The following is a 112,928-nucleotide window of genomic DNA, read 5'->3' as shown; positions in this document are numbered from 1 at the left end:
CCCGGTTCACCACCCGGCTGGCCAACGGGTCGGAGAGCGTCCTCTGGGACACCGGGGCGTTGGACAGCATCACCGCGAACACCGAGACGTCCGGGCACGGGCCGACGCTCGACCTCGGGGTCGAGGACGAGTTCTGGGCGGCGGTCGACCATCGGTTGGAGCAGGCGTTCTCGCCGGCGATGTTGACCAGGTGGTCGCCGCAGCACTGGCGGGTGTCGACCGAGGGCACCGAGGCGTCGACGTACATGGCCACGAAGGTGGAGCTCGGCCGCCTGGTCGTCGCCTCCGGCGAGCCGACGCAGATCTGCTACCTGGAGTGGTCCAACCTCGACGGCCCCCGGGACGCGCCGGCGACGTGGCTGACGTGCATGCCGGCGCTGTGCCCGACCCCGGGCGAGTGCGACTGCTCGCCGACCTGGCGGCACACCGTCACCCTGGACACCGTCGCCGGCGAGCTGGAGAAGTTCAAGACCACGCCGGACGAGTTCGACCGGGCGTACCTGAACCGGCGCAAGGGCAGCGTCCTGCCGCCGGATCCGAACGTGCCGCCGGTCGAGCGGTGGAACGACCTGATCGACATCCGGCAGGCACCCGGTGACCTGCTGGCGTTCGGGATCGCCTGTGACTGGCAGGGCACCGAGGCGGCGATCGTCGCGGCCTGGCCCGGCGAGGGCCCGGTGAAGCACCACCTGCGGGTGATCGAGTACAAGCCGGGCGTCGACTGGCTGCCGGACCGCTGCGCCGAGCTGGACGAGCGGTGGACGCCCGTGGCGTGGGGTGTGGACCTCGGTGGAGGTCCGACCAAGCAGCTCAAGCAGCCACTGCTGGACGTGGAGATCGAGCTGCCCAGCGGGGAGCCGAAGCGCGGTGACATCGCCTCGCCGCTGGTCAGTGACAGCGCCGCGTACACCGCGACGCTGCTCGGTGAGGTCCGCGCCGGCACGATGCGCCACGAGGGCCAGGACGCCCTCACCGACGCGTACAAGGTTGCCCGGACGAAGCCGTCCGGCGATGTGTGGCTGCTGGACCGCAAGGCCAGCGGCAACGTGATCTGCCTCCAGGCCGCGATCTCGGCGCTGTTCGCGCTGGAGACCCGCAAGCACCTGGCGGACGACTACGACGTGGCCGATTCGTTCGGGTGAGGGTGAGGAGGAGCTGTGCGTGATGTCGTGACTCTTGCCCTGGATGTGCTCGGTCTGCTGCTGCTCGCGGCCGGCCTGGGCGTCGCCGTCGGGCAGCTGGCCGGCCCCGGCTCCGGGCTGATCGTGGCCGCTGTGGTGGTGCTCGCCGGCCGGTGGTGGGCCGACCGTCGGGGGCAGCCGACGCCGGGGCGGCCGGGTGAGCAGCTGTGAGCCTGTTCGGTCGTGGTGCTGCCCGGGCAGCGAGCATCACCAGCGCGGAGGATCTGCTCGCCGAGCGGCGGGGGCGCCGCAGCGCCGGCGCGGTGGTGACCAACGAGACGGCGCTGCGGCACTCGGCGGTGTGGGCGTGCCTGACGCTGCGGGCCGACCTGGTGTCGACCATGCCGGTGGACCTGTACCGGCGTGTGGCGGGTGTCCAGGCCGAGGTGCCCAAGCCCCCGGTGCTGATCAACCCGGGCGGCGAGAAGGTCGACATGCAGGAGTGGCTGTGGGCCACGCAGTTCGACCTGGACCGGGGCGGCAACACCTTCGGCGTGGTGACCGAACGGAACGCGCTCGGGTTGCCGGCGCGCATCGACCTGGTCGCCCTGTCGGACGTCACCGTCCGGGCCAAGGGCGCGACCATCACCGAGGTCCGCATCGGCACCGACACCTACACCGATGAGCGGCTGGACGACATCTGGCACGAGCGGCAGTACACGGTGGCCGGGATGCCGCTGGGCCTGTCGCCCGTGGCGTACGCGGCCTGGTCGCTCCAGGAGTCATTGTCCGCGCAGCAGTTCGCCCTGGACTGGTTCGGCGGCTCGGCTATCCCCATGGCGGAGTTGAAGAACACCGCGAAGAAGATCAACAAGGTGGAGGCGCAGACCGCGAAGGACTTCTACCGCGCGGCGGTGGCGAACGGTGACCTGTTCGTGCACGGCAACGACTGGGAGTACAAGCCGATCCAGACGGTGGCCGCGTCCAGTGAGTTCCTGCGCACCCGGGAGTTCGGGCTGACGGACATCGCCCGGTTCTTCGGCGCACCGGCGGACCTGATCGACGCGGCGGTGTCCACCGGGTCGATCACCTACGCCAGCATGACCCAACGGAACCTCCAGTTCCTGATCATGAAGTTGGGGCCGGCGGTGAGCCGGCGGGAGTCCGCGCTGTCCCGCCTGACCCCGAAGCCCCGGTTCGTGAAGCTGAACCGCAACGCGCTGCTCGCCATGGACCCCGAGGCCCGGGCGCGCACGATCAAGACCGAGCTGGACTCCAGGCAGCTGACGCCTGACGAGGCGCGCGCCCTGAATGACCGGCCGCCCCTGACCGATGCCGACCTGGCCCAGTTCGACCGGGTGTTCGGCGCTCCCCGCACGCAGCCGACGGAGGCGAAGGCATGAGCATGACCACCCGGGACGTCGCCGCTGCGGCGGCGGAACGCGCCCAGCACGTCCGCCAGCGGGCCGACCGGCCGTCGCAGCGCCGCTCGGCGGAGCCGGCCGGATCCCGTGCCGTCGTGCGGGCGGTGCTCGGCAACCCGCAGCTGCGCGCCGCCGCCGGTGACGCCGGCGTGCTGGAGTTCACCGGGCACGCCTCGGTGACCGAGCGCGGGTACGAGATGTGGGACTGGTACGGCCCGTACACCGAGGTCATCTCCGCCGACGCGTTCACCCAGACGCTGGGCCGGTCGGACCTGGACGTGCCGCTGGTGCTCGGCCACGACCAGCTGCGCCGCATCGCCCGCACCACGAACGGCACCCTGGACCTGTCGGTCGACGACACCGGTCTGCTCGTGGCGGCTCGGCTCGACCCGGCCGACGTCGACGTGGCCTACATCGCGCCGAAGCTGGCCGCGAAGCTGGTCGACGAGATGTCGTTCGCGTTCCGGATCGAGTCGGGCACCTGGTCGCCGGACTGGACGCAGTTCCGCATCGACCAGGTCGACATCCACCGCGGCGACGTCGCGATCGTCGGCTACGGCGCGAACCCGGCCACCGACGCCAGCCTGCGCCAGGCACGCGGGTCCGACCGGCGGGCCCGGGCGCTGCTGGAGCTGGCCATCGCCGGCGGCTGACCGCCGCCCCACCTGACTCCCCGCGCACCCGTGCGCGGGTCATCTGCCCTGCTCTGCCTCGCACGAGTCCACCCGGCGCTACTGCCTCGGGTGGCCGTCTGACCTGGACGGGCGTCCACCGATCACCTCACGAACGGAGTACGAGCATGACGCTCGCCGAGCTGATCGCCCGGGCGCAGGAAACCCTGCGTACCGCGATCGCCGCCCGCCGGACCGCCCAGGACGCACTGACGGCCCTGCGGGCGGACCCCAACCTGACCGAGGACGCGGTCACCGCCCGCCGGGAGGCGCGCGACGCCGCCGACGCGGACGTCACCCGCGCCCAGGAGGCGCTGGACGAGCTGCTGGACGAGCAGCGGCGGGAGGACGAGGTGGCGGCCCTGTCGGCCCGCACCGCGCCGACCGCGAGCCGGGCCCCCGCCTACGACCGGGTGGCCCGGGTCGGTGCCGAGGAACGCACCTACCGCCAGGACCAGGACCCGCGCGGTGCCAGCTTCGAGCGCGACGTCGCCGCGGCGTTCATCGGCGACTACGAGGCCCGCGACCGGCTGACCCGGCACATGCAGGAAGAGCGGACCGTCCGCGGCGACCAGCTGCGCGCGGTCGGCACCGGCGCGTTCACCGGCCTGGTGGTGCCGCAGTACCTGACCGACATGTATGCGCCGGCGGCCGCGGCGGGACGGCCGTTCGCCGACGCGATCCGCCGGCACGACCTGCCCGCGCAGGGCATGACGGTCAACATCAGCCGGATCACCACGCCGTCGTCCGCCGACAACCAGTCGGGGGAGAACAACAACGTCGCCGAGCAGGACATGGACGACACCCTGCTCACGATCCCGGTGCAGACCGCCGCCGGTCAGCAGACCATGTCCCGGGCGTCGATCGAGCGTGGTGCCGGCACCGAACCGATCGTCGTCGACGACCTGTTCCGCCGGTATGCCACCAACCTGGACGGGAAGCTGATCAACCAGGCCACCACCGGCCTGTCGGCGGTGGCCACGGCGGTCACCTACACCGACGCGTCCCCGACGACCGCCGAGCTGTACCCGAAGGCGATCGAGGGCCTGTCGGGGGTGGAGGCGGCGCTGCTGGACCAGGCGTCCGGGGAGAACCTCGCGGTGATGCACTCGCGGCGCTGGTACTGGATGCAGAACGCGATGGGCACCTCCTACCCGCTGATCACCCAGCCGGGGGTGGTGGCGCAGACCCTCGGCGCGAACTACGGCGAGCGGTACGGCCGGGGCGTGCGCGGCATCCTGCCCAACGGCACGCCGGTGATCGTCGACAACAACATCGCGACGAACCTCGGTGCCGGCACCAACGAGGACGAGATCTACCTCGGCGACCGCAACGAGTTCCACCTGTGGGAGGACCCGAACGCGCCGATGTACATCCGCGCGGAGCAGCCCAAGGTGGCCAGCCTCGGCGTGCTGCTCGTGGTCTACGGCTACTACGCCTACACCCACCAGCGGTACGCCCACGCCCGCAAGATCTCCGGCACCGGTCTGGTCACCCCGACCTTCACCGGCGCCTGATCCACCGCCGGCACCCGGCCGCCCACCGGCCGGGTGCCGGCCCCGCTCCGATCCGATCAGTGAAGGGAACCGCCCGCGATGAGCGACGAGCAGAAGATCAACGACCCGAACCCGGCCGGCACCGCCGAGGCCCTGGTGCACGAGCGCGCCGGCCTGGTCCGGGCGGCGGCCGCCGCGACCGACGACGCGAAGAAGAAGCGCTACACCGAGCGCGTCGGCCAGGTCGACGAGCAGCTCAAGCTGCGCGGCTACAACCCCAAGGGCGAGCTGCTGCGCGGCCGGCAGGCCCCGCCGCAGCAGACGACCTGACCTGTGCCGATCGCCGCGTGAGGGGACACCGAGGATGGCGACGTACGTGGACCTGACCACCTTCAAGGAATACCTGGGGGTGACCGACAACTCGCGGGACACGCTGCTGGACCAGGCGCTCCAGACCGCGTCGCGGCACGTCGACAAGATCACCGGCAGATCGTTCACCGCCGCCGACAGCCCCTCGGCGAGGGTCTACCGCACGCATGGCCGGGTGGTGCCCGGTGACGTCGACGGGGATGGGCTGCTGGTCGACGACATCGCCGACGTCACCGGGCTGACCGTCGATACCGGCGCTGGCGGCACCTGGACCGCGTACACCGGGTGGACGGCGGACCCGGCCGGGCCGGGCCTGCCGGTGTCGGTGCTGCGCGGCCGGTGGTGGACCACCGCTGTGCGGGTCACGGCCCTGTGGGGTTGGCCCGTGGTGCCCGACGAGGTGCGGCAGGCGACGTTGCTCCAGGCGGCCCGGCTGCACAAGCGGCGGGGCAGCCCGGAGGGCATCGCCGGGTCGGCCGAGTGGGGCGCGGTCCGGGTGTCACGTACCGACCCGGACGTGGAGGCCCTCGTCAGCCCCTACGTGCTGCCCGCGTTCGCCTGACAGGGGGAGACCTGTGGACATTTCCCGGGTTCGTGCCGGGCTCGGCGCGGCGGCCGGCACGGTGGTGTCCGACCCGCCGCTGACCACGTTCGGGTACGTGCCGGACGCGTTCGAGGCTCCGTGCTTCTTCCCGGCGGAGGTTGATGTCGACTTCACCGGCGCGTTCGGCCGGGGCCTGGACGAGCTGATGGTGACGTGCCGGGTGCTGGTCGGGACCGCCGATGACCGGGCGTCGCAGCAGCTGCTTGACGGCTACCTGTCCGGGGCCGGGCCGGCCAGCCTCAAGCAGGCGCTGGAGGCGGACTCCACGCTCGGTGGGGCGTGCGACGACCTGATGGTGCTGCGGGTCCAGGGGTACCGCTACTACGAGCACACCGGCACGAAGTACGTCGGGGCGGAGCTGGTCGTGAAGGTCATCGGGGACGGGAGCTGAGCCATGGGCAAGTTCGTGCTGAAGGGCGTGCGGCTGTTCGTCGGCGGTGCCGACCTGACGGGCAACACCAACAAGGTGGAGCTGTCCAGCGAGGTCGAGGTCAAGGACGCGACGGCGTTCAACCCGGCGTCCCCGACCGAGGTGTGGCAAGAGGTGCTGGCCGGCCTGGCGTCGACGAAGGCGTCCGGGGCCGGCCAGTGGGAAGCTGCCGACCCGAGCCGGGTCGATGACGCGTCCTGGGCGGGGCTGGGTGGGGTTGGGGCGTGGACGGCCTGCCCGGCCGGCGCGGCCGTCGGCGACGTCGCGTGGCTGACCCGGATGATGCAGGGCAGCTATCAGTTGGGCGGCGCGGTGGGCGAGGTGGCCCCGTGGTCGGCGGACTGGTCCGGATCGTGGCCGCTGTCGCGTGGCCAGGTGCTCCACCCGCCGGGCACCGCCCGTACGGCGACGGGCACCGGCACCGCCCGGCAGCTCGGTGCGCTGCTGGACACCGGCGCGTTGTACGTCACGCTGCACGTGCTGTCGGCGGCCGGCATCACCCCGTCGATCACGGTGGTGGTCGAGTCCGACGACACGGTCGGATTCGGGTCGCCGACGACCAGGGCGACGTTCACCGCCGCCACCGCCCGGGGTGGCCAGGCGGTCAAGGTCGCCGGCCCGGTCACCGACGACTGGTGGCGGGTCCGCTGGACGATCTCCGGCACCACCCCGTCGTTCCTGTTCGTGGCCGCCGCCGGCATCGGCCCGGCCTAACCCCCTGATTCGTCTCCCGGCCCGCTCGGTGCCCGGGCAGTTGTCATGCCCTGAGGAGGGTTCCCCATGCCGAAGATGGTTCTGAAGGCCGCCTATCTGGCGATCAACGGTGTCGACGTGACTGCGTTCACCAGCAAGATCGAGCTGACCGCTGAGGTGGAAGAAAAGGACGTGACCACGTTCGCCTCCGGTGGCTGGACCGAAGTCCTCGGCGGCATCGCGTCCGGCCAGCTCGCGGTGGGCATCAAGCAGGACGTGGCGGCGGCCGCCATCGACTCCATCATGTGGCCGTTGTTCGGCACCGTCGTCAGCTTCGAGACGCGGACGTCCAACTCCGCCGTGGGCACGTCGAACCCCAAGTACACCGGCAACGTGCTGGTGAAGGAGTGGAAGCCGATCGCTGGCGGGGTCGGCGACACCGCCGAGCACGACGTCACCTATCCGACGTCCGGTGCGATCGTCCGGGCCACGGCCTGACCGATGATCGAGCTGTCGACCGACCAGGAGGCGCTCCAGGCCCTGGCCCGGGCACTCGGTGAGCAGGCGGACGGTAAGCGGCTGCGGCGGGAACTGGCCAAGGGGCTGCGTCAGGCCCTGGAGCCGGCGAAGCAGGAGGTCCGGGCCGGCCTGATGGGTATGAGCACCGCCGGGATCCCGGTCGAGGGTCCGCCGCTGCGCACCGTGGTGCTGTCGAAGCTGAAGGCGGAGGCTCGGCTGACGGGCCGGTCGACCGGGGCCCGGCTGCGGATCCGGAAGAAGGGCATGCCGCGCGGCTTCGCGAATGCCCCGAAGCGGCTCAACAGCCGCAAGGGCTGGCGGCACCGGGTCTACGGCCGGGACGTGTGGGTGCAGCAGATCGGCGAGCCGGAGTTCTTCGACCGGCCCACCCGGCAGCACAAGGCGGCGCACCGGGCGGCGGTGCTGAAGGTCATGAACGAACACGCCCGATACATCACCAGGAAGGTTTGACCCTCATGCACGTCACCTACAGCCCCGAGGGCGGCGACGTCCAGCGGTGGAGCTTCGACCCGGACCGGGTCCGCCAGTCCGAGGCCGAGTTGATCGAGAAGCGGTACGGGCAGAACTGGGACAAGTTCCGCGCCGACGTGCAGTCGGGCAGCGCGAAGGCCCGCCGGGTGCTGCTGTGGCACCTGATGCGCCGCGACCACCACACCTTGCGGTTCGAGGACCTGCCGGACTTCTACACCGGCGAGCTGCTGGTGGAGCACTCCGCCGACGAGCTGGCCGCGCTGAAGGACCGGCTGATGAAGGCCAACCTGTCCGACGAGGACCGCGAGCAGATGCTGGTCGCCCTCGACATCGAGATCACCGAGGCGCTGGCCCGGGGTGAGCAGATCGAGGGAAAAGCGACCTCGAACAACGCCGACTGACCCGGCTGGCGTTGTTCGCGCACTACCTGCACATCCGGCCGTGGGAGATCGAGCGGCTGACGGTGGAGGAGTTCCTGGCGCTGTGCGACGCCGTCGATCAACTCAACAAGGCCGAATCCGGGGGGTGATCGTGTGTCCGACACCAGCCTGGTGTTCAACATCCTGGCCAAGGACAAGGCCAGCGGGACCTTCAACAAGCTGAAGGGTGTCGCCGCCACGGCCGGGCTGGCCATCGGGGCGGCGCTGGCCGCCGGTGTCGCGTCGACCCTCGCGCAGTCGAAGACCGACGCGCTGCTGGCGGCGCAGCTGGGCGCCGGCACGCCGGCGGCCGCGAGCGCCGGCCGGGCCGCCGGCGACGTCTACGCCCGCGGTGTGGTCGAGACGATGGAGGAGGCCACCGCGGCGGTGCGGGCCGCGATGCAGAACGCGCTGGTCCCGTCGGGTGCCTCGACGGCGCAGATCGACGCGGTGGCGTCCAAGGTGGCCAACCTGTCGAAGGTGATGGAGGAGGACGCCGGCCGGGTGTCGACGGCGGTGTCGCAGATGATCCGCACCGGGATGGTCAAGTCGGCCAGTGAGGGCTTTGACCTGCTCCAGCGTGGCGTGGAGATGGGCGTCAACAAGAGCCAGGACCTGATCGACACGTTCAACGAGTACGGCACCCAGTTCCGCAAGCTCGGCGTCGACGGGCCGGCCGCGCTGGGTTTGCTGTCGCAGGCCGTCAAGGCCGGTGCCCGCGACTCGGACACCGCCGCCGACGCGCTGAAGGAGTTCGCGATCCGGGCGGTCGACGGGTCGGCCACCACGGCGGCCGGTTTCGCCGCGCTGGGCCTGTCGGGCAAGCAGATGGCCGCCGACATCGCCGCCGGCGGTCCGAAGGCCACCGCCGCCCTGGACCAGACGCTCGACCGGCTGCGCGGGATCAAGGACCCGGTGAAGCAGGGGCAGGTCGCGGTACAGCTGTTCGGGACCAAGGCCGAAGACTTGGGCGCCGCGCTGCTGGCCATGGATCCGTCCAAGGCCACCACCGGGCTGGGACAGCTCGGCGGGGCGGCGGACCGGGCGGGCCGGCAGCTGGAGCAGTCCGCCGGCGCGAAGCTGGAGGCGTTCAAACGCACGGCGCAGCAGGCGCTGGTGGAGAACCTGGCCAAGGCCATCCCCTACATCGAAAAGACGTTCGGGTTCCTGGCCCGCAACTCCAGCTGGGTCACCCCGCTGACCGCCGGCCTGGTCGCGTTCGCCGGGGTGATCTACACCGTGTCGACGGCGATGAAGGTCTGGGCGGTGGTGCAGGCCGTGCTGAACCTGGAGCTGTGGTCCTCGCCGATCACGTGGGTGGTGCTGGCGATCGTCGCCCTGGTCGCGATCATCGTGATCATCGCGGTCAAGACGGACTGGTTTCAACGGCTCTGGGCGTGGGCGTGGGGCGGCATCAAGGCCGGTGCGGCCGCCGTCTGGTCCTGGCTGCAACAACACTGGCCGCTCCTGCTGGCGATCATCACCGGTCCGATCGGCCTGGCCGTGCTGTACGTCGTGCGCAACTGGGACAAGATCAAGGCCGGCGCGACGTCCGCGAAGGACTGGGTGGTCAGCAAGTTCACCGCCCTCGCGCAGTTCGTCTTCGGAATGGGTGCCCGGATCGGGCGTGCCGCCCGGGGCATGTTCGACGGGGTGAAGTCGGCGTTCCGCAACGCCATCAACTGGATCATCGGCAAGTGGAACGGCCTGTCGTTCACCATCGGCGGCGGGTCGTTCATGGGCGTGAGCGTGCCCAGCGCCAGCTTCGGCACACCCAACATCCCGTACCTGGCCAAGGGCGGCACCATCGACCGCTCCGGCCTGGCGGTCGTCGGTGAACGCGGCCCGGAGCTGCTGTCTCTCAACCGGGGCGCGCAGGTCACCCCGCTCACCGGCCGGGGCGGCGGGGTGACGGTGATCGAGCTGCGTTCCGGTGGGACCGCCCTCGACGACCTGTTGGTGGAGATCCTGCGCGGCGCGATCAAGCGGCGCGGTGGCAACGTGCAGGTCGCACTGGGGAGGAGCTGACGTGGCGTTCCCGTCCACCCCGTTGGGTGTCACCGTCGAGCTGTACCTGGGGGCCGTGCTCGGGTGGGTGGACATCACCGCCGATGTGCGGCTCGGTGCGGCCCACTCCGGCGGCGGTATCCAGATCAGCAGGGGCCGCGCCAACGAGGGTGCCGATACCGACCCCGGCCGCTGCTCGATGACCCTGAACAACCGGCACGGCCGGTACAGCCCCCGTAACCCGGCCAGCCCTTACTACGGGCTGATCGGCCGGAACACCCCGGTCCGTGTGCGGGTCGCCGAGGCTGACCCGGGCCGGGCGGTGGCCCTGCCGGGCCGTATCGCCCCCGGCGGCACCGGTGGGTGGCGGGTGACCACCCCGCACCACGCGTCCCTGGCGGTGACCGGGGACCTGGACGTTCGGATCTGGGCGCGGAGCTACAGCCAGTGGCGCGATGAGGGCGGCGTGTCTCTGGCCGGCCGGTACGAGATCAACGTCAACAACCGGTCGTGGGCGTTGCACACCGATGCGCTCGGGCAGATGTGGCTGTTGTGGTCGCCCGACGGGACGCTCGCGTCACGCCGCGAGGCGCGTTCGGTGCCGGTCACGCCGGCCCCGGACGGCACTCTCGCGGTTCGGGCCACCCTCGACGTCGACAACGGGGCCGGCGGGTGCACGGTGACCTTCTACACCGCGTCGAGCCTGGCTGGTCCGTGGACGCAGATCGGCCCGCCCGTCGTCCAGGCGGGCACCACCTCCGTGTTCGGCGGCACCGCCGAGATTGAGCTGGGCTATGAGCGGCAGCTCGGCGTTGAGCCGTTCGCCGGTGAGCTGTTCGGGTTCGAGTTGCGCTCCGGCATCGGCGGCACGGTGGTGGCCAGCCCCAACTTCACCGCCATGACGGTGGGCGCGACCACGCTGACCGACGGGCAGGGCCGGGTGTGGACCCTCGACGGCGGGGCGTTGGTGATCGACCGGGGGTTGAGGTTCTTCGGCGAGGTCAGTTCGTGGCCGGTGCGGTGGGAGCGGTCCGGCCGGGACCGGTGGGTGCCGATCGAAGCCGCCGGTATCTCCCGCCGTCTGGGGCAGGGTGCGAGCGCCGTCCGGTCGCCGCTGCTGCGGACCCTGCTCGCCATTGACCCGGCCGCGTACCTGCCGTTGGAAGACGGCGAGAAGTCGACCCGCCCGTCCAGCTCGGCGGCCGGGGTGCTGGCCGGCGAAAGCCGGCTGGTGACGTTCGGCAGCGACACCTCCCTGCCCGGCGCGGCGAGCACCGCCACCCTGAACGACGCCACCTCGGTCATCATCACCCCGGTCGCCAGCCGACCCACCGCCACCACCTGGTCGGTGATGCTGCTGTTCAAGATGACCGCCATCCCGTCGTCGACCGCCGACAAGACGTACTGCCGGATCCACATGCTCGGCGGCCGGGTCGCCCGCTGGGACCTGCAAGCCTCACAGACCGGCTACCGGTGGGCCGGGTACGACGCCGACGGCAACGAGATCACCAACATGTCCACCCTGCACGGCACCGGCGCGGCACCGAACGGCTGGGTGGCCATGATGCTGCTGCTGACCAAGGGGTCCGGCACCATCGACTACCGGCCCGTGTGGCACGGCGTCGGCTCCGATGTCTTCTACGGCCCGGCCGCGACCACGGTCACCTCCCAGTGGGGGCAGCCGTCCCGGGTGGAGGTGACCGGGGCCGACTACATGACCGGCGCATCAGTGGCGCACCTGGTCGTGGACTCCGAAGAGATCCCGCTCGTCACGGACACGTTCCGGCGCGCGTCGATCGGCTACGCCGGTGAGACGACCACCGCCCGCATGACCCGCCTGTCCGCCGAGGTGGGGGTGCCGGTCACGTTCATGGGCGGCGGGGCGTACACGGAGACGCTGGGCGCGCAGCGCATCGCCCCCTACCTGGAGTTGATGCGCGACGCCGCGCAAGCCGACGGCGGAATCCTCGGCGAACCCCGCTGGCAGTCGGGGCTGGTGTACCGGCCACGCGTGGCCCTGTACAACCAGGCGGCGTTGAGCATCGGGTACAACGCGGGGCACATCGCGGAACCGTTCGAACCGGTCGACGACGACGACCAGGTGGTCAACGACGTCACCGTCTCCCGCGACGGCGGCGGGTCGGCGCGGGCGGTGCAGACCACCGGGCCGCTGTCGGTGGCCGCACCACCGGCCGGGGTGGGCACCTACGACTCGGCGGTGACCGTGCAGATCGCCGACGACGCCCGCCTCACCGACCACGCGGGCTGGCGGCTGCGGCTCGGCACCGTGGATGCCGCCCGCTACCCGAGGGTTCGCGCGAACCTCGCCGGCACCGCCTACACCGCCAACCCGACCCTGCGGCAGCAGGTCGCCCTGGTCGACGTCGGCGACGTCGTCGAGCTGGCCGGGCTGCCGGCCTGGCTGCCGGTCGGGTTCGCCCGGGTGATGGTGCAGGGCTACACCGAAACCCTGGACGCGTACACCTGGGAGATCACCTGGAACGCGTCACCGGCCGACCCGTGGGACGTGGCCACCGCCGACGGGGACGCCCGGGTCGCCGCCGACGGATCGACCCTCGCGGCCGGCATCACGTCCACGGCGACAACGTTGCAGGTCACCTCCACCACCGACAACGGCATCTGGGCAACCGACCCGGACAGCTACCCCCTGGACCTGGCCGTCGGCGTCGAACGGGTCCGCGTCGACGCGGTCGGCCAGGTACTCAACGCCGACCCGTGGTTCGCCTCGGGCATGACGTCGTGGACGGCCAGCAACGCCACCGTGTCGCCGGTGCCGCAGATCGGCCGCGCCAACTACGCGGGGGTCAGCGTCACCGCCGGCGGCGGAACCTCCGGCGGTGTCAACGCCACCAACCGGGTCACCGCCACCGCCGGCACCACCTACATCGCCACGGTCTGGGTGTACTCGACCGTGGCGGTGAAGGCCGGGCCCGCGGTCGACTGGCACACCTCCGGCGGGGCGTACCTGTCGACGGGGATCGTCGGCCCGCCGACGGTCCCGGCCGGCATCTGGACGCCCGTGTCGGGCCGCCTGGTCGCCCCCGCCACCACAGGGCAGGCCGCGATGCGCGCCCGCCACGACAGCACCACCACGGCGGGCACCGTGTGGCTGACCACCGGGGCGACCCTCGTCCCCGCATCCACGGTCGACACGTCGCCGCAGACGTTCACCGTCGCCGCCCGCAGCGTCAACGGCATCATCTCGGCGTGGCCGGCGGGCACCCCCGTCGACGTGTGGCTGCCCGCCATCGCCGCACTCTGAAAGGAACCCCCGTGCCCATCCAGTCCGGTCAACGCGTCGTACCGGGCCGCGTGAACACCCTGCGCGGCTTCGGGCAGCTCAACGCCGCCTACACCGCCACGACCACGGCAACCGATCTGGCGGGGACCACGGTCAACATGTCGACCGCCTACGACGGGGCCACCTACCTGGCGAACTGGTCGGGCGACTTCAACCTCCTGACGGCCGGTTCCCTGACCGGGGTGGTGTCCCTGGTCGTCGACGGCCTGGCGTTGACGTCGCCACAGGCCATCTGGAACCCGGCCAACGTCACCTCGGGTGCCCGCGCGGTGATCAGCCAGACGTACGGCGGTGTCATCGCCGCCGGTGCCCACACCTTCAAGTTGCAGGCCAACGTCGTTGGGGCCAGCGGCTCGATACGCCTCGCCGCGCTTCATACGCAGCTCACCGTTCTGATCTTCCCCTGAGAGGAATCCCCGTGCCGATCAGCGATCCCAACCCAGGCTCGACCAGCATGAGACTGACGATCACTCAGACCGGCACCGGTGCCGGGTTCAACCTGACCGTCGACCAGCCCGTTCCCTCCGGACTGGAGCCGGTGCCGGTGGAGGATGCCCGGCGCGGCTTCCAGGCGATCCTGGACGCGTTGGAGGCCTCGCCAGAGTTCAGCGACGGCTACGGCTGGGTGGCCACGACGGAGCAGGCGAACATCACGCCTAGCGCATCATGACGACGGCTCCGGCTAACCTGCTGGCGGTCCGCCGGCTCCTGCTCGACACCATCTCGTCGTTGGCGTCGGCGGCGGTCGGGATCGTCGGTGATCCGGCCCACCGGGGCGGCTACCACTGTGGCTCCGACCGGGTGGTCACCAACGACTACTCCGTCGTGGAGTCGCCCCGGGACGCAGGTGGCCTCACCCTCTACGCCTCCGGGTTGGACGTGGGCATGTTCAGCGTCCGCTCCGGGGGTGCCACCCACAATCTCCGGACGTTCTCCACCTGGTGCGTCGGCCAGTGCCGGGCGAACGCGCCGGACACCCGGGATATCAGGGAGATCATCTATTCGCCTGACGGCAAGGTCGTCAGGCGGTGGGACCGGCTGGGCAAGCGCAGCTCCGGCGACGACTCGCACCTGTGGCACACCCACTTCAGCTTCTTCCGCGACGCGATCCGCGCCGGGCGGGACCAGACCCCGCTGTTCCGGCGCTACCTGACCACCATCGGCCTACTGGAGGACCGTGACATGACACCCGAAGAGCACGCCTGGCTGGAAACCGTCCACAAGAACCTGACCGTCCTCGACGGCCGCAACCCGGTGGGTCAGATCTACACCCGGATGGCGATGGGGACGGACGACGCGCTGGCCAAGGCGGGCAAGGCGTACGCCTCGGCGCACCCGACGCTGAAGAGCCTCAGCACTCAGCTCGCCACCATGCAGGCGGCGATGCTCGGCGCGGTCCAGGGCCTCGACACCAAGGCGATCCTCGCCCGGATCGACGCTGCGGCGGCCGCCGAGGCGCAACGTGATGCCCAGATGCTGGCCGAGCTGGCCGGCCGGCTGGACGCGGTCGCCGACCTGCTCCGGCGGATGGAGTCCGGAGAGCTGACCGCCGAGCAGGTACTCGCCCAGCTCCGTAACCTGCTGCCCACCGGCACGGCGAACTGATGGATCCGACCGTCCTGACCGCGCTGATCGGCGCCGGCGGCGCGATCGCCGGCGGGGCGGTCGTCGGCCCCGTCGTCGGCCACCTGCTCACCCGACGGATGCGCAGCGCCCAGGCCTCACTGGCTGACGCCCAGTCCAACCAGCTGCGTGCCGATGCGGTCCGGATCGGGCAGGACGTCTACCAGCAGATCACCGCCGACCTCAGAGCCGAGCTGGAGCGGGTCCGTGCCGCGCTCCAGGACGCGCAGGCCTCGCTGGCGAGAACATCAGCCGAGGCGGAGCGGCTCCGTCAGCGGGTCGTGGACCTGGAGTCGCGGACCGCGCAGCTGGAGCGCACCGAGCAGCACCTGTCCGCCGAGCTGCGTGCCGTCCAGGGCGAGCGGGACCAGCTACGCATCCAGCTGGCCGGCCGCGAGGCCACCATCACCGCGCTGACCGCCCAGATCGGCGATCTGAAGATCCAGCTCGCGTCGCTCCAGCCGGCCCCGCACGCGCCGGCCGGCTGACCGCCTGGCCCCGACCGGGGCAGGAAAACGCATTCTCGGCCCGGGCCAGGGTGGTCCGGGCTTCGTCGTACCTGGAGGTGCCCATGCAGCAGCAGCCCATCGACCCCGCGCCCACCCAGACTCGCCACCCCTGGCGGGCCACCGCCCGCACGGTCGTCGCCGGCGCGGTGGGGGCGCTGTCCCTGCTGCCGGTAGTGGCGGTCACCGCCGGCGTCGACGCGGTGCCGGCCGTCGCCCAGGCGGTGGTGGTCGCCGGCGCGATCACCCGCGTGCTGGCGCTCCCGGGTGTGGACGCCTGGCTGCGGACGTACGTGCCGTGGCTGGCGACCGCTCCGTCCTGATCCATCCACGACGCGGCCCCGCTCTCCCTGGTGGAGGGCGGGGCCGCGTCGTCGTGTCAGGCAGGTCAGGGAAAGCGCTTTCCGAACGGTGGGGTCCGGCGTGCCGGCGGGGGCCGGCCGGGGTGGCCGGCCCCCGCCGGGTCACTCCACACAGACCAGGTGCTTGTCCTGGCCGCCGATACGGATCGCCGCGGCCAGCTCCTCGGCGGTGGCGCACCACTGGGCGGACTCGGGGGCGATGACGACCCGGCTGGCGCGTTCGAGCCGGCGGAGCACGTCGTCGAGGCCGGCGCGGGGGACCTGCGGGAGCGCGGTGCGCAGCCGGACCATGTGCACCCAGTCGCCCGCCCCGGCGGCCAGCCGGCCGACGGTCGCGACGACCAGGTCGTCCACGGTGGCCGGCTCGGGCTCGGCATCCCAACCCTGGGCGGCGGCCTCGATCTCGGCGGCGGGGAGGTCACCCTCGTGGGCAACCTCGATCAGGTGGGCGAGGGCCTGGCGGGTGGTGGCGATCCGGATCTCGACCAGCCGGGTGGGGCGGCCGGCCAGCCGGCGGGCGGCGAGGTCGGTCTCCATGTCGGCGATCTGGCGGGCGGTGGTGGCGATGGCGGCGATCATCTTGGTCTCCCTGGCTCGTTCCTGCCTGTACCTAAATTCTACATCACCCTAGAATTCCGCGCAACATAGTGGTGTGGAATTTCTCCACCATGCCCAGCCGACCCCGCCAGGCGGCGGGGCCGGCGCGGTCGGTCAGTAGTAGTCGACCCAGTCGCGGGCGGCGCGGGTCGGCGAGCAGGCCGCGTGGATCACCTCACCGTTCTGGTCGCAGCTCCGGTGAGCGGGGCCGCTGACGTGCTGGCCGCAGTCGGCGCAGGAGCCGAGGTTCTCGCAGGCGGCGCAGGTGGCCTCGGTGCGGTGGACCTCGGCGTCGCAGAACCGCTTGCCGGGAGTCCAGGTGTAGGTGGTGCTGTTCGTCTTCCCGCTCATGCCTAAATTCTACACTGCACTAGAGTTTTCAGCAACATAGTGGTGTAGAATTTTGGGCATGGACCTGACCGACCTCGCCGCCCGCCTCACCGCCACCACCCACCTGCCCCCGCTGGAGCAGTACGCAGCGCTGCGCGATCTCGGCCCGGAGGTCAAGGCCGCCCTGGCGGCAGCCCAGGACGCGGCCATCGCCACGGCCCGCGCCGAACTGCCCGAGGCCGAGGTGGCCGAGCGGGCCGGGGTGAGCGTGTCCGAGGTCCGCCGGCGGATCACAGCCCACGGCAAGCGGGCCGGCACCGGCCGCGGCCCCGGTCGACCCTCGCGGACGGCTGCCGAGCCGGCGAGGAATGCGCTTTCCTGACACCTCAACACGTAGCAGCGCCCCCACCCGACTCCTCGGGTGGGGGCGCTGCTACGTGTTGAGGCAGGTCAGGGGCAGATGTACTCGCGCACGGCGGCGAGGATCTTCGTCGCTTTGGCGGTGCCGAAACCATCCGGGTGTTCAGGGCTGGTGAACCTCTGGTTGGTCAGCTTGATCAAGCGGGCCGTGTCGTCGGGTGCCTCGGCGATAGAGGTGCACTGGTCACGCCCCCGGTTCACCATCGTCCGGTCGTCCTTGTCGCCAACGATGTCGGGGTCGATGCGCTTGAGCGCGGCGATGTACTTCGTAGTGGTGGCATCGTCGGGGACCGGCGGGACGCCGGGTTGGGGAGCAGCCGACGTTGTCGGCGCGGGTGCAACGGGTGCCGTCTCGGTACCGGCCTCGCCGCCGCAGGCAGCCAGTGCCACGAGCAGGGACAAGCCGCTGCACGCCAAGTAGAGCTTCGTACGAAAGGTAGATCTGCGAGAGGTGGCGCGAGTCATGGCGGGCACCGTACTTCCTGTGGCGGGGTGGGTCTGTCAGATCGTTGACGGCCGGGCGGTCCGGGGGCGGGGTCGGCGCGGTGGCGGCTCGGCGGCGGGTCCGGCGGCGCAGCCGGGCCGAGCACAGGCGCACCACCCCCCGGTGACGGACAGCTCCCGCTGGCCGGCGCACTGGTGCGGGAGGTCGAGCACCCCGGGGGCGCAGCCGAGGCAGCGGGTCACCGGTCGGCAGCGTCCCGCAGGGTGTCCGGCGGGACGGCGACACGGATGCACCACGGCTCCGGGCAGGCCACCGACTCCCACCGGCAGTCGAGGCCGTGGGCGTGGATCCACACCAGGCCGAGCGGGTGCGTCTCCGCGACTTCGACCAGGCGCAGGTCCACGTACATCTCGGCGATGACCCCGTCGTGGGTGACCCATTCGCCGGGCCGGAGAGAAATCCGGGTGCCTGGGGCGATGGTCGGCGCGGGCGCGGTCACCAGCTGGCCACCAGCTCGCGGAGCGCGACTCGGTCGGCGCGGTGCCGATCCAGGATGTCGGCGGCCCAGGCGTGCTGGCCGCAGCCGTCGCTGTCGCACTCCAGACACCCGGGCCCGCCGTCGCGGTGCGCGTGGTCGACGCGGGAGGCGACCTGGACGACGTCGTCGACGTGCAGGGGTTCGACGATGCGGCTCACCAGACGTCCCGCCTGTCGGCCGGCTCGATGGCCCAGCTGGTGAGGGTGCCGGGGTACGCCCCGGTCTGGGTGCCGTAGCAGGTCGCCGGCCCGGTCGCGTCCAGCCGTACCGGCGGCCGCCGCCGGACGAGCTGCCGGGCGGCGCGGATGATCTTGCGGAGCATCGGACCTCCAGGGGATGACTGTTGATCACCGTCTGACTGCGCTCCGCAGCAGCCTACCCAACCTACCCACGTAGGTGATCGATTCCATTGCTGCCCGGTTGTTCGCATGCTGCAATTCGGGGCGTTCAGCGCGACGAATTGAGTGACCACTGTGGCCGTCCGCCGGTTGACGTACGAGCAGATCGCGGACGACATTGCCGCTCGAATTGCTGCCGGGGAGTACCCGCCGCACACAGCACTACCGAGCGTTCGCCAACTGGCCGCCCTCTACTCCGTTTCGACGGGCACCATCGACAAAGTACAGATCGTGCTACGCACACGCGGCCTTACCTATGGGGTGCCCGGCCGAGGAGTCTTCGTCGAAGGTCCCGAGGAATAGGCGGATCATCCGCCACCACCACCCCCGTCCGGTCACAGCCTCCCCACCATGTGTGACAACGGACTCGCGGTGGTTGTCCGACCCCCTGTAGTCGGGCGCACACTCTCCCGCCATGAGCGATCATGTGGGGACAGAACCGCCGCGCTCCCAACCCCGGACGCGCACCGAGTACCGCTACCTGGCCCTGGGCACCGTCACCCTGACCGTGTGCTCCGTCCTGTACGTCGTCGACCACACCACGACGATCGACATGCGCCAGGGCACCTACCAGCTGCTGTCCAGCCTGGCCGTGGTCGGGCTGTGCGGGTGGATCGTCCGGTCAAGCGACTTGCAGCGGCAGCGGGTAGTGGAGTCCGGGGCCGTCCAGCTGGTCCGCCAGGTGGCCGACCTGGGCGTGCAGCTGGAGCAGTTGCGCAAGCTGATCCGGCAGCAGTTGCCGGCGTCCCGGGTCGCCGGGTCGTGTCCGGCGGCGGGCCGGACGTACGCGTCGGCGGCGGCGGTGGGCGACACGGTGCCGCTGCTGCCTCGGGTCGACGAGGGGACGCGCGGCCGGGGCGGAGGCCGGCTGGTGACGGACTACTGGACCGTGTACTCGGACGTGATGGAGGACCTCGCGGGGATCGAGCGGGACCCACCGCCGGACCGGTGATACACGGATCGGTACACGGTTGATCTTGACCGGGCACGCGAAAGGCCCTCTGACTCCGGCCGTTCACCGAGGTCAGAGGGCCTTTGCCCTACCGAGCCGCCTGACGGAATCGAACCGTCGACCTACGCATTACGAGTGCGTCGCTCTAGCCGACTGAGCTAAGGCGGCAACGACCGCCAAGTGTACGGCACGACCCCCGGCGGGACCGAGGGGGTTCCCCGCCGGCGGACCGGACATCAAGGGACATCCGTGTCGGGCGGGACGGCTAGGCTGCCCGGGTGAGCGACGACCCCGCCACCCCCGAGCGCCCCGCCACCTCCGGACGTCCCGCCGACCCGATCGGCCCCGTAACGGACCCGGACGCCGAGCACGCCCCCGGTGAGCGGGCCGTCCGCAGGCCACGCGGCACCGATCCGGTGGAGCTGGGTTTCACGCCCCGCAAGCCGGTCCCCTGGCTCGCGCCGTTCCTGCTGATCAGCACCGGCATCCGCACCCTGCTGGCGATGCTGTTCGGGGCGTACCTGGACAAGCGGGAGTTGCAGAACGCACTCGACGCCAGGATCGGCACGCAGGTCGGCCCGGACGGGGGTCTCTGGCTCGACTACGTGGCCGACCTGGGCGACGGCTTCGACGCCACGTACTCGGTGGCGTACCTGCTGGCCCAGCCGGAGCTGACCGTGGACGGGCACCGGCTGCCCCGGGCGCAGACCCTGGTGATGGGCGGCGACCAGGTCTACCCGTCGGCGGCCTACGAGGCGTACGAGGACCGGTGCAAGGGGCCGTACCAGGCGGCGCTGCCGGTGGCCCCGCCGCAGCGGCCGATGCTGTTCGCCGTGCCCGGCAACCATGACTGGTACGACGGGCTGACCGCGTTCCTGCGGCTGTTCGTCCGCTCCCGGGACCGCAACTTCGGCGGCTGGGGCACCGGCCAGTCCCGGTCGTACTTCGCGGTGGAACTGCCGGCCGGGTGGTGGCTGCTCGGCCTGGACGACCAGTCGGGGTCCTACCTGGACGACCCGCAGCTGTCGTACTTCGACGAGGTGGCCCGCCGGCTCGGCCCGGAGTCCCGGGTGATCCTGGCGGTGCCGGCGCCGACCTGGGTGAAGTCCGTCGACCATCCCACCGCGTACGACTCGATCGACTACTTCGTCCGGACGATCATCGCGCCCACCGGGGCGCACGTGCGGCTGCTGGTCTCCGGCGACCTGCACCACTACGCCAGGTACGCCGGCCCGGAACGGCAGTTGATCACCTGTGGCGGGGGCGGGGCGTACCTGTATCCGACGCACACCCTGCCCGAGCGGATCGAGGTGCCGCCGAAGGACACCCTGTCCCGCCGGGCCAGCCGCACCCGCGCGTACGACCTGGTGGCCCGATTCCCGGACGCGGCCCGCTCCCGGCGCTACGGCTGGGGGATCTTCCACCGGCTACCCCGGCGCAACCCGGGCTTCGGCACCCTGCTCGGCACCCTGCACACGTTGCTGATGCTCGCCATGGCCGGGGTCGCGGCCAACCGGACCGGCACCGAGCAGCGGCTGTTCAGCGTCCCGCTGGTGATCATGTTGGGGGTGACGCTGCTCGGCGCGGCCTTCTTCGCCCAGCCGCCCAGCGCCGGCGGGAAACGGCACGTCCGGCACTGGCTGCTCGGCATCGGTCACGGCCTGGCGCACGTGGGGCTCGCGGTCGCCGGCACCTGGGCCTGGCTGCACCTGCCGTTCTACCACTGGCCGTGGCCGCTGCCGGCGGTCGCCGCCGCCGTGGTCTACGGTCCGGTGATCGGGCTGGTCGCCACCCAACTCGTGGCCGGGTACCTGCTGGTCGCGGGGGCATTCGGGGTCAACGTCAACGAACTGTTCGCCGGGCAGGGCATCGAGGACTCGAAGTCGTTCCTGCGGATGCGGATCGACCCGGACGGCACGCTGACCGTCTATCCGATCGCCGTCGACCGGGTCTGCCACGACTGGCAGCTCAACCCCGACCAGTCCCCGACCGCCTCCTGGCTGACCCCCCGCACCCCGCTGACCCCCCGCCTCGCCGAACCCCCGGTAACCCTCACCTGAATTCCCGACCCCACCCGGACCACCCGGACCACCCGCCACCCGCCACCCGCCACCCGCCGCCCGCCGCCCGCCGCCCGCCGCCCGCCGCCCGGCGCCCGGCGAAGTTGACCAAGAAGTTCGCGTCACCCGCCGTGCCCACAATGACGCAAACCTCTTGATCAACCCCGGTCGTCGGCGGGGGGCGGCGGCGCAGGCGGGGAGGTCAGGGAGTGGATCATCGATTTGAGGGCGTGGAACGCGGCTGAGCGCTCGGGGCCGGTCATGCCGGAGAGCATTCTGACCTCGACGGAACGGACCGCCGCGCTCGCCCGCTCCAGGCTGCGTCGACCGCTCGGCGTGAGTCGCGTGGGCAGCGCCTTGCCGACGGGTGCCGCCGCCGGCCTGGTCACGTAGCCCTCCCGTTCCAGATTCTGGAGCAGCACGTTCATCGTCTGCCGGGTCACGAACGCGCCCCGCGCGAGTTCGGAGTTCGACATGCCCGGCCGCTGCGCCAGCAGTTCGAGGCAGGCGTAGTGCGTCACGCCCATCCCGAGTGGTCGCAGCACCTCCTCCATGGCCGCCCGGAGGGCGCTCGACGCCTCCTTCAGCAGGTAGCCCAGGGACGTCTCCAGGTCGATGCCGGCATCAACTTGACTCATGTCAGCATTCTGACATAGCTTGCTGATGTCAGGAACCTGACATGACTGAAGGAGTATCGCATGCCCGTCACCGGCCCCGACTTCATCTCGTTCCAGGCGCGCGACCTCGCCGCCTCCCAGGCGTTCTACGAGCGCTACCTCGGCCTCGTCCGCTCGCCGGCCGGGCCACCGCACGCCGTCGTCTTCGCCACCACACCGATCGCGTTCGCCCTGCGCGACGTCGTCCCCGGCACCGATCTCGCCTCCGCCGCCCGGCCCGGCATCGGTGCCGCGATCTGGCTTCACGCCACGGACGTGCAGGCCATCCACGACGCGCTCGTCACCGACGGGCACACCATCGTCTCCGCGCCGGTCGACGGGCCCTTCGGCCGGACGTTCACCTTCGCCGACCCCGACGGCTACCAGGTCACCCTGCACGACCGCGCCTGACGGGCCGTGCCCGACCGGGAAGCGTCGGTCAGCGCGCGGCCCCTCCGGGGCCAGCCGGGTCTCGGCTCTCGTAGGCGCTGCGGGAGCCACAGACGTCCGCGCGGGAGCACATGGAGCGCGAACCGTCGGCATCCAGGCGGACGGTCACCGCGTCCCTCGGGACGCTGTGGCCGACCACCCGGCCGTCCCCCTCGGGCGTGCTGACGCGGCTGCCGATCGCCGGGGCGGACTCGGTGAACCTGGCGTACAACGGGTGCTCGTACTTGAGGCAGCACATCAGCCGGCCGCAGGCGCCCGAGATCCGCAGCGGATTCAACGGGAGGTCCTGGTCCTTGGCCATCCGGATGGTCACCGGCTCGAAGTCGTTGAGGAAGGTGGCGCAGCACAGGTCCCGGCCGCAGGAACCGATGCCGCCCTGCACCCGGGCCGAATCCCGGGCGGAGAGCTGCCGCAGCTCCACCCGGCAGTGCAAGGTGGCACCCAGGTCCCGCACCAGGGAGCGGAAGTCCACCCGGTGCGGGGCGGTGAAATAGACGGTCGTCCGGTCCCCGGCGCCCTCGGTGGCAGCCAGGACATGATCCACCGCGACCACCTTCATCGGCAGGCCGTGCTCCCGGATCAGCCGCTTCGCCGCCACCTTCGCCTCGGCCTTGCGCCGCCGCAGCACCTCGTCGCGGCGCAGGTCGTCGTCGTCGGCCAGCCCGGCCAGCTTCGGGAAACCATCGGTCTCCTCGGCGACCCACTGCGCCGCCCAGACGCACTCCGCCACCTCGGGACCGTCGTCGGTGGGGACGAGCACCCGGTCACCGACCTTCGGGCTGAACTCCCCCGGGTCGAGGTAGTAGAGCCGCCCGTACCGGTTGAAGCTGACCGCGCAGAGCATGCCCATGCCATCAGCCTACGACGGATCGACGGAACCGGTCCGGGTGCGACGGGCGGGCCCCCCGCCGGGTCGGCTCGTCCATCAGCCGATCCGCACCGGGCCGCCGTGGTACGACGGCCCGCCGCTCGGCCGCCAGGTCGACTCGGCGAGGCTGGGCGACCACTGGCGCAGCAGCGTCTCCGCCCCGTCGTAGGCCACCCCGAGCACCGAGAGCACCCGGGTGGCGATCTCGGCCGCCGCAGCCGCCCCGACGGGCCCGGCACCCGCACCGGCGACCATCCGGACCCGGACCGCCTCGGTGGAGCCGAGCACCTCGGCCAGCACCCGGGCCACCGCCAGCCGGCTGCCCTCCACCCAGTCGGCCAGCGCGTCGGCGTAACCGGCGGTGGATTCCAGCCGGCCCACCAGGCTCTCCGGGCCCTCGTCCAGGTGGCGCAGCAGGGCGGTACGGGCCTCGTCGTAGGACGCCCCGGCCGGGCCCGACCAGATGCCCGGATCGGTGAGGGCGGCGCACGCGTCGTCGTACCCCCGCACGAGCCGGCGCACGGCGTGGCCGGCGGTCGCCAGCGGCGCGGGATGCAGGTCGAGGAAGGCGCGCAGGGCCTCGCCGGGCAGCAGTTGCATCCGGCGCAGCAGCGGCCAGACCGGGTGCCCCTCGGGTGCGCCGGCGGCGAGCAGCGTGTCGACCCGGGTGAGCAGGTCCAGGCCCGGTTCGGCGAGCCGGTCCAGCGGATCCATCACGCCTCCCCGGCCAGCCGGCGGCGGGCGGCCTCGTCGGTGGAGGTGTAGCGGTCGGCGGCGCTGCGGACGGCCGACGCGGCGGCGGCCAGCCGGGCGGCGGCGGCACCCGCCTCGCGGGCCCGCCCGTCGGTGGCGGTCGTCCACTGCCGGTGCAGGGCCCGGCCGACCTCGCCGGGACGGCCGGCGGCGTGCGCGCCGAACGCCGGGTGCGGCGGGTCGGTGGCGGTGACCGTGCGGGACAGCGCGGCGAGGGTGGCGCTGGCCTCGTCGAGGCGGTCGGCGAGGGTACGCAGGGGATCCATCTCACGCCCCCGCGAGCGGACGGTAGGCGGTGAACGTCTCGTTGTGCAGCTTCTCCCGGGCCCACTGGGCGGCGTCGGCGGCGGCCGTGACGGCGGCCTGCACCGAGCCGGCCACGTCCCGCGGGTGGCGGTTGTGCAGCGGCCCGAGGAAGCGCACGTCGGTGATCCGCCCACCGGCGGTCACCACCACCTCGACCAGCCCGTCGGGCGAGCGGACGGTCACCTCGACGGTCTCCACCGCCCGGTCGAACTCGGCCTGGAGGGACTCGATCCGGCGGTACCGCCGCACCGCCTCCTCGATCCACGCCTCGTCGATCTCGCCGCGCGGCATCCGATCTCCCCCCAGGTCGACCTCACCCTGCGTGCCACCACGATCACCGCGGCCCACCGGGACCGTACCGCACCCCGTCAACACGTGTCGATGGGCGGCAACCGGGGGTCAGCCGCGCCAGAGGGAGAGCATCATCGCCTCCACGGCGATGCGGGGTTTGACGTTCGCCTCGATCGCGGCCCGGCACTCCAGGACCGCCTCCAGCCGGCGCAGCGCACCCTCCGGGGCCCACTTCTGCCCGCCCGCCTCGGCCAGCGTGGCGGTGTCGGTGTGTACCGGGGCGACCGGCGCGCGCAGCGCCGAGGTGAGCGCGTCCCGGTAGAAACCGGCCAGGTCCACCAGGGCCCGGTCCAGGGCGTCCCGCTGGGCCCGGGTGGCCCGCGACTTCTGCCGCTTCTCCAGGTCCTTCAGCTGGCCGGCGGAGCCCCGCGTCGCGCCCGCCGCGCCCCGGCCGGTGCCGCCCGCGCCCAGCGCGGTCTGCAACGCGGCCCGCTCGGCCACGTCGGACTCCGCGACCGAGGCCGCCGCCTCCGCCTCGGCCGCCTCGATCAGCGCCGACGCCGCGTCCAGCGCGGTGCCCACCCCGGTCAGCCGGCGCGGCACCGCCAGCACCGCGTCCCGGCGCTGACGCGCCTCAGGATCGCGGGCCAGCCGGCGGGCCCGGCCCACGTGCCCCTGCGCGGCGGCGGCCGCCCACTGCGCCACGTCGGGCGCGATGCCGTCCCGCCGGACCAGCACGTCGGCGACCGCCGCCGCCGAGGGCTGCCGCAGCGGTACGACCCGACACCGCGACCGGATCGTCACCGACACGTCCTCCGGGTGGGTGGACGGGGCGCAGAGCAGGAAGACCGTCCGCGGTGGCGGCTCCTCGACCGCCTTGAGCAGCGCGTTGCCGGCGGCCTCGGTGAGCCGGTCGGCGTCCTCGATGATCACCACCTGCCAGCGCCCGCCGGACGGGGTGCTCGCCGCCCGCAGCACCAGGGCGCGCATCTCGCCGACGCCGATGGAGAGCCCCTCGGGGGCCACCAGCCGGACGTCGGCGTGGGTGCCGGTGAGCGTGGTGTGGCAGCCGGGGCAGGTGCCGCAGCCGGTGCCGTGCACGCACTGGAGCGCGGCGGCGAAGGCGCGGGCGGCCACCGAACGGCCGGAACCGGGCGGACCGGTGAAGATCCAGGCGTGGGTCATCCCGGCCCCCGGGTCGACGGCCGGGGCGGTCGACCCGGCGGCGGCATCCTCGTCGGCCTCGGCCAGGGCGGCCAGGTCGTCGTCCGGATCGTCGACGGTGCCGGCGGGTGCCGGAAGGTGGGCGGCGCGCAGCACGGCGGCGGCCGACGCGGCGGCCCGGCGCAGGGTGCCGACCGCGTCGTCCTGGCCGACCAGTTCGGCGAAGACGTCCGGCATCAGGTCCGGTGCTCCATCCCCACCAGCTCCGTGTCGGATAACTCGGGCTGGACCGAGGTGTCGGGCCCGTGTGCCGGGCGCGGGTGCACGATGCCGGCCGGGTCCACCAGGAACTCCTGCACCCGGCGGCCGACCTGGCCGGCGATCTCGTCGACCGGGCGGGCCGCGTCGAGCACCAGGTAACGCTTGGGGTCGTTGGCCGCGAGGTCGAGGAAGGCGTAGCGGACCCGCTCGTGGAAGGCCACGGACTCGGCCTCCAGCCGGTCGGCCCCCTGGTTGCGGGCGGCGGCCCGGGACAGGCCGGTCCGCGGGTCGACGTCGAGCAGCACCACCAGGTCGGGCTTGAGCCCGCCGGTGGCCCAGGAGGAGAGCCAGGAGACCTCGTCGACCGGCAGCGTACGACCGGCGCCCTGGTAGGCCAGGGACGAGTCGACGTACCTGTCGCTGATCACGACCGCGCCCCGGATCAGCGCCGGGCGGACCACGGTGGCGACGTGGTGGGCCCGGTCGGCGGCGTACAGCAGCGCCTCGGCGCGTGGGGAGGGGGCGTCCGCGCCGGAATCCTCAAGCACCAGGGCCCGGATCCGCTCGCCCACCGCTGTGGCACCCGGTTCCCGGGTCACCACCACGTCCCGGCCCTGCTCGCGCAGGCGGGTGGCGAGCTGCTCCAACTGGGTGGACTTGCCGGCCCCCTCGCCGCCCTCGAAGACCACGAAGAGACCGTTGGAGACGAACGGCTCGGCCGGCATCAGCGGCCGGCCGCGCATCGAGCCCCAGAGGTCGGCCAGGACCGGCACGCCCTTCTTGTCGTCCATCTGCCCGAACGCGCTGATCCCGGCGAAGATGCCGGCCAGGCCGGCGGCGAGCAGCAGCAGCCGGGTGGAGGAGACCGAGATGCCGAGGTCGGCGATGGTGAGCTGGCGTGAACCGCCGACCCCGACCAGCAGACTGCTCAGCGCGATCGCCAGGATCAGCACCAGCCGGGTGCCGATCTGCACGACGGCGAAGACCCGGCCGCGTACCTCGTCGGCGACCTCGCCGCCGAGCAGCGTGGTGCCGGCGAGGAAGGCCATGCCGGCACCCGCGCCGACCATGATCGCGCCGAGGATGGCCATCGACAGGTGGATGGCGAACGCCAGCACCAGCACGGAGGCGCTGGCCAGCACGATGCTCATGCCGAACCAGCGGCGGCGGGACATGTCCCGCACGATCATCGGGCCGAGCCCGATGCCGACCGCCAGCCCGATGAAGATCGCGCCGAACAGCATGTAGAACGCGGCGTCGCCGGCACCGAGCGAGGCGGCGAAGAACTTGGCGGTGCCGATCACGATGCCGCCACCGGCGAACGCGCCGAAGATGCCCAGCACCAGGCCCCGGACCAGCGGGGTCTGGCCGATGAACTTCCAGCCCTCGGTGAACTGGCTGAACATGCCCTGCTCGGCGCGTTCGCCCCGTTCCCGGGCCTGGGCCTGGCTGATCTCCTTGATGCCGAAGGCCACCACCAGCGCGGTGGCCAGCCGGGAGAGGGCGTTGAACCAGAGGGCGAGCTGGGCGGGCTCGGCCCAGCTCGGCATCTCGCCGCCGGTGACCCCGCGCACGCTGCGGTCCAGCACCGCCAGGGCGATCGCGGCGGCGACCGGGGTCAGGCCGTACGTGGTGATCAGGGTGAGCTGGTTGGCCGTCTCCAGCCGGGCGCGCGGGATGAGGTTGGGGACCGCGGCCTCCTTGGCCGGGATCCAGAGCAGGGTGATCGACTCGATCAGGAAGGTGGCGACCGCAGCCCAGGTGACCACCACGCCGCCCCGGACGCCCAGCAGCGCGACCAGCGGGATCGAGGCGAACAGCAGGAACCGCAGCAGGTCGCAGATGACCATCGTCCAGCGCCTGTCGAACCGGTCGGCGAGCACGCCGGCCACCGGCCCGAGCACCAGCGCCGGGAGCAGCCGGATCGCGATCACGCCACCGAACACCGCCCCCTGGGCGGTGCTGCCGGAGACCTGCGCGGCGGCGAAGACGGAGGTGGCGAGCAGGCCGAGCCAGTCACCGAAGGAGGCTGCGCCGAGCACGATCCAGAGCCGCCGGAACGGCCGGATGCGTAGTACCGACCGGATCGCCGCAGCTCCGGACCGGTCTGTCTGGGCGGCGGCTCCGGCGGGCCCGGGCGACGACGCGCCGGACGACTCGCCGTTCTGCTGGCTTTCGATGGCCGTACCTCCACGCGCCGGCCCAACACTGGGCAGTCCCGGTGCAACACTCTAGACCCGGTGGGAGCCTCCCCACCGGCGACATTCTCCTGCTCGCCGAGCCTAGGCCGCGGATGCCACCGACCGCAGCCCGGCAGGACGTGAGGGTATTTCGCATTGCCGTCCGGACAGTTAGCGTGCATTCGTGGCCATCGACAGCGACACCCTGCGCGAACGCCTCGACAAGGCGACCGCCCACCTCGACCCGCCCTACGCCGTGGTGGACCTCACCGCCTTCGACGCCAACGCCACCGCGCTGGCCGCCCGCAGCAGCGGCAAGCCGGTCCGCGCCGCCAGCAAGTCGATCCGGTCCCGCGACCTGCTCGACCGGGCGCTCGGGCAGGCCGGCTGGGCCGGCGTGATGGCGTTCACCCTGGCCGAGGCGAACTGGCTGGTCCGCTCCGGCGCGACCGACGACGCGCTGGTGGCGTACCCCACCGCCGACCGGGGCGCGCTCGCCGCCCTGGCCGGTGATCCGCAGCTCGCCGCAGCGGTCACCCTCATGATCGACAGCACCGAGCAGCTCGACCTGATCGACTCGGTGTGCGCCCCGGGTCGCCGGCCCGAGATCCGGGTCTGCCTCGACCTCGACGCCTCCTGGCGACCCCTGCGCGGGCGGGTGCACGTCGGGGTCCGCCGCTCGCCGGTGCACAGCGCCCGGGCGGCCGGCGCGCTCGCCGCCGCCGTCGCCCGCCGGGCCGGCTTCCGGCTGGTCGGCCTGATGTCGTACGAGGCACAGATCGCCGGGCTCGGGGACGCTCCACCCGGACAGGCCGCGCTCAGCGCCGCGATCCGGATCGCCCAGCGCGGGTCGTACCGGGAACTGCTGGCCCGCCGGGGTGCGGCGGTCGCCGCCGTCCGCGAACACGCCGACCTGGAGTTCGTCAACGGCGGCGGCACCGGCAGCGTGGCCGCCACCAGCGCCGACCCCTCGGTCACCGAGGTCACCGCCGGCTCGGGGCTGTACGGCCCGACGCTGTTCGACGCCTACCGCGCCTGGCGGCCGACCCCGGCGGCGTTCTTCGCCTGCTCGGTGGTCCGCCGACCGACACCGGAGATCGCCACCGTGCTCGGCGGCGGTTGGATCGCCTCCGGACCGGCGGCGACGAGCCGGCTGCCGCGGCCGTGGCTGCCGGCCGGGCTGGAACTCGTCGGCACCGAGGGCGCGGGCGAGGTGCAGACCCCGCTCACCGGTGCCGCCGCAGCCGCCCTGCGGATCGGCGACCGGGTGTGGTTCCGGCACGCCAAGGCCGGCGAACTCTGCGAGCGGGTCAACGACCTGCACCTGGTCGACGGGGACAGCGTGGTCGCCACGGTGCCCACCTACCGGGGCGAGGGCCACGCGTTCCTCTGATTCACCCGGCGACAGGCGCGGGCGCTCCGGGGCGGGCCTGCCGGCCGGCTCCGGGGCGGGCCGGCCGGGTCAGGGTTGGGCGGCGGGTTCGGTCGGGGCCTCGACGTGGCGGTGCAGGTACTCCCTGATCAGCGCCTTGGCCTCGGCGAGGACCCGTTCGTCGCCCTCCTGCTTGCGGCGGAACGCCAGCTTGATCAGGGCGTCGGCGGCCTCGACGGCGATCTCCAGGCAGAACCGCAGGCGCGGCTCGTCGGCCATGCCGAACCGCTCGGTGAGCACCCGGGCCAACTGGTCGGCGATCACCCCGTTGTTGTCCCGCTGCTCGTCGAGCAGGTGCAGGTCGACGACGTCGCCGAAGTGCAGGGTCCGGAAGCCCGGGACCGTCCGGTGCATCGAGATGTACTCGTCGATGCCCGCGTCGACGCCGTCCCACCAGTGGCTCAGGTCGTCGGAGGCGAAGCGTTCGTCGAGCCGCTGGAGGTAGGACTCCATCGTGCGCAGCGTCAGCGCCTGCACTATCGCCCGCTTGTCCGGGAAGAACTGGTAGACCGACCCGATCGCCACCTCGGCCCGCTCGGCGAGCAACGTGGTGGTCAACCCCTCGTACCCCACCTCGTCGACGAGCTCGGCACAGGCGTCCAACATCCGTTGGACGCGCGCGACACTTCGACCCTGCACCGGAACGCGGCGCAGCGGCCCGGTCGTGGCGGCTGGTGTGGACACTCGACGCCACCCCCCTTCGACGGAAGAACATATCCACATGTCACGAGGCCGTGACTACCGGTACAACGAGCGGACCTCGATTGCGGTATTTACCAGGCACAACGTTCCTGATATGAAGTCAGTTCACGTTCATGTCGAGGAGCGCCGATGGCCGGTACCACCACCGCTTGGTCCAACTGGGCGGGCAACCAACGCAGCGTCGCCACCGCCATCCTGCGCCCTACCACCGTCGAGGACACAGCCGAGGCGGTCCTGGACGCGGCAGGCGCGGGTCAGCGGATCAGGGTGGTCGGCAGCGGCCACTCGTTCACCCCGATCGCCCTGGCGGACGGCCGGCGGATGGAATTGTCAGCCCTCGACACCGGTGTCCGGGTCGACCGGGACGCCCGGCTGGTCACCGTGCCCGCCGGGACGACCCTACGGGCGCTCAACGCGCTGCTCGCCGGGCACGGCCTGGCCATGCCCAACCTGGGCGACATCGACGCGCAGACCATCGCCGGAGCGATCTCCACCGGCACCCACGGCACCGGTGCCGCCTACGGCTGCCTGTCCACCTTCGTCGAGGCGCTCACCCTGGTAACCGGCACCGGCGAGGTGCTGCACTGCTCAGCCGAGGAACACCCGGACATCTTCGCCGCCGCCCGGGTCGGCCTGGGGGCGCTCGGCGTGCTCGTCGAGGTCACCCTGCGCTGCGTCGACGCGTTCACGCTGCGCGCACACGAACGCCCCGCCCCGCTCGACGAGGTGCTGGGCGACCTGTCCGGCCTCATCGGCCGGCACGACCACGTCGAGTTCTACTGGTTCCCGTACACCGACCGGGTGCAGCTCAAGACCAACGACCGGGTGCCCGCCGACGACCGGCCGCTGCCCCGCTGGCGCGGCTGGCTGGACGACGAACTCCTCGCCAACACCGTCTTCGCCGGGGCCTGCCGGCTGGGTCGGGCCGTACCGACGCTGGTGCCCACGATCAGCGCGGTCTCCGCCCGCGCGCTCACCGAACGCACCTACACCGGCCGCTCCGACACCGTCTTCTGCACCCCGCGCCGGGTCCGCTTCGTGGAGATGGAGTACGGCATCCCACGCGCCGCCCTCCCGCAGGCGCTGGCGGAACTGCGCCGCCTCGTCGACCGGCTGCCGTTCAAGGTGCTCTTCCCGGTCGAGGTGCGGTTCACCGCCGCCGACGACATCTGGCTGTCCCACGGCTACGGGCGCGACTCCGCCTACCTCGCCGTCCACCAGTACGTCGGCATGCCCTACGAGCCGTACTTCCGGGCCTTCGAGGAGGTGGCTGCCGGGCTGGGCGGCCGACCCCACTGGGGCAAGCTGCACTACCGGGACGCGGCCTCGCTGGCGACCGCGTACCCGAAGTTCGCCGACTTCCAGGACCTGCGGGCCCGCCTCGACCCCGGCCGGGTCCTCACCAACCCCCACCTCGACCACATCCTCGGCCCCTGACCCACCCGCCGCCGGGGTGACGACGACGGTGGGAACGGCGCGGTAGCCTGCCTGCGATGGCCCGAACCTCCACCCACCGCAACGGTCTCCTGGCGTGCTGTGCGGCCCTGTCGCTGTGGCTCGTCGCGTGCGGCGAGCCACCCGACGGGCCCACCGCCGCCCCGCCCGCCCCGGTGACCCCGGACACGGTGCTGACCGACTTCGTCAGCCGACTCAAGCCGACCGATCCCTACCGCGACCCGGATCCGACGGAACGGCAGACGGCCCGTCGGGCGGTCACCCTGTTGGTGACCGGGGACCACTCGGGGCTGCCGGAGGCGAGCGGGCTGCTGGCCGGGTTGGGCTTCGCCGCGAGCAGGGGCCGGGACCCGCAGACCGGGCGCGACTACGCGCTGTTCGTCACCGAGGCCGGCGCGGAACGGCCCTGGGGCCTGATCCTGGTGGACCTCTCCCAGCCGGTACGACTCGCCGTCGAGGTGCCCCACCCCAACTCGGACCTGCACACGGAGGACATCGGGCTACGGCTGTTCCGGGCGACGCCGGGCAGCATCATGCTGGTCGCCGGCGCACACCGCCGGGCCGGCGACGGGCGGGCGGACGCGGCGCACAACTCCCAGGGCCTGTTCCAGCTGGCCAGCGACCGGTTCGCCCGCAACCGGATCAACCAGATCCAACTGCACGGTTTCGCCGAGCAGAGCCTCCCCGGCGCGGAGATGGTGGTCTCCGACGGGCAGAAGCGCTCCACCCCCGCCCTGCGCCGCACGGCCGACGCGCTGGACGCCGCCGGCTTCGTCGCCTGCCGGGCCTGGACCAGCAGGTGCGGTGAGCTGGAGGGCACCACCAACACCCAGGCCGAGGCGGCCCGCAGGCAGGACGCGGTCTTCGTCCATCTGGAGGTCACCTGGACGGTGCGCCGGGTCGAGGACCGCCGGGCGGAACTGGTGGCGGCACTGGTGGCCGCCGACCTTCCCGGTCGCTGACACCGGCCGGCAAGCGGTCCCGACGTCCGACCACGCACCCGCGCGTCGCCGCCCCGGCCGGTGTCAGACCCGGCGCGCGGACAGGAACCGGCCCGACCAGTAGCCCGGCCCGTCCAGCAGCGACTCGCCGCCGAAGTCACCGAACGTCGGACCGTTCGCCTTGACCCGGCTGGAGAAGAACCGGTGGTGGCCGGCATCGTCGACGCCGAGATAGATGCCGGAGTGTTCGATGCTCGGGCCGGCGTTCGCACCGTGGTTGAAGAAGACCAGGTCGCCCTCCTGGAGCACGCCGTAGTCCCGGGCCGCCCGGCCGGTGTTCGGGATCAGCAACGCGCCCGGGCCGAAGCCGGCCATCGCGTACGCCCGGCGGGGCAGTCCGGCGCCCTTGGTGTTGGTGCCCCGCAACGGGTACTTCATCCGGTAGCCGTAGACCATCCGGATGAAACCCGAGCAGTCCAGGCTGCGGAAGTGGTCCTTGGCCGGCCGCTCGTGCTTGCCGTCCGGGAAGTCCCACTCCACGCCGAGGTAGTCGTAGAAGTCGGAGTTCTCGGCGCGACCGTCCGGGTCGGCTGCCGAGAGCGGGCCGAAGGAGGCGTCGCCGGCGAACTGGCGGCCCTCGGCATCCTTGCGGGCGGGCGCGTCGTCCAGGTAGTCCATCGCGATGGCGAGGGCGTCCGGGCTGTCGTCCCCGACCGCCTTGTCCAGCCAGGGCCGGAACCAGGCCGCCTTCTCCTCACCGGCCTTCCACGGGGTCGGGGCGAGCCGGATCCAGGCGTCGGTGGTCACCGACGACGTGGTGAAGCGGGGCTCGGTGAAGGTCCGTTCCGGGCCGGAGACGCGTACCGTGCGGGCCTTGTCGGTGAACACCGCCAGCACCCGCCCGGCCGCGTCGCGGACCTGGGTCCGTGACGGTTTGCCCAGCCGGGCGAAGGTCAGCTCGGCGGACCCGACCGACGCCGCGCCCGGGGCGGCCACGCCGCCCGGCGGGGCGGTCGACGCGGACCGGTCGGGGCGGAGCGCCACGACGACGATCACACCCGCGGCGATCAGGACGACGGCCAGCGTCGCCCAGATCCCGTTCCTGCTCTGTGACACGGGGGATGCCTGCTTCCGTAGTCTCGGCTCAACTCACCGGCACCAGGCCGGCCAGGATGCCACTGAAGATGATCAGGTACGAACCCACGGAGACCGCCCCGGTGGCCAGGATCGTCGCCAGCGGTGGTTGACGGACCAACTGGTAGGCGATCAGGCCGGGCGCCACGAAGCCGAGGGTCTGGTGCGAGAACAGCAGTGGGAAGTCCTGCTGGATGATCAGGAAGAGGGTGGTCTGGAGCAGCACGCTGAGCAGCACGATCGCCGCGAACAGCCGCTTGCCGTAGAGGATGACCACCCGCTGCATGAGCCGGGTGAGCCCCCAGGTCACCCCGGTCATCGCGACGATCACCAACACCTGGCGGTACTCCTCGACCAGGGCCAGTGCCAACCAACCCGGCGTGATCATGCCGCCGGGGGAGAGATTGGTGGTGAGGTAGCAGGCCAGCGCGAGCACCAGCCCGACGCCCAGGCAGAGCGTGGACAGCTCGGGCGTCAGCTCTCCGTTGATCATGAGGAACTCCGGTAGACGGACGGCCGCCGATGCGACGACTGCGGATCGGGATCGGGGTGCGTCGGCGCGGTGCCGTCGGCCGGCGACCGGCGGATCCGGCCCCGGTGCGGATCGGGCTCCACCGGGGCCCGCTCCGGGGGCCCGCCCACCGGCCGGCCGCGCCGGGTCGGCGGCTCCTGCTCCGCCGGGCCGAACAGGTCCGGCTGGCCCGGGGACCCGGCGTGGTACCGGTCCAACTGCTCGGGAGCGAGGGCGGCGTACCGGTCCAGCTGCTCGGGGGCGAGCGCGGCGTACCGGTCCGGACGCCCGGGGGCGGGCACGCCGGGGCGCTCCGGCCCGTCGTACGGCCGGGGTCGGGGTGTCGGGGTGCCGGGCCACGCCGCCGGGGGCGCGGCGGGCACGGGCGGGTCGCCGTACGTCGTGGCCTGCCGCCGGGAGCCGCCGGAGGCCGGCCCCGGCCCTGCCGGTACGCCGTTCCGACCGACAGTTGCCCCGCCGACAGGCCGGGCAGGCGGACCAGCCGGCACAGAACGGGCAGGCGGACCCGGCGGCACGGCACGAACAGGCGGACCAGCCGGCACGGCATGAGCAGGCGGAGCCGGCGGCACGGCACGAGCAGGCGGGTCCTGGGATACCGAGCGGTCCAGACGGCCCAGCTGCGCGAGCAGGATCTCGCCCTGACCGTGGATGTTGCCGATCGCCAGCACCGAGGCGAACCCGTCGATGCTGCCGAGCACCCCGTCGAGCAGTTCCCCGGCCCCGATCCGGCCGCCCAGGTCGACCACCCGGTCCTGCCACTTCTCCTCGATCTTGACGCGGGCACTCCGGGTCGGCTCACCGATCAGGATGACCCTGTCCGGGTCGATCCGGGAGACCAGCGCACCCATCTGGCCGTTCCGCTCCACCCGGTCCGGCCGGCAGTTGATCAGCACGTGCAGCGGTCGGGGGATCGACCCCTGTTCCTGCAACTGCTTGATGTTCATGAACGTCGACTCGGGGTCGTTGGCGGCGAAGATGTTCGCGAACCGCAGCGACGTGTCGCCCCGGCGGTACTCCTCGACGCTGAGCACCCCCGGATCGGGGGGCGCCGTCCACATTCCGGTCAGGGCGGCCTGCCGGGACACCCCGAGCAGTTCGGCCACCTTGAGGGCGATGGCCACGTTCTCCTTGAACGTGGTCCAGGTGAAGCCCGCCATCTCGTCGTCGGTGACCGACTCCGGGTCGACCGGGATCAGCTTGCAGGACCGCTTGTCCGCCTCCGCCTGCAGGATGTGCAGCCGGTCGGACTCGGCGGTGACGCAGATCCCGCCCACCGGCATGGACCGGCTCAGCGAACGGGCCACGTCGTCCAGGGTCGGCCCCATCTCGGCGAGATGGTCCTCCCGGACGTTGCAGAGGATGCCGATGGTCGACTGGATCAGCTTGGTCTGGTTCAGCTCCTGTAGCGGTGGCATGACCGCCATGCACTCGATCACCAGCGCGTCCGGGTAGTAGGCGGCGGCCCGGCGGACGATGCCGATCTGCTCCACCACGTTGGCGATACCGAACTTGCGGTAGACCGGTTCCTCGCTGGCGTCCGGGAAGATGAACCGGGCCGCCGTGCCGGTCGTCTTGGCCACCACGACCAACCGGCCACCGCGCAGCGCACCGGCGGTGAGCCGGGTGATCGAACTCTTGCCCCGGATGCCGTTGACGAGCACCCGCTGCGGGATGCGGTGCAGGCTGCGGTGATGGTTGCGCTGCTCGATGATGCCGCCGGCCAGCAGCCCGAGGCACGCGAGGAGGAACACCAGATAGAGGAAGAGCATCTCAGTCACCCCTGCGGGACGACCGGACACCACGGCTACCCGCCTTCCGCCGTGGCGGGATCTTCGTCATGATCGCCGTGGGCATGCCCTCGGTGCCACGTAGTCGCGCCGCACCGCCGAGCCGCTGCTCGCCGTGGACCGCCGCCTGACGACACACCTCCAGGCAGACCGCCACCGCGCCGATGTCGTCGTGCCAGCGCGGTGAGATCACCCGGCTGCTGTCCCCGCCGGCGAGGGTCGCCGCCTCCCGGGACAGGTTGCGCAACGGCCGGAGTTGGAAGAAGTAGTACCAGCTGAACAGCAGCAGACCGATGCCCGCCGCGACGACCGCCACCAGGAGCGCACCCTGACGCATCTCGTTGCCGGGCAGCGCGTAGTCGGTGACCGGGCGCTCGGCCACCACCGTCCACTCCAGGTGCGCCGCCGAACCCTCCAGCGCGACCGGCGCGGCGATCAACAACTCACGGTCACCGTCGACCTCCGCCACCCGGGCGTACGGCCTGCCGCTGAGCGCCTCCGCCGCCGCGGTCCGCACCTGCCCGCTGGAAACCTGCTCGAAGGCGAGGTAGCCGGCCGAATCCAGGATGTCCCGCTGGTCCACGTCGACCACCCGCAGTCGCCCGTCGACCCGTTCCAACAGCCGGGTCAGGTAGCGCACGTCGAACTCGGCGACCAGCGACCGCCCGTCCGCCAACTGCGTGTACGCGTAGACGATCGGCAGTCGGCCCTGCACGTCGTGCAGCACCACACCGCCCTCGCCCGGCAACGGACCACCGGGCCGCAGTGGGGCCCGGCCCACGCTGGTGATCACACTGCCGTTCGCCGACGCGAGGTAGCCGCTGCGGAACCTGCGGTTGTCGTCGAGCAGGCGGTCGAGCACCCGGCGCAGCTGGGCGGTACCGGCGGTACGGTTGTCCGCGCCGATCAGGGCGAGCTTGGTGTAGCCACCGTCCAGGGTGTCGTCGACCGCGCCGGCCACGGCCGCGACCTGGTTCTCCGAGTCCCGCACCACCTGGGCCGGGAGGTCGTCCTCGTGGGGGGCGAGGGTGGCCAGGATCCCGCCTGCGGCCAACAGCACCGCGACGACCGCCGTGACGACGACCAGACCTGCCGGGACACCGCCTGCCGGATCGTCCGGGCCGCGCTGCGCCGGGGTTGTCCGCTGCTGGGCGGCGAGCCTGCCGAACGCCGAGGCGATCCGGTTGACCTGGGCGTTCGCCGTCCTCGGCCACCCCTGCACGGGGTTGCCCGAGGCCACCGCCTTGGCGTGGACGAGGAGCAGCCGCATCGGCCGGACCAGTCCGAACTGGAGGGTGAGCAGCACCGCACCCGCCCCCACCAGCAGGGCGAGCGCGGCCAGCAGGGGCTCCCGGGTGACCGCAGCGGCGGTGACCGGGACGTACACCAGGGAGACCACCACGACACCGACCTTGCCGACGGCGTCGGCGGTGGCCACCGGGGCGACCGGCACGGTCGGGTCCCGGTCGGCCGGGCCGGCGGCCGGTACGCCGGTGCGGGTGGCGGTGGGTACGCCTGACGTCGCACCCACCGCCCCGGCGATCAGCGCGTCCAGCGCGGGATCCGCCGGCACGGGCGCCCCCTGGACGAGGGACCGTCCCCCTCCGGGGACGGCGATCAGCACGGCCTGCCTCGCCTTCGGGTCCAGCCGCAGGGTGCGGATGTGCAGGTTCAGCTCGGCGACGAGCAGCCGGCCATCGGACAGCGGCTCGACCAGGAGCAGCCGGGGGTCGTTGCCCTCGACCACCGGCACGGCGATCCGGCCGGTGGCAGCGCCGGGGGGCGGCGTCACCGGTCGACCGACTGCGGCCACAGTGGACTTTCCGCCCGCGTCGAGGATGCCGACGCCCCGCCACTTCGGCTGGTCCGTGGTGAGCGCGGCGAGTTGGGTGGCCGCCCCGGCCGGCCGCGCGTCGTAGGCGGCGGCCGTACGGGTCAACTCCTCCCGGCTACGGGCGACCGAGCTGTCGAGGCCACGGGCGACCGCACCGACGAAGTCCCGCTGCGAATCGGTCACGGCCCGGGGCACGCCGGTCTCGTTGTCGCGGCCCAGGTAGCCGAAGGCGAAGACGGCGAGCAGGGTGAGCAGCAGGGCGGCCACCAGTGCCGGCGTACCGACCCCGGTCAGCAGACGGGGCTGCGGAAGCTGCTTCTCCAGGCTGATCAGACGCCAACGGGCCAGCTCTCCCGGCCCGTCCTCGGGGTGGTGGAGTCCCGCCCGCCCCGGCGGCGGCGGTGGCGGATGGTTCATCCACGCACCCGCAGCAGACAGTCCTCACCCATGAAACCGTTCCTCCCCGTGGACCAGCCGGCGTGCGAGGCTAACAGCGCTCACCGCCCGCCGGATGGCGCGATTCGCCAACTATCGAGCGAATCGGATATTCAACCGTGTGATTTACCCGTTCGGCGTGGCCGAACTACCGGGCGGGCCAAGAACCTCAAGACCATCCGCTGCTCCGCCACGGGCCAACAGGTAGCCCCGGATGCGGGCGGCAGCAGCCCGGTAGACCTCCCGGCGGTGCGCCGGGGTCGTCGGATCCGCCAGCGCGGTGGACAGGTCCACCAACCGGATGTCCGGATTCAGATTGATCCAGGTGGGAATGGCCTCGGCCCGGGTCACCCGCCACTTCCCCTTGGCCGTCTCGGTGAAGGTGAACCGCCCCATCACCCCCTCCCGGTTGGCGGGGATCGGCTCGGCGTGCCGGGCGACCTGGTTGCCCATCCCGTAGACGACCCACTTCTGGCCGATCTTCTCCATCGGCTGCACCACGTGCGCATGGTGACCCAGGATCAGATCGATGTCCGGGGACGCGATCAACACCTTCGACCACTCCTCCTGCCTGGCGTCCGGCAGGTTCTCGTACTCGGTGCCCCAGTGCAGGCTCAGCACCACGATCTCCGCGCCCGCCGTACGCAGCTTGCGTGCCGCCGCGAGGATCCTGGGTGGCTCGATGAGGTTGGCGATCCAGTCCTTGCCCGCCGGCCGTCGCAGCCCGTTGAAGTGCAGGCTGTAGGCCAGGTGCCCGACCCGCACCCCGTTCTTGGTGTAGATCCGTGGGGTGAGCGATTCCTTCTTGGTCCGCGCGCTGCCGGTGTGTCCGATCTTCGCGGCGTCCAACGCGTCCAGGGTGCGGACGACCCCCGCCTCGCCCTGGTCGATGGTGTGGTTGGACGCCGTCGAGCAGGCATCGAAGCCGGTGCCCCGGATCGCGTCCACCACCTGCGGGGGGACGCTGAACTTCGGGAAGCCGACGAACGGCCCGTCCGGCTTGGCCAGCGGGGTCTCCAGGTGGCAGATCGCCAGGTCCGCACCCTCGACCGCCGGGCGGGCGTGCCGGAACAACGGGTTGAAGTCGAGCGCACCGGGACGCCCTGCGCGCTTGGCGTCCCGACCTGCCTGATGGGTCAGCTCGGGGTGCACCAGCACGTCGCCGGCACCCAGGATGGTGAACAGCCGGCGGCCGGAGGAGTCCTGGCGTACGGCCGGGTCGGGCGGGGTGGTCACCGGCCCGACCTCGGCGACCGGCGCACCGACGCCGACGCCCGGCGGGTCAGCCGGCGAATCGCCACGCGTCCCGCTGGTACGCCAGACGATCAGCCCCGCTCCGGCCAGCACCGTGCCGACGAGGGCGACGATGCCCGCCACCTTCAGCGGCCGGCCGCCACCCGCACTCTCCGATTTGGACACCGCGACAGAGTAGGCCATCGCGCACCGAACGTGAGGCCCATTTCAGCGGCTCACTCGCCGTCGGCAGCCACCGTGGCCTTGCGGGGAGCAGCCTTGCGGGCCGGCGTCTTCGTGGCCGCCGTGGCCTTCTTGGTCGCGGTGGCCTTCTTGGTCGCGGTGGCCTTCGCCGTGGTGGCCTTGGTCGCGGTGGCCTTGGTCGCGGTGGCCTTGGTCGCGGTGGCCTTCGCCGTGGTGGCCTTGGCCGCCGCCGTCGTCTTCCTGGCCGCCGCCGTCTTCTTGGCGGGCGCCTTCTTGGCCGGGGCCTTCTTCGCCGCCGCCTTCTTCGGGGCCGGGCCCTTCGCCCGCTTCTCGGCCAGCATCTCCGACGCCTGCTCGATGGTCAGTTCCTCCGGGGTCTGCCCGCGCCGCAGCGACGCGTTGAACTCCCCGTCGGTGACGTACGGCCCGAACCGGCCGTCTTTGATCACCAGTGGCTTCTCGGTCAGCGGGTCGACACCCATCTCGCGCAGCGGGGGCGCGGCGGCCCGACGCTGACGGGTCTTCGGGGCGGCCAGCAGCGCCAGCGCCTCGTCGAGGGTGACGGTGAACATCTTGTCTTCCGAGTCCAGCGAGCGGAACTCGTCACCACGCTTGACGTACGGGCCGTAGCGGCCGTTGTTGGCGACGACCTCCGCGCCATCCGGGGCGACCCCGATCACCCGGGGCAGGCTGAGCAGCTTCAACGCCTCGTCGAGGGTGAGCGAGTCGGGCGTCTGCGTGCGCAGCAGCGACGACTTGCGCTCGCCGCTGGCGACGTACGGGCCGAACCGGCCGGACTTGAGCAGGATCGGTTCCCCGGTGGCCGGGTCGTCGCCGAGCTTGCGTTCGCCGCCCCCGCCGAGGAACAGCTCGTGCACCTTCTCCGGGGTCAGCTCGTCGGGGGCCAGCCCCTCCGGGATCGGCGCCCGGTCGCCCTGGCCGCCGCCCTCCTCACCGTCGGCCTTCGGTGCCGGCTGCTCGCCGGGCAGGGCCCGTTGCAGGTACGGCCCGAAGCGGCCGACCCGGACGACGACCTCGCGCCCCTCGTCGTCGGTGTGCAACGGGATCGAGTTGACGCTGCGCGCGTCGATCTCGCTGAGGTTCTCGGTGACCAGCTTCTTCAACCCGCCCGCGTGGGCGATGGCCTGGTCACCGGTGCCGTTGCTGCTGCCGAAGTAGAACGCGGTGAGGAAGTCGACGGCGGCGTGGTCGCCCCCGGCGATCTCGTCCAGCTCGTTCTCCATGCTGGCGGTGAAGTCGTAGTCGATCAGGCGCGGGTAGTGCCGTTCCATCAGCCCGATCACCGCGAACGCCAGGAAGGTCGGGATCATCGCCTGGCCGCGCTTGGTGACGTAGCCCCGGTCCTGGATCGTCTGCATGATCGACGCGTATGTCGAGGGACGCCCGATGCCCAGCTCCTCCAGCGCCTTCACCAGCGACGCCTCGGTGTAGCGCGACGGCGGCTGGGTGTGGTGGCCCTGCGCGGCCAACTCGTCGGCGGTCAACGGCTGGTCCTTGACCAGGGTGGGCAGCCGGCGCTCGGCGTCCTCGGCCTCGGCGTTCTCGTCGTCGCTGGACTCGACATACGCGCGCAGGAAGCCCGGGTCGGTGATGGTCTTGCCGGTGGCGCCGAAGTCGGCCTCCTCCTGGGCGACGGAGACCGCCCGGATACGCACCGAGACACTGGAGCCGACCGCGTCGGTCATCTGCGAGGCGATGGTACGCCGCCAGATCAGCTCGTAGAGCTTGAACTCCTCGCCGGACAGCTCCTTGGCCACGTCGCCCGGGGTGCGGAAGTTGTCCCCCGCCGGGCGGATCGCCTCGTGCGCCTCCTGGGCGTTCTTGACCTTGCCGGTGTAGCGGCGCGGCTCCGGTGGCACGCTGCGCTCGCCGTACAGCTCGACGATCTGCCGGCGGGCCGCCGTGATGGCCGTCTCGGAGAGGTTCACCGAGTCGGTACGCATGTAGGTGATGTAGCCGTTCTCGTAGAGCCGCTGCGCGGTGCGCATCGTCTGCTGCGACGAGAACCGCAGCTTGCGGGCCGCCTCCTGCTGGAGGGTGGAGGTGATGAACGGCGCGTAGGGGCGACGACGGTAGGGCTTCTCCTCGACCCGGGTGACGGTGAACGGCCGCCCGTCGAGCCGGGCCGCCAGCCCACGGGCACCGCTCTCGTCGAGGTGCACCACGCCCGCGCCGGGCCGCACCCGGCCGGTGGTCGGCTCGAAGTCCTTGCCGGTGGCGGCCCGGTCGCCGTTGAGCGCGACCAGGGTGGCGTTGAAGGTGCGCGGGCCCTCGCCCGGCTTCGCCACCGCGAGGGTGGCGAGGATGTCCCAGTACTCCGCGGTGCGGAAGGCCATCCGCTGGCGTTCCCGCTCGACCACGATCCGGGTCGCCACGGACTGCACCCGGCCCGCCGAGAGCCTCGGCATGACCTTCTTCCACAGCACCGGGGATACCTCGTAGCCGTAGAGCCGGTCGAGGATGCGGCGGGCCTCCTGGGCGTCGACCAGGTCCCGGTCGATCTCCCGGGGGTTGGCCACCGCGGCCTGGATGGCCGGCTTGGTGATCTCGTGGAAGACCATCCGCTTGACCGGCACCTTGGGCTTGAGGGTCTCCACCAGGTGCCAGGCGATGGCCTCGCCCTCGCGGTCCTCGTCCGTGGCCAGGAAGATCTCGTCGACCTCCTTGGCCAGCTTCACCAGCTTGCTGATCTGCTGTTTACGGTCGGCCGAGACCACGTAGAGGGCGTGGAAGCCGTTGTCGACGTCCACCCCGAGGCGGGCCCACGGCTCGCCCTTGTACTTGGCCGGCACGTCGGCGGCGTTGCGGGGCAGGTCCCGGACGTGGCCGAAGCTGGCCTCCACGACGTACCCCGGGCCGAGGTAGCCCGAGATCGTCTTGGCCTTCGCCGGTGACTCGACGATGACCAGACGGGTGGTTCCAGCTCTGCTCGGCACGTCTCTCCCCGACCTCGCTCCTGCTCCAGGCCCGTTTCGGGCCGTGTTGCGCCCGCCGGACCACGGTTGGTCCGGATGTCCAACGTAACGCGCCGCCCAGGTTCCGGGTCCCGGGGGCGGCAAACAGCGTCCGCGCGGCGGCACCGCCGACGCCGCACGGCCTCAGTGACCGGACGGCGCCACCGTACACCGTGGGTAGGCCCCGAAGTGGGCCACGGTGACGACGTCGGCCCTCCGACCTGGGCGAATCCCGGTGTTCACGGAGTGAGACGACCAGCATACTGTCCGCGATCCCGTCCATGATCGGACACCCCGCCCCGTCCCGACTGATCGACTCCGCATCCGGTCGCTCCGATACCGCAATGCGGCCCCCGTCGAGTCGATCACCACCCGGCCCACGGGTCGCGGCGGGCAGCGGCGGGCCCGGGCGGGACGGTCACGGCCAGAGGCCCGGGCAGGGGGGTCACGGCCAGAGGTCGGCGGGGGCGGCCGGCGGGCGGTCACCGACCAGCTCGGCCAGCCGGGCCAGCCGTCGCCCACCGATCCGGTACGCCGGACCACCCGCCTCCACCTCCACCAGCGCCGCCGGCAGACCCACCACCGCGAGCGCCGCCCGCACCACCGGCCACCACGGCTCGTCCCGCCGGTCAAGGCGCAGCAGCAGCCCGGCGTCGTCGGCCGCCCCGGCGGCGGCCAGCCACAGCCGCAGCCGCCGCCCGTGCAGGTGGAACCGGGGCGGTGGTCGCTTGACCCCACCGGGCAGCCAGGCCGTCGCCAACGGCGCCAACGTGGTCAGGTACGGGGTGCGCACGACATAACGCTGCTCCCCGGTCGACTCCCAGCCCGCCGCGAGCCCCCGCCGGGCCAACTCGTCGACGAGCACGTGCACCCGCCAGGCCGCGTCCACCCCGACGGACAACCGGGCGGTACGACCCATCCGGTGCACCTCCCCCGGGCCGGCGAGCAGCCCGGCCAGGTCGGCGACGGACGGATCGGCCGCCTCGGTGCCGAACAGCGAGAGCTGACGCCCCGGTTCCCCGGGCGGGTCGGCACGCCTCAGCGACACTCCGGAACCTCGTCGAAGGCCTGTTTGAGCTCTGTCGAGTTGAGTCGCCCGGTGTCCAGCGCGCTCGCGTCGTACTCCTGGTTGAGCGTGTCGACCGCGGCCTGGACGCCGTCGTAGAAGGCGGCGGCCCGGGTGGTGTCCAGGGCGTCGATGGTGTCCCCGGCGCGGCCGTAGGCGTCCCTGATCTTCGCCAGGGAGGTGCGGAACCCCTTCGACACCTCGTCGCCGTGGTCGGTCTCCGGGATGCCGGCGTCGGCGATCCGGCGGCGGGCCGTCTCGCTCGCCTGCTCGGCGCCGCCGAAGAGCCGCACCAGGTTCTCCTTCGCCTGCGCCGGGGTGGTCTGCGCGGTCATCTGCTGGTGGGTGCTGCTGGTGAGCTTGCTGATCTCGGCCCGCCAGGGGGTGAGCGCCTCGCAGACCGACGCCGCCCAGGCCCGGGGGCTGGGCCCGCCACCACACCCGGCCACGACGAGTACGACCGCGACGAGGACCACCGTGAGCTTCCCGGCGTCACCCGCCCGACACGTACGCATGCGTTGCAGCGTACGGCCTCCGGGCGATTGCGCCAGCGGTCAGGTTTCACGGCGCAGCGGGCCCCCGCAGGACCGGGGACCCGCCGCGTCGTGACTCAGGCGTTGGCGGCTTCGACCCGCTTCGGGTCGTTGCCCGTGCCGGTGCCGCCACCGTCCGGGGTGGAGTCCATGGCGACGCCCTTGCGCTTGCTGAACACCACCGCCGCGACCACGATCAGGGTGGCGACCACCGCGACCGTCAGGCGCAGCGGGGTGTTCCGGTCGTCGCCGACGCTCCAGGCCACCACGGCCGGCGCGATCAGCAGCGAGACCAGGTTCATCACCTTGATCAGCGGGTTGATCGCCGGGCCGGCGGTGTCCTTGAACGGGTCGCCGACGGTGTCGCCGATGACCGTCGCCGAGTGCGACTCGGAACCCTTGCCGCCGTAGGAGCCGTCCTCGACGAGCTTCTTGGCGTTGTCCCACGCGCCACCGGAGTTGGACAGGAAGACCGCCATCAGGGTGCCCGCCCCGATCGCCCCGGCCAGGTAGGAGGCCAGCGCGCCGGGGCCGAGGCCGAAGCCGACCGCGATCGGGGCGAGGATGGCCAGCAGGCCGGGGGTCATCAGCTCGCGCTGCGCGTCCCGGGTGCAGATGTCGACGACCTTGCCGTACTCGGGGCGCTGGGTGCGGTCCATGATGCCGGGCAGCTCACGGAACTGCCGGCGGACCTCCATCACCACCGCGCCGGCCGAGCGGGACACCGCGTTGATGGCCAGCCCGGAGAAGAGGAAGACCACCGCCGCACCGATGATCAGACCGACCAGGTTGCGCGGGTTGGCGACGTTGAGCGCGTTGAGGATCTCGCTGGCGACGTCCCCGACGCCCGCGTCGGAGTACGCGGTGCTCAGCGTGTCGGTGTACGAGCCGAACAGCGCGGTGGCCGCGAGCACGGCGGTGGCGATCGCGATGCCCTTGGTGATCGCCTTGGTGGTGTTGCCGACCGCGTCGAGTTCGGTGAGGATCCGCGCGCCGTTCTCGTCGATGTCGCCGGACATCTCGGCCACGCCCTGCGCGTTGTCGGAGATCGGGCCGAAGGTGTCCATCGCGACGATCACGCCGACCGTGGTGAGCAGGCCGGTGCCGGCCAGCGCGACCGCGAACAGCGACAGGGTGATGGAGCTGCCGCCGAGCAGGAACGCGCCGAAGACCCCGGCACCGATCAGCAGGGCCGAGTAGACCGCCGACTCCAGGCCGACGCTGATGCCGGCGAGGATGACGGTGGCCGGGCCGGTCTGCGAACTCTTGCCGATGTCCTGCACCGGACGCCTGTTGGTCTCGGTGAAGTAGCCGGTCAGCGCCTGGATGGCGGCGGCCAGCACGATGCCGATGACGACCGCGCCGATGGCGACCACGCGGGGGTTCTGGTCGACGTCGGTGAGCCCGCCCTCCAGCTCGCCGAAGCTGGCCGGCAGGTAGAGGAAGGCGGCGACCGCGACCAGCACCGCGGAGATGACGGCGGAGAGGTAGAAGGCCCGGTTGATGGCGGTCAGGCCGTTGCGGTCGGAGGGGCGCAGCCGGGTGATGAAGACGCCGACGATGGCGATCAGCACCCCGATGGTGGAGATGATCAGCGGGAAGACCAGCCCGTCCTCGCCGAACGCGGCGCGGCCGAGGATCAGCGCGGCGACCAGCGTCACCGCGTACGACTCGAAGAGGTCGGCGGCCATGCCGGCGCAGTCGCCGACGTTGTCGCCCACGTTGTCGGCGATGGTGGCGGCGTTGCGCGGGTCGTCCTCGGGGATACCCTGCTCGACCTTGCCGACGAGGTCGGCCCCGACGTCGGCGGCCTTGGTGAAGATGCCGCCGCCGACCCGCATGAACATGGCGAGCAGGGCGGCACCGAAGCCGAAGCCCTCCAGCACGGTCGGCGCGTCGCCCTTGAACAGCATGACCACGAGCGCCGCGCCGAACAGGCCGAGGCCGACGGTGAGGAAGCCGACCACGCCGCCGGTACGGAAGGCGATCTTCATGGCGGCTTCCCGGCCACCGGCCGCCTCCCGGGCGGCGGCGGCGACCCGCAGGTTGGCCCGGGTGGCCAGCCACATCCCGGCCCCGCCGATGAACGCGCTGAACAGGGCGCCGACCACGAAGAACGCGGACCGGCCGATCTTGACCGCCAGTTCGCTGCCGTCGGTGTCGTGCACCGGTAGCAGGAAGAGCAGTACGACGGCGACGACCACGAAGATCGCCAACGTCCTGAACTGCCGGAGCAGATAGGCGGAGGCGCCCTCCTGCACCGCGCCGGAGATCTCCTGCATGTTGGTGGTGCCCTTACCGGCTGCCAGCACGGCCTTGGTCAAGGCGGCGGCGAAGACGAGTGCCACCAGCGCGATGACCGCGGCGATGACGACGTACGTCACGTTCTCTCCGGTGAGGGACAGCGCGCCGCCTTCGGCGGCCAAGGTCCCGGACATCTATGTCCTCCTGTACCGAACACTGTCGCGCCGGCCAGTGGACGTATGACCGACGCCTGGATGCGGTGGCGCACGTGCTCCGACCCGCCGCCACGGAAGATGATCAACATCCATATCCGCTGGCTGCGGGAACGATCACGTACTGACAACCCACAGACTGTAGCCCCGGCCAGTGTTGGAGGTCACACCTGGGGGACGCCGTGTCCGGATGATCTCTGTAACTGTGTTATGAGGAAAAATCTGATATAGGAGGCCATCGACGCCGCGAGGCCGCGACCCACCAAGGGTCACGGCCTCACATACGTACAGTGACGATCAGCGACCGACCGGCCACACCATCCGGACCTCGGTCCCGATCCCCTCGGCCACCGGCCGCACCTGGAGGTCCTCCACGAAACCGGCGAGCAGCGCGAAGCCCACGCCCGTGGTCAGCGCCTCGTCGGTCAACGCCTCGTTGGCCAACTCGTCGGCGTTCAACGCGGCCAGGCCCAACCCCGCCTCGATCGGCGCCCGGTCCACCACCCGCACCGAATACGCTCCGGAGTCGGACATCTCCACCAGCACCGGGTCGGCCAGCCCGTACTGGTGGTGCAGGGCGACCGCCCGGGTGCACGCCTCACCGATGGCCAGCCGTACCTCGTCGAGCAGATCCTCCCGGACCCCGGCCCGACGGGCCACCGCCACACCGACCAGGCGGGCGGTACGCACGTGCACCGGCGCCGGCGAGAAGGAGAGCCGGACCGTCGCCATCACGCGCCGGAGCCGGTGGGGTCGGCGGCGATCGCCGCGTCCACCGTCGGGTGCAGGGGGAAGACCTGGTCCAGGGCGGTGATCCGGAAGATCTTCAGCAGCGGCTCCTTGTCACAGACCAGGGCGAACGAACCCCCGGCCGACCGCAGCCGCTTCAGGGCGCCGACCAGCACCCCCAGGCCGGTGGAGTCGAGGAAGTCCACCCGCCCCAGGTCGACGACCACCCGCCGGGCCCCGCCGTCGATCAACTCCAGGAGCCGTTCGCGCAGTCGGGGTGCGGTGTAGACGTCCACCTCACCGCCGACCTCGAGCACCGTGTGCTCCCCCACGGTGCGGGTCGCCAGCGACAGCTCCATCAGTCCTCCTCCGAGAGCCGTAAACTCTCCTGGGCATCTAACCATCCCCGCCGGACGGCCCGGCGGGGTCACCGGCGGCGGCTCCTCCATACCCACCGGCCCGGTTGTTCAGCACCGAACACCAGTGCGAGAGTGCAGGACGTGAACCCCGCAGCCACCGCGACCGCAGGCCCCGGCACCGGGCGGGGCCCGGCCGAGCTGCTGCACCGGCTACGGACCCGCCATCCGCTCGACCCGGTCACCCACGTCGAGCGGGTACCGGCCCGCGCCGGGCAGCAGGCCCCCTGGCCGCAGTGGGCCCCCGAGGAGCTCCGGGCGGCGTTCGCCCGACGCGGCGTCACCGCCCCCTGGCGGCACCAGGCCCAGGCCGCCGAGCTGGCGTACGCCGGGCAGCACGTCGTCGTGGCCACCGGCACCGCGTCCGGCAAGTCCCTGGCGTACCAGCTCCCGACGCTGGCCACGCTGCTGGCCGACCCCCGGGCCACGGTGCTCTACCTGGCCCCCACCAAGGCCCTCGCCGCCGACCAGCTGCGCGCCGTCGCCGGCCTCGACCTCGACGGGGTACGCCCCGCCACCTACGACGGGGACACCCCGCGCACCGAACGGGAGTGGATCCGCCGGCACTCCCGGTTCGTGCTGACCAACCCGGACATGCTGCACCACGGCCTGCTGCCCGGCCACACCCACTGGTCGGGGTTCCTGCGCCGGCTGACGTACGTGGTCGTCGACGAGTGCCACACCTACCGGGGCGTGTTCGGCTCGCACGTGGCGCACGTACTGCGCCGGCTGCGCCGCCGGTGCGCGCAGTTCGGCCGTACCCCCGTGTTCCTGCTCGCGTCGGCGACGTCGGGTGACCCGGCGGCGACCGCCGGGCGGCTCACCGGCCTGCCCGTCACCGCCGTCACCGAGGACACCTCGCCGCGCGGCGGGGTCACCTTCGCGCTCTGGGAACCGCCGCTGCTGCCGCCGCCCGCCGACGTCGGGGCCGTCGCCGACGACCTGATCCAGGTCCGCCGGTCGGCGCTGCGGGAGACCGCCGACCTGCTCGCCGACACCGTCGCCGAGGGGGTACGCACGCTCGCCTTCGTCCGGTCCCGGCGCGGCGCGGAGGTGGTCGCCGCGAACGCCCGCCGGGCGCTGGACGAGGCGGTGCCCGGCCTCGGCGAACGGGTGGCCGCCTACCGGGCCGGTTACCTGAAGGAGGAACGCCGGAAACTGGAACGGGCCCTGCTCCACGGCGACCTGCTCGGGCTGGCCTCGACCAACGCGCTGGAACTCGGCGTCGACCTGGTCGGGCTGGACGCGGTGCTGATCTGCGGCTGGCCGGGCACCCGGGCGTCGCTGTGGCAGCAGGCCGGCCGGGCCGGGCGCTCCGGCGACGAGGCGCTCGCCGTGCTGGTGGCCCGGGACGACCCGCTCGACACCTACCTGGTGCACCATCCGGAGGCGCTGTTCGGCCGCCCGGTCGAGGCGACGGTGCTCGACCCGGCCAACCCGTACGTGCTCACCCCGCAGCTCGCCTGCGCCGCCGCCGAGTCCCCGCTCACCCCGGCCGACCTGGAGCTGTTCGGTGACGGGGCGAAGGAGGCCGTCGACGAGCTGGTGCAGGCCGGTGACCTGCGGCAGCGGCCCACCGGGTGGTACTGGCGGCACCGGGAACGCCCCGAGATCGACCTGCGTGGCGAGGGCGGGGCGCCGGTCTGCGTGGTGGAGGAGTCCACCGGACGCCTGCTCGGCACCGTCGACGGCGGCTCGGCGCACTTCCTCGTCCACCCGGGGGCGGTCTACCTGCACCAGGGCGTCTCGTACGTGGTCGACGCGCTGGACCTCGACGACGGGTGCGCGCTGGTGCACGCCGAGGAGCCGGACTGGTCCACCCACGCCCGGGACGTCACCTCGCTCTCCGTGGTGTCGGTCCGCTCGTACCGGGACGCCGGCCCGGTCGGGCTCTTCCTCGGCGAGGTGGACGTCACCAGCCAGGTGGTCTCCTACCAGCGTCGCCGGATCGCCTCCGGCGAGGTGATCGACACCCGCCCGCTGGACCTGCCGGCCCGGGAACTGCGCACCGTCGCGGTCTGGTTCACGCTCTCCCCGCAGTCGCTGGCGGCGGCCGGGGTCGAGCCGGCGGACGTGCCGGGGGCGCTGCACGCCGCCGAGCACGCCGCGATCGGGTTGCTGCCGCTGATGGCCACCTGCGACAGGTGGGACATCGGCGGGCTCTCCACCGCCCTGCACCCGGACACCGAGGCACCCACCGTGTTCGTCTACGACGGCCACCCCGGCGGGGCCGGCTTCGCCGAGCGGGCCTACCGGACGGCGGCGGCCTGGCTGGGTGCCACCCGCGACGCCGTCGTCGAGTGCGGCTGCGAGTCGGGCTGCCCGTCCTGCGTCCAGTCCCCGAAGTGCGGCAACGGCAACAACCCGCTGTCCAAGTCGGGCGCGGTCCGGGTCCTCGACGTGGTCCTGGCCAACCTGTCCGCCATCGCCACCGCGCCCGCCCAGCCGGGCCCGGCCGACCGGTGACGGGGACCCGGCCGGCGGTCGTGTCGTGGGTGGCCGCCATTGACTCCCGGGATCGCGCTTGAGCGCAACGACATCTGGGCATTGATGCATGGGAGCGCTTCCATCGATAATCGGAAGTGCCCTCCCAGCGCCGACCCCGCCGTTCATGCCGACCCGGAGGAGAAGCCGTGGCCGACACCATCGCCGAGACCGTCGACCTGCTCTACACGATCGACCAGGACAATCTCACCCCCGACCAGCTGATCGCGCTGGGTGCCGCCCTGGCCAGCCTGGCCCAGGCGGAACGTCTGGACCAGATCAACGAGCGGCTGCGGGGCATCCACCAGGTGCTCAACACCTGGGCGCTCAAGGCGACCGCCGACGGACGCTGACGGCGGCGACCGACCGGCGACGGCGGGCGTCGACGGGGGTCGGCCGCCGGCCGACGGCGGGCGCTGACCGAGTTGGCCGCCGGCCGGCGGCGGGCATCGACAGGGGTGGCCGCCGGGCGCTGACGGGCGCTGGTCGGAGGGTTGTGCGAGACTCCGGCGCACCCTTCGGAGGAGTTCTCATGCAGTTGGACAGTTTGCAGGCACAGCACCAGTTCCACGTCCGGCAGCGGATCCGGATGATGGTCAACCAGTACGAGGTCCGGGCCGTGGCGGCGGACGGCACCGAGGGCGAGTTGCTGGCGTTCGCGCAGCAGAAGCGACTCGCCTTCAAGGAGCAGGTCACCATCTACACCGACGACTCCAAGCAGCACCCGCTGCTCGGGTTCAAGGCCCGGCAGCGGCTCGACCTCGGTGCCACATACGACGTGACCGACCACGCCGGCACACCGATCGGGCTGTTCCGCAAGGACTTCGCCCAGTCGCTGCTCCGCTCGACCTGGCACGTCGAGCAGGCCGGCCTGCCGGCGGTCACCGGCCAGGAGCGCAGCATGCCGGTGGCACTGCTGCGCCGGTTCGTCGACTCGTTGTCCTGGCTGCCGTACCACTTCGACTTCACCGCCGGTGGTCAGCCGGTGTTCTCGGTGATCAAGAAGTGGGGCCTGCGGGACCGCTACGTCGTCGAGGTGCCGCATCCGCAGATCGACAGGCGACTGGTGATCGCCATGGCCATCGGCCTGGACGCGCTCCAGGGCCGCTGAGCCACCCGGTTCGGGGTCGGGCCGGCCCGCCCTGTTCCGGGATGGGCCGGCCTTGATCCAGGGCGGGCCTGCCTGTTCCAGGCGGTCCCGTCCGGGGCCGGCGCTCCGGCGGGTCGACCCCGGACCGGTCACCGCCGGACCGGCCATCCCCGAACCGGTCGGCCCCGAACCGGTCGGCCCCGAACCGGTCGGCCCCGAACCGGTCGGCCCCGAACCGGTCGGCCCCGGATCGGTCAGCCTCGGACCGGGCCGGCGCGGGCGGTGGCGGTGGCGTGCCGCCGCAGCCCCGGCAGCGGAGTGACCGCCACCTCGACCGTCACCACCACGTCGAGCCCGTCAGCGCGGCAGGTGACCAGCCGGGCGGCATTGGCACGGACGAACCCGTCGGCGGTCGCACAGGCCACGCCGGCACCCTGCCGCGCCGCACCGGCCCCCGCCAGGGCACCGAAGTCGGCAGCGACCCGGGCCTGGTGTCGCGCCAGCCGGGCCGCGCCGATCGCCGCCCCGAACAGCCCGACCAGCACGAAGACCAGACCGACGGCGAGCAACAGCACGGTGGCCCCACCCCGCTCGGCGACGTCACCGCGCCCCTTCCTCCCGGGGCCCGTCACCCCGGCGCGGCGAGTGGCACGCTCGGGCCGGCATCCGCAGCTCACGAGTGTCCTTCCGGCGTGTCCGCCCCGGGTCCACGCGCAGCGGACGCCTCCGGCATTGGTGCGTCCACGGTTGGTGCGTCCGGTTCCGGTACGCCAGGTTGCCGCATGTCTGGCTGTGGTGCCTCCGGTTGCGGTGTGGCCAGTTCCGGTGCGCCTGGCTGCGGTGCGGGTTGCGGCGTGCCCGGCTGTGGTGCGCCCGGTTCGACGGCGGCGACCGTGCCGGCCTCGACGGTGAGTCGGGGCAGCCGGGCACCGAGCGCTCGGACGGGCGCGCGGACCGTCGCGATGACCCGGCCCTCGTCCACCACGATCGACACGACCGCCGCCTCCGGTGCGATCCGGGTGCCCGCACTGGTCCCGTCCTCGCCCCGGGAGGCAGCGAGCGCCGCCTCCCGGGCCGCGTCCAGGCAGGCCGCCTTCGTGGTGACCGCGTCGACGGCGGTGATTCCGGCGAACAGGAGCAGGAGCAGCGCCGGCAGGCCGGTCGCCAGTTCGGCGGTGAACGAGCCCCGATCCCGACCGGCCGGCCGGCGCGGTCTCACTTCAACGCCCGATCGATGACGGCCGTCAGCGCGGACTGCACGTTGCCCGAGGTGAGCACCTTGAGCAGGATGCCGGCGAAGGCGACTGCGGCGAGGGTGCCCACGGCGTACTCGGCGGTGTTCATCCCCGCGTCCCCGCGCAGCCGGGTGAGGAGTTTGCGCATCGCTCGTTCCCTTTCTCGATGTTGGGTCACAGCACGTCGCCGAGGACGGCGACGATCACCGGCACCAGGCCGGCGAGAATGAAGGCCGGTAGGAAACACAGGCCCAGCGGCAACACGATCAGTACGCCGGCCCGCCGGGCGGACGCCTCCGCAGCCGTGGAGCGGTCGGCCCGCAGGTCGTCGGCGACACGGCCGAGGGCACCGGCCAACGCCGCCCCGCTGCGCGACGAACGCAGTGCCGCGGCTACCACCCGGTCCGCCCCGGGCACCGGTGCCAGGTGGGCCCACGCCTCCGACGGCTCGCCGCCGAGCAGCAGCGTCCGCCCGATCCGGGCGAGTCGGGCGGCCAGTGGGCCGTCCACCGCGTCGGCCACCGCGAGCACCGACCGGTCCACCGGTGCGCCGGCCCGCATCGCCGCCGCCAGCAGGTCAGCGGCGAGCGGCAGGTCGGCGGCCTCCCGCAACCGGCGTTCCCGTACCGCAGGCGGGGTGATCCGTCGCAGCAACCGGTCCGCCACCGGGGCGGTCAACGCCCCGCCCAGCGCCCCGGGCCAACCGCCCACCAGCAGCAGGACCGCCACACCCGCCAGGACGGCCCCGAGTCGTGTCCGGTCCGGCCACCAGTCCGGTCGGCTCCGGCCCGCGCGCCGGCCGGTCAGAACGTTCCACCGCCGGCCGGCCCGGTTGCCGCGCACCGCGACCAGCAGCGCGGCCAGGACCAGGCAGCCGGCCGACAACTGCGCCGGGGACATCACCCACCCCCGCCAGGCACGACGCCCAGCCGCTCGGCCCAGAGCAACCCGCCGGCCTGAAGGCCCATCGCGGCGAGGGCACACCCGGCACCGATCGGGGTGTGCAGCAGCACCGCCAGCGGATCGACGCCGATGCCGTAGCCGAGGGCGATGCCGCCGAGCGGGAGCGCGGCAAGCAGCAGCGCGGTGGCATTGGCCCCGGCCGCCTGGGCGGCGGCACCGGCCAGTCCCCGGTCGAACGCCCGCGCGTCGGCCTCGACGCGTTCCAGGAGTTCGGCCAGGGGCGCTCCGGTCCGGTCGGCGAGCCGGACCGCCGACCGGGTCAGCCGGGCGAGCCGGTCCACTCCGGCCGGGTCGTCGCCCGGTCGCGCTGCGCCGGGTTCCTGGTTCGGCGCGGCGTCAGCGGGGACGGGCAGGCCGGCCCGCAGGTCGGCGGCGAGCGCCCCGAGCCGGTCCAGGTGGCGACGACGTTCCCGGCCGACCTGCCCGGCGAGCCGCCGCCGGTGCACGGCACGCGCCCCGAGCATCCCGTAGCCGGCCAGGAGGAGTGCGGCAACCGGTCCGGCGGCGAGGCCACCCGTACCGGCACCGACGAGACCGGCCAACAGCAGGACCCGCCTCGGCGGGCCGGACACCAGCCGACGCGCCAGCCGGCGACCGGGCGTCGACCGGTGGGGGTCGCCGGGTTCCGGTCCGGGACGTGGCGGTGCGGGGAGCACGCTGCGGCGTCGGCGTCGACTGCTGCGTACCGGCCAGGCGACCGCCAGGGCCGCGCCGGTCAGCAGGACCGCGACCAGCCACAACGGCGACGTCATGCCCGCCCCGTCGCGCCGGGTCGGGGTGCCCGCAACAGAGGCGGCACCGGCACTCCCCGGTCGCGGAGCAGGATCGCGAGACCGGGCCCGGCCGGTCCGACGCCCTGCCCACGTACCCAGGCGGGCACCACCGTCACCAGCCGGTCGGGGCCGTCGGCCAGCAGCAGGCAGATCGACTCCACCAGTCGGCCGTCGGGGCTCCGACGTACCTGGACCAACACCTGGAGCGCGGCGGTGACCTGCGCGTGCAGCGCCGCCCGGGGCAGGCCGCCGAGCAGCCCGAGCGCCTCCAGCCGAGCCGGCACGTCGGCCGGGGTGTTGGCGTGCAGGGTTCCCGCCCCTCCGTCGTGGCCGGTGTTGAGCGCGGCCAGCAGATCGACCACCTCGGCGCCCCGGCACTCGCCGACGACCAGCCGGTCGGGACGCATCCGCAGCGCCTGCCGGACCAGTTCGCTCAGCCCGATCACGCCCGCGCCCTCCACGTTGGCCGTCCGGGCCTGGAGACCGACCACGTGCGGGTGCACCGGGTGCAGTTCGGCGGCGTCCTCGACCAGCACGATGCGTTCCGTCGTCGGCACCAGGCCGAGCATCGTGTTGAGCAGGGTCGTCTTGCCCGAGCCGGTGCCGCCGGTGACCAGGTAGGCCAGACGGGCGGCCACCACCGCGGCGAGCACCGGGGCGACCGACTGCGGCACGGTGCCCTGCTGGACCAGCTCGTCGAGGGTGAACGGCCGGTGCCGGAAGGTGCGCAGCGACAGGTAGGGCCCGTCGGTCGCCACCGGAGGCAGCACGGCGTGCAACCGGGTGCCGTCGGGCAGTCGGGCATCCGCGCAGGGTGAGCCGTCGTCGAGCCGACGACCGGCGGCGGCGGTGAGCCGTTGGGCGAGCCGGCGTACGTCGTCGACCGTGCCGAGCGGCACCGCCACCTGGTGCAGCCCGGCGCCCCGGTCGACCCAGACCCGCAGCCCGTTCACGAGCACGTCGGTCACCTCGGGATCAGCGAGCAGCGGGGCGAGCGGCCCGGCACCCACCAGGTCGTCGTGCACCCGGTCGGCGATCCGCAGCACGGCGGTGTCACCGAGGACGGCGGCGGACGGTTCGGCGCGTACGGCGGAGACGATCGCCGCCGGGGTGACCGGCGTGGTGGTGTCGGCCATCCGCTGCCGGACCCGGGCAGCGAACTCCTCGGGTCGCCCGGTCACGCCGCACCCGGCACGGGCAGCCCGGTCAGGTCGGTGACCAGTTGCCGGCAGAGCGCGGCGAGCGGTCCCCGGCCGGCGGCGGCCGGTGCCTCACCGCGTTCCAGCCCCCGGCTCAGGGCAGGTTCGGGGCGTAGCGTGCCGGCGAGCGGCAGTCCGAGGGCACGGGCCACCTCGGCCGCGCGCAGCCGGCCCGGGGCGGGCCCCCGGACGATCACCCCCAGTGCGGCGCAGTGCGGAGCCGTCGCCGCGACCACCCGGGCCGCCGCAGCGGTCGCCCGCAGTTCGGCGGGCACCACCACGTACACCTGGTCGGCGGCCTGGAGGGCGAGTACGGCCGCGTCGTCGAGCTGGCGCGGCAGGTCGACGACGACGAAGTCCCGGCCCCGGCGGGCGGCGTCGAGGGTGGCGGCCATCGCCGGGGCGGGCAGGGCCAGCGGCTCGCCCCGGTCCCAGGAGAGGACGACCAGGTCGCCCCGGTGCGGCAGGGCGCGGACCAGGGCGGGCGCGTCGACCCGGCCGTCGGCGTCGGTGAGCGACGGCCAGCGCAGCCCGTCCAGGTCCTCCCAGCCGAGCACCAGGTCGAGCCCGCCGCCGAGCGGGTCCGCGTCGACCAGGAGGGTGCGCAGGTGGGCGCGGGCGGCGGTGACGGCCAGGCCACCCGCGAGGACGCTCGCCCCGGCCCCTCCCCGACCGCCGAGCACGGCGACCGTCCGGGCCGGTGCCGCCGGTTCGCCGCCGGGCGCGCACGCGGCGAACCGGTCGACCAGCCATGGTTCGGCAGCGGGCAGGGTGGCGACGTGCTCGGCCCCGATCAACTCGGCGATCTCCCAGCTCGGGTCGAGTTCCCCCGACCGTCCGACCAGCACCGTCCGGGGCCGCCTGGGCAACCGGGCCCGCAGGCAGGCTTGGGCCTGGTCACTGCCGACGAGGACCAGGGGCGCGGGAAGCCAGCGGGACCGGGCGGCGGCCGGATCGGCGGCCACCTCCACCTCGGTGCCGCCCGCTGCGGCGAGCCGCAGCAACTCGTCGAGGAGGTCGCCGTCGGAGGTGACCAGCAGCGGCAGTCGTCGGTACGGCGGAAGGGAGGTACGGGGTGGCATCACGGCCTCCAGCGCTCGGGGTTGCTGGGACAGACCCTGCGCCGTCGTCTCCGGTCCGTGCCGTCCGCGCCGCCGCCCCTGTGGACAACGGGACGACCTGTGGACAACCCCCGCCACGGCCGGTGATCTGTTATGCCGCTTCGGTGGTGGGATCACGACCGGGCTGGCCGTCAAGGTCTTCCCGGTCGGCCCTTCGACGCCTCCGTCGACCCGGTAGGAGGCACTGACCAGCAGCGGGGCATCTTCGGCACACCGCACGGAGGGCCGGGACGACCGAACGACGCCGGCCGCAGCGGTGCCGTCCCGATGAAGAACGCGAAAAAACGTCCTGTTCACCCCGCCCGAGTGATTGACGGCATACCGCCTCGTACGCAGATAATCGTGACCGCCACCGCGAAGGTGGCATCCGCCGCTCTCGGAAACGGGGCCATGGCCGACTCACCCGACGACACACCCCCCACCCTGCGCATCGGTGGCTGGCTTCCGGCACCCCGGTACCGCCAGACGCTGCCGCCGTACCTCGTCCCCCCGACCGGCCGGCACCTGATCGACATCCCGGCGTCCGGGTCACCGAGCGACCCGCTGCCGTCCCCCGTGCACGCCGTCGAACCCGCCGGCATCGGACGGACGCTGCTGTTGGCCACCGTGGCGTTCGGCCTGGTGACCAGCCTCGTCCTGGCCCTGTCACCGTTGTGGTCCGGACCCAAACGCGACGGTGCCGCCCTCCCGGCGACACCCTCCTGGATCGCCGATCGCCCGGATCTCGCGGCCGTGGAGAGCCCCACGCCGGTCGCCGACTACTCGCCCGCCCCGGCTTCGATGGCCACCCGCGCCGCGACCCCGGTCGCGCCACCCCCGGCACCGCCCCGCCAGCCCCACCGACCCGCTACGGGTACGACGTCCCGCCCCACCCCGACCACCACGCCGCCCCGGCCGGCGCCGACGACCACCGCGCCCCGCCCCACGCCGAAGCCGCCGACGAACCCGCCCGGACCGGCCGAGTTGACCGCGCTGCCGGGCTGGCAGGAACACTCGCTGCGGTCCAGTTCGAACGGCCCCTCGACGTACGTCGAGTTCGTCAACGCCCGCAGTTCACGGGTCGTCGTCTACTGGCTCGACTACCAGGGGCAGCGCCGGCAGTACAAGGTGCTCGACGCCGGCCGGTCCTACCGCCAGCAGACGTACGTGGGGCACCCGTGGGTGGTCACCGACCGGCACGGCCGGGCCCTGGCCTGCTTCCTACCCGCCCGTACGACGATGCGGGCGGTCGTGCGGTAGTCCGGTCATCCGCTTCCGCGTCTTCTACGGACGGCCGTTGAGCAGGGCACTCTTAGTGGACTATCTGTCAGCGACCCGACGGACAAATCGCGGGCCAGTGCTATGACGCCACACGCGGGATGCTTGACGGTCGATCGGCGCAGCGCCGCCACAGCACAGCGGCACCCGGCTGCAACCGGACGCCGCATTCGACTCGACCGTGTGCAACGGGAGCGCTTCCATGGGAAAGGGACGACCCCCGTCGGGGGGATGCGGTCTCAACCTGTCGGCTGCTGCCAGATAGTGCTGACCCACGGCAACGAGCAGGTGCCGAACGTCGGCGGCTGACGTTCTGGTCCGACCCTTGCCAATGCTCCCGCTGCCTTCTCGCTGCCTTAGACGTCTCACTTCCACGGCATCGAGGGGTGGCGGACCGCACGGCTAGTACGGCCCGCCACCTGCTACCTCTCCTAGCGCTGCCTTCCGGCCAACCACATCCGCACCACGAACACGGTCAAGGCGAGAACGAAGGCGGCACTTGACCCCCACACCTTGATCAACGCTGGCGCATCTACCAGCAGCAGGAGGAGAGCCACGCCCACCGGCCAGATCATGACCGTGAACGCGTCCACGAGGTGGGAGAAGCTCACCGAGGTTCGCCCGGCCCCGTCCCGGAGGCGCACTTTCCCCTGGAAGAACCCGACCTTGATCTCGGCCTCAGCCTCGATGTCTTCGCTCTGCCCCCTCGCGGTCGGCTCGTTCTCCGGATATCCCTGCCGCGTCAGGTCGTCTTCGACCTGACGCCCAGGCTGGGTGGGACTCGTCATGCCCCTTTTCACCCTTTCGCCCGTTGGTAGGGCTACTCCCCCGCCACAGCCCTTTCCAGCTACTTTGCGCAGACCCAGCGGGGCTACGGTCAGTCACCATAGCACCCACGATCACACGTCATACGGCAGCAGGACCCGCTTTTTACCGTACGTGTGTACTGGTCTTCGCTGGATGGTCACGAAGTTACCGGATGTCGCAAAACCGACAAAGTCTGGGATGTAGCCGCGACGCCACGGAGGGTAATCTCTGCCCATTGCCTGATAGATGCTGAATCGTTAGGCGGAGTGATAAGAGCAACACCCAAGTGATCCCTAGCAGCCAGAGGCAGCCTCAGCGGGGCCTGGTCCCAGCCTGCACGAGCATCAAACCTGCATCTAGTGTGCTCAAGAGATGCCTGGTACTGTGCCGCCGACTAGCACCCCTAGTCGAGACTGTAACAGTGTGAGACATTGGAACAGTCGCAGGTGATACATGCGTTGTATGGCTCTAGCTATGGCGAGCGGGTACGTCCTGAGTCAGGACATGCCTCCAAGCTCGCACTGCTGGAGTGGCGGGCCGAAGCAGTCGTTTGCCGGCGAGAGGCACGGTCCGCGCCTGCGCCCAGAGGAGAAGGAGTACGCCGTGGCCAAGACGGGAAGTGTGCTGGGCCGACCAGGGGCGGGACTGGTACCTCAGCTCACGACCCCTGATTATCCGAGAGGAGTGGACGTGGGCAGCCGATCCTCCGAGGACCGACGCCAGGCCAACACCGAGCAGCCAAGGGATTCCCAGGGCGACCATCCGGCCGGTGGCGGTGGCGGTGGCGGTGGCGGTGGAAGCTCATTGGTACGCGTGACTGTCAATCTAGCGCCTCGTGCGGTCGAAGCCTTGGATCAAGCTTGCGAGAAGACCCGGGACACCAAAACCGACACGATCAATCGAGCCTTGGTTGTCTACAATCTCGTACTTGAACTGCTAGAACGTGGGGGCGGGCGACTCAAGCTCGAAACCCGTGAAGGCCAGACCGAAATCGTCCACATCCTATAACTGCTTTGCACGGAGGGCGCTCCCGCCAACCACCCCTCAAGCGCCCAAGACTGCAAAGAGCGCACGTGAAGCCCGGCTAAGTGCCGGGCTTCACGTGTATCTAGCCAAAAGGGCCAAATCAGAATCACCTGAATGGGGCTCGGGAACCCTACCTGGCGCTTACTCCCTGCTCTCTCCCTTGCAACGCAGTCCCGCGTTTGACAAGCAGCCATCCCGCCTTAGCTTGGGGCACCAGTCGGAAGCGGTTTGCCCATCCCGATGCCCTACAGATATCAAGCCGGCAACCCCTTGCCCCCCAGGCAACGATCAAGCTGGGCCGACCTGCCCCTACCCCCGTCGCACCCTGGACTCTCGGTCCGTCATCGTCCACCGGTGTGCGCGCCGGTCCGCCCCGATCGTCACTCAGTTAGTCACCCATGCGAGGTTGAAATGGCTCGTCGTCCTTTCGGGGTCAAGTCCTTGCCGTCGTGCCTCGGCATCGTGATCCTCCACGAGAACATGTCGACGGAGTGCGGCCGGGCCGACTGCCCCGGAACGGGTTCGATCCACGCGGCAGCCAACGTGCGCGCTTGCGGCATCACCCGCTGCGAGCGGTGCCCGTCGGGTCCGGGGTGGAGCGAGTAGACGCCTTCGGTGTGAAGGAAAGATCAGTCGCCGCTGAGCTGTGTACATACCCGGACTGAGCTGCTGAAACGGTCCGCCATTGTCCGTAGGCGTCCAGCGTTATCGCTCCCTGTCGTCACCCAGGTTGTCACCCGCTCTCCCACTCCTATCGAGAACCTCGTTCGCGAATTCGATTGCCTGGCGGGCTTCCTCGTCGGCGGCGGCAAGATTCAGTGCCGCATCGCGTCCCTGTTCCTCGGCCCGTTGGAGGTTCTCGATAGTTTTGTCCGCCTCAGCCACAAGGTCCATGCGGCCGAGAGACATCGCTTGAGCGCGTAGCTCGTACGCCTGCCGAATGAGCTCGGCACCTTTTGGATCATGGAGTGCCCCATGCAACTCGCGTTGATCCTGCTGAGAGTCCTGCCGTCGTTTCGCGAGCCTCTCGGTGGCTGCCCGAAGATTCTGTTCGTTCATGTCATGGAACATACGCGCCAGGCACGACGCCCTAGCCATCCCGTCTGCCGTCGACCCGCACTCCTGTGGAGCGGGCCGCCGCCCGGCCCGCCACGTCAAGACGGCCTTGACGGCTCGTACGGACGCTGGCGGGTCGGGCGGTGGTCTGCTCGGCTCGCCCGGGTCGACGGCGGGCGGGATGGCTCCCCACCCCAACCACCCACGGACCGCAAGCCGCCGACGGACCCCCGGCATCCCGGAGCCCGAGCGCCCCCGCCGGAGGCGCAGTAACCGCAACCCCGCCACCGGCCCGCCGCCCGCCGACGGACCCGGCGTCCGCTCCCCTACGCCGCGCGGTGCTCGCCGCGCGGCCCGGCCGGCTGCCGGCCCACCCCCACCCCGGAAACGGCCTGTCGTCAGCCGGCGGCCCACCGGGCTACCCGCCCTCCGCGCCAGCCCGCCGGGCGTGTTGCGGGGCCGGAGTCGGAGCGCCAGCGGAGCGACGGACGCGCGCCCAGGCGGCGGCGCGTGCGGCCCGATCAGGGCCGCCTTGAAGACGTACAGAAACTATGAACCACATCGCCGGCAGCCGGCCGCCCCCGCCCGTCGGTGAGCGGACATGGGATGGTGCGCGGACCCCGTCGCTCCGTACCCTGGCGGGATGGCCGACCTCGTCGATACCGCTCGGGAAGTTGCGCGGCACCTGTTGGAGACGCCGTTACCTCGTCGGTGGAGTCACGTCCAGGCGGTGGCCGCCAAGGCGGACCGGATCAGCGCGGCGGTCCCGGTCGAAGATCGCGCGGTGCTCGTAGCGTCGGCGTGGCTGCATGACGTGGGCTACAGCCCCGACCTGGTCGACACCGGCTTTCACTCCCTCGACGGTGGCCGCTGGCTACGGCGTGAGCGGTTCAACGAGCGGATTGCCGCCCTGGTGGCTCATCACTCCTGCGCGTGGCTGGAAGCGGAGGAACGTGGGCTCGGTGAGGTCCTGGCTGCCGAGTTCCCTCGGGAGGAAACAGCGGTGACCGATGGGCTCTGCTTCTCGGACATGACCACCGGGCCCGACGGCCAGGACTTCGAGGTGTTGGAGCGGCTGGCGGAGATCCGGTCGCGGTATGGGCCGGAGCACCTGGTGACCCGGTTCATCGGTCGGGCGGAACCGGAGATGGTCGCCGCCGTGCAACGGACTCAGCGCCGGCTTGCGGGCAGCGTCGCTTAGCCGATGTAGGGCTCGGGGCGGTCCTCATAGCCGTGGGTGATGCGGAGCAGGGTCGACGGGTGGATGTCGAGCGCGGCCAGCTCGTCGCGGGCCACCCACCGGACTTCGTGTGACTCGTCGCTCGGGGTCGGGGTACCGCTGATCGGTACGGCGCGGAAGCAGAGCGAGAACTGTTGCCGTACCTCGCCGTCTGAGTACTCGATGACGTGACCGGGGTCGGAGTAGACGCCGACCATGCCGACCACTTCGACACTGACGCCGGTCTCCTCGCGGGTCTCCCGGACTGCCGTCTCGGCGACCGATTCGCCGATCTCCTGACCACCGCCGGGCAGGGACCATAGGCCGTTGTCGGTGCGCTGAATGAGCAGCACCCGGGCCTGCTCGTCCCGGACGAAGACGGAAACGGCGACGACGATGCTGTTGGCCTTCGGCGCGTTCGGGTCGTGGTAGTGCTCGGTTCTCGCCATGTCTCTAGGCTGCCACCTCGTCGCCGGGTCGGCGCTTCGAGGCCAACACGACTCGATCGAAGCTGTCGGAGTAGGTGCGGAACAGGTCGCCGCCGTTGAGCTTGCGTAGGTGCATGACCGGCGCGTGGGGCGCCGGGAAACCGAGGACGTGCATGTTGACCAACATCTCGTCGTCGAAGCGGTAGATCGAGTTGTACAGGGTCGTGTCGTGGTAGAGCACGTTCACCCCGGGCGCATCGTCAAGCTGCTTGTAGTACCCCTGGACCTGGCGGATCTTCGCGGCCATCACGCCGGGCGCACCCTCCTCTACGCTCCTTCGCTCAATCGCGGCGCTGGTCGGATCACCGAGCAGGATATTCACCGTTACGCCGTCAAGGCCCTTTTGACGCAGGACGTCGACAAGCATCGGGTCCTGCTCCACGAGGAATAGGCCGGCATAGGCCAGTACGTCGATGCGCTGCTCGGCCCGTTCGATCAGTCGTCGCCACAGATCGTTCGGCACCGAGGAACGCCGGGAGTAGAGCTGAACCATTTCGCTCTGCCCGATTTTCGATGCCCGTTCCGGTGTCACTGCCTCCGGCCAGAGATACGGGACGTCTTCGCGCACCATCGCCGCGATGGCGTGTCGATGACGCGGGTACGGCGTCCGATTCTGGGTGATCCAGCGTTCCACGGTCTTCGCGTCGACCCCGATCCTCTCGGCTACGGCGACGGGAGTCAGGCCGTTGCGCAGGATGGCATCGCGTAGCCGGTCGTTCGGCATCGGACACTCCTCAAGGGACGACTTTAGGACGACTACAAGGTAGCCGAGACGTCCCATAGTCGTCCAGCCCATCGGATGGGCTGTCCCCCGCTTTCCGGGAGTCTTGACCGCAGAGGCCAAGAGCAGAAAGTCCACCGGGGACAAGCTCACTACCTGGCCCGAGACACAGGAGGTTTGTTGTGAAGCTGTACGTGGACACCCAGAGCAAGCAGGTTCAGGTGACGAGGGACCCGGAGCCGAAGAACGACCAGAACGGCAACCAGCGGTCGGAGAAGAACACTGGCCGGCTCATGTGGTCCACCCAGGTCTTCGTGCTCGACGAGACCGGTGGCGAGATCATCACCATCACCACGGCGGGAGAGAAGCCGAGCGTGACGGTGGGACAGCTCGTCGCTGTCGAGCAGTTGGAGGCCATCCCGTGGGCGACCAACGGGCGTAACGGCGTCGCGTTCCGTGCCATCTCGCTGAAGCCGAAGGCTGGTGCCTCGGCGGCCAAGTGAGGTTCCTCGCTCACCGTGCTGTGTGAGCCTCTGGTGTCTTCGCACGAAGCGGCCTGACGGTCCGCTGATCTGATCCGCCCAAGGTTCCGGGAGCGTTTCTGGCTCCTACTCTCCCGGCCCTCGGCAACCTGCGGTTGCCTTCTCGATATGGCGCGGGGTCGGTACTGGCTCCTACACCTGCCGACCCCGCCTGCCATCCAACCCGTCTGCCCATTGTCGTTGGGAGTGGTTGTCATGCTCGTTTCCGCCATCGTGTTCGCCGTTGTCGCGGCGACCTTCTACGCCGGTCACCAGGTGGCCGACCACGTCTTCGGTCAGTCCGACAAGCAGGCCGCCCACAAGGCCGCTCCCGGCTGGGACGGCTGGCGTCACCTGCTGGGCCACATCGTGGCCTATCACCTCGTGGTGGTGGTCATGTTGACCATCGCCATCGTCGCGCTCGACCTGCCCGTCACGGGTGTCGGGCTCGCTGCCGGTGTCGGCTTCTCCGCCGTCTCCCACGCCATCCTCGACCGGCGTTGGCCGGTGCGGTGGCTGCTCATCCACACCGGAAGCGCCGACTTCGCCGACCGTCAGGCCCCGATCTGTGGCATGTACCTGGCGGACCAGTCCCTACACGCGGCCTGCCTGTGGGTCTCCGCGCTGCTCATCGCCTGCATCTGAGCCCATCGGCTGCTGCGGCGGCCTGAGTGATTTCGAGCGCGGGGCCGGTACTGGCTCCTACACCTGCCGACCCCGTGCTCTCCAACCCATCCAGCCCAATCGCTTGGGAGGACGTGTCATGTCCAAGTCTAGCCCTCGCCGCTCGTTCGGGCGGAAGTCAACCGGAACCGTGACGGTCATCGAGGCCAAGGTTCACCGGTCGTCGGCCCGAAACGCCCGTATGGCGTTCATCCTCACTGCGGTCATCATCGGCGTACTCGATGCCGTGGTGGCCGCTGCCTACGTACACCCGATCATCGCGCTGTTCATCGGCGCGGCCGTCAGCGTCCCGTGTGGCGCGCTGGCCTGGCTCCTGGTCCGCATCTGGCCGGTACTGCGGCTGCTCTGGTGGTGGACCCCGGAAATCGTCCTGGCCGTGCTACTGCTCACCGGCTGGGTGCAGCTCGCCACCCACACTCCGACCCCGGTCACCCTGGCCGTCGTCGCCGTCGTCCTCGGCGTCCCGGCTGCTGTTCCTGCTCTGCGCCGTCAGGTCGTCGCCTGGGTGTGGTGCCTGATCGTGCGCCACCGGCTGCGGGTGTGCTTCGCGCAGTTCATCATCGCCAACCAGTCGGGTTCCCTCCCGCTGATCCTCTGGGCCACGCCGACCCCGGTCGGTGAGCGGGTCTGGGTCTACCTGCGGCCCGGCCTGTCCCTGGCGGACCTGGAAGGCCGCCTCGACAAGATCGCCGTGACCTGCCACGCCTCATCCGTCCTGGTCGAACGGGCCTCGGATGGCAACGCCGCGTACCTGCGGTTCGACATCAAACGCCGCGAGGTGCTCACCGCGACCGTCACGTCTCCCCTGGCCGACGTCATCGACCCGGACGCCCCGGCCACCGACCGGCCGACGCCGGTCATCCCCACCGCCCTGGACCTGCCCGACGTCCAGGCCCCCACCATCACCCTGCCCGTCCAGCCCAAGAAGCAGGCCGCCACGTCGGCCAACGGCAGCAAGCCGGCCCCCGCGCCGTCGTCGGACGCCGACGACCTCTCCGACTGGCTCTGATCCCACCCCTTCCCGACCCGGACGCGGGGAGCCCTACGGGCTCCTTCGTGTGGCTTCCCGCGCCCACCAACGCCCAAGGAGGGCACCCATGGCTACGGCATCCGCCCCGACCGCCGGCATTCCGGTGGGGCCTGGCCTGTCGATGTTCGACCCGATCTTCATCGGCATCGACGAGTTCGGCCAGCACGTCTACATCACCCTGGCCTACCGAAACCTCCTCGCCGGGGGTGAACCCGGTGGAGGCAAGTCCGGCCTCCTCAACACCATCGCCGCTCACGCCGCGCTCTCCGTCGACTCCCGCCTTGTACTGCTGGACGGCAAGCTCGTCGAGCTGGGTCAGTGGGAGGACTGCGCCGACGCGTTCATCGGCCCCGACATCACCGCCGCCCTCGACGTTCTACGACGCCTGCAAACGGTGATGAACAACCGCTACGCCTGGCTACGCGCCCACGGGCGTCGCAAGGTCACCGCCCTCGACGGACTCTCCGTCATCACGGTGCTGGTCGACGAGATCGCCTTCTACTCCGCCACCATCGGCAGCAAGCAGGAGCAGGAAGAGTTCGTCGCCCTGCTCCGCGACCTGGTCGCCCGGGGACGTGCCGCCGGCATCCCCGTCATCGCCGCGACCCAGCGGCCGTCCTTCGACATCATCCCCACCAGCCTGCGGGACCTGTTCGGCTACCGCGCCGCGTTCCGCTGCACCACCCCCAACAGCTCGAACATCGTCCTCGGTCACGGCTGGGCCGAGCAGGGCTACACCGCCACCGACATCGCCCCCACCAACCAGGGCGCGGCCTACCTCATCGCCGAAGGCGGCACCCCTCGCCGCATCAAGGTGGCCTACCTCGATGACGCCCAGATCGCCGGCATCGCCGACTACGCCACCTGGACCCGTCGCCCCACCCGCTTATCCGCACCCACCGGAGCCCGAGTCGACTGGGAGACCGCCGCATGAGCCTGCTACAGCGCATCCACGCCCGTCGCGCCCCGCGACCGACCACCCGATACGTCAACCGCTTCGTCGTCGGCACGCCCGCCGAACTCGCCACGCTCCTGAAGCTGGCCGCCGATCACGGGATTCTCGCCTTCGCCTCCGCGCCCGTGCCGCTGCCCGACGACCCCACCCGATTCCGCCGCTACCTGCGGCTCCGCACCAACTGAACGGCCGACGGAACCGGCTCAAGCCCTGGAAAGCAGACCGGTTCCGCCGACCTCCCACCAAGCCCTTCTGAAAGGACGTGGCTGCCGTGAAGGCTACCCAGAACCCACCCACCACCGGAACGGTCACCCCTGCTGACCTGCTCCGGATGGCTGCCCTCTACCTGCGCCGGCACGGCTGGCACCAGGGCACCTACTACGCCCCCACCACCGACATCCCCACCCCGCCGGCCTGCGCCGCCGGGGCTATCCGCATCGCCTGCGCCGGTCGCCCGGTCGAGCAGTTCGCCCAGCTCGACGGCGACACCATCGCCGACTACGTGACCGCTCTCGACGTGCTGGTCGACCACCTCGACGCCACCGCGCCCGTGTTCTTCGTCGACGAGGACGGCTACCTCCTCGACGAACACACCTCCCCCTACTCCTGGAACGACGACCCGACCCGCACCGCCGAGCAGGTCGTCACCGCCCTTGAGGCCGCCGCCACCGAGTGGGACCGCCTCCACACCGCCGGAGGTGAGAACCGGTGAGCACCGTCAAGGCGTCCTTGACGCCATCCGTTCCCCGGCAGAAGCGTCGGGAGGTCGTCGAGAACGACCAGTTCGCCGCCTTCACCCGGCGCATCATCCGCGCCCACGGCCGACGCGTCGCCACCGGCGACGTCGAAGCACTCCGTGACCTCGTCGCCCTCTCCGCCGACCTCGACCGGGCCATCGGTGACGCCGTCATCGGCCTGCGGGCCTTCGGCTACTCCTGGGCCGAGATCGGCTCCCGCCTCGGCATCTCCCGCCAGGCCGCCCAACAGCGTTGGGCAGACCGCTCATGACCGTCTTCTACGACCCGACCGGCAGCCGCTACGGCATGCCCACCTATCCGTACCGGATGGCCCCCGACGGCCTTGCTACCCGGCGGCAACTGCGCGCCGCCGGCCTCCGGCCCGCCGGGCAGGAACCCGCCTGCCAGGTCCTCTGGCGTCGCGGTAAGCGCGTCGCCTACCTCTACCGCCTCGACCTCGCCAAGCCGAAGCGGACCGCCTCGCCCGCCCAACGGGAAGCCATCACCAAGGCGCTCCGCGCCCGCCGCACCTGTCAGACGTGCGGCCTGGTGCAGCCCTACTACATCCCACGCCGCTACGGCTGCTGCCTCGACTGCCACGGAGGCCACTAATGGGCGTCCTGATCACTTTCGCCGTCATCCTGCTCATCGGCATCGCCATGGCCTACATGGGCGGTGTCCGATGAACCGTCAACCCGCCGGCCCCCGCATCGAGGGCGTCGTCCTGGTCCTCATCCTCATCACCGTCGCCGGCTTCGCCGGAGCGGCCTCGTTCACCCATGTCAAGGACTGGACCCTTGCCAACTCCCCCACCGGCACCGGCGAATGGTTCGGCTGGGCCAACGCCGTCATCTCCGAACTCGTCCCCATCGCCTGCCTACTGACCATCCGCCGACGCCGCCGGCTCGGCGCTTCCATCGGCTACCCGCTGTTCCTGCTCATCGCCGCCGCTGGCCTTTCCCTCGCCGCACAACTCGCGGTCGCCAAACCCGGCCTGTCCGGGTGGCTCCTGTCCGCCGTACCCGCCCTGGCCTTCATGGCCCTGGTGAAACTCGTCCTCGCCCCCGTCAAGAGCGACAACCCCACCCCGCCGGCCGCCGAGCCTGCCGAACCCATCCACGTCCAAGTGACCGAGCAGGTCACCACCGAACCGGCACCGCCGGCCGCCATCACCACCGACCCGGCACCCATCACGGTCGCCCGGCCCACCGAGCCGGAACCCGTCGCCGCTGCGCCTGTCGCGCCGCAACCCGCCACCATGCTGGCCCCGGAGCCGGTCGACGTCCCGACCCACCTGCTGCCCATGGCCCGCTTCGCCGCCGTTCAGCACGAGCAGAACACCGGAGCACCCATCACCCCGGGCGAGCTGGCCGACCGGCTCGACGTCACTCCGGCCGTCGCCGGGCAGCTCCTCATCACCCTGACCGGTGGTGCCCAATGACCATCGTCATCGTCGACATCGAACACGCCACCCACACCTGCCCCGTCTACCCCGACGGGCACCCGTACGACATCCGGCGCACCGTCGTCGACGTCATCCCCGGCGGACCCTGCCGGGCACCGGTCACCGTCCGCTGCGGCGAACAGACCACCCGCATCCCCTGCCACCGGCACGAACCGACCAAGCGCCAATGCGGCGCCTGCCGGGTCATCGTCACGGAACGCACCATCACCACCCGCACCCCCAACGGGACTGCGGCCTGATGGGCTCGACGCTGGACCTCACCCCCCGCGCTTCGGCCCGGGGGGTGGGCTCGAACGCCGACGTCCCACCCATCTACGACTACACCGCCGCCGGGGCCGCCTTCGAACGCGCCACCCGACCGGACTACTTCGGCTGGATCGAGCACGTCCGCGCCGCCGCCGGCTGCACCCGCCCCATCCGCCTCGCCGGCCAACTCCTCACCGTCGACCCCACCACCGGCCGGGTTCTCGATCAGCGGCACACCGACGCCATGCCCGACGCGGTCATCTACACCGCCTGCGGCAACCGACGCGCCACCGTCTGCCCCTCCTGCGCCCACACCTACCAACGCGACGCCTACCAACTCCTACGCGCCGGCCTCGTCGGCGGCAAGGGCGTACCGGACACCGTCAACCAACACCCGGCGGTGTTCCCCACCTTCACCGCACCGTCGTTCGGACCGGTCCACGTCCGGGCGGTCCGCAAGCACACCTGCCGGAACCGTAAGCGCTGCGACTGCCGTCCCGACCCCTGCCACGCCCGCCGTGCCACCGACCCGGCCGCCGGCCGCTGCCCCCACGGCCGCCCTGCCGTCTGCTGGGCCAGGCACGAACCCGGAGACGCCACACTCGGTCAACCGCTGTGCCTGGACTGCTACGACCACGATCACCAGGTCGTCTGGAACCTCTTCTCGGGCGAGCTGTGGCACCGCACCAAGCAGGCCGCGGAACGACACCTCGCCAAACTCGCCCGCCACCGCGGCATTCCCCGCGTCCAGGTCGTCACCGCCGCCGGCAACACCCGCACCGTCCCACCGGTCCGGCTGTCCCATGGCAAGGCCGCCGAGTTCCAGGCACGCGGCGCGGTCCACTTCCACGCCCTCGTCCGCCTCGACGGCGTCGACCCCGACGACCCGGCCGCCGTCGTCCCACCACCGGCCGCGTTCACCACCGCCGACCTCGTCGACGCGCTCCGCCACGCCGCCGCGCAGGTCGCGTTCGCCACCCCCACCCACCCCGACCGGCCCGACGGCTGGCCGATCGCCTGGGGCGAGCAGCTCGACATCCGACCCATCACGCTGAACGGCCACGGCGAGGTCACCGACAGCATGGTTGCCGGCTACCTTGCCAAGTACGCCACCAAGAGCACCGAGGTAACCGGGCACCGCTCCGTCAGGCTCACCGCCGACACCATCGGCGACCACGCCGACCCCGACGGCGACCACACCGCCCGCCTCGTCGACGCCTGCTGGCGCATCGGCCAACCCACCGGCACCCCCGTGCCCCTCTGGCAACGGCCCCGCGACCACCGGCCCCGGCCTGGCTTCGTCGATCGCTGGGAGTGCCCCGACTGCGGCACCCACACCCGGTACGCCGCCTGCCCCGTCTGCGTCGCCGACCGTCAAGCCGCCCTTGACACCAAACCGGCCAACAGACCGACGACCAACCCCTACGCCCGGCTGCGCCGCTGGGCGCACATGCTCGGCTTCGGCGGCCACTTCCTCACTAAAGCCCGCCGGTACTCCGTCACCTTCCAACTGCTGCGCGACACCCGCCGCCAACACCGGCAGCACGAGGGCCAGGACCACGCGCACCCGACCGGCGGCCAGCTCGTCGACGAGCACGACGACACCACCCTGATCGTCGGCACCCTCACCTTCGCCGGCGTCGGCTGGCACACCACCGGTGACGCCCTCCTCGCCAACACCGCCGCCGCCATGGCTCGCGAGCGACAAGCCACCGGCCGCGAAGAACTCGCCCACGAACTCAGCACCACCCCGGCCGGCATCACGCCGGCTGCCGTCCAATCCGAACAGACCTGGGGAGGTCATCCGTCATGAGCACCACCGCCCGCCCGAGTCCCGTCGTCCGGCTCGTCCCGCGTACCGGGGTCACCGTCGTCGGGCCGGTCACCTACACCGTCCGGGAGGTCGCCAAGCTGCTGGGCATCTCGCTGGGCAGTACGTACGCCCTCGTTCGGGACGGCACGATCCCGGCGACCCGCCTGGGTGGTCGCTGGCTGATTCCCCGCGCCCGCTTCCACACCTGGCTCGACGGCGTCACCGAGGAACCGGCCGCCGCCACCGGCACCGAGCACGGGCGGAGGCGCTGATGGGCTTCGTCCGCAAGACTCCGGCCGGCACCTACCGCGCCTGTTGGCGCGACCCTGCCGGCGGGCAGAAGTCCAAGAGCTTCCGCACCAAGCGGGAGGCCAACGTCTACCTCACCGAGGTCGAGGGAAGCCTCAACCGAGGGACCTACGTCAACCCGCACGCCGGCCGTACCCGCTTCGGTGACTTCGCTCAGCAGTGGCTCGCCACCCGGACCGTCGAGGCGCGCACCACCGAGCGGACCGTGTCCATGCTCCGCACGCACGTCCTGCCAAAGTGGGGTGACTGGCCACTCGGCAAAGTCGACTTCATGTCGGTGCAGGAGTGGGTGAGCGGCCTCGGTCGGGATCTCGCCCCCACCACCGTGGCCAAGTGCTACCAACTCCTCTCGATGATCCTTCGGACGGCGGTTCAGGCACGGCTGATCGCCACCAACCCGGCCGAGGGCGTGAAGCTGCCACGCGACCGGTCCCGCGACGTCAAGCCGGTCACGATCAGCCGGGAAGACTTTCTCGGTCGGCTACTGCCCGCCGTGCCACCCCGCCACCGGGCGATCGTCTCCACCGCCGCCGGGGCCGGGCTGCGCTGGGGTGAGTGCGCCGGGCTGACGTGGTCGTCGGTCGACCTCGACCGGGCATCGCTGCGCGTGGTCCAGGTGGCCGAGGAGACCCACGGCGGGATCGTGCTGCGTCCGTACCCGAAGAGTCGCGCCGGGGTCCGGACCGTACCGCTACCCGGCTTCCTGCTGTCCGCGCTCCGCGAGCTGCGGGCCGCCACCGACGACCCGGACCCGCGCACGTTGGTCTTCCGTGACCGGGTGGGACGGCCACTGCGGCGGTCGAACTTCCGGCGTCGGGTCTGGCTGCCGTCGCTGGTCCGCGCCGGCCTGCTCGGCCAGGTCGTCGCCACGGGCCCGCACCGGTACCGCACGGTCTGGACCGATCAGGAAGGCGTCGAGTGGTCGGCCGAGTTCACCACCGAGCGGGAAGCCGTCGCCTGTGTGGCGGCCAGGTCCGCCGGCGGGATGCGCTTCCACGACCTGCGGCACGCCTACGCCACCTGGCTGGTCACCGACGGTGTCCCGATCAATCTGGTGCAGCGGGTCATGGGGCACGAACAGGCGTCGACGACGCTCAACCGGTACACCCACACCCCGGACGACTATGCAGCGCGCGTCCTGGAGGCGTTCGACGGCTCCGCTGCCTTTTTGCTGCCTCCGGCCGAGGAAACGCCATCGGCACACCGCCTCGACAAGGAAGATGACGACCTGTGAACTGGCCGGGAGCGCTTCCATGGGAAAGGGACGACCCCCGTCGGGGGGAGACGGGGGTCGTCGAATGGTTCGGCTCCGGGGGGGTTGAGCCGAACCGGCCCGGCGGTCACGGGGGGTGCGACCGCCGAGGGTCTCTCAGCTTTCCGGCACATGAATCGTTGTCGTGAGGACAAGTCTGCCCGAGCGGACTGTTCACGTCGAGTGTTGTCGACCCCACTCATTGCGAAATTATGTTCGGAGCGTGTGACTGCGATCACGTTGAGCATTCGTGGCCGGAGTGCTCGCGCAGGTCGAGTGGCGTATGGACCCAGGGTGCCCGCCGACCCCACCGCATCGGACTAGACTTGCGCGCCGTGGGCCGAAGTGCCGCTTTCTTCGATCTGGACAAGACCGTCATCGCCAAGTCGAGCGCCTTGGCATTCGGTCGGCCGTTCTACCGGGACGGGCTGATCACACGACGGGACGTCGTGAAGTCGGCGTACGCGCAGCTGATGTTTCGGCTGGGCGGCACCGACGAGCAGACCATGGCCAGGACCAGGGATTATCTCGCCGCGCTCTGCAAGGGTTGGCGGGTGGAACAGGTCCGTCAGATCGTCGCGGAGACGCTCCACGAGCTGATCAACCCCTACGTGTACGCCGAGGCCGCCGCGCTGATCGAGGAGCACCAGGCGGCCGGCCGGGACGTCGTGCTGGTCTCCGCCTCCGGCGAGGAGATGGTCCGGCCGATAGGCGCGCTGCTCGGGGTGACCGACGTGATCGCCACCCGGATGAGCGTGCAGGACGGCCGCTACAGCGGCGAGGTGGAGTTCTACGCGGCCGGTCCGAGCAAGGTCGAGGCGGTCAACGAGCTGGCCGCCGCCCGGGGCTACGACCTGGCCGACTCGTACGCCTATTCCGACTCGTACAGTGACCGGCCGTTGCTGGAGTGCGTGGGGCATCCCAGCGTGGTCAATCCGGACCGGGCGCTGCGCCGGCTCGCGGTGGAGAACGCCTGGCCGGTGCTGGAGTTCCGGCATCCGATCCCGCTGGGCCGGCGGCTGCGGGAGCGGCCGGCCGTCCCGGTGGCCGCGGCGGCGCTCGGCGTCGGCGTCGGGGTGGCGATCGGTATCGCCTGGTACGGGCGGCACCGCCGTACCCGCGCCGTACAGGCCGCCTGACGAACCCGGCCACCGGACGACCTGACCGGCCCACCTGACCAGCCCCGGCCAACCGGCCGGACAGCCCACCTCACCGTCGAGGCACACCGGCCGGTCCCACCGTCGCCGACCGCACCCGCCGTCGCCGACCGCACCGCCCGCCGGGTCGACCGCCGGAACATCTGCACCGCAGCCGCACCCGAAGTGACGACCGGCACCCACCACGCAGCACTTTCCCTGCCTACCCCCGATTGAGCGATCGCTCAAACACGCCTATGCTCGATTTTGAGCAGATGCTCAAAACTGGGAGGCATGGATGAACGAGCAGGACCGACCGCCCCGACGGACCGCCGCGAACTGGGTGCTCGCCGGCCTGATCTCGGTCTTCGGGCTGCTGGTCTTCATCGCCACCGTGCGCGACGGGCGGGCCGACAGCGCCCTGCTCTTCGTGCTGCTCCCGACGGCCCTCGCCGCCGCGCTCGCCCTGCTGCCCGGCCGTACCGCGCACGGCCGGGTCTTCGTGATCACCACGGTCGCCCTGCTGCTGGCGGCGGTCGCGCTGCACGAGGGAGCGATCTGCGTCATCCTCGCCGCCCCACTTGTCTACGCGGTATCCCACGGAACCACCGCTCTGATCCGCGCGCTGCGCGACGCTTCCCGCCCGTACGCCGTCATCGCGGTGCCGTTGCTGCTCCTGCCGGGACTGGAGGGCAGCGGACCGGCACCTCGGATCGCACCCGACCAGTCCGTCCAGGTGGTCCGGGTGGTGGAACTGCCGGCCGACCAGGTGGCCGCCCGGCTCGCCGCCGGCCCCCGCCCCGTACCGGTGCGCTCGGTGCCGCTGCGGCTGCTCGGCGTGCCCACCCCAGGCCAGGTCAGCGGGGACGGGCTCGACCCGGGCGACAGGTGGATGTTCGGCTACCACGGCAGCGCGCACGGCCCCGGCGGTCACCTGCTCGCCGAGGTGGAGACGGTGGGGGTGCAGCGGGTCGGATTCCGGTTCGTCGAGGACAGCTCGATCACCGCGCGCTGGTTCCGCTGGCGGCACGCCACGCTGAGCTGGCGGGCCGTCGACCAGCGGCACACCGAGGTACGCATCCGGGTGGACTACACCCGGGGGCTCGACCCCTCCTGGTACTTCGGGCCGATCCAGCAGGTCCTGCTCGGGGCGGGAACGGGACACCTGCTGGACATGATGGCGCTGCGATGATCGCCGCCCGTTACCTCAGCCTGGCGGTGCCGCTGCTGGCCGTGCTCGCCGCCGCCCGGGTCGACCGGAGCCGCGCCGGTCGGGCCGCGGCGCTGCTGGCCTTCCTGGCCGCCGGCATCGGCATCGCCGCCCTCGACGAGCTGGCCCGGCGTACCGGTTGGTACACGTTCGCCCCGGTCCGGGGGAGCTACCGGGGGATGCCTGTCGACCTGTGGATCGGCTGGGCCGTGCTCTGGGGTCCGCTGCCCGTGCTGCTGCGCCGGGCCCTCCCGGTGCCGCTGGCGCTGGGCCTGCTGCTCTGGGTCGACGCGGTGGCCATGCCGGCGCTGCACCCACTGGTCCGGCTCGGCCCGCACTGGCTGGTCGGCGAGTTGGTCGGCCTGCTCGTGGTGGCCCTGCCGGCGCAACTGCTCGGTCGCTGGTGTGCCGACCGGCGGCACCTGGCGGCACGCGCGCTGCTCCAGGTCGGGGTCTTCACCGCCCTGCTGCTGTGGCTGGTCCCCGGCCTGGCCTTCGAGGTCGGCGACGGGTCATGGGCGGCGGTCACCGGGCTGCCCCGGCCCGTCCTGCTGCTCCTCGCCCAGGTGGCGCTGGTGCTGGCCGCCCCGGCGCTGGCCGCGGTCCGCGAGTTCGTCACCCACGGCGGGGGCACGCCGTACCCGTGGGACCCGCCCGTGCGGCTGGTCACCACCGGGCCGTACGCCTACCTGGCCAACCCGATGCAGGCCGCCGCCGTGGCCCTGCTGTTGCTCACCGCCGCGCTCACCCGCAGCTCCGCGCTGGTGCTGGCGGCGGTGGTGGCGGTCGCCTTCAGCGTGGCGGTGGCCCGACCGCACGAGGAACACGACCTGGCCGACCGGCACGGCGGGGCGTGGCACGCGTACCGGAGGCAGGTCAGGGACTGGTGGCCGCGTCGGCGGCCCTACCACGCGGGGCCGCCGGCGGTCCTGTTCCTCGACGACGCCTGCGGTCCGTGCGCGGCGACCTGGCGGTTCGTCGCCCGTCGCCGCCCGGTGGGGCTGCTGGTCCGGCCCGCCGCCGACGCCGAGGGGGTGTTGTGGCGGGCGGCGTACGTCGACGGCGACGGCCCGGCGGAACGGGGGGTGGCCGCCGTCGCCCGCGCCCTCGGGCACCTGCACCTCGGCTGGGCGGTGGTCGGCTGGACCCTGCGGCTGCCCGGGGTCGGCTGGCTGGCGCAGCTGGTGACCGATGCGATGATCGCACCACCGCATCCGGCGGGCCCACGAGGAGGACGATGTCCGGCACCAAGCAGCGCCTCCTGGACGGCGCCATCACCGCCATCCGTACGCACGGCATCGCCGGCGTGTCCGCCCGCACCATCGCCGCCGCCGCCGGGGTGAACCAGGCGCTGGTCTTCTACCACTTCGGCACGGTCGACGAGCTGCTGACGGCGGCCTGCCGGGCCAGCACCGCCGACCGGCTCGCACACTGGTCGGCCCGGCTGGCCGGGGTGGGCTCGCTACGGGAACTGCTCGCCGTCGGGCAGGAGCTGCACGAGCAGGAACGCGAGCTGGGCAACGTCTCCTTCCTGGCCCAGATGCTGGCCGGGGCGCAGACCGACGAGCGGCTCGCCGCGCCCACCGCCGCCGCGCTCCAACTCTGGGTGGACGAGATCGAGTCGGTGCTGCGACGGCTGCTCGCCGGTTCCCCGTTCGCCGAGATCGCCGACGTTCCCGGCCTGGCCCGGGCCGTCTGCGCCGCGTTCGTCGGGCTGGAACTCTATGACGGGGTGGACCGGGCGGGCGTGCAGCGGGCGATGGCGGCGCTCGACCAGCTCGCCGTGCTCATCGAGATCGTCGACGACCTCGGACCGGTCGCCCGGCGGGCGCTGCGCTCGCGGGTGAACCGGGCCACCCGCCGGGACTGACCGCGCACCCGGCACCGGTCGGGGTCGGGTACGCGGACGGCACCGGTCAGGCGGCGGCGATGATCTCGTCGCCGACGACGGTGAGCTGGTCCGCGCCCACCTCGACGGCGCTCAGGTAGTGCCGCAGCCAGGAGCGCAGGCCGTCGGGGGTGCCGGTGGCGAAGGCCCCGGCCGCGCCGACGTACTCGGGTTGCCGTTCCCGGTGACCGACGTCGACGGCGACCAGGCCGCGCGGGTCGAACCCCCGGGACATCAGCACCAGCCGGGCGGCGGCGCGGGCCACCACCCCGGACGGGCCGGCGAAGGGCCGCAGGTTGAGCAGCTCGCCGTGCACCACGGCGGCGAGCAGCAGCGGGGAGACCGTCATCCCGCCGGCGACCAGCCCGGCCAGCCCGTCGAGCCGGGCGGCCACCACCGGGTCGGCGACCGGCCGCCCCAGCTCCGCCTCGGCGACGACGTCCCGGGCGGCGAGCACGTGCAACCGGGCCAGCGCCTGCCGGGGGGCCTTCGGCCACAGCTCGGTCAACCCGGGCAGTGCCCCGGCCACCCGTAGCGCCCCCTGGAGCACCGGTTCGGTGACGGTGCCGGCGCGGACGGCCTCGCGCTCGTGGTCGTACCCCTCCAGGGCGGCGCTGGCCACCGCGCTGCGCAGGCCGACCTCGGCCGCGACCTGGCCACCGTGGCGGCGCAGCGCGCGGTGCCGCATCGCCTGGTCGACCCGCTCGCGGGCCCGCTCGACGGCGGGGGCGATGTCGGCGAGCGCGAGCAGCGGGGCGAGCGGATCGGTGGTCACCCCGCCACGCTAGCGACCGGGTGACTCCGGGGCGGATGCCACCCGCCGGGCCGGCCTCGGGTCCGATCCTGATCAGGGTGGGAGGGGCGGGCCGTCGAGCGCGCCGGGACGGCCGCTGAGCGCGCCGGCCGGCATCGGGGGTGTCGCGGTCCCGAGCTGCCCGGACTAACCTCGGCCGGGTAGAGACGCAGGTCACCCGACGAAGGAGTCACCGCATGAGCGAGGCCTTGGCCAACCTGCTGAACGAGACGCGCCAGTTCCCGCCGCCGGCCGCACTCGCCGCCCAGGCCAACGTCACCGCCGACGCGTACGACGAGGCCGGCGCGGACCGGCTCGCCTTCTGGGAGCGGCAGGCCGGCCGGCTGGCCTGGGCCAGGCCGTGGGACGAGGTGCTCGACTGGTCGAACCCGCCGTTCGCGAAGTGGTTCGTCGGCGGCCAGCTCAACGTGGCGTACAACTGCCTGGACCGGCACCTGGAGGCCGGCAACGGCGACCGGGTGGCGATCCACTGGGAGGGCGAGCCGGGTGACACCCGCACCCTCACCTACGCCGACCTGCACCGGCTGACCTGCCAGGCGGCGAACGCGCTGACCGACCTGGGCGTGGTCGCCGGTGACCGGGTGGCGATCTACCTCCCGATGATCCCCGAGGCGGCGGTGGCGATGCTGGCCTGCGCCCGGATCGGCGCGACCCACAGCGTGGTCTTCGGCGGCTTCTCCGCCGACGCGCTGAGCAACCGGATCCAGGACGCGAGCGCCAAGGTGGTGATCACCGCCGACGGCGGCTACCGGCGGGGCAAGCCGTCGGCGCTGAAGCCGACCGTGGACGAGGCGGTGGCGAACTGCCCGTCGATCGAGCACGTGCTGGTGGTCAGGCGCACCGGCGAGGAGGTCGCCTGGTCGGCGAAGGACCACTGGTGGCACGAGACGGTCGAGACGGCGTCGGCGGAACACGTCGCGCAGCCGTTCGACGCCGAGCACCCGCTGTTCATCCTCTACACCAGCGGCACCACGGCCCGTCCGAAGGGCATCCTGCACACCACCGGCGGCTACCTGACCCAGGCCGCGTGGACGGCGCACGCGGTGTTCGACCTGAAGCCTGCGACCGACGTCTACTGGTGCACCGCCGACATCGGCTGGGTCACCGGGCACTCCTACATCGTGTACGGGCCGCTGGCCAACGGCGCGACCCAGGTGATGTACGAGGGCACCCCGGACACCCCGCACAAGGGCCGGTTCTGGGAGATCGTCGACAAGTACAAGGTCAGCATCCTCTACACCGCGCCGACGCTGATCCGCACCATGATGAAGTGGGGCGAGGACATCCCGGCGGGCTTCGACCTGTCGTCGCTGCGCCTGCTGGGCAGCGTCGGCGAGCCGATCAACCCGGAGGCGTGGATGTGGTACCGGCAGCACGTCGGCCGGGACGAACTGCCGATCGTGGACACCTGGTGGCAGACCGAGACCGGCGCGATCATGATCTCCCCGCTGCCCGGGGTGACCGCGGCCAAGCCGGGTTCGGCGATGACCCCGCTGCCCGGCGTCGTCGCCGACGTGGTGGACGACCAGGGCCAGTCGGTGCCCAACGGCGGGGGCGGTTACCTGGTGCTGCGCGAGCCGTGGCCGTCGATGCTGCGCACCATCTGGGGCGACGACAACCGGTTCATCGAGACGTACTGGTCCCGGTTCGAGGGGATGTACTTCGCCGGCGACGGGGCGAAGAAGGACGACGACGGGCACATCTGGTTGCTCGGCCGGGTCGACGACGTGATGCTGGTGTCCGGGCACAACATCTCCACCACCGAGGTGGAGTCGGCGCTGGTGTCGCACCCGGCGGTGGCCGAGGCGGCGGTGGTCGGCGCGACCGACCCGACCACCGGGCAGGCGATCGTCGCGTTCGCCATCCCGCGCGGCACCGCCGACACCTCGGGCGAGGCGGGTGAGCAGCTCATCGCCGAGCTGCGCAACCACGTGGCGAAGACGCTCGGCCCGATCGCCAAGCCCCGGCAGATCATGCTGGTGCCGGAGCTGCCGAAGACCCGCTCCGGCAAGATCATGCGCCGGTTGCTGCGGGACGTGGCGGAGAACCGGTCGCTGGGTGACGTCACCACGCTCCAGGACTCCTCGGTGATGGAGCTGATCTCCTCCGGGCTCAGCGGCGGGAAGTCCGACGAGGACTGACGACAGCCGTACCCGACGGTGGGTGCCGGTCCGCGAGGGCCGGCACCCACCGTCTTTTTAGGGGTGCGAATCGGTCGGTAGGCCGAGCCGACTCGGGCTGAACGGGCAGAGGCACCGTCGCCCCCTTCCGGGTGAGAACCCTTCTCATTTAGGTTCAGCGATATCGACTGGGCTCGACAGAGGTCTCACCGGCGATCCCTTTCCCATGCCCGAGAAACGGAGTGGCATGAACATTCTCCCGTCCACCAGGGCACGTCGACGAATCCTCGTCGCGTTGCCCGCCCTCGCTCTCGTCGCCTCGTCACTGACCGTGACCGGCAGTGCGGCGGCCCAACCTGCCGGGCCGGCCACACCGACCCGGATCGGGGCCGACGAGCACTACCTCAACTACGCCGAGCCGGAGGTGCAGCCGGACACCGCGGGTAAGGAGGTCCGGGGCGCCGACGGGATCCGCACCCCGGCGGCGGACGAGGCCCGCGCGTACGACCGCAAGTTCGCCGGCGGCAACCCGCTGGCCGCCCGGGAACTGGCCCGTAACGAGGCGCGGGCGATCCGGACCGGGCAGAGCCCGCGCGCGTTCAAGAAGGCCAAGAGCACCCAGACGGCCAAGCTGCTCACCCTGCTGGTCGAGTTCAACGACCAGGCCAACGACGACTTCACCGGGGTGATGGTCCCCAAGACGGTGTTCGAGGACCGCACCTGCGTGCCCGGCACCGTCCAGAACGGACCGAAGCACAACAACATCCCCAACCCGGCGACCCTGCCGCACGAGGACAACAACTCGATGTGGGTGCCGGACTTCTCGCCGGCCCACTTCGACAAGATGCTCTACACCAAGCAGGGCATCACCGAGCGGGTCCGTAAGGACCTCAAGGGACCGGACGGCAAGAAGGGCATCGACCTGTCCGGCCGCACCATGCACAACATGTACCTGGAGATGTCCAAGGGCGCGTACACGGTGGACGGGCAGGCCAGCCCGTGGATCACCGTGCCGCACTCGGAGGGCTGGTACGCGGCCTCGCGCTGCTTCCAGGACGAGACCGGCGCCTGGGTCGCCGGCCGGCAGCAGGCGATGAACGGCCACCCGGACAACCCGCAGGGCGCGGGGCGGCTCGCCACCGACGCGATCGACGCGCTGGCCGCGAGCGACCCCGACTTCCCGTGGGCCGACTACGACATCGAGGACCAGGGTGACCGGGACGGCGACGGCAACGTCAACGAGCCGGACGGCGTGATCGACCACCTGGTCCTGGTGCACGCCGGTCAGGGCAAGTCCCGCGGCGGCGGCGACCAGGGTGTGTACGCGGTCTGGGCGCACTCCTCCACGGTCGCCGGCGGCTACACCATCCCCGGCACCAACCTGAAGGTGTCCAACTACATCGTGCAGCCGGAGGACGCCGGGGTCGGGGTCTTCGCCCACGAGTTCGGTCACGACCTGGGCCTGCCGGACCTCTACGACACCTCGGGCAACGCCGACTCGGACGTCGACTTCTGGGACCTGATGGCGTCCGGCTCGCACACCGGTGAGATCTTCCAGGCCCTGCCCACCCACATGGGCATCTGGGACAAGTGGGTGCTGGGCTGGGCCGATCCGCTGACCATCGCCCCTGGCACCCGGAACCGGACGGCGACGCTCGGGCAGACCTCGCGGACCCCGGTGGGCACCCAGGACGGCATCAAGATCGACCTGCCGGACAAGGTGGTCACCCTCGCCCAGCCGCACAGCGGCACCGGGATGTGGTACAGCGGCGCCGACCAGGCCTGGGCCGACGTCAAGCTCAGCCGGCAGGTGGCCGTCCCGGCCGCCGCCGACGCGAAGTTCTGGATGTGGAACAACTACGTCATCGAGGACGACTGGGACTACGGCTTCGTCGAGGTCTCCACCGACGGCGGGGCCACCTGGACCGAGCAGAAGGTCTACGACGAGGCCGGCGCACTGGTCTCCACCAACGACGGTTACGCCGACCCGAACGGCCGCATGGTCGACTTCGGCAACAAGAAGTACGGCCTGACCGGCAGCACCGCCGGTTGGCGGCACGACTGGGTCGACCTGTCGGCGTACGCCGGGACGACCGTGCAGGTGCGGCTGCGGTACGCCACCGACGAGGCGTTCCAGGAGCGGGGCTGGTTCGTCGACGACCTCTCGGTCACCGGCGGCGGGGCCACCACGTTCAGCGACAACGTGGAGAGCGGCACGAACGGCTGGACGCTGACCGGTGGCACCTTCACCGACACCACCGGCGCGGGCTGGCACATCGACCCGGGCACCCAGGTCAAGGCGCAGTACTACCTGGCGGAGTGGCGCAACTTCGACGGCTTCGACATGGGCCTGAAGTACGCCTACGACACCATCTACTCGCACGAGGCGTGGAAGGTCGACCGGATCTCGTACAACGCGCCGGGCATGCTGGTCTGGTACCGGGACACGATGCTGGGCGACGTCAACCACGTCACCGGACAGATGACCGCGCTGCCCAGCTACGGGGCCAAGGGCGGGTTGCTGATTGTGGACTCGCACTACGACCCGCTGCGGCGTACCGGTGAGGCGGCGGCGAAGGACCCGTCGGTGCTGGACAACCTGCCGAGCCGGCCGCAGTCGGCGAACGCGGCGTTCTCGCTGAACCCGACCTACCCGTTCACCGAGTGCCTGGAGGCGGCAGACGAGCCGTACAGCGCGTACTGCACCAAGTTCCCGCGGCAGCACCCGGTGTCGGGCTTCAGTGACGCCAAGGGCTGGTACCCGGGCATCGAGATGCGCGACGGTTCGCCGTACGCCCGGGACAACGACGCCTCGGTGGTCGTCCCGTCGCGGGGCAACAAGCCGTACACCACCCGGGTGGTGAACCCGGACGGCACGCCGGCCACCGAGTTCTACGGCGTGACGCTGGGCGGTGGGGCGATCGTGCTCGGCACCGGCAACCCCTCGGACTCGAAGGTCCGCAACGGGGTCTCCATCAAGATCGAGTCGGCCGCGCCGGACAACTCCTACGCGGTTGTCCGGATCACTCCGGCGAAGTACTGAAGTCACGCGTCGGGTACGCCCGGCGATGCGGTGGTAAGGGTCAGTAACTGACTGATTCGGTGAACGGTGGGCCGTCGGCGGACATGCCGGCGGCCCACCGTTTCCTGCATCTCGGCAACGGAATCGAAATACGTCACTACGATTCTCGACGGGGCCGTCCGCGCTGCTCATGACCGTTGGTGAACATCCGGTGTGTGACGGTGAAAAGCGTTCCCATCAAAATCTTGCAACAAATCGACGCGCACGTCTTCCCACCCGTCCCGGCAGTGTCTATGTTCACCATGGGTCCCACTAGTGGGACGTCCCATGCCGGCCCGTACCCCCGTTGGGCCGGTTCCCTCACACCGGAGGTACCACGTGCGCAAAGTCGCAGTGGGTCTGCTCGGGCTCTCGCTGACGGCGACAGGTCTGGTGACGGGTACGTCCGCCAGCGCTGCGCCGACGCCGAAGCTCCCGACGGCCGCCCCGTCGATCGCTGAGCCCGCCAACGCGGACCACGATCTGCCCAACCCGCTCGAAACCAAGCGGCGGGCACTGCGCCAGGAGGGCCTCAGCGAGGTCCTTTCCGGCAAGGCGAAGGCGCAGAAGATCAACGGCAGCACGGTCGTCAAGGTGGGCAAGACCCAGGCTGCGGGGCGGAGCAACGCCCGGACGACGGCCTCGGGCGTCGCCCAGACGCAGGACCAGTACGTCGAGCTCGGCCGCGAGCAGACCGACAAGATCTTTGTGATCCTCGCGGAGTTCGGCAACGAGCGGCACCCGAGCTACCCGGACCAGGACACGGCCCCGGCCGTCCCCGGCCCGACCCGGTTCGACGGGCCGCTGCACAACGAGATCCCGGCCCCCAACCGGGCGGTGGACAACTCCACCGTCTGGCAGGCCGACTACAACGCCGACTACTACCGGAAGCTGTACTTCGGCACCGGGCAGGGCGACGAGTCGCTGAAGCAGTACTACGAGGCCCAGTCCTCGGGTCGCTACAGCGTCGACGGCGAGGTCACCGACTGGGTCAAGGTGAAGTACAACGAGGCCCGGTACGGCCGCTCCAACGGCTACCCGTGCGCCTCGAACGTCTGCAACAACACCTGGGCCCTGGTCCGGGACGCCGCCAACCAGTGGGTCGCCGACCAGAAGGCGGCCGGCCGCACCGACGCCCAGATCGCCGCCGACGTCAAGTCGATGGACCAGTGGGACCGGTACGACTTCGACGGCGACGGCGACTTCAACGAGCCGGACGGCTACATCGACCACTTCCAGATCGTCCACTCCGGCGGCGACCAGGCCGACGGTGACCCGATCCAGGGTGAGGACGCCATCTGGAGCCACCGGTGGTACGCCTTCGCCAGCGACCAGGGCAACACCGGCCCGGCGAACTTCCCGGCCGGCGGCACCCAGATCGGCAACACCGGCGTCTGGATCGGCGACTACACGATCCAGCCGGAGAACGGTGGCCGGAGCGTCTTCTACCACGAGTACGGTCACGACCTCGGTCTGCCGGACGACTACAACGTCATCAACAGCGGTGACAACAACAACGAGCACTGGACCCTGATGGCCCAGAGCCGGCTCGGTGCCAAGAACGACGGTGGCATCGGCGAGCGCGGCGGCGACCTCGGCGCGTGGAACAAGCTCCAGCTCGGCTGGCTCGACTACGAGGTCGTGGTGGCCGGTCAGCAGAAGACCCTCAACCTGGGCCCGCAGGAGTACAACTCCGACAAGGCGCAGGGTGCCGTGGTCGTGCTGCCGCAGCGGGAGTACAGCTTCCAGAACGGCAAGCCGTTCGAGGGGACGAAGCAGTTCTTCTCCGGCAACGACGACGACCTGAACACCACGATGACGCGGACGATCGACCTCACCGGGAAGACCAGCGCCGCGCTCACCATGAAGGGTCGTTACGCGATCGAGGCGGACTACGACTACCTCTTCTTCGAGGCCAGCACCGACGGCGGCCAGACCTGGTCCACCCTGCCGGGTACCGCCAACGGCAAGGCCCTCAAGGAGATCTCCCCCGGGCGCTTCGCCCTGGACGGCTCCAGCAACGGCCAGTGGGTCGACGTCAACATCCCGATGAACGCCGCGGCCGGCAAGGTGGTGCAGTTCCGGCTGCGCTACCAGACCGACGGTGGTGTCTCTGAGGGCGGCTTCTACGGTGACGCGATCACCATCACCGCCGACGGGCAGACCGTGCTCACCGACGGTGCGGAGGCCGGTGCCGCCGGTTGGACCCTGAACGGGTTCAGCATCGTGGCCGAGACCTACATCCGCAAGTTCGACAACTACTACATCGCCGGCAACCGGTCGTACGTGTCGTACGACCAGTACCTCAAGACCGGCCCGTACTACTTCGGTTACGCGAACAGCCGCCCGGACTACGTGGACCACTACGCGTACCAGGAGGGTCTGCTGATCTCCTACTGGAACCTCCGGTGGGCCGACAACGACACCTTCGACCACCCGGGCGAGGGTCGGAACATGATCATCGACGCGCACCCGGAGCCGCTGTACAACCTGACCGGTGCCCCGTGGCGGGCCCGCGTCCAGGTGTACGACGCGCCGTTCAGCCTGAAGAAGGCGGACTCGTTCACGCTGCACATCAACAGCGTGCCGCAGTACGTCCGCGGCCAGGCCGCGCAGCCGCTGTTCGACGACACCAAGCAGTACTGGTACCCGGAGCTGCCGAACCACGGCGTCAAGCTCCCGGCCACCGGCACCAAGATCAAGGTTGTGGAGCAGAACGGCACCTCGCTGAAGGTCCGCTTCTCCTGATCCGCTGATCAGCGCACCACCTGCTGTACCCGATGCCCGGGCAGGACTCCTGCCCGGGCATCGGCCCGTCCGGGGCCGGCCGGATGCCGCTGCGCCGCCGCCGTGGCAGGCTGGCTCTGCGCGTACCCGTGGCGGGTGCGCCGGGAGCGGAGGCGACCGTGACCGACGACCGGACCCCGACCACCGACCCGCCGGCCGACCACCGGTCCCCGGCCGACCTGCCGGCACCGCCCGCCGACCCCCGACCACCCGCCGGCCGCGCGGCGACGCCCGCCGGCCCCCGACCGCCGGCCGGCCGCGCGGCGACGCCCGCCGAACGCGTGGCGACGCCGGGCCCGCCCGCCGACCGGCCGACGGCACCGCTCTCCGCCGACCCGCCGCCCACCCTGCGCCGGCCCACCGCGCCCCCACGACACCCCACCGACCGACGCCGGCCGGACCGGCTCGCCGGAAGGATCACCCGGGGCGGCGACGGCCCGTGCTACGGCCTGGTCACCGACGACGGCCACGAGTACGCGCTGCACGGCCCCGGCCTCGGCACCGTCGCCGCCGGCAGCACCGTCGTGGTCACCGTCGACCCGGCCGTGCCCCCCGCCGCCTGCGGGCCCGGCACCCCGGTCGGCGTCGTCCGGATCAGCGTCGTCCGCTGAGTCCACTCAGCCCGCCGGGACCGGACCGGGTCGCGGGCCGCAGCCCGGTCCGGGTCGGCTGGGCGATCGACAGGCACCGAGGTCCTAGGCTGTGCCCATGACCGAGCAGCGTGGCGGGCCCACCGACGAGTCCTGCGTCCTCACCGAGGGGCCGTGGACGCACCGGTTCGTCGGCGCGAACGGCAGCCGGTTCCACGTCGTCGAGGCGGGCACCGGGCCGATGGTGCTCTTCCTGCACGGCTTCCCCGAGCACTGGTGGGCCTGGCACACGATGCTCCCCGCCATCGCCGACGCCGGCTTCCGGGCCGTCGCGGTGGACCTGCGCGGCTACGGCGCCAGCGACAAACCACCCCGGGGGTACGACGGCTACACCCTCGCCGCCGACGTCGCCGGCCTGATCCGTGCCCTCGGGGAACGCTCGGCCACCGTGGTCGGTGCCGGCTCCGGCGGGCTGATCGGCTGGACAGCCGCCTCGTTCCACCCCACCCTGGTCCGCCGGCTGGTGGTGCTCGGCGCGCCCCACCCGCTGCGGTTGCGCGCGGCCATCTTCGCCGACCCGCGCGGCCAGTTCGCCGCCTCCACCCCGGCGCTGAAGTTCCAGTTCCCCCGGTACGAGCACGTGCTCACCCGCAACGACGCCGCCGAGGTGCAGCAGATGCTGAGCCGTTGGGGCGGCCCCCGCTGGGTCGCCGGCCCCGACTTCGCCGGGTACGCGCAGCGCTGCCGGGAGGCGATGCTCATCCCGCAGGCCGCCTTCTGCGCGCTGGAGGGCTACCGGTGGGCCTTCCGCTCGGTGCTGCGGCTGCACGGCTACCGGTTCGTCCGGCTGATGCAGAAGCCCCTGGTCACCCCCACCCTCCAGCTGCACGGGGCGGTCGACGTCGCGTCCCTGCCGCGCACCGCGCAGGGCTCCGGCCGGTACGTCAGCGCCCCCTACGAGTGGCGGCTGCTCGACGGGGTGGGCCACTTCCCCCACGTGGAGGCCGGCGACCTGGTGCTCGGCGAGATCCTGCGCTGGACCAAGTCCTGACCGTCCCGTGCCCGCCTCGACGGTCCCCCGTCGGCTGTCCCGTCCGGGCCGTGGCCGGCGGTCAGACCCGCTGTTCGCGCAGGTCGGCGACCTCGGCGGCAGGTGCCCAACCCTGGTAGACGCCGAAGTCGAAGACCTCCAGCCCCATCGCCTGCGCCACCGGCCAGCGACCACCCGTGTACTCGACCCGCAGCCACCCGTCGTGCTCGCCGAGCACGATGAACGGCTGCCCCTGCCAGGTGCAGGTGGTCCGCACGTATGCGAGGTCCTCGACCTCACCGGCCGGCACGACCCGCACGTACCGGCCGGGGCGTACCTCCTCGAAGCCGTCGGCGGGTTCCGGCTGGTAGATGCGTACGTGGTCGCCGTCCGGGCTGACCTGGTACTCGCGCCCCTGCCAGCGGGCCACGTAGCCGTCGCGCATCACTCCTGCCCCACCTGTCGCCAGACCAGCGCGTCGGTGTCCAGGACGGCGATCACCCGTTCGGTGCCCTCCGTGCCGATCCGCCAGAGCTGTGCACCGTGCGGCAACCGGGCGCTGTCCACCTTGAACTCGGCCACCACGTCGCTGCTCTCCCCGGGGGCGAACCCGTTGCCCCGGAACGGCGCTCGTTCGATCACCCAGCCCTCCATGGCCCGCATCGCCGCCTCGTTCTGCCCGCCGTACGGAATGCGGTAGAGACTCGGCCGGTACGCGGGCCAGCGCAGCACGTAGGTGGCCTCGGCGTCGCGGGCGAACGGCGAGTCCGGGTAGCCCAGCCCCAGGGCGTCGTGCAGTTCCGCCGGGGTGGTCAGGTGGGCCAGTTCGCCGGCCCGGTGCACGAAACCGGAGACCCGGTCGTAGCCGCGTTCCAGGTAGTAGGCGAGTTGGCTCGGGGCGACCGCCTTCTGCATCACCACCGGACGGGACGGGTCGGTGACCGGCGGGGCGTACCGGGTGCGTTCGGCAGGTGCCTCGGCGGCGGCCACCGGTTCCACGTCCGCCTCGTCACCGAGCCCGACCTCGGCCGCCCAGCTGGCCAGGGCCACGATCTGCTCACCGGGCAGCTTGGCCCCGACCGGGGTGCCCGGGTTGACGGCGAACGCCCAGCTCGGGTCCGGCCACCGCCGGATCAACTGTACGAAGCGCACCTCGATCGTCTCGACCGGCAGCACGTCGTGCTCGGCCAGCCGCTCCGGTGAGGTGTAGACCACGACGTACGTCTCACCGTCGGTCGTCCCGGTACGCCACTGGAAACCGGGCTCGCCGGGGCGGCTGCCGGCCACCGAGTCGGGGTTGACCGGAAGCAGCACCCGGGCCAGCAGCAGGGTGGACAGGAAACCGTCGGTGCTGCCGACGCCGACCGCGTCCAGCAGGTTCTCCTCGACCTCGTTGGCCGGCAGGAACGCCTCGTCGACCGGCGGCGCGACATCCGCACCGGCGGTCGACGACGGGCTCCCGGGCGGCGCGCTGCCGAACGGAGCCGGATCGCCGGCCGGGCCCGGTGCCGCCGGGGAGGTCGGCACGGCAGAAGCTGTCGGCACGGCGGTGGCGGTAGGCCCGGCAGGGGCGCTCGGCCCCGCGGTGGCGGCCGGCACGGTAGTGGTCGGCAGCTCGGTGACGGGTGCCGCCGGGGAGGTCTGCGCGGCCCGCTCGGCGGCGGGGGTCCACAGGTCGACCGGGGTGGAACGTGGGTCGGCACGGTCCGCGGACGGCGCGGTGGCCGTCGGGGCCGTCCCGGCGGCGGTCCGGACCGGGCCACCGGCCGTGGGGGTAGGGGCAGCATCCCCGGTCGGGGTCGGGGCGGCGGGCGCGCTGTCCGCCGGCACGGCGTCACCCGGCGGAGCGGTCCACGCCTGCGCTCCCCCAGCCGGCCGGGTGACCGGCGCGTCCGCTGCCGGCGCGGGCGGGTGGACGGTCGGCGCGCTGGCCGGCGGGGGTGCCACGTCCGGTGGGGCCGCCGCGACCTCCGGCCGGGCCTTCGAGGCGGCCCGCTCGGCGGCCGGGGTCCACAGGTCATCCGGGGCGGGACGGGGCCGGGCGGCAGGCGACGGGCTGGCGGGCGGCGGGCTGGCAGGCGACGGGCTGGCGGGCGGCGGGCTGGCGGGCGGCGGGTGGACCGGCCCGGATGCGGGCGGGCGGGCGGGAGCGCCGAACGGACCACCGGTCCCGTTCACGTTGACCGTGTCCCCGGCACCCGGCCCCCCGGCCGGCGGCACCGGGGTCGCCGTGGGCACGGTTGCCGGCGGCGGCACCGGCGGTGGCACGGGGGCGGCGGGGGGAACGAACGGCGCGGCGGCCGGCGGCGGGACGACCGGCGGCGCGGACGCCGCCGGGGGGACGAACAGCGAGCCCTGGGCGGCGGACGGGGCGGGCGCGGGGGCGACCGGGAGGTCGCGGGACTCCAGGATCACACCCTCTATCACGATGGGCATGAACCCCCGGCGGGACACCGGCGGCGCGGAGACCGGCTCGGCGACGGAGGGCGGCACCTCCTCCGCCTCGCCCCGGGCGGGGCCGGCCGGAGCGGTCGGCGCGGCAGGTGGGACGGCGAACGGGTCGGCCGGAGCGGCAGGTGGGACGGCGAACGGGTCGGTCGGCGGGCGGGGCTGGCGTGCCCCGGGCGACCCGTCCGGGCTGGGCTGCCGGCGGGGCAACGCCTGGGTGGCCTCCGCCGCCGGTGGTGGCGTACGGAAGGCCCGGGTCGCCTCGTCCGCCACCGGGCCGACGTGGAAGGCCCGGGTCGGCTCCCCACCCGGCGGCTCCACCCGGAAGGCCCGGGTCGGCTCCTCGGCCAGCGGGTCCGGGGAACGGCCTGCCGGTGACGCCCCGTTGCCGGGACCGGACCGGGCCGGCGGATCGGTCATCCGGAACGCGCGGGTGGCCTCGTCCTCGCCCGGCTGGTTGGGTGCCGGGCGGCGGCGGGGGAAGGGCTGACCACCCATCCCGGGTCGGGTCGGTGGGGCCGCCCGCTCACCCGAACGCAGCGGATTGTCCCGGGGCGACCGGGTGGCACCCCGGGCACTGGACGGCTCGAAGAACGAGGTACGCCCGTTGGCCGGGCCGGCGGACTCCTCGCCCAGCAGCCGGCGACGGGGAACCGCCGGCCAGCCGCCATTGGTCGCCGCCGGCACGGTGCCGGGCTCGGGGAAGGCGGGGCGGCCCTGTTCGGGTGGGCCGGCGGTGGTGGTGCGCGGGCCACCACCGGGCGGGACGACCGGACGCCCCCGCTCATCGGTCAGCGATGCGCCCGTCGCCGGGCGGATACCACCCCCGGCGGGTGGAGCGGTGACGGACGACGCCGGCCGGGGCTGGGACCAGCCGGCGGAGAGGTCGGCGGTCGGCTCGACATCGGCCGGTCCGCCGGGCGCGCCACGGACCGGAGGTTGGTCGGACTCCCGCTGGGACCGCACCACCGGGGCGCGGCCGGGCAGCCGGACGTCCCCCCGGGAGAGCTGCGAGACGAACCAGGCGGGCAGGTAACCCTCGACCGGCAGACCGGGGTTCACCGCCAGCCACCACTCATGGTTGGGCCACTCGACGGCCAGGTCGGCGTAGCGGCTGCGCCGGTAGGGGCCGGCGGAGGACCCGAGGCAGGCGTGCATCGCGGCGGCCGAGGTGAAGGCCAGCACGTGGGTGCGGCCACCGGTCGTCCAGGTGCCCCAGCCCATCGGTGTCGCACCGGCGAGGGCCTGGCCGGAGACCGGGAGGAAAAGCTCCGTACCAGCCAGGATGCGGAAGTAGAGCTCCTGGTCACCGGCGTGCAGCGCGTCACGCATCGCCGTCTCGGCCTCGGTAGCCGGCTCCCAGTCGGTCACGGCCACCTCTCCTCCCGGATCAGGCCACAGGCGTCGCGTACAACCTACAAGGTGAAAACAAGATCACGATAAGTCGGTCAGCGGCCGGCCTGGGAGCGGACCGGGCGCTAACATCCCGTTGCGGAGTCGACACGATACGGAGGCGGTCGATGACCCGATCCGGCAGCCGACGAGCGTTCGTCACTCTGGCAGCGGCCCTGCTCGCCGCACCCCCGACGGCCGTCGTGGCGTCGGTCACCCCGGCCAGCGCCGCCCCCTCCTGCGTCACGTCGCCCGCGCCGGCCCGACCGGTCGCCGCCACCCCGTGGCCCCAGCGACGGTACGCCCCGCAGCGGCTCGCCCCGCTGGCCACCGGTGCCGGCGTCGTCGTGGCGGTGGTCGACTCCGGTGTCGACAGGCGGCACCCCCAACTGCGGGGGCGGGTGCTCGACGGGGCGGACTTCCTCGACCCGGGCGGCGACGGCACCCGGGACTGCGCCGGCCACGGCACCGGGGTGGCCAGCATCATCGCCGCCGGGGAGGCCAACGGGGTGGCCTTCCGGGGGCTCGCACCCGGTGCCCGCATCCTGCCGGTACGGGTCAGCGAACAGCAGGTCGTCGAGGGTCGGGAGTCGGGGCGTACGGTCAGCGCCGCCGGTTTCGCCCAGGCCGTCCGGTGGGCGGTGGACCACGACGCCGACGTGCTCAACCTCTCCGTCGTCCTGTACGCCGACAACCCGGCCGTTCGCGACGCGGTCGACTACGCGCTGCGGCGGGACGTGGTCGTGGTGGCCGCTGCCGGCAACCTGCACGACGGCGGGGACCCGCTGCCCTATCCGGCGGCGTACGACGGGGTGCTCGGCGTCGGCGCGGTCACCCCGACCGGCGTGCGCGCCCCGTTCTCCCAGGTCGGCCCGTACGTCGACCTGGTCGCGCCGGGCGGCGAGGTGCTGATGGCCGCGCCGGGGCAGGGTCACCAGCGGGCCGAGGGCACCAGTTACGCCGCCCCGTTCGTGGCGGGCACCGCCGCCCTGCTGCGGCAGTACCGGCCGGGCCTCGACGCCGTCGGGGTGGCCCGCCGGATCGTCGGCACCACCGATCCGGCACCGGGTGGCCGGGAGGGCGGCTACGGTGCCGGCGTGCTCAACCCGTACCGGGCGGTGGTGGAGACCGGTGGTGCTCCCCGGCCGGCCGCCCGCCCGACGACGGTCCTGCCGACGCCGCAGGCGGACCCGGCGCTGCTGGCGCAGACGCACCGGCGGGCGGCGGCCCGGCAGCGGGCGCTGCTGGTCGCCTCGTCCGTCGGCGGGACGGTGGTGGTGACGGTGCTGTTGGCCGTGGTGCTCCCCCGGGGCGTCCGCCGCCGCTGGCACCCGGCCGGCCCGGCCTGACGGCGACGCCCGACCGTCGACCGGCCGGGCGTCGCCGTCGGAGCACCACCGGCCGCGTCACCATCGGGGAGCCCGCCCGGCGGACCGGGCTTCGCGGCCCGCCGCAGAACCGCCGGGCGGCCGGGTCAGTGGAACAGGCCGGTGTTGCGCTTCTCGGTGTCGAGGTAGTCGGCTGCGGAGTCGTCCACGGCGAGTTTGATGTCCCGCAGCATCGCCTGGAGATCCTGCGACGCGGAGCGCCACCGCGACTGCCGCTGCTCGTACGCCCGGCGGGCCTCGCCGTCCCAGCCGGCGACCAGTGGGGCGGCGTCCCGTTCCAGCTGGCCGAGCTGCGCGTCGAGGGTGTTCAGTGCCTTCTGGATGTCCGCGCCGGCCTGGTGCAGCGCGGCGAAGTTGACAACCAGCACGCCATGGTCCATCGGATCGTTCCTCCCCGGGATGTGGATGTGGCTAGAGCGGCAGTTGGATGCCGCGACTGGTGCCGGCGACCCGGCCGGCGGCCTCGGTGTCCGAGACGTCGTACTGGCGGCCGGCGGTACGCAGGGCCGTGGCGGTTTCCCGCAGGGCCCGTTGCAGCGCGGCCTGGTCCCGCCCCCACTGCTGCTTGACCTGCTCGAAGGAACGCCCACCGGCGCCCCGCCAGGCCTGCTGCAACACCTCCAGCTCGGCCATCAGGCCGGTCAGCATGGCCTGCAACGACTGGTCCACCTGCTCGAACCTGGTGGCGGTGTGGTGCATCACCGCCGCTTCTGCCTGGGTCTGGGACACCCGGACGTCACCTCGTCTCCCCGGTCGGGGCCGACCGTTGGCCGTCCTGTGCGGACGGACCGTCCGTCGGCAGGGGACCGGACGGACCTGGTCGGCGAATCAGTCGCTGACGGTAGTCGCACCGTCGCCGATGTGCTACCCCGTCCGTCTCCCCTGTGGACAACGTGCCCCGACGCCGGAACGGCAGGACCCCACCGCACGGACGGGAACACTACGATGGGTCACACTCCCGTCGCGTTCCGGTCCCGGCCGGGCGTTCGCGGCGGGACGCCCGGGGGCAGCCGGGACGACCGACCCGGCGGGCACACGGAGGAGATGTGGTGACGGCGAGCACGACCGACCGCCCGCTCCGGCGGACCGCCGAGGGCCCGCCCCGACCCCGCACCGGCACCGCCGTACACCCCGGTCAGGTCGTCGCCACGCAGGTCGCGCTGGCGCTGCCGGTGGCCGCCTACGGTCGCGGGCCGGTGCCGGCGGTGCTCGCCGCGATCGGTGCGGTGGTGCTGGCCGGTCTCGGCTGGGGGCGCTGGCGCGGGCGGTGGCTGTTCGACTGGTGGGGCACCACCGCCGGGTTCCTCACCCGCCGGCACGGCCTGGCCGCCGACACCGTCCCGGAGGCCCTGCTGGACCTGCTGCTTCCCGATGCCGTACTGGCCGGGGTGGAGTTGACCGACGGGCCGGCGGGGGTGGTCGACGACGCCACCGGGCTGACCGTCCTGCTCGACCTGGGCGATCCGGGCGACCTGCTCGGTGACCGGTCCCACCCGCTGCCGGCACCCGGCACGCTGCTGCCCCCGGCCGGGCCGGAGCAACCACCGGTACGGGTGCAGGTGTTGCTGCACGTCGTGCCGGCCCCGGCGGCGGAGGTCGGCGGCGCGGCCGGCACGTCGTACCGCCAGTTGACCGAGGGACGGCTGCCGGGCCAGGAGCGGGCCCTGCTCGCCGTCCGGGTGATGCGGGCGTCCGGCTGGTCCGACGCGGACCTGCGCCGGGCGCTGGCCGGCACGGTGCGTCGGATCGTCCGCCGGGTGGGGCCGCTGCCGGCCCGTCCGCTGGGCGGGCCGGCAGCGCTGCGGGTGCTTGCCGAACTCGCCCACCACGACCCCGGCCGGCCGGTGCGCGAGAGCTGGTCGACGGTGTGCGCCGGCGACCAGCACCAGGCAACCTTCCGGCTGGTCCGTTGGCCGGACGCCCGGGTCGATCCGGGTCGCCGGTTGGTGTCCCGGCTGTTGGCCCTGCCGGCGACCGCCACCACCGTCTCACTCGGTGCCGGTCCGCAGGCCGGCGACACCGCACCACCGACGTGCCTGACGGTACGGTTGGCCGCCGCCACACCGGCCGCACTGCAACACGCTGCCGAGGGGTTGTGCCGGATCGTCGCCGACGCCGGTGGTGAGCTGCACCGGCTCGACGGCGCGCAGTTGCCCGGCCTGGCCGCCACGTTGCCGTTGGCGGTGCCCGGGGTGGTCACGCCGGCTGTCGAGCCGCCGGAGCTGACCCTCGGCGGGGCGGGGCTGATGGTGGGGGCCAACCGGCACGGCGGTGCGGTGACCGTCCGGCTGTTCCGCGCCGAGGGCACCCGGCTGGTGCTGGTCGGCGGGCTGGCGGCGGCTCAGTTGCTGGTGCTGCGGGCGTTGGCGCTCGGGGCCGGGGTACTGGTGCAGACCGGCCGGCCACGGGCCTGGGAGCCGTTCGTCCGCGGGGTCGGCGGGCAGCAGGGCGGGGTGGTGGTGGTCCCCACCGGGCGGGCGGTCGGCGTCACCGGTTCCCCGCTGCGTCCGCTGCTGGTGGTGGCCGACGCGGGTACGGCGGCCGGCGAACCGCCACCCGGGGCGGGATGGGTCTCCACCCTGGTGGTCCGGGACGGGTTGACCCCGGCGGACGTCGACACCCTCGGCCGGGCCGACCTGGCGGTGCTGCAACCCCTCGACCCGTCGGAGGCCGCCCTGGCCGGCACCGCGCTGGGGTTGGGTGGCGCGGCGGATTGGTTGACCCGCATCCGGGACGACATGGTCGCGGTGGTCAACCGTCGGGCGCTGCGGTGGGCGCTGCTCTCGCCCACCCCGATCGAGTCGCAACTGGTCGGTCGGCCCGGCCGGCGCTGACCGCAGGAGCCACGGTGGTTTCCCTGGCTGGACCGCACGTGACACGATCCCGGCCATGGATTTTCTGAAGGGCCTTCTGATCCGGCTGGGTTCCACGGTGGTCGCCTTCTGGCTGGCGACGCTGCTCATCCCCGGTATCACGCTCGACACCGGCTCGGCCGGCGAGGCGGTCGTCACCCTGGTGCTGGTCTCGGTGATCTTCGGTGTGGTGAACGCGGTGCTCCAGCCGATCATCAAGACCGTCGGCTGCGGCTTCTACCTGCTCACCCTCGGGCTGATCGCCCTGGTCGTCAACGGGCTGCTGTTCCTGCTCACCAGCTGGATCGCCGGCCAGGCGGACCTGCCGTTCCACGTGGACGGGTTCTGGCCCGAGGCGGTGCTGGGCGCGCTCCTGGTCGGCATCGTGACCTGGATCCTCGGGGCGATCCTCGACCGCGACTGACCCGGGGGCCGGCCGCCGCTCCAGCGGGGCGGTGGCCGGCCGACGTCGCCCCGCCAGGTCGGCCACCGGACGGACATTGGCTGGCGACGCGGCCAGCGGACGGGAATTGGCTGGCGGGACAGCCCTCGGGCGGGGTTAGCGTGGCGGGGTGTTCTCGTTGACCCACCCCGACGGCTGGCAGCTCGACACCGACCCGGAGCGCATCGACCGGGCCACCGTCGGCTGGCTCTGCGACCTCTACGTCGACCCGCAGGCGCGGGGGCGCGGCCTGGGCACCTGGCTGGCCGGCTCGATCCGCGACCACCTCGCCGGGTACGGCGTACGCCGGATCGCGTTGTCGACCGCCGACGCCCACGGGGTGTACGCGAAGCTGGGCTTCACGCCCGCGCCCCCGGACGGGTGGATGGAGTGGGTGAACGAGCGGTGACCCCGCTCACCGGAAAGGAGCCTGATCCGGCCGTACCCCTTACGGTGGGGTCGTGACTCCGCTGCGTCTCGGCTACCTCTACGGCTTCGGTGCGTACCTGCTCTGGGGTTTCATCCCGATCTACCTGAAGCTGCTCCGGCCGGCCGGGCCGATGGAGATCCTCGCCCACCGGATCCTCTGGTCGGTGGTGTTCGTCGCGCTGCTGCTCGTCGCCCTGCGCAACGTCGGCTTCCTGCGGTCGCTTGCCCGCCGTCCCCGGACGCTGGCCGGGATCGTCGTCGCGGCGGCGCTGATCGCGGTGAACTGGGGCACCTACATCTACGGGGTGAACTCCGACCGGGTGGTGGAGACCGCCCTCGGCTACTTCATCAACCCGCTGGTGTCGGTGCTGCTCGGGGTGGTGGTGCTGCGGGAGCGGCTGCGCCCGGCCCAGTGGGTGGCGCTCGGGGTGGGCGCGGCGGCGGTCGCGGTGCTCACCGTCGACTACGGCCGGCTGCCCTACCTGGCGTTGATCCTGGCGGCCAGCTTCGCCGGCTACGGGTTGACCAAGAAGCGGCTCGGGCTGCCGGCGGCGGAGGGGCTGTTCGTCGAGTCGGCGGTGCTGGCCCTGCCTGCCCTGGGCTACCTGGGCTGGTTGGCCAGCCGGGGCGGGTCGACGTTCGGCGGGGTCTCGGCCGGACACACCGCGCTGCTGGTGGCGGCCGGGGCGGTGACGGCCGTCCCGCTGCTGATGTTCGCGGGCGCGGCCAACCGGCTGCCACTGACCGCGCTCGGCATGCTCCAGTACGTGGCCCCGGTCCTCCAGCTCGGCTGCGGCGTGCTGATCTTCCACGAGCCGATGCCGCCGGCCCGGCTCGCCGGTTTCACCCTGGTCTGGCTGGCCCTGGTGATCTTCACCCTGGACGCGCTGCGCAACGGCCGACGCACCCGGGCCGCCGCCCGCGCCGCCGATCCGCTGCCCGCCACCGCCCACTGAGCCACCCGACCGCCGCGCGGCCCGCAGGATCAGCGGACGTCGTAGCTGAGCACCAGGGTCCCGTCGGCGCGTAGCAGTTCGAGGCGGACCAGTTCGGCGTCGGTGAACCGGGTCGCCCCGCGCAGGTTCACGTCGTCGCCGGGGGCGGCCAGCCAGGAGGCGATCTGCTCGGTCGCGTCGTCCGGCCCCCGGGCCACCAGCCGGAACGTGTACGCCTTGCCGTAGCCCGCCGTCGCGTCGTACCCGCAGTGCATGGTGACCTCGGTGCCCCACTTGGTGCCGCTCAGCCCGATCTCGGCGTGCACCGCCGGGGTCTTGGCCGCGACCGGCGCCATCGACACCATCCGTACCGCCTGGGTGGTCGGCGCGGGCGTCGGGGCCGGCCGCAGGGCGGACGCCCCGGCGACGCCCAGCACCAGGGCGAACCCGGCGGCGACGAGGGCGGTCACCGCGTACCGGCGGCGGTTGCGGGTCCGCTCGCGGCGGCGGCGGTCCCGGGCGGTGGCGATCAGGTCGGGCACCCGGCTGACCTCGGGCGGTGGCGGGAGGAACTCCTCCAGCGTGGTCGGGTCGAGCCGGCCCAGCAGGCCCGGCAGCACGGCGATCTCGGCCACCGCGTCCCGGCACGCCGCGCACCCGGCCAGGTGCCGCTCGTAGGCGGCCCGGTCGGCGGGGGCGAGCGCACCCAGCACGTACGCGCCGTCGTCGTGTGCGAACTCGCAGCGGGTCATCCGGTCACCCCCATCTCGGCCAGCGCCAACCGTAGTGAACGCAGCGCGTAGTGGGTGCGGGACTTGACCGTTCCCGGTGGCACCCCCAGCCGGGCCGCCGCCTCGGCCACCGAACGGCCCTGGTAGAAGCACTCGACCAGCACCTCCCGGTGGGTGGGGCTGAGCCGGTTCAGCGCCTCGGCGATGGTCCAGGCCTCGACCGCGCGCTCCGCCTCGTCGACCGTCTCGGGTGGCTCGGGCAGGTCGTCGGTGAACACCTCGCCGACCCGGGTCGACCGGCGCCGCCAGGCGTCGATCGCCAGGTTGCGGGCGGTGGTGAAAAGCCACGCGCGGACCGAGCCGCGACGCGGGTCCAGCGCCTCGGGATGCCGCCAGGCCCGCAGCAGGGTCTCCTGCACCAGGTCCTCGGCCCGGGTGCGGTCCCCGTTGACCAGCCGCAGCGCGTGCGCGTAGAGCGCCTCGGCGTGCTCGTCGTGCAGGGCGCGCAGCAGTTGGGCGTCGTGGTCGCTGATGGTGATCCCCTCGCTTCCCGCCCGACAGGTCCGGCGAACGTGTCCGCCGGTTATTACGCGCCGTGACCCCGATCGGTTCAGCGGTGACTGCTGTTCACATCCGGTTCACACCGCGTCCGGTGGCCGCTCACCCCGTCCTGGCAGCGTCCGCCCGGTACGCACGTCGCGCAGGTGAAAACGGCGTGCCACCGACCTGCTTCCAGGAGGCTCCCTTCCATGAGCGACCGTCCCCGGCTGCTCCCGCTGCTCGGCACCACCCGGCACGGCAGCCGCGATGCGATGACCTGCCTGTACCGCTGCGGCAACGCCTGTGACCACCCGGTACCCAACACCTCCGACAACACCTACTTCGGCGACCTGGTCGAGGGGGAGGTGACCCGGCGGGGTGTGGTCCGGGCGGGTGCGGTGGGCGCGCTGGTGCTCGGCTTCGGCGGTGCCGCCGCCGGTGCGCTGGCCGGGGCCGCCCCGGCCGGTGCCGCCCCGGCCACCCCGGTGGTGCCGGAGGTGGCCGATCCGACCGCGCCGCAGCGCGGCGTCGGCAGCGGCGCGCTGACCTTCAAGCCGATCCCGCCGAACCAGCTCGACACCCTGGTCGTCCCCAACGGGTACGACCACCACGTGGTCATCCGCTGGGGCGACCCGGTGCTGCCCGGTGCGCCCCGGTTCGACCTGCACGGGCAGACCGCCGCCGCTCAGGCCAAGCAGTTCGGCTACAACAACGACTTCGTCGGGGTGCTGCCGCTGGACCGGCGGGGCAGGCGGGCGCTGCTCGTGGTCAACCACGAGTACACCAACGAGGACCTGATGTTCCCCGGCTTCACCGGCCTGGACAACCTCACCGTCGAGCAGCTGCGCACCGCGATGGCCGCGCACGGCATGTCGGTGGTGGAGCTGGAGCGGGTGGACGGCACCGGGCAGTGGCGGGCGGTGGGCCAGGGCCGGCGGCCGTACAACCGGCGGGTCACCGCGCTGGCCACGAAGTTCGAGCTGACCGGCCCGGCCGCCGGCTCGGCGTGGCTGCGGACCGCCGCCGACCCGAAGGGGCGCACGGTGGTCGGCACCCTGAACAACTGCGCCGGCGGGGTCACCCCCTGGGGGACGGTGCTCTCCGGCGAGGAGAACTTCAACCAGTACTTCGTCGGGGCCGACGCCGCGCCCGCCGAGCTGAAGCCGAAGTTCGACAGGTACGGCATCACCACCACCGCCCGCTACCCGAGCGGTAGCCGCAAATGGGAGCGGGCCGACGAGCGGTTCGACCTGGCGAAGCACCCCAACGAGGCGCACCGGTTCGGATGGATCGTCGAGATCGACCCGTTCGACCCGGAGAGCCGCCCGCGTAAGCACACCGCGCTGGGCCGGTTCAAGCACGAGGGCGCGAACGTGATCGTGGCCCGCGACAAGCGGGTGGTCGCGTACATGGGCGACGACGAGCGCTTCGACTACCTCTACAAGTTCGTCTCCGACAAGAAGTTCATGCCCGGGGACTCCTGGGTGGCCCGCAAGAACAACCTGACCCTGCTGGAGTCGGGCACCCTGTACGTGGCGCAGTTCAACCAGACCAGCGCCGCCGAGATCGACGGCTCGGGCAAGCTACCCGCCGACGGCGCGTTCAACGGCACCGGCCGGTGGATCAGGCTGGTCAGCGGCAACCGCAGTTTCGTCGACGGGATGACCGCCGCCGACGTGCTCACCTTCACCCGGCTCGCCGGGGACAAGGTCGGCGCGACGAAGATGGACCGGCCGGAGGACGTCGAGCCGAGCCTGCTCACCGGCAAGGTGTACGTGGCGCTGACCAACAACTCCGACCGGGGCAAGGCGGGCAAGCCGGCAGCCGACGAGATCAACCCGCGCAACCTCAACAAGCACGGGCAGATCCTGGAGCTGGTCGAGGACCGGGGCGACAACACGGCGGAGTCCTTCACCTGGTCGCTGCCGATCGTCGCCGGTGACCCGGCCGACCCGTCGACCTACTTCGCCGGGTACGACAAGACGAAGGTCTCGCCGATCTCCTGCCCGGACAACGTCGCCTTCGACGCCACCGGCAACCTCTGGATCTCGACCGACGGCAACGCGTTGGGCAGCAACGACGGCCTGTTCGCCACCGCCGTCGAGGGGCCGGAGCGGGGGCACCTGAAGCAGTTCCTCACCGTGCCGCTGGGTGCGGAGACCTGCGGGCCGTTCATCACCGGCGACAACCGGTCGGTGTTCGTGGCCGTGCAGCACCCCGGTGAGATCACCGGCGCGTCGGTGGAGAAGCCGGCGTCGACCTGGCCGGACGGCGACTACGCCAAGCCGGGCGTGGTGGTCACCTGGCGGCTCGACGGCGGCCCGATCGGCAGCTGACGCGCGTCCAGGGTCGGCCCCGCCGGGCCGGCCGCGAAGGCCCTCTCCCGCTGCGGTCCGGGAGGGGGCCTTCGCCCGTACGCCGGGCCGGGGCCTCCGCCTGCGCGCCGCCGGACGGGGTCAGAGGTCGGCGGCGATGCCGTCGGCGACCGCACGGGCGGCGGTGAGCAGCTTGGCGCGCACCACCCGGGCGGAGGTCATCATCTCGCTGGCCGGCAGGGCGCAGGCCAGCACCACCCGTCGTTCCATGTCCTTGTCCGGGGTGACCAGGACGGCGGCGCACGCCACCCCCTGCCGGAACTGCCCCAACTCCAGTTGCATGCCCCGCCGGTCGCCGGCGGCCAGATCCGCCTCGAACGCCTCGGGACTGGTGAGGGTGGCGGTGGTGAACGGCCGCATGCCGTAGTCGCGCAGGTAGCGCAGGCGCTGCTCGGTGGTGAGGGTGGCCAGCAGCGCCTTGCCCAGGGCGGTGGCGTGCGCACCCTCGTCGAAGCCGGGGACCATGTCCTCCAGGTACGGCGAGCGGGCCCCCTCGGCGACGGCGGTGACCGCCACCTGACCGCCGACGAACCGCCCCAGGTAGTGGCTCCACCCGGTGTCGACGGCGGCCCGCCGCAGCGACTCGCCGACCGCCGCCGGGCCCCGGAACGCGGTGACCAGTTCCCGGTACCGGTCGGCGATCTCCAGGCCGACGATGTAGGTGCCGTCCTCCCGCCGGATCACGTAACCCTCGTAGGCCAGGGTGCGCACCAGGTGGTAGGTGGTGGCGACGGTCAGCTCGCACCGCCGGGCGATCTGCTTGACGGTCAGGCCCTTCGGGGCACGACCGACCGACTCGAGCACGCGTAGCGCGCGGGACACACTTCGGATCAGATCCGAAGGTTCCGCCAGGGGGTCACGCACAACCACCTCCGCAGCCGGGGACTTACACCATATGAAAAACCCGGCCGAGACGGAACGCCCGTTCGGGTGGTGGATGCCAGATCAGGCGGTATACGGCGGGTTCCCAGGCGACACGCCGAGCGTTGTCAGGAACACGACTCGCGTAGGTTGGGCCCACGATGACCCACACCGCCCCCAGCCGTACGCCGGCCGTACGCCCCCTGCGGGCCGGCAGCGGGGCGGTCGCCACCACCATCGCCAGCGTCCTGCCGGTCTTCCTGGTCGGCGGGCTCGCCGTGCAGATGGGCGACGATCTGGGCTTCTCCCCCGCCGGGCTGGGGCTGGCCGTATCGGTCTACTTCGGCGTCAGCGCGCTCGCCGCAGTGCCGTCGGGCCGGCTGGTGGAGTGGGTCGGCCCAGCCGTGGTGGCCCGCGCCGCCGTCGGACTCGCCGCCGGCTGCCTGCTCGCCATCGCCGGGCTGGCCCGCTCGTACCCGGTGCTGCTCGGCCTGCTCGCGCTCAGCGCCGCCGCCAACGCGCTCGGTCAACTCGCCAGCAACGCCGCGCTGGCCCGGCACGTGCCCGCCCGGCGGCAGGGCCTGTCGTTCGGGGTGAAGCAGGCCGCCATCCCCGCCTCCACCCTGCTGGCCGGTGCGGCGGTGCCGGCGATCGCCCTCACCGCCGGCTGGCGCTGGGCGTTCGTGGCCGCCGCCGGGGCCGCGTTGGCCGCGCTGCCGGCCGTACCCCCGCAGCCGGCCGGACCGGTACGGGAACGTGCGGCGGAACGCGGCGGCGGGGCCACCACGGCGCTGGTGGTGGTCGGCGTGGCGGCCACCCTCGCGGCGGGGGCCGCCAACGCGCTGGGCACGTTCGTGGTCGACTCGTCGGTGCACCGGGGCCTCGCCCCCGGCCCGGCCGGACTGGTGCTCACCCTGGGCGGCGCGGTCTGCGTGGCGGCCCGGATCGGCGTCGGCTGGCTGGCCGACCGGCGGGACACCGGTCACGTCGCGCTGATCGCCGCGATGCTGGTGGTCGGGGCCGTCGGGTTGGGGCTGCTGGCGGTGGCCGGGGCGGTGCCGCTGACCGTCGGGGTGGTGCTCGGCTTCGGGTTGGGCTGGGCGTGGCCCGGCCTGCTGAACTTCGCGGTGGTCCGGCTGCACCCGCAGGCCCCGGCCGCCGCCACCTCGATCACCCAGACCGGGGTGTACGCCGGCGGCTGCCTCGGCCCGCTCGGGCTCGGTGCGCTCGCCGGGACCGGCGGCTACCCGGTGATGTGGCTGACCGCCGGGGTCGCCATGCTCCTCGCCGCCGTCCTCATGCTCACCGGCAGCCGGTTGCTGCGCCGCGCCGCGACGCCCTGAGCGGGCCGGAGCCGGGTGGCGCGGGGTTCAGCTGGTGCGGTCGGCGATGTAGTCGCAGAGCGACTCCAGCGCCTGCCGGGCCGGAATCCGGGGCAGCGGCGTCAACTGGGCGCGGGCGTCCTCGGCGTAGCTGCGGACGGTCTCCCGGGCCCGCTTGAGCGCCGGGGACTCCCGGAGCAGGCCGAGCGCCTCGGCGTGCAGCGCGTCGTCGACCAGCGGGCCGGTGGCCAGGATCTCCCGCAGCCGCACCGACGCCGCGTCGGAGTCGTCACCGGCCAGCGCGTAGAGCACCGGCAGGGTCGGCACTCCCTCCCGCAGGTCGGTGCCGGGTGTCTTACCCGACTGCACCGACTCGGAGGCGATGTCGAGCAGGTCGTCGGAGAGCTGGAAGGCGACCCCGATGGTCTCGCCGTAGCCGGCCAGGGCCTCGGTGTGTTCCCCGGTCGCCCCGCCGAACATGCCGCCGAACCGGGCCGAGGTGGCGATCAGCGAACCCGTCTTGTCGGCGATCACCCGCAGGTAGTGGTCGACCGGGTCCTGCGTGCGGGGGCCGACGGTCTCGGCGATCTGCCCGTGCACGAGCCGGGCGAAGGTGCGCGCCTGGAGGCGTACCGCCTCGGGGCCGAGGTCGGCAGCGATGTCGGCGGCCCGCGCGAAGAGGTAGTCGCCGACCAGGATGGCCACCGAGTTGGTCCAGCGGGAGTTCGCGCTGGGCGCGCCCCGCCGCACGGCGGCCTCGTCCATCACGTCGTCGTGGTAGAGGGTGGCCAGGTGGGTGAGCTCCATCACCACGGCCGCCGGCACCACCTGCGGGCCCGCCGGGTCGCCGAACTGCGCGCCCAGTGCCACCAGCAACGGCCGGAACCGCTTGCCGCCCGCCTCGACCAGATGCCGGGCAGCCTCGGTGACGAGCGGGTCGGCGCTGGACACGTTGGCCCGCAACTCCACCTCGACGTCGTCCAGCAGGCCCAGCACGGACGCCTCGACCCGTGGATCGGCCAGGTGCACGCCGAGTGCGCCGACCTGACCCGTGCCCGCCCGGCCCCGACGACCACCGGAGCCGACGGCACCTGAACGCTCCCCCGCCGGATTCACCACGCCATCAACCATGCCACACCCGTTCGACCTGCTCCGGACGGGGGATACGGCCGTGGGGCCGGCACGCCTGCGCGTACCGGCCCCACGGGCGTACCGGACGGATCACCTGACGAATGCCGCCGCGTCCGTCGCCAGATCGAGCAGAGGCGCCGGCAGCACGCCGAGGATCAGGGTGGCGGCCACCCCGATCATCAGCGCGGTGGCGGTCAGGCCGCCCGGCACCGCGACGGTCGGGGTGCTCTCGCCCGGCTCGGAGAGCCACATCATCACCACGACCCGCAGGTACGGGAAGGCCAGCACCATGCTGGTCAGCACACCGGCCACCACCAGCCAGGCGTGCCCGCTCTCCAGAGCCGGGCCGAAGACCGCGAACTTGCTCATGAAGCCGCTGGTCAACGGGATACCGGCGAAGGCCAGCAGGATGAAGGTGAAGACCCCGGCGTAGAACGGCGAGCGACGGCCCAGCCCGGCCCAGCGGGACAGGTGGGTGGCCTCCCCGTCGGCGTCCCGGACCAGGGTCACCACGGCGAACGCGGCGAGCACCGAGAAGCCGTACGCGGCCAGGTAGAACATCGTGCCGGAGACGCCCGCGCCGGTCGGGGCGAGCACCCCGACGAGCAGGTACCCGGCGTTGGCGATCGACGAGTACGCCAGCAGCCGCTTGATGTCGGTCTGGGTGACCGCCAGCACCGCGCCGATCAGCATGGTGAGCACCGCCACCACCCCGAGGACCGGGGTGAAGTCCCAGGCCGCCTGGTCGAACGCCACGTGGAAGACCCGCAGCAGGGCACCGAACGCGGCCACCTTCGTGCAGGCCGCCATGAAGCCGGTGACCGGGGTGGGCGCGCCCTGGTAGACGTCCGGGGTCCAGACGTGGAACGGGGCGGCGGCGGCCTTGAACAGCAGGCCGATGGCGATCAGCGCCATCCCGGCGAACAGCAGCACCTCGCTGGACGGGGACTCCTTCACCGCGGCGTGCACGGTGGCGAAGTCGACGCCTGCGGACCGGCCCGGGATGCCGGCGGTGAAGCCGTACACCAGCGCCACGCCGAACAGGAAGAACGCCGAGGCGTACGCGCCGAGCAGGAAGTACTTCATGGCCGCCTCCTGGCTCAGCAGCCGCCGGCGACGGGCCAACGCGCAGAGCAGGTAGAGCGGCAGGGAGAAGACCTCCAGCGCGATGAACATGGTCAGCAGGTCGTTCGCCGCCACGAAGATCAGCATGCCGCCGATCGCGAAGCTGGTCAGCGGGTAGACCTCGGTCGCCCCGTTGCGTCCCTCGGCCTGCTTCCGGTCGTCGGCCGACTCGGCGGTCACCGCCGCCTGGGCGACGAACGCGCCGCCGCGCTCCACCGACCGCTCGCCGATCAGCAGCAACGCCATCGCGGCGAGCACCAGGATGGTGCCCTGCAGGAACAGGGTGGGGCCGTCCACCGCCAGTGCCCCGCCCGCCGTGACCAGCCGGGCGTCGGCGCTGAGCACCACCATCACCAACGCGGCGAGCACCGCCACCAGGGACAGCGTCAGCTGCACCAGGTGCCGGCGGCGGCGCGGTACGAACGCCTCCACCAGGACACCGAGCAGGGCGACCCCCAGCATGATCAGGATCGGGGCGATCGCCGCGTAGTCGATCGACGGCAACTTGAGTTCGGTCATCGCAGATGCTGCCTTTCGCCCGCGACTGCGGGGCTCACTCGCTGCGCCCGTTCGCTCCTCGCGCTCACTGTGCAGCCTCCTGGACGCTGCCGACCTCGGGGGCGGGATCGGTCTTGCCGACGTCCTGCATGGTCGCCTGGACGGCGGGGTTGATCACATCGGTGACCGGCTTCGGATAGAAGCCGAGCAGCACGATCAGGGCGATCAGCGGAGCGACCACGGCCTTCTCGCGCAGGGTGAGGTCGCGGTGCATCGCCTTGACCTCGGTCAACTCCGGGTTGAGCGTGCCCTGGGTGGTGCGCTGCACCATCCACAGCACGTACGCGGCGGCCAGGATGATGCCCAGCGTGGCGATCACCGCGACCGGCTTGTTGACCGTGAACGTGCCGATCAGCACCAGGAACTCGGAGACGAACGGCGCGGTGCCGGGCAACGCCAGCGAGGCCAGACCGGCGAAGAAGAGCACCCCGGCCAGCAGCGGGACCAGCTTGCCCGCCCCGCCGAAGTCGGAGATCAGCGACGATCCCCGGCGGGCGATGAGCATCCCGACGACCAGGAACAGCAGGCCGGTGGCGAGCCCGTGGTTGAGCATGTAGAGCACCGCGCCGGTGCCCGCCTGGGTGGTGAAGGCGAAGATGCCGACCCCGATGAACCCGAAGTGCGCGATCGAGGTGTACGACACCAGCCGCTTCAGGTCGGACTGGCCGACGGCGAGCAACGCGGCGTAGAGGATGCCGATCAGGCCCAGCGCCAGCGCCCACGGCGCGAACCACTTCGACGCCTCCGGGAACAGCGGCAGGCAGTACCGCAGGATGCCGAACGTGCCGACCTTGTCCAGCACGCCGACCAGCAGCGCGGCGGCACCCGCCGGGGCGGCCCGACCGGCGTCCGGCAGCCAGGTGTGGAACGGGAAGAACGGCGCCTTGATCGCGAAGGCGAGGAAGAAGCCGAGGAACAGCCAGCGCTCGGTGCCGGTGGAGATGTCCACCTGGGTCAGCGCCTGCCAGTCGAAGGTCTTGCCGCCGACCACCCACAGGCCGATCACCGCGGCCAGCATGAACAGCCCGCCGACCAGCGAGTAGAGGAAGAACTTCACCGCCGCGTACTGCCGCTGGTGGCCGCCGTAGCTGCCGATCAGGAAGTACATCGGCACCAGCATGACCTCGAAGAACACATAGAACAGGAAGACGTCGGCGGCGGCGAAGACGCCGATCATCGTGGATTCGAGGACGAGCAGCAGGGCGAAGTAGGCAGGCACCGACCGCTTCGAGGCGTCGGCGTCGTGCCAGGAGGCCAGGATCACCAGCGGCACCAGCACCGCGATCAGCATCAGCATGACCAGCGCGATGCCGTCGACAGCGAAGGTGAATCTGACGTCCCAGGTGGGGATCCACGGGTACGACTCGTGGAACTGGAGCCGGTCACCGTCGGCCTGGAAGGTGACCCACATCACCACCGACAGCGCCAGCACCAGCAGCGACCAGCCGAACGCCACCTGCTTGGCCAGGTCGGGCCGGCGACGCGGCAGGAAGGCCACGACCAGGGCACCGACCAGCGGTGCCACCGTCAGCACCGAGAGGAACGGGAAGTTGGACATTATGCGGCCTTACCTCCGTCGTGGATGCGGGGCCCGCCGGCGGGGGCGGTCGCATTGAGGTCGATCACGCCAGCCACCCCGCCTGCACCGCCAGGAACGCCGCCACCACGAGCAGCGCGCCGGTCAGGATCGAGGTGGCGTACGACCGGACGAAACCGGTCTGCCACCGCCGGAGCCGACCCGAACCGCCCCCGACCCCGGCGGCCAGGCCGTTGACCAGCCCGTCGACGCCCCGGTTGTCGAGGAAGACCAGCGCCCGGGTGAGGAAGATGCCCGGCTTCTCGAAGACCACCTCGTTGAAGGCGTCCGTGTAGAGGTTGCGTCGGGCGGCGGTGACCAGCACCCCGGCCGGCTGCGGCGCGGTGGCCGTGCCGTTGCGGAACAGCGCCCAGGCCAGCCCGGCGCCGAGCACCGTCACCACCAGCGACAGCGTGGTCAGCAGCCAGTGCGGCAGGACCGCTGCGTGCTCGGCGTGCTCGCCGCCCAGCCCGGCGGTGGCGGTCAGCCAGTCCGGTACGGAGGTGGCGAGCAGGAAACCGGCACCGACCGAGCCGACCGCCAGCAGGATCAGCGGGATGGTCATCAGCTTCGGCGACTCGTGCGGGTGCTCGATGTCCTCGGTCCACCGCTTCGGGCCGTGGAAGGTCAGCACGAACAACCGGGTCATGTAGAACGCGGTCAGCCCCGCGCCGAGCAGCGCCGCCCCGCCGAACAGCCAGGCCGTCCAGCCCTCCCGCTCGAACGCGGCCACGATGATCGGCTCCTTGGAGAAGAAGCCGGAGAACGGGAACATGCCGATGATGGCGAGCCAGCCCATCATGAAGGTGATCCAGGTGGTCTTCATGTACTTCGACAGCCCACCGAAGCGGCGGATGTCCACTTGGTCGTTCATGCCGTGCATCACCGAGCCGGCACCGAGGAACATGTTGGCCTTGAAGAAGCCGTGCGCCAGCAGGTGCACGATGGCCAGCGCGTACGCCGCGCCGCCGAGGCCCACGCCGAGGAACATGTAGCCGATCTGGCTGACCGTCGACCAGGCCAGCACCCGCTTGATGTCGTCCTTGGCCGCGCCGATGACGCAGCCCATCAGCAGGGTCAACGCGCCGACGCTGACCACCACGAGCTGGAGCGTCTCGTTGGCCGAGAAGATCGGGTTGGAGCGGGCGATCAGGTAGACGCCGGCGGTGACCATGGTGGCCGCGTGGATCAGCGCCGACACCGGGGTCGGGCCCTCCATCGCGTCCGGCAGCCACGCCTGGAGCGGGAACTGGCCGGACTTGCCGGCCGCACCGAGCAGCAGCAGTAGGCCCAGCACCAGCACCGTGCCGCTGGCCAGCCCGCCCACGGAGGAGAAGACCTCGTCGTACTGGGTGGTGCCGAGGGTGGCGAACAGGATGAAGATGCCGATCGCCAGGCCGGCGTCGCCGACCCGGTTCATCAGGAACGCCTTCTTGCCGGCGGTGGCCGCGCTCGGCCGACCGTACCAGAAGGAGATCAGCAGGTACGACGCCAGACCGACGCCCTCCCAGCCGAAGTAGAGCATCACGTAGTTGTTGCCGAGCACCAGCAACAGCATCGCGGCGACGAACAGGTTGAAGTACGCGAAGAACCGTCGCCGGCCCTCGTCGTGCGCCATGTACTCGACCGCGTAGAGGTGGATCAGGAAACCCACCCCGGTGATCAGCAGGACGAAGACCGCGGCCAGCGGGTCGAAGAGCAGACCGAAGTCCACCCGCAGGTTGCCGACCGTGATGAAGTCCCAGAGGCTCAGCTCGACGGACTTGTTCTCCAGCCCGCGCAGCTGGAAGAACGAGGTGAGCCCCAGCACGAACGCGGCACCGATCGCCGCCACGCCCAGCCAGTGCCCCCAGCGGTCGGCCCGCCGGCCGAGCAGCAGCAGGATCGCCGCGCTGGCCAACGGGATCGCCACCAGCAGCCAGACGCTGCTCAGCAGGCCGTCCGCCGCCGCGTAGGTGACGGCGCCGGTCGGCTCTGCCTGGGCGTACGTCAGAATCTCATCCACCGCAGGGCCCCTTTAGTACTTCAGCAGGTTGGCGTCGTCGACGCTCGCGGAGCGTCGGGTCCGGAAGATCGACATGATGATCGCGAGCCCGACCACGACCTCGGCCGCCGCCACCACCATCACGAAGAACGCCATGATCTGTCCGTTGAGGTCACCGTTGATCCGGCTGAAGGTGACCAGCGTCAGGTTGGCCGCGTTGAGCATCAGCTCGACGCACATGAACAGCACGATCGCGTTACGCCGCACCAGCACGCCGACCGCGCCGACGGTGAACAGCACCGCGGCCAGGATCAGGTAGTAGTCGGGGGTCACCGGACCGACCTTTCGTTCGCGACTGCGGGGCTCCGCTTCGCTGCACTCCTCGCGCTCACCGTTCCGTCCCCTTCAGGGTGGTTTCCTCGGCGGTCAGCTCCCGCTGCGGCAGGATCGCCGGGGTGCTGCGGTCGGTCAGCCGACCGTCGGGCAGCCGGGCCGGGGTGGCCACCGAGGAGGAGGTGGCGAAGACGCCCGGACCGGGCTTCGGGCCGGGGTAGTTGCCGGGGCGGAACCGGGCCTTCATCGTGGCGACCTGGTCCATCTTGTCTTCCTTGCGCCGCTCGATGTGCGCCAGCACCATCGCCCCGATCGCCGCCGTGATCAGCAGCGCGGAGGTCAGCTCGAAGGCGAAGACGTACTTGGTGAACAGCAGCCGGGCGATTCCCTGCACGTTGCCCTCCGCGTTGGCCTGCTCCAGACCGACGGCGGTGACCCCGTCCAGCGCCCGGTACAGGCCGGTGCCGACCAGCCCGGCGAAGCCGAGCCCGAGCACCACCGCGGCGACCCGCTGGCCGCGCAGCGTCTCGATCAGCGAGTCGGAGGCGTCCCGACCGACCAGCATCAGCACGAACAGGAACAGCATCATGATCGCGCCGGTGTAGACGATGATCTGCACCATGCCGATGAACGGCCCCGCCTGGAGCACGTAGAACACGCCCAGGCAGAGCATGGTGAGCACCAGGAACAGCGCCGAGTGCACGGCGTTGCGCGCCCAGACCATGCCGATCGCGCCGATCAGCGCCAGCGGGGCGAGGATCCAGAAGGTGACCTCCTCACCCCCGGACACCTGGCCCGCCGCGGCGAGCACCGTGGACGTGTTCATGCTCCGGCTCCCTTGCCCGCCGCCCGCTGGGCCGCCTGCTCGGCACCCGGGAAGGTCACCCCGGGGTGCTCGTCGACCCGGTAGCGGCCGGGCCCCATCGGCGACTGCTCGGCACCGGCCGAGGTGCCCGGGTTGGTCAGCGCGCCGACGTAGTAGTCCTTCTCGCTGTCACCGAGCCGCATCGGGTGCGGCGGCTGCTCCATGCCTTCGAGCAGCGGAGCGAGCAACTGCTCCTTGGTGAAGATCAGGTCCTGCCGGTTGTCCCGGGCCAGCTCGTACTCGTTGCTCATGGTCAGCGAACGGGTCGGGCAGGCCTCGATGCAGAGCCCGCAGAAGATGCACCGGGCGTAGTTGATCTGGTAGACGCTGGCGTACCGCTCGCCCGGCGAGAAGCGCTGCTCGTCGGTGTTGTCGCCACCCTCGACGTAGATCGCGTCCGCCGGGCAGGCCCAGGCGCACAGCTCGCAGCCGATGCACTTCTCCAGGCCGTCCGGGTGCCGGTTGAGGATGTGCCGCCCGTGGTAGCGCGGCGCCGACACCGGCGGCTTGAACGGGTAGTCGGTGGTGACGACCTTCCTGAACATGTGCGAGAAGGTGACCCCGAAGCCCTTGAACGTTCCGGTGATCGCGCCCACGTCACACCTCCCTGGAGTCCGAGCCGGTGGCGATGTTGGCCGGCTCCCGCTCGGCGACCACGCGCTTGGTGCGCGGGCTCGGTGGTACCTGTAGATCCAGCGGGGGCAGCGGGAAGCTGCCGTACGGCCGGCTGTCGGCCTGTTCCTGCGGGGTCGGCTTCGGGGCCGGCTTGCGGCTCGGCCACAGCAGCGTCGCGAGCAGCAGCACACCGGCACCGATGGCGGTGGCGAGCAGCCGGTCCCGCGACTGCCAGTCCTCGATGGAGCGCAGCCCGGCCAGGACGAGGATCCAGACCAGGTTGATCGGCAGCAGCACCTTCCAGCCGAAGCGCATGAACTGGTCGTAGCGCAGCCGGGGCAGGGTGCCCCGCAGCCAGACGAAGACGAAGACCAGCATCAGCACCTTGCCGAAGAACCAGAGCATCGGCCACCAGCCGGTGTTGGCGTCGGCCCACAGGGTGATCGGCCAGGGGGCCCGCCAGCCGCCGAGGAACAGCGTCGTGGTCACCGCGGACATGGTCACCATGGCCACGTACTCGGAGAGCATGAACAGCGCGAACTTCAGCGAGCTGTACTCGGTCATGAAGCCGGCGACCAGCTCCGACTCCGCCTCGGGCAGGTCGAACGGCGCCCGGTTGGTCTCACCGACGGTGGCGATGAAGAAGATGATGAAGCTGGGCAGCAGCAGGATCGCGTACCAACCCGGCGCGGGAATCTCGGTGCCGGCGATGGTGAGCCGGGTGGCGTCCCCCTGGGCGGCGACGATCCCGCTGGTGGACATGGTGCCGGCGGTCATGAACACCGCCACGATGCTCAGCCCCATCGCGACCTCGTACGAGATCATCTGGGCGCTGGAGCGCAGGCCGCCGAGCAGCGGGTACGTCGAGCCGGAGGCCCAACCACCGAGCACGATGCCGTAGACGGCCAGCGACGAGCAGGCCAGCAGCACCAGCACCGCCACCGGCACGTCGGTGACCTGTAACGGGGTCCGGTGGCCGAAGATGCTCACCATCGGGCCGAACGGGATCACCGACAGCGCGGTGACCGCGCAGACCACCGAGATGACCGGGGCGAAGAAGTAGACCACCTTGTCGGCGGCCTTCGGGAGGATGTCCTCCTTGAAGGCCATCTTGAGACCGTCGGCGAGGGTCTGCAGCAGGCCGAACGGGCCGACCTGGTTGGGGCCGGGCCGGACCTGCATGTAGCCGACGACCCGCCGCTCGAACCAGACGCCGAGCAGGGTGGCGAGCAGACCGAAGACGAAGGCAAAGACGATCTTGATAAGGACCAGCCACCACGGGTCCCTGCCGAAGTCCGCCAGTGTCGGGTCCTGCGCCAGGAGGGTGTTCACTGTGCACCTCCGGAGA

114 protein-coding genes, 1 tRNA gene and 1 pseudogene (2 of these 116 cut by a window edge) are annotated in these 112,928 nt (G+C 72.1%); 62 read left to right on the top strand and 54 right to left on the bottom strand.

What is annotated here, in order from left to right; translation table 11 throughout:
• The 19 genes from JQN84_RS13910 to JQN84_RS13820 form a co-directional block, all read left to right on the top strand.
• Positions 1-1,142, top strand: the 3' portion of a protein-coding gene (locus tag JQN84_RS13910; protein WP_204958751.1) for a terminase large subunit domain-containing protein. It extends 478 nt beyond the left edge of the window; 1,142 of the gene's 1,620 nt are visible here — the last part of the coding sequence; its start codon lies beyond the left edge, outside the window; the stop codon is at positions 1,140-1,142.
• Positions 1,143-1,157: 15 nt separating this feature from the next.
• Entirely contained in the window at positions 1,158-1,352 is a 195-nt protein-coding gene (locus JQN84_RS13905; RefSeq protein WP_204958750.1) for a hypothetical protein, read from the top strand.
• Positions 1,349-2,524 carry a phage portal protein gene (locus JQN84_RS13900; RefSeq protein WP_204958749.1) on the top strand — a complete coding sequence of 392 codons (1,176 nt, stop codon included), beginning with the start codon at positions 1,349-1,351 and terminating at the stop codon, positions 2,522-2,524. Before JQN84_RS13905 ends, JQN84_RS13900 begins: the two co-directional genes overlap by 4 nt.
• The gene (locus JQN84_RS13895) at positions 2,521-3,198 is read left to right on the top strand and encodes an HK97 family phage prohead protease (RefSeq protein ID WP_239485288.1); all 678 of its coding nucleotides are present in this window, start codon (positions 2,521-2,523) and stop codon (positions 3,196-3,198) included. The genes JQN84_RS13900 and JQN84_RS13895 overlap by 4 nt, the downstream gene beginning before the upstream one ends.
• Before the next feature lie 146 nt (positions 3,199-3,344).
• Positions 3,345-4,733, top strand: coding sequence for an HlyD family secretion protein (locus JQN84_RS13890; RefSeq protein WP_204958748.1), 1,389 nt, complete (start codon positions 3,345-3,347; stop codon positions 4,731-4,733).
• A 78-nt stretch (positions 4,734-4,811) separates the two neighbouring features.
• On the top strand, positions 4,812-5,042 hold the full coding sequence (locus JQN84_RS13885) for a hypothetical protein (protein WP_204958747.1): 231 nt from the start codon (positions 4,812-4,814) through the stop codon (positions 5,040-5,042).
• Positions 5,043-5,076: 34 nt separating this feature from the next.
• Positions 5,077-5,643, top strand: a complete 567-nt coding sequence (locus tag JQN84_RS13880) for a head-tail connector protein (protein WP_204958746.1) — start codon at positions 5,077-5,079, stop codon at positions 5,641-5,643.
• A gap of 13 nt (positions 5,644-5,656) precedes the next feature.
• On the top strand, positions 5,657-6,076 hold the full coding sequence (locus JQN84_RS13875; protein ID WP_204958745.1) for a hypothetical protein: 420 nt from the start codon (positions 5,657-5,659) through the stop codon (positions 6,074-6,076).
• 3 nt (positions 6,077-6,079) lie between these two features.
• Positions 6,080-6,829, top strand: coding sequence for a hypothetical protein (locus JQN84_RS13870; RefSeq protein WP_204958744.1), 750 nt, complete (start codon positions 6,080-6,082; stop codon positions 6,827-6,829).
• A gap of 66 nt (positions 6,830-6,895) precedes the next feature.
• Positions 6,896-7,306: a phage tail protein gene (locus JQN84_RS13865; protein WP_204958743.1), complete on the top strand. Its 411-nt coding sequence runs from the start codon at positions 6,896-6,898 to the stop codon at positions 7,304-7,306.
• A gap of 3 nt (positions 7,307-7,309) precedes the next feature.
• The gene (locus JQN84_RS13860; RefSeq protein WP_204958742.1) at positions 7,310-7,798 is read left to right on the top strand and encodes a hypothetical protein; all 489 of its coding nucleotides are present in this window, start codon (positions 7,310-7,312) and stop codon (positions 7,796-7,798) included.
• A 5-nt stretch (positions 7,799-7,803) separates the two neighbouring features.
• A complete protein-coding gene (locus JQN84_RS13855) occupies positions 7,804-8,220 on the top strand; it encodes a hypothetical protein (protein WP_204958741.1) in 417 nt (138 codons plus the stop codon).
• 132 nt (positions 8,221-8,352) lie between these two features.
• Positions 8,353-10,266, top strand: a complete 1,914-nt coding sequence (locus JQN84_RS13850; RefSeq protein WP_204958740.1) for a phage tail tape measure protein — start codon at positions 8,353-8,355, stop codon at positions 10,264-10,266.
• A gap of 1 nt (position 10,267) precedes the next feature.
• Positions 10,268-13,528 (top strand): hypothetical protein, encoded by a 3,261-nt coding sequence (locus JQN84_RS13845; protein WP_204958739.1) that lies wholly within the window; start codon positions 10,268-10,270, stop codon positions 13,526-13,528.
• 11 nt (positions 13,529-13,539) lie between these two features.
• Complete coding sequence (locus JQN84_RS13840; protein WP_204958738.1) at positions 13,540-13,974, top strand: hypothetical protein; 435 nt, start codon at positions 13,540-13,542, stop codon at positions 13,972-13,974.
• A gap of 47 nt (positions 13,975-14,021) precedes the next feature.
• Positions 14,022-14,237 (top strand): hypothetical protein, encoded by a 216-nt coding sequence (locus tag JQN84_RS13835; protein WP_204958737.1) that lies wholly within the window; start codon positions 14,022-14,024, stop codon positions 14,235-14,237.
• Positions 14,234-15,172, top strand: coding sequence for a hypothetical protein (locus JQN84_RS31385; RefSeq protein ID WP_239485287.1), 939 nt, complete (start codon positions 14,234-14,236; stop codon positions 15,170-15,172). Before JQN84_RS13835 ends, JQN84_RS31385 begins: the two co-directional genes overlap by 4 nt.
• Complete coding sequence (locus JQN84_RS13825) at positions 15,172-15,678, top strand: hypothetical protein (RefSeq protein ID WP_204958736.1); 507 nt, start codon at positions 15,172-15,174, stop codon at positions 15,676-15,678. Before JQN84_RS31385 ends, JQN84_RS13825 begins: the two co-directional genes overlap by 1 nt.
• A gap of 83 nt (positions 15,679-15,761) precedes the next feature.
• Positions 15,762-16,019, top strand: a complete 258-nt coding sequence (locus JQN84_RS13820) for a hypothetical protein (RefSeq protein WP_204958735.1) — start codon at positions 15,762-15,764, stop codon at positions 16,017-16,019.
• Positions 16,020-16,160: 141 nt separating this feature from the next.
• Here JQN84_RS13820 and JQN84_RS13815 read toward each other — a convergent pair whose 3' ends face one another.
• On the bottom strand, positions 16,161-16,637 hold the full coding sequence (locus JQN84_RS13815) for a hypothetical protein (RefSeq protein WP_204958734.1): 477 nt from the start codon (positions 16,635-16,637) through the stop codon (positions 16,161-16,163).
• Between the two features lie 132 nt (positions 16,638-16,769).
• Positions 16,770-17,006, bottom strand: coding sequence for a hypothetical protein (locus tag JQN84_RS13810; RefSeq protein WP_204958733.1), 237 nt, complete (start codon positions 17,004-17,006; stop codon positions 16,770-16,772).
• A gap of 58 nt (positions 17,007-17,064) precedes the next feature.
• Here JQN84_RS13810 and JQN84_RS13805 point away from each other — a divergent pair, with 58 nt between their 5' ends.
• Complete coding sequence (locus tag JQN84_RS13805) at positions 17,065-17,367, top strand: hypothetical protein (RefSeq protein WP_204958732.1); 303 nt, start codon at positions 17,065-17,067, stop codon at positions 17,365-17,367.
• 68 nt (positions 17,368-17,435) lie between these two features.
• On the opposite strand, the gene JQN84_RS13800 is transcribed toward JQN84_RS13805, so the two are convergent.
• The 4 genes from JQN84_RS13800 to JQN84_RS13785 form a co-directional block, all read right to left on the bottom strand.
• Positions 17,436-17,870, bottom strand: a complete 435-nt coding sequence (locus JQN84_RS13800) for a hypothetical protein (protein ID WP_239485286.1) — start codon at positions 17,868-17,870, stop codon at positions 17,436-17,438.
• 218 nt (positions 17,871-18,088) lie between these two features.
• A complete protein-coding gene (locus JQN84_RS13795; protein WP_204958731.1) occupies positions 18,089-18,349 on the bottom strand; it encodes a hypothetical protein in 261 nt (86 codons plus the stop codon).
• A complete protein-coding gene (locus tag JQN84_RS13790) occupies positions 18,346-18,546 on the bottom strand; it encodes a hypothetical protein (RefSeq protein ID WP_204958730.1) in 201 nt (66 codons plus the stop codon). The genes JQN84_RS13795 and JQN84_RS13790 overlap by 4 nt, the downstream gene beginning before the upstream one ends.
• Positions 18,543-18,710 carry a hypothetical protein gene (locus tag JQN84_RS13785; protein ID WP_204958729.1) on the bottom strand — a complete coding sequence of 56 codons (168 nt, stop codon included), beginning with the start codon at positions 18,708-18,710 and terminating at the stop codon, positions 18,543-18,545. Before JQN84_RS13785 ends, JQN84_RS13790 begins: the two co-directional genes overlap by 4 nt.
• 142 nt (positions 18,711-18,852) lie before the next feature.
• On the opposite strand from JQN84_RS13785, the gene JQN84_RS13780 reads away from it, so the two are divergent.
• Together JQN84_RS13780 and JQN84_RS13775 are read left to right on the top strand one after the other, a co-directional pair.
• Positions 18,853-19,089: a GntR family transcriptional regulator gene (locus JQN84_RS13780; RefSeq protein WP_372445976.1), complete on the top strand. Its 237-nt coding sequence runs from the start codon at positions 18,853-18,855 to the stop codon at positions 19,087-19,089.
• A gap of 112 nt (positions 19,090-19,201) precedes the next feature.
• A complete protein-coding gene (locus JQN84_RS13775) occupies positions 19,202-19,738 on the top strand; it encodes a hypothetical protein (protein WP_204958728.1) in 537 nt (178 codons plus the stop codon).
• Between the two features lie 94 nt (positions 19,739-19,832).
• On the opposite strand, the gene JQN84_RS13770 is transcribed toward JQN84_RS13775, so the two are convergent.
• Positions 19,833-19,906 (bottom strand) — tRNA-Thr (locus JQN84_RS13770).
• A 170-nt stretch (positions 19,907-20,076) separates the two neighbouring features.
• Here JQN84_RS13770 and JQN84_RS13765 point away from each other — a divergent pair.
• The gene (locus JQN84_RS13765; RefSeq protein ID WP_204958966.1) at positions 20,077-21,798 is read left to right on the top strand and encodes a metallophosphoesterase family protein; all 1,722 of its coding nucleotides are present in this window, start codon (positions 20,077-20,079) and stop codon (positions 21,796-21,798) included.
• Between the two features lie 158 nt (positions 21,799-21,956).
• Here the strand turns inward: JQN84_RS13765 and JQN84_RS13760 are convergent, their stop codons facing one another.
• Positions 21,957-22,436 carry a MarR family winged helix-turn-helix transcriptional regulator gene (locus JQN84_RS13760; RefSeq protein WP_204958727.1) on the bottom strand — a complete coding sequence of 160 codons (480 nt, stop codon included), beginning with the start codon at positions 22,434-22,436 and terminating at the stop codon, positions 21,957-21,959.
• A 60-nt stretch (positions 22,437-22,496) separates the two neighbouring features.
• On the opposite strand from JQN84_RS13760, the gene JQN84_RS13755 reads away from it, so the two are divergent.
• Positions 22,497-22,865, top strand: a complete 369-nt coding sequence (locus tag JQN84_RS13755; protein ID WP_204958726.1) for a VOC family protein — start codon at positions 22,497-22,499, stop codon at positions 22,863-22,865.
• Between the two features lie 28 nt (positions 22,866-22,893).
• On the opposite strand, the gene JQN84_RS13750 is transcribed toward JQN84_RS13755, so the two are convergent.
• The 6 genes from JQN84_RS13750 to tmk all read right to left on the bottom strand — a co-directional run bounded on the left by JQN84_RS13750 (position 22,894) and on the right by tmk (position 28,634).
• Positions 22,894-23,754, bottom strand: coding sequence for a PSP1 domain-containing protein (locus tag JQN84_RS13750; RefSeq protein ID WP_204958725.1), 861 nt, complete (start codon positions 23,752-23,754; stop codon positions 22,894-22,896).
• A gap of 75 nt (positions 23,755-23,829) precedes the next feature.
• Positions 23,830-24,486, bottom strand: a complete 657-nt coding sequence (locus JQN84_RS13745) for a hypothetical protein (protein WP_204958724.1) — start codon at positions 24,484-24,486, stop codon at positions 23,830-23,832.
• A complete protein-coding gene (locus JQN84_RS13740) occupies positions 24,486-24,791 on the bottom strand; it encodes a hypothetical protein (RefSeq protein ID WP_204958723.1) in 306 nt (101 codons plus the stop codon). Before JQN84_RS13740 ends, JQN84_RS13745 begins: the two co-directional genes overlap by 1 nt.
• A 1-nt stretch (position 24,792) precedes the next feature.
• Positions 24,793-25,122, bottom strand: coding sequence for a YbaB/EbfC family nucleoid-associated protein (locus JQN84_RS13735; protein WP_088643476.1), 330 nt, complete (start codon positions 25,120-25,122; stop codon positions 24,793-24,795).
• A 108-nt stretch (positions 25,123-25,230) separates the two neighbouring features.
• Entirely contained in the window at positions 25,231-26,523 is a 1,293-nt protein-coding gene (locus JQN84_RS13730; RefSeq protein ID WP_204958722.1) for a DNA polymerase III subunit delta', read from the bottom strand.
• Positions 26,523-28,634: a dTMP kinase gene (gene tmk, locus JQN84_RS13725; RefSeq protein WP_372445984.1), complete on the bottom strand. Its 2,112-nt coding sequence runs from the start codon at positions 28,632-28,634 to the stop codon at positions 26,523-26,525. Before tmk ends, JQN84_RS13730 begins: the two co-directional genes overlap by 1 nt.
• Positions 28,635-28,911: 277 nt before the next feature.
• Here tmk and JQN84_RS13720 point away from each other — a divergent pair, with 277 nt between their 5' ends.
• Positions 28,912-30,120, top strand: coding sequence for an amino acid deaminase/aldolase (locus tag JQN84_RS13720; RefSeq protein ID WP_204958721.1), 1,209 nt, complete (start codon positions 28,912-28,914; stop codon positions 30,118-30,120).
• Between the two features lie 69 nt (positions 30,121-30,189).
• On the opposite strand, the gene JQN84_RS13715 is transcribed toward JQN84_RS13720, so the two are convergent.
• Entirely contained in the window at positions 30,190-30,765 is a 576-nt protein-coding gene (locus tag JQN84_RS13715) for a TetR/AcrR family transcriptional regulator (RefSeq protein WP_204958720.1), read from the bottom strand.
• 225 nt (positions 30,766-30,990) lie between these two features.
• On the opposite strand from JQN84_RS13715, the gene JQN84_RS13710 reads away from it, so the two are divergent.
• Positions 30,991-32,298, top strand: a complete 1,308-nt coding sequence (locus JQN84_RS13710; RefSeq protein WP_204958719.1) for a D-arabinono-1,4-lactone oxidase — start codon at positions 30,991-30,993, stop codon at positions 32,296-32,298.
• A 56-nt stretch (positions 32,299-32,354) separates the two neighbouring features.
• Positions 32,355-33,278, top strand: coding sequence for a hypothetical protein (locus JQN84_RS13705; protein ID WP_204958718.1), 924 nt, complete (start codon positions 32,355-32,357; stop codon positions 33,276-33,278).
• 63 nt (positions 33,279-33,341) lie between these two features.
• Here the strand turns inward: JQN84_RS13705 and JQN84_RS13700 are convergent, their stop codons facing one another.
• The 11 genes from JQN84_RS13700 to JQN84_RS13650 form a co-directional block, all read right to left on the bottom strand.
• Entirely contained in the window at positions 33,342-34,373 is a 1,032-nt protein-coding gene (locus JQN84_RS13700; protein ID WP_204958717.1) for an NlpC/P60 family protein, read from the bottom strand.
• Positions 34,374-34,401: 28 nt separating this feature from the next.
• The gene (locus tag JQN84_RS13695) at positions 34,402-34,884 is read right to left on the bottom strand and encodes a poly-gamma-glutamate biosynthesis protein PgsC/CapC (protein ID WP_204958716.1); all 483 of its coding nucleotides are present in this window, start codon (positions 34,882-34,884) and stop codon (positions 34,402-34,404) included.
• Entirely contained in the window at positions 34,881-36,692 is a 1,812-nt protein-coding gene (gene pgsB / locus JQN84_RS13690; RefSeq protein WP_204958715.1) for a poly-gamma-glutamate synthase PgsB, read from the bottom strand. Before pgsB ends, JQN84_RS13695 begins: the two co-directional genes overlap by 4 nt.
• Position 36,693: 1 nt before the next feature.
• Complete coding sequence (locus JQN84_RS13685) at positions 36,694-38,961, bottom strand: cache domain-containing protein (protein WP_204958714.1); 2,268 nt, start codon at positions 38,959-38,961, stop codon at positions 36,694-36,696.
• Positions 38,962-39,105: 144 nt separating this feature from the next.
• Complete coding sequence (locus tag JQN84_RS13680) at positions 39,106-40,398, bottom strand: CapA family protein (protein ID WP_307821205.1); 1,293 nt, start codon at positions 40,396-40,398, stop codon at positions 39,106-39,108.
• Positions 40,399-40,448: 50 nt separating this feature from the next.
• On the bottom strand, positions 40,449-43,373 hold the full coding sequence (gene topA / locus JQN84_RS13675; RefSeq protein WP_204958712.1) for a type I DNA topoisomerase: 2,925 nt from the start codon (positions 43,371-43,373) through the stop codon (positions 40,449-40,451).
• A gap of 463 nt (positions 43,374-43,836) precedes the next feature.
• On the bottom strand, positions 43,837-44,439 hold the full coding sequence (locus JQN84_RS13670) for a hypothetical protein (RefSeq protein WP_372445975.1): 603 nt from the start codon (positions 44,437-44,439) through the stop codon (positions 43,837-43,839).
• Entirely contained in the window at positions 44,430-44,972 is a 543-nt protein-coding gene (locus JQN84_RS13665; RefSeq protein WP_204958711.1) for a hypothetical protein, read from the bottom strand. The genes JQN84_RS13670 and JQN84_RS13665 overlap by 10 nt, the downstream gene beginning before the upstream one ends.
• A 95-nt stretch (positions 44,973-45,067) precedes the next feature.
• Positions 45,068-47,428 carry a sodium-translocating pyrophosphatase gene (locus JQN84_RS13660; RefSeq protein ID WP_204958710.1) on the bottom strand — a complete coding sequence of 787 codons (2,361 nt, stop codon included), beginning with the start codon at positions 47,426-47,428 and terminating at the stop codon, positions 45,068-45,070.
• A 315-nt stretch (positions 47,429-47,743) separates the two neighbouring features.
• Positions 47,744-48,178: an ATP-binding protein gene (locus JQN84_RS13655; RefSeq protein WP_204925977.1), complete on the bottom strand. Its 435-nt coding sequence runs from the start codon at positions 48,176-48,178 to the stop codon at positions 47,744-47,746.
• On the bottom strand, positions 48,178-48,534 hold the full coding sequence (locus tag JQN84_RS13650; RefSeq protein ID WP_145917498.1) for an STAS domain-containing protein: 357 nt from the start codon (positions 48,532-48,534) through the stop codon (positions 48,178-48,180). The genes JQN84_RS13655 and JQN84_RS13650 overlap by 1 nt, the downstream gene beginning before the upstream one ends.
• Positions 48,535-48,666: 132 nt before the next feature.
• Between JQN84_RS13650 and sftH the strand changes: the two genes are divergently transcribed.
• The 3 genes from sftH to JQN84_RS13635 all read left to right on the top strand — a co-directional run bounded on the left by sftH (position 48,667) and on the right by JQN84_RS13635 (position 52,186).
• Positions 48,667-51,057 carry a DEAD/DEAH box helicase gene (gene sftH / locus JQN84_RS13645; protein ID WP_307821203.1) on the top strand — a complete coding sequence of 797 codons (2,391 nt, stop codon included), beginning with the start codon at positions 48,667-48,669 and terminating at the stop codon, positions 51,055-51,057.
• 167 nt (positions 51,058-51,224) lie between these two features.
• Entirely contained in the window at positions 51,225-51,428 is a 204-nt protein-coding gene (locus tag JQN84_RS13640; protein ID WP_088643464.1) for a hypothetical protein, read from the top strand.
• A 179-nt stretch (positions 51,429-51,607) separates the two neighbouring features.
• Positions 51,608-52,186: an LURP-one-related family protein gene (locus JQN84_RS13635; protein WP_204958708.1), complete on the top strand. Its 579-nt coding sequence runs from the start codon at positions 51,608-51,610 to the stop codon at positions 52,184-52,186.
• Between the two features lie 233 nt (positions 52,187-52,419).
• On the opposite strand, the gene JQN84_RS13630 is transcribed toward JQN84_RS13635, so the two are convergent.
• The 7 genes and pseudogenes from JQN84_RS13630 to ssd all read right to left on the bottom strand — a co-directional run bounded on the left by JQN84_RS13630 (position 52,420) and on the right by ssd (position 57,417).
• The gene (locus JQN84_RS13630) at positions 52,420-52,797 is read right to left on the bottom strand and encodes an Rv3654c family TadE-like protein (RefSeq protein WP_281901100.1); all 378 of its coding nucleotides are present in this window, start codon (positions 52,795-52,797) and stop codon (positions 52,420-52,422) included.
• Between the two features lie 242 nt (positions 52,798-53,039).
• Positions 53,040-53,384 (bottom strand): annotated as a pseudogene (locus JQN84_RS13625) (TadE family type IV pilus minor pilin); the annotation flags it as partial.
• The gene (locus tag JQN84_RS13620; RefSeq protein WP_013283643.1) at positions 53,381-53,548 is read right to left on the bottom strand and encodes a DUF4244 domain-containing protein; all 168 of its coding nucleotides are present in this window, start codon (positions 53,546-53,548) and stop codon (positions 53,381-53,383) included. The pseudogene JQN84_RS13625 and the gene JQN84_RS13620, both read right to left, overlap by 4 nt.
• A 26-nt stretch (positions 53,549-53,574) precedes the next feature.
• Positions 53,575-54,300, bottom strand: coding sequence for a type II secretion system F family protein (locus tag JQN84_RS13615; RefSeq protein ID WP_204958706.1), 726 nt, complete (start codon positions 54,298-54,300; stop codon positions 53,575-53,577).
• The gene (locus tag JQN84_RS13610) at positions 54,300-55,115 is read right to left on the bottom strand and encodes a hypothetical protein (RefSeq protein ID WP_204958705.1); all 816 of its coding nucleotides are present in this window, start codon (positions 55,113-55,115) and stop codon (positions 54,300-54,302) included. The genes JQN84_RS13615 and JQN84_RS13610 overlap by 1 nt, the downstream gene beginning before the upstream one ends.
• Positions 55,112-56,317 (bottom strand): TadA family conjugal transfer-associated ATPase, encoded by a 1,206-nt coding sequence (locus JQN84_RS13605; protein WP_204958704.1) that lies wholly within the window; start codon positions 56,315-56,317, stop codon positions 55,112-55,114. The genes JQN84_RS13610 and JQN84_RS13605 overlap by 4 nt, the downstream gene beginning before the upstream one ends.
• Positions 56,314-57,417 carry a septum site-determining protein Ssd gene (gene ssd / locus JQN84_RS13600; RefSeq protein WP_204958703.1) on the bottom strand — a complete coding sequence of 368 codons (1,104 nt, stop codon included), beginning with the start codon at positions 57,415-57,417 and terminating at the stop codon, positions 56,314-56,316. The genes JQN84_RS13605 and ssd overlap by 4 nt, the downstream gene beginning before the upstream one ends.
• Positions 57,418-57,846: 429 nt before the next feature.
• On the opposite strand from ssd, the gene JQN84_RS13595 reads away from it, so the two are divergent.
• Positions 57,847-58,695, top strand: a complete 849-nt coding sequence (locus JQN84_RS13595; RefSeq protein ID WP_204958702.1) for a VHL beta domain-containing protein — start codon at positions 57,847-57,849, stop codon at positions 58,693-58,695.
• Positions 58,696-59,144: 449 nt separating this feature from the next.
• Here JQN84_RS13595 and JQN84_RS13590 read toward each other — a convergent pair whose 3' ends face one another.
• Positions 59,145-59,501 carry a hypothetical protein gene (locus JQN84_RS13590; RefSeq protein WP_204958701.1) on the bottom strand — a complete coding sequence of 119 codons (357 nt, stop codon included), beginning with the start codon at positions 59,499-59,501 and terminating at the stop codon, positions 59,145-59,147.
• Between the two features lie 709 nt (positions 59,502-60,210).
• Here JQN84_RS13590 and JQN84_RS13585 point away from each other — a divergent pair.
• Entirely contained in the window at positions 60,211-60,528 is a 318-nt protein-coding gene (locus tag JQN84_RS13585) for a hypothetical protein (protein WP_204958700.1), read from the top strand.
• A gap of 723 nt (positions 60,529-61,251) precedes the next feature.
• Here the strand turns inward: JQN84_RS13585 and JQN84_RS13580 are convergent.
• On the bottom strand, positions 61,252-61,605 hold the full coding sequence (locus tag JQN84_RS13580) for a hypothetical protein (RefSeq protein ID WP_204958699.1): 354 nt from the start codon (positions 61,603-61,605) through the stop codon (positions 61,252-61,254).
• Positions 61,606-62,245: 640 nt separating this feature from the next.
• Here JQN84_RS13580 and JQN84_RS13575 point away from each other — a divergent pair.
• Complete coding sequence (locus JQN84_RS13575) at positions 62,246-62,803, top strand: HD domain-containing protein (RefSeq protein ID WP_204958698.1); 558 nt, start codon at positions 62,246-62,248, stop codon at positions 62,801-62,803.
• Here JQN84_RS13575 and JQN84_RS13570 read toward each other — a convergent pair.
• Together JQN84_RS13570 and JQN84_RS13565 are read right to left on the bottom strand one after the other, a co-directional pair.
• Positions 62,800-63,270, bottom strand: coding sequence for an NUDIX domain-containing protein (locus JQN84_RS13570; RefSeq protein ID WP_204958697.1), 471 nt, complete (start codon positions 63,268-63,270; stop codon positions 62,800-62,802). The two genes, JQN84_RS13575 and JQN84_RS13570, sit on opposite strands and share 4 nt — an antisense overlap.
• A gap of 4 nt (positions 63,271-63,274) precedes the next feature.
• Positions 63,275-64,033: an XRE family transcriptional regulator gene (locus tag JQN84_RS13565; RefSeq protein ID WP_204958696.1), complete on the bottom strand. Its 759-nt coding sequence runs from the start codon at positions 64,031-64,033 to the stop codon at positions 63,275-63,277.
• A 179-nt stretch (positions 64,034-64,212) separates the two neighbouring features.
• Between JQN84_RS13565 and JQN84_RS13560 the strand changes: the two genes are divergently transcribed.
• The 17 genes from JQN84_RS13560 (at position 64,213) to JQN84_RS13480 (ending at position 77,258) form a co-directional block, all read left to right on the top strand.
• On the top strand, positions 64,213-64,533 hold the full coding sequence (locus tag JQN84_RS13560; protein WP_204958695.1) for a hypothetical protein: 321 nt from the start codon (positions 64,213-64,215) through the stop codon (positions 64,531-64,533).
• A gap of 234 nt (positions 64,534-64,767) precedes the next feature.
• Entirely contained in the window at positions 64,768-65,196 is a 429-nt protein-coding gene (locus tag JQN84_RS13555; RefSeq protein WP_088643448.1) for a DUF3307 domain-containing protein, read from the top strand.
• 118 nt (positions 65,197-65,314) lie between these two features.
• The gene (locus tag JQN84_RS13550) at positions 65,315-66,244 is read left to right on the top strand and encodes a hypothetical protein (protein ID WP_204958694.1); all 930 of its coding nucleotides are present in this window, start codon (positions 65,315-65,317) and stop codon (positions 66,242-66,244) included.
• Between the two features lie 88 nt (positions 66,245-66,332).
• Positions 66,333-67,199 carry an FtsK/SpoIIIE domain-containing protein gene (locus JQN84_RS13545; RefSeq protein WP_088643446.1) on the top strand — a complete coding sequence of 289 codons (867 nt, stop codon included), beginning with the start codon at positions 66,333-66,335 and terminating at the stop codon, positions 67,197-67,199.
• Positions 67,196-67,405, top strand: coding sequence for a hypothetical protein (locus tag JQN84_RS13540; RefSeq protein ID WP_088643445.1), 210 nt, complete (start codon positions 67,196-67,198; stop codon positions 67,403-67,405). Before JQN84_RS13545 ends, JQN84_RS13540 begins: the two co-directional genes overlap by 4 nt.
• Positions 67,406-67,491: 86 nt before the next feature.
• Positions 67,492-67,932, top strand: coding sequence for a DUF6197 family protein (locus JQN84_RS13535; RefSeq protein ID WP_088643444.1), 441 nt, complete (start codon positions 67,492-67,494; stop codon positions 67,930-67,932).
• Entirely contained in the window at positions 67,929-68,228 is a 300-nt protein-coding gene (locus JQN84_RS13530; protein ID WP_088643443.1) for a hypothetical protein, read from the top strand. The genes JQN84_RS13535 and JQN84_RS13530 overlap by 4 nt, the downstream gene beginning before the upstream one ends.
• Positions 68,225-68,569, top strand: a complete 345-nt coding sequence (locus JQN84_RS13525; protein ID WP_088643442.1) for an RRQRL motif-containing zinc-binding protein — start codon at positions 68,225-68,227, stop codon at positions 68,567-68,569. Before JQN84_RS13530 ends, JQN84_RS13525 begins: the two co-directional genes overlap by 4 nt.
• 70 nt (positions 68,570-68,639) lie before the next feature.
• The gene (locus JQN84_RS13520) at positions 68,640-69,398 is read left to right on the top strand and encodes a hypothetical protein (RefSeq protein WP_088643441.1); all 759 of its coding nucleotides are present in this window, start codon (positions 68,640-68,642) and stop codon (positions 69,396-69,398) included.
• Positions 69,395-69,661, top strand: a complete 267-nt coding sequence (locus JQN84_RS13515; RefSeq protein ID WP_088643440.1) for a hypothetical protein — start codon at positions 69,395-69,397, stop codon at positions 69,659-69,661. The genes JQN84_RS13520 and JQN84_RS13515 overlap by 4 nt, the downstream gene beginning before the upstream one ends.
• Entirely contained in the window at positions 69,661-71,481 is a 1,821-nt protein-coding gene (locus JQN84_RS13510) for a replication initiator (RefSeq protein ID WP_088643439.1), read from the top strand. Before JQN84_RS13515 ends, JQN84_RS13510 begins: the two co-directional genes overlap by 1 nt.
• On the top strand, positions 71,478-71,753 hold the full coding sequence (locus JQN84_RS13505) for a helix-turn-helix domain-containing protein (protein WP_088643438.1): 276 nt from the start codon (positions 71,478-71,480) through the stop codon (positions 71,751-71,753). Before JQN84_RS13510 ends, JQN84_RS13505 begins: the two co-directional genes overlap by 4 nt.
• On the top strand, positions 71,753-73,024 hold the full coding sequence (locus JQN84_RS13500; protein WP_239485284.1) for a tyrosine-type recombinase/integrase: 1,272 nt from the start codon (positions 71,753-71,755) through the stop codon (positions 73,022-73,024). Before JQN84_RS13505 ends, JQN84_RS13500 begins: the two co-directional genes overlap by 1 nt.
• A 344-nt stretch (positions 73,025-73,368) precedes the next feature.
• Positions 73,369-74,181 (top strand): HAD family hydrolase, encoded by an 813-nt coding sequence (locus JQN84_RS13495; protein WP_194823264.1) that lies wholly within the window; start codon positions 73,369-73,371, stop codon positions 74,179-74,181.
• A 295-nt stretch (positions 74,182-74,476) separates the two neighbouring features.
• Positions 74,477-75,370, top strand: a complete 894-nt coding sequence (locus JQN84_RS13490; protein WP_204958693.1) for a hypothetical protein — start codon at positions 74,477-74,479, stop codon at positions 75,368-75,370.
• Positions 75,367-76,731, top strand: a complete 1,365-nt coding sequence (locus JQN84_RS13485) for a methyltransferase (RefSeq protein ID WP_204958692.1) — start codon at positions 75,367-75,369, stop codon at positions 76,729-76,731. The genes JQN84_RS13490 and JQN84_RS13485 overlap by 4 nt, the downstream gene beginning before the upstream one ends.
• Complete coding sequence (locus JQN84_RS13480) at positions 76,626-77,258, top strand: TetR/AcrR family transcriptional regulator (protein WP_204958691.1); 633 nt, start codon at positions 76,626-76,628, stop codon at positions 77,256-77,258. Before JQN84_RS13485 ends, JQN84_RS13480 begins: the two co-directional genes overlap by 106 nt.
• A gap of 46 nt (positions 77,259-77,304) precedes the next feature.
• On the opposite strand, the gene JQN84_RS13475 is transcribed toward JQN84_RS13480, so the two are convergent.
• Positions 77,305-78,051 carry a Fic family protein gene (locus tag JQN84_RS13475; protein WP_204958690.1) on the bottom strand — a complete coding sequence of 249 codons (747 nt, stop codon included), beginning with the start codon at positions 78,049-78,051 and terminating at the stop codon, positions 77,305-77,307.
• Between the two features lie 215 nt (positions 78,052-78,266).
• On the opposite strand from JQN84_RS13475, the gene acs reads away from it, so the two are divergent.
• From acs to JQN84_RS13450, 5 genes are all read left to right on the top strand, one after another.
• Positions 78,267-80,231, top strand: a complete 1,965-nt coding sequence (acs, locus tag JQN84_RS13470) for an acetate--CoA ligase (RefSeq protein WP_204958689.1) — start codon at positions 78,267-78,269, stop codon at positions 80,229-80,231.
• Between the two features lie 226 nt (positions 80,232-80,457).
• Positions 80,458-83,253, top strand: a complete 2,796-nt coding sequence (locus JQN84_RS13465) for an immune inhibitor A domain-containing protein (RefSeq protein ID WP_239485283.1) — start codon at positions 80,458-80,460, stop codon at positions 83,251-83,253.
• Positions 83,254-83,625: 372 nt separating this feature from the next.
• Positions 83,626-86,019: an immune inhibitor A domain-containing protein gene (locus JQN84_RS13460; protein ID WP_204958962.1), complete on the top strand. Its 2,394-nt coding sequence runs from the start codon at positions 83,626-83,628 to the stop codon at positions 86,017-86,019.
• 158 nt (positions 86,020-86,177) lie between these two features.
• Complete coding sequence (locus JQN84_RS13455; RefSeq protein ID WP_204958688.1) at positions 86,178-86,669, top strand: hypothetical protein; 492 nt, start codon at positions 86,178-86,180, stop codon at positions 86,667-86,669.
• A 97-nt stretch (positions 86,670-86,766) separates the two neighbouring features.
• Entirely contained in the window at positions 86,767-87,699 is a 933-nt protein-coding gene (locus JQN84_RS13450) for an alpha/beta fold hydrolase (protein ID WP_204958687.1), read from the top strand.
• Positions 87,700-87,760: 61 nt separating this feature from the next.
• Here the strand turns inward: JQN84_RS13450 and JQN84_RS13445 are convergent, their stop codons facing one another.
• Positions 87,761-88,126, bottom strand: coding sequence for a UCP033725 family protein (locus JQN84_RS13445; protein ID WP_204958686.1), 366 nt, complete (start codon positions 88,124-88,126; stop codon positions 87,761-87,763).
• Positions 88,123-91,497, bottom strand: coding sequence for an SseB family protein (locus JQN84_RS32270; protein ID WP_307821198.1), 3,375 nt, complete (start codon positions 91,495-91,497; stop codon positions 88,123-88,125). Before JQN84_RS32270 ends, JQN84_RS13445 begins: the two co-directional genes overlap by 4 nt.
• A gap of 149 nt (positions 91,498-91,646) precedes the next feature.
• Here JQN84_RS32270 and mycP point away from each other — a divergent pair, with 149 nt between their 5' ends.
• Positions 91,647-92,867 carry a type VII secretion-associated serine protease mycosin gene (gene mycP, locus JQN84_RS13435; protein WP_204958685.1) on the top strand — a complete coding sequence of 407 codons (1,221 nt, stop codon included), beginning with the start codon at positions 91,647-91,649 and terminating at the stop codon, positions 92,865-92,867.
• A 125-nt stretch (positions 92,868-92,992) separates the two neighbouring features.
• Here the strand turns inward: mycP and JQN84_RS13430 are convergent, their stop codons facing one another.
• Positions 92,993-93,286 carry a WXG100 family type VII secretion target gene (locus JQN84_RS13430; RefSeq protein WP_204958684.1) on the bottom strand — a complete coding sequence of 98 codons (294 nt, stop codon included), beginning with the start codon at positions 93,284-93,286 and terminating at the stop codon, positions 92,993-92,995.
• 31 nt (positions 93,287-93,317) lie between these two features.
• Positions 93,318-93,635: a WXG100 family type VII secretion target gene (locus JQN84_RS13425; protein ID WP_204958683.1), complete on the bottom strand. Its 318-nt coding sequence runs from the start codon at positions 93,633-93,635 to the stop codon at positions 93,318-93,320.
• Positions 93,636-93,955: 320 nt separating this feature from the next.
• Between JQN84_RS13425 and eccE the strand changes: the two genes are divergently transcribed.
• The 4 genes from eccE (at position 93,956) to rarD (ending at position 97,585) form a co-directional block, all read left to right on the top strand.
• Positions 93,956-95,740, top strand: coding sequence for a type VII secretion protein EccE (gene eccE, locus JQN84_RS13420; protein ID WP_307821197.1), 1,785 nt, complete (start codon positions 93,956-93,958; stop codon positions 95,738-95,740).
• Positions 95,741-95,795: 55 nt separating this feature from the next.
• Complete coding sequence (locus JQN84_RS13415) at positions 95,796-96,182, top strand: phage holin family protein (RefSeq protein WP_204958681.1); 387 nt, start codon at positions 95,796-95,798, stop codon at positions 96,180-96,182.
• 148 nt (positions 96,183-96,330) lie between these two features.
• Complete coding sequence (locus tag JQN84_RS13410; protein WP_204958680.1) at positions 96,331-96,609, top strand: GNAT family N-acetyltransferase; 279 nt, start codon at positions 96,331-96,333, stop codon at positions 96,607-96,609.
• A 52-nt stretch (positions 96,610-96,661) separates the two neighbouring features.
• Positions 96,662-97,585, top strand: a complete 924-nt coding sequence (gene rarD / locus JQN84_RS13405; RefSeq protein ID WP_204958679.1) for an EamA family transporter RarD — start codon at positions 96,662-96,664, stop codon at positions 97,583-97,585.
• 29 nt (positions 97,586-97,614) lie between these two features.
• Here the strand turns inward: rarD and JQN84_RS13400 are convergent, their stop codons facing one another.
• Both JQN84_RS13400 and JQN84_RS13395 read right to left on the bottom strand, forming a co-directional pair.
• On the bottom strand, positions 97,615-98,316 hold the full coding sequence (locus tag JQN84_RS13400; RefSeq protein ID WP_204958678.1) for an anti-sigma factor family protein: 702 nt from the start codon (positions 98,314-98,316) through the stop codon (positions 97,615-97,617).
• Positions 98,313-98,807 carry a sigma-70 family RNA polymerase sigma factor gene (locus tag JQN84_RS13395; protein ID WP_239485433.1) on the bottom strand — a complete coding sequence of 165 codons (495 nt, stop codon included), beginning with the start codon at positions 98,805-98,807 and terminating at the stop codon, positions 98,313-98,315. Before JQN84_RS13395 ends, JQN84_RS13400 begins: the two co-directional genes overlap by 4 nt.
• Positions 98,808-99,044: 237 nt before the next feature.
• Between JQN84_RS13395 and JQN84_RS13390 the strand changes: the two genes are divergently transcribed.
• Complete coding sequence (locus JQN84_RS13390) at positions 99,045-101,171, top strand: PhoX family protein (RefSeq protein ID WP_204958677.1); 2,127 nt, start codon at positions 99,045-99,047, stop codon at positions 101,169-101,171.
• 120 nt (positions 101,172-101,291) lie between these two features.
• On the opposite strand, the gene JQN84_RS13385 is transcribed toward JQN84_RS13390, so the two are convergent.
• A complete protein-coding gene (locus JQN84_RS13385) occupies positions 101,292-102,074 on the bottom strand; it encodes an IclR family transcriptional regulator (RefSeq protein ID WP_088646144.1) in 783 nt (260 codons plus the stop codon).
• Between the two features lie 158 nt (positions 102,075-102,232).
• On the opposite strand from JQN84_RS13385, the gene JQN84_RS13380 reads away from it, so the two are divergent.
• On the top strand, positions 102,233-103,414 hold the full coding sequence (locus JQN84_RS13380; protein ID WP_204958676.1) for an MFS transporter: 1,182 nt from the start codon (positions 102,233-102,235) through the stop codon (positions 103,412-103,414).
• Between the two features lie 27 nt (positions 103,415-103,441).
• On the opposite strand, the gene JQN84_RS13375 is transcribed toward JQN84_RS13380, so the two are convergent.
• From JQN84_RS13375 to JQN84_RS13335, 9 genes are all read right to left on the bottom strand, one after another.
• Positions 103,442-104,524 (bottom strand): polyprenyl synthetase family protein, encoded by a 1,083-nt coding sequence (locus JQN84_RS13375; RefSeq protein ID WP_204958675.1) that lies wholly within the window; start codon positions 104,522-104,524, stop codon positions 103,442-103,444.
• A 90-nt stretch (positions 104,525-104,614) separates the two neighbouring features.
• Entirely contained in the window at positions 104,615-106,168 is a 1,554-nt protein-coding gene (nuoN, locus tag JQN84_RS13370) for an NADH-quinone oxidoreductase subunit NuoN (protein WP_204958674.1), read from the bottom strand.
• A 64-nt stretch (positions 106,169-106,232) separates the two neighbouring features.
• Complete coding sequence (locus JQN84_RS13365) at positions 106,233-107,765, bottom strand: NADH-quinone oxidoreductase subunit M (RefSeq protein ID WP_204958673.1); 1,533 nt, start codon at positions 107,763-107,765, stop codon at positions 106,233-106,235.
• A gap of 64 nt (positions 107,766-107,829) precedes the next feature.
• On the bottom strand, positions 107,830-109,788 hold the full coding sequence (gene nuoL / locus JQN84_RS13360; protein ID WP_204958672.1) for an NADH-quinone oxidoreductase subunit L: 1,959 nt from the start codon (positions 109,786-109,788) through the stop codon (positions 107,830-107,832).
• A gap of 12 nt (positions 109,789-109,800) precedes the next feature.
• Entirely contained in the window at positions 109,801-110,100 is a 300-nt protein-coding gene (nuoK, locus tag JQN84_RS13355; protein ID WP_067300503.1) for an NADH-quinone oxidoreductase subunit NuoK, read from the bottom strand.
• A gap of 55 nt (positions 110,101-110,155) precedes the next feature.
• On the bottom strand, positions 110,156-110,926 hold the full coding sequence (locus JQN84_RS13350; protein WP_204958671.1) for an NADH-quinone oxidoreductase subunit J: 771 nt from the start codon (positions 110,924-110,926) through the stop codon (positions 110,156-110,158).
• Positions 110,923-111,561 carry an NADH-quinone oxidoreductase subunit NuoI gene (gene nuoI / locus JQN84_RS13345; RefSeq protein ID WP_204958670.1) on the bottom strand — a complete coding sequence of 213 codons (639 nt, stop codon included), beginning with the start codon at positions 111,559-111,561 and terminating at the stop codon, positions 110,923-110,925. The genes JQN84_RS13350 and nuoI overlap by 4 nt, the downstream gene beginning before the upstream one ends.
• Position 111,562: 1 nt before the next feature.
• Complete coding sequence (gene nuoH, locus JQN84_RS13340) at positions 111,563-112,912, bottom strand: NADH-quinone oxidoreductase subunit NuoH (RefSeq protein WP_204958669.1); 1,350 nt, start codon at positions 112,910-112,912, stop codon at positions 111,563-111,565.
• On the bottom strand, positions 112,909-112,928 hold the final stretch of the coding sequence (locus JQN84_RS13335; RefSeq protein ID WP_204958668.1) for an NADH-quinone oxidoreductase subunit G. 2,407 nt of this gene lie beyond the right edge of the window; 20 of the gene's 2,427 nt are visible here — the last part of the coding sequence; its start codon lies beyond the right edge, outside the window; its stop codon occupies positions 112,909-112,911. Before JQN84_RS13335 ends, nuoH begins: the two co-directional genes overlap by 4 nt.

The sequence above is a fragment of the Micromonospora humidisoli genome (assembly GCF_016900955.1).
Classification (GTDB): domain Bacteria; phylum Actinomycetota; class Actinomycetes; order Mycobacteriales; family Micromonosporaceae; genus Micromonospora; species Micromonospora wenchangensis.
This window is presented reverse-complemented; position numbering and strand designations above follow the sequence as displayed.

Excerpts from the sequence above, each read along its gene's own strand:
- JQN84_RS13895 (WP_239485288.1), top strand. The coding sequence starts at position 2,521 with ATGAGCATGACCACCCGGGACGTCGCCGCTGCGGCGGCGGAACGCGCC.
- JQN84_RS13890 (WP_204958748.1), top strand. The coding sequence starts at position 3,345 with ATGACGCTCGCCGAGCTGATCGCCCGGGCGCAGGAAACCCTGCGTACC.
- JQN84_RS13885 (WP_204958747.1), top strand. The coding sequence starts at position 4,812 with ATGAGCGACGAGCAGAAGATCAACGACCCGAACCCGGCCGGCACCGCC.
- JQN84_RS13880 (WP_204958746.1), top strand. The coding sequence starts at position 5,077 with ATGGCGACGTACGTGGACCTGACCACCTTCAAGGAATACCTGGGGGTG.
- JQN84_RS13870 (WP_204958744.1), top strand. The coding sequence starts at position 6,080 with ATGGGCAAGTTCGTGCTGAAGGGCGTGCGGCTGTTCGTCGGCGGTGCC.
- JQN84_RS13865 (WP_204958743.1), top strand. The coding sequence starts at position 6,896 with ATGCCGAAGATGGTTCTGAAGGCCGCCTATCTGGCGATCAACGGTGTC.
- JQN84_RS13860 (WP_204958742.1), top strand. The coding sequence starts at position 7,310 with ATGATCGAGCTGTCGACCGACCAGGAGGCGCTCCAGGCCCTGGCCCGG.
- JQN84_RS13855 (WP_204958741.1), top strand. The coding sequence starts at position 7,804 with ATGCACGTCACCTACAGCCCCGAGGGCGGCGACGTCCAGCGGTGGAGC.
- JQN84_RS13835 (WP_204958737.1), top strand. The coding sequence starts at position 14,022 with ATGAGACTGACGATCACTCAGACCGGCACCGGTGCCGGGTTCAACCTG.
- JQN84_RS31385 (WP_239485287.1), top strand. The coding sequence starts at position 14,234 with ATGACGACGGCTCCGGCTAACCTGCTGGCGGTCCGCCGGCTCCTGCTC.
- JQN84_RS13825 (WP_204958736.1), top strand. The coding sequence starts at position 15,172 with ATGGATCCGACCGTCCTGACCGCGCTGATCGGCGCCGGCGGCGCGATC.
- JQN84_RS13820 (WP_204958735.1), top strand. The coding sequence starts at position 15,762 with ATGCAGCAGCAGCCCATCGACCCCGCGCCCACCCAGACTCGCCACCCC.
- JQN84_RS13815 (WP_204958734.1), bottom strand. The coding sequence starts at position 16,637 with ATGATCGCCGCCATCGCCACCACCGCCCGCCAGATCGCCGACATGGAG.
- JQN84_RS13810 (WP_204958733.1), bottom strand. The coding sequence starts at position 17,006 with ATGAGCGGGAAGACGAACAGCACCACCTACACCTGGACTCCCGGCAAG.
- JQN84_RS13805 (WP_204958732.1), top strand. The coding sequence starts at position 17,065 with ATGGACCTGACCGACCTCGCCGCCCGCCTCACCGCCACCACCCACCTG.
- JQN84_RS13800 (WP_239485286.1), bottom strand. The coding sequence starts at position 17,870 with ATGACTCGCGCCACCTCTCGCAGATCTACCTTTCGTACGAAGCTCTAC.
- JQN84_RS13785 (WP_204958729.1), bottom strand. The coding sequence starts at position 18,710 with ATGCTCCGCAAGATCATCCGCGCCGCCCGGCAGCTCGTCCGGCGGCGG.
- JQN84_RS13775 (WP_204958728.1), top strand. The coding sequence starts at position 19,202 with ATGAGCGATCATGTGGGGACAGAACCGCCGCGCTCCCAACCCCGGACG.
- JQN84_RS13760 (WP_204958727.1), bottom strand. The coding sequence starts at position 22,436 with ATGAGTCAAGTTGATGCCGGCATCGACCTGGAGACGTCCCTGGGCTAC.
- JQN84_RS13755 (WP_204958726.1), top strand. The coding sequence starts at position 22,497 with ATGCCCGTCACCGGCCCCGACTTCATCTCGTTCCAGGCGCGCGACCTC.
- JQN84_RS13750 (WP_204958725.1), bottom strand. The coding sequence starts at position 23,754 with ATGGGCATGCTCTGCGCGGTCAGCTTCAACCGGTACGGGCGGCTCTAC.
- JQN84_RS13745 (WP_204958724.1), bottom strand. The coding sequence starts at position 24,486 with ATGGATCCGCTGGACCGGCTCGCCGAACCGGGCCTGGACCTGCTCACC.
- JQN84_RS13740 (WP_204958723.1), bottom strand. The coding sequence starts at position 24,791 with ATGGATCCCCTGCGTACCCTCGCCGACCGCCTCGACGAGGCCAGCGCC.
- JQN84_RS13735 (WP_088643476.1), bottom strand. The coding sequence starts at position 25,122 with ATGCCGCGCGGCGAGATCGACGAGGCGTGGATCGAGGAGGCGGTGCGG.
- JQN84_RS13730 (WP_204958722.1), bottom strand. The coding sequence starts at position 26,523 with ATGCCGGACGTCTTCGCCGAACTGGTCGGCCAGGACGACGCGGTCGGC.
- JQN84_RS13715 (WP_204958720.1), bottom strand. The coding sequence starts at position 30,765 with ATGTTGGACGCCTGTGCCGAGCTCGTCGACGAGGTGGGGTACGAGGGG.
- JQN84_RS13710 (WP_204958719.1), top strand. The coding sequence starts at position 30,991 with ATGGCCGGTACCACCACCGCTTGGTCCAACTGGGCGGGCAACCAACGC.
- JQN84_RS13705 (WP_204958718.1), top strand. The coding sequence starts at position 32,355 with ATGGCCCGAACCTCCACCCACCGCAACGGTCTCCTGGCGTGCTGTGCG.
- JQN84_RS13695 (WP_204958716.1), bottom strand. The coding sequence starts at position 34,884 with ATGATCAACGGAGAGCTGACGCCCGAGCTGTCCACGCTCTGCCTGGGC.
- pgsB (WP_204958715.1), bottom strand. The coding sequence starts at position 36,692 with ATGCTCTTCCTCTATCTGGTGTTCCTCCTCGCGTGCCTCGGGCTGCTG.
- JQN84_RS13685 (WP_204958714.1), bottom strand. The coding sequence starts at position 38,961 with ATGAACCATCCGCCACCGCCGCCGCCGGGGCGGGCGGGACTCCACCAC.
- JQN84_RS13665 (WP_204958711.1), bottom strand. The coding sequence starts at position 44,972 with ATGCGTACGTGTCGGGCGGGTGACGCCGGGAAGCTCACGGTGGTCCTC.
- JQN84_RS13660 (WP_204958710.1), bottom strand. The coding sequence starts at position 47,428 with ATGTCCGGGACCTTGGCCGCCGAAGGCGGCGCGCTGTCCCTCACCGGA.
- JQN84_RS13655 (WP_204925977.1), bottom strand. The coding sequence starts at position 48,178 with ATGGCGACGGTCCGGCTCTCCTTCTCGCCGGCGCCGGTGCACGTGCGT.
- JQN84_RS13650 (WP_145917498.1), bottom strand. The coding sequence starts at position 48,534 with ATGGAGCTGTCGCTGGCGACCCGCACCGTGGGGGAGCACACGGTGCTC.
- JQN84_RS13635 (WP_204958708.1), top strand. The coding sequence starts at position 51,608 with ATGCAGTTGGACAGTTTGCAGGCACAGCACCAGTTCCACGTCCGGCAG.
- JQN84_RS13620 (WP_013283643.1), bottom strand. The coding sequence starts at position 53,548 with ATGCGCAAACTCCTCACCCGGCTGCGCGGGGACGCGGGGATGAACACC.
- JQN84_RS13615 (WP_204958706.1), bottom strand. The coding sequence starts at position 54,300 with ATGTCCCCGGCGCAGTTGTCGGCCGGCTGCCTGGTCCTGGCCGCGCTG.
- JQN84_RS13610 (WP_204958705.1), bottom strand. The coding sequence starts at position 55,115 with ATGACGTCGCCGTTGTGGCTGGTCGCGGTCCTGCTGACCGGCGCGGCC.
- ssd (WP_204958703.1), bottom strand. The coding sequence starts at position 57,417 with ATGCCACCCCGTACCTCCCTTCCGCCGTACCGACGACTGCCGCTGCTG.
- JQN84_RS13595 (WP_204958702.1), top strand. The coding sequence starts at position 57,847 with ATGGCCGACTCACCCGACGACACACCCCCCACCCTGCGCATCGGTGGC.
- JQN84_RS13590 (WP_204958701.1), bottom strand. The coding sequence starts at position 59,501 with ATGACGAGTCCCACCCAGCCTGGGCGTCAGGTCGAAGACGACCTGACG.
- JQN84_RS13580 (WP_204958699.1), bottom strand. The coding sequence starts at position 61,605 with ATGAACGAACAGAATCTTCGGGCAGCCACCGAGAGGCTCGCGAAACGA.
- JQN84_RS13575 (WP_204958698.1), top strand. The coding sequence starts at position 62,246 with ATGGCCGACCTCGTCGATACCGCTCGGGAAGTTGCGCGGCACCTGTTG.
- JQN84_RS13570 (WP_204958697.1), bottom strand. The coding sequence starts at position 63,270 with ATGGCGAGAACCGAGCACTACCACGACCCGAACGCGCCGAAGGCCAAC.
- JQN84_RS13565 (WP_204958696.1), bottom strand. The coding sequence starts at position 64,033 with ATGCCGAACGACCGGCTACGCGATGCCATCCTGCGCAACGGCCTGACT.
- JQN84_RS13555 (WP_088643448.1), top strand. The coding sequence starts at position 64,768 with ATGCTCGTTTCCGCCATCGTGTTCGCCGTTGTCGCGGCGACCTTCTAC.
- JQN84_RS13550 (WP_204958694.1), top strand. The coding sequence starts at position 65,315 with ATGTCCAAGTCTAGCCCTCGCCGCTCGTTCGGGCGGAAGTCAACCGGA.
- JQN84_RS13545 (WP_088643446.1), top strand. The coding sequence starts at position 66,333 with ATGGCTACGGCATCCGCCCCGACCGCCGGCATTCCGGTGGGGCCTGGC.
- JQN84_RS13540 (WP_088643445.1), top strand. The coding sequence starts at position 67,196 with ATGAGCCTGCTACAGCGCATCCACGCCCGTCGCGCCCCGCGACCGACC.
- JQN84_RS13525 (WP_088643442.1), top strand. The coding sequence starts at position 68,225 with ATGACCGTCTTCTACGACCCGACCGGCAGCCGCTACGGCATGCCCACC.
- JQN84_RS13520 (WP_088643441.1), top strand. The coding sequence starts at position 68,640 with ATGAACCGTCAACCCGCCGGCCCCCGCATCGAGGGCGTCGTCCTGGTC.
- JQN84_RS13515 (WP_088643440.1), top strand. The coding sequence starts at position 69,395 with ATGACCATCGTCATCGTCGACATCGAACACGCCACCCACACCTGCCCC.
- JQN84_RS13510 (WP_088643439.1), top strand. The coding sequence starts at position 69,661 with ATGGGCTCGACGCTGGACCTCACCCCCCGCGCTTCGGCCCGGGGGGTG.
- JQN84_RS13505 (WP_088643438.1), top strand. The coding sequence starts at position 71,478 with ATGAGCACCACCGCCCGCCCGAGTCCCGTCGTCCGGCTCGTCCCGCGT.
- JQN84_RS13500 (WP_239485284.1), top strand. The coding sequence starts at position 71,753 with ATGGGCTTCGTCCGCAAGACTCCGGCCGGCACCTACCGCGCCTGTTGG.
- JQN84_RS13490 (WP_204958693.1), top strand. The coding sequence starts at position 74,477 with ATGAACGAGCAGGACCGACCGCCCCGACGGACCGCCGCGAACTGGGTG.
- JQN84_RS13485 (WP_204958692.1), top strand. The coding sequence starts at position 75,367 with ATGATCGCCGCCCGTTACCTCAGCCTGGCGGTGCCGCTGCTGGCCGTG.
- JQN84_RS13480 (WP_204958691.1), top strand. The coding sequence starts at position 76,626 with ATGTCCGGCACCAAGCAGCGCCTCCTGGACGGCGCCATCACCGCCATC.
- acs (WP_204958689.1), top strand. The coding sequence starts at position 78,267 with ATGAGCGAGGCCTTGGCCAACCTGCTGAACGAGACGCGCCAGTTCCCG.
- JQN84_RS13465 (WP_239485283.1), top strand. The coding sequence starts at position 80,458 with ATGAACATTCTCCCGTCCACCAGGGCACGTCGACGAATCCTCGTCGCG.
- JQN84_RS13450 (WP_204958687.1), top strand. The coding sequence starts at position 86,767 with ATGACCGAGCAGCGTGGCGGGCCCACCGACGAGTCCTGCGTCCTCACC.
- mycP (WP_204958685.1), top strand. The coding sequence starts at position 91,647 with ATGACCCGATCCGGCAGCCGACGAGCGTTCGTCACTCTGGCAGCGGCC.
- JQN84_RS13430 (WP_204958684.1), bottom strand. The coding sequence starts at position 93,286 with ATGGACCATGGCGTGCTGGTTGTCAACTTCGCCGCGCTGCACCAGGCC.
- JQN84_RS13415 (WP_204958681.1), top strand. The coding sequence starts at position 95,796 with ATGGATTTTCTGAAGGGCCTTCTGATCCGGCTGGGTTCCACGGTGGTC.
- JQN84_RS13400 (WP_204958678.1), bottom strand. The coding sequence starts at position 98,316 with ATGACCCGCTGCGAGTTCGCACACGACGACGGCGCGTACGTGCTGGGT.
- JQN84_RS13390 (WP_204958677.1), top strand. The coding sequence starts at position 99,045 with ATGAGCGACCGTCCCCGGCTGCTCCCGCTGCTCGGCACCACCCGGCAC.
- JQN84_RS13380 (WP_204958676.1), top strand. The coding sequence starts at position 102,233 with ATGACCCACACCGCCCCCAGCCGTACGCCGGCCGTACGCCCCCTGCGG.
- JQN84_RS13375 (WP_204958675.1), bottom strand. The coding sequence starts at position 104,524 with ATGGTTGATGGCGTGGTGAATCCGGCGGGGGAGCGTTCAGGTGCCGTC.
- nuoN (WP_204958674.1), bottom strand. The coding sequence starts at position 106,168 with ATGACCGAACTCAAGTTGCCGTCGATCGACTACGCGGCGATCGCCCCG.
- JQN84_RS13365 (WP_204958673.1), bottom strand. The coding sequence starts at position 107,765 with ATGTCCAACTTCCCGTTCCTCTCGGTGCTGACGGTGGCACCGCTGGTC.
- JQN84_RS13350 (WP_204958671.1), bottom strand. The coding sequence starts at position 110,926 with ATGAACACGTCCACGGTGCTCGCCGCGGCGGGCCAGGTGTCCGGGGGT.